Origin of the sequence: Nitrosomonas sp., assembly GCA_031316255.1 — a bacterium.
Lineage (GTDB): Bacteria > Pseudomonadota > Gammaproteobacteria > Burkholderiales > Nitrosomonadaceae > Nitrosomonas.
This window is the reverse complement of record JALDQW010000001.1, coordinates 2998698-3114040: the sequence shown is the minus strand read 5'-3', so window position 1 is coordinate 3114040 and position 115343 is coordinate 2998698. Positions and strand designations below refer to the sequence as shown.

The 115343-nt window shown below is 44.7% G+C and carries 96 protein-coding genes, 3 tRNA genes and 5 pseudogenes (1 of these 104 only partly in view); 33 read left to right on the top strand and 71 right to left on the bottom strand.

What is annotated here, in order from left to right; translation table 11 throughout:
* Positions 1–780 carry the 3' portion of an S-formylglutathione hydrolase gene (gene fghA / locus MRK00_13835; GenBank protein ID MDR4518447.1) on the top strand. The gene continues 69 nt to the left of window position 1, outside the view, so 780 of the gene's 849 nt are visible here — the last part of the coding sequence; its start codon lies beyond the left edge, outside the window; its stop codon occupies positions 778–780.
* A 145-nt stretch (positions 781–925) separates the two neighbouring features.
* Here fghA and MRK00_13830 read toward each other — a convergent pair whose 3' ends face one another.
* A complete protein-coding gene (locus MRK00_13830; GenBank protein MDR4518446.1) occupies positions 926–2125 on the bottom strand; it encodes an acetyl-CoA C-acyltransferase in 1200 nt (399 codons plus the stop codon).
* A 67-nt stretch (positions 2126–2192) separates the two neighbouring features.
* Entirely contained in the window at positions 2193–4718 is a 2526-nt protein-coding gene (locus MRK00_13825) for a 3-hydroxyacyl-CoA dehydrogenase/enoyl-CoA hydratase family protein (protein MDR4518445.1), read from the bottom strand.
* A 403-nt stretch (positions 4719–5121) separates the two neighbouring features.
* Here MRK00_13825 and MRK00_13820 point away from each other — a divergent pair, with 403 nt between their 5' ends.
* The gene (locus MRK00_13820) at positions 5122–6231 is read left to right on the top strand and encodes a sensor domain-containing diguanylate cyclase (GenBank protein MDR4518444.1); all 1110 of its coding nucleotides are present in this window, start codon (positions 5122–5124) and stop codon (positions 6229–6231) included.
* A gap of 224 nt (positions 6232–6455) precedes the next feature.
* On the opposite strand, the gene MRK00_13815 is transcribed toward MRK00_13820, so the two are convergent.
* The 20 genes from MRK00_13815 to MRK00_13720 all read right to left on the bottom strand — a co-directional run bounded on the left by MRK00_13815 (position 6456) and on the right by MRK00_13720 (position 23602).
* On the bottom strand, positions 6456–7259 hold the full coding sequence (locus MRK00_13815) for a hypothetical protein (GenBank protein MDR4518443.1): 804 nt from the start codon (positions 7257–7259) through the stop codon (positions 6456–6458).
* A gap of 14 nt (positions 7260–7273) precedes the next feature.
* Complete coding sequence (locus MRK00_13810; protein MDR4518442.1) at positions 7274–7804, bottom strand: CDP-alcohol phosphatidyltransferase family protein; 531 nt, start codon at positions 7802–7804, stop codon at positions 7274–7276.
* Between the two features lie 134 nt (positions 7805–7938).
* Positions 7939–8238, bottom strand: coding sequence for a PAAR domain-containing protein (locus MRK00_13805; protein ID MDR4518441.1), 300 nt, complete (start codon positions 8236–8238; stop codon positions 7939–7941).
* A 29-nt stretch (positions 8239–8267) separates the two neighbouring features.
* The gene (vgrG, locus tag MRK00_13800) at positions 8268–10058 is read right to left on the bottom strand and encodes a type VI secretion system tip protein VgrG (GenBank protein ID MDR4518440.1); all 1791 of its coding nucleotides are present in this window, start codon (positions 10056–10058) and stop codon (positions 8268–8270) included.
* 8 nt (positions 10059–10066) lie between these two features.
* Complete coding sequence (locus MRK00_13795; protein MDR4518439.1) at positions 10067–10756, bottom strand: hypothetical protein; 690 nt, start codon at positions 10754–10756, stop codon at positions 10067–10069.
* Entirely contained in the window at positions 10757–10921 is a 165-nt protein-coding gene (locus tag MRK00_13790; protein MDR4518438.1) for a DUF5908 family protein, read from the bottom strand.
* An 11-nt stretch (positions 10922–10932) separates the two neighbouring features.
* Positions 10933–11400, bottom strand: coding sequence for a phage tail protein (locus MRK00_13785; protein MDR4518437.1), 468 nt, complete (start codon positions 11398–11400; stop codon positions 10933–10935).
* A gap of 55 nt (positions 11401–11455) precedes the next feature.
* A complete protein-coding gene (locus MRK00_13780) occupies positions 11456–11914 on the bottom strand; it encodes a phage tail protein (protein ID MDR4518436.1) in 459 nt (152 codons plus the stop codon).
* 70 nt (positions 11915–11984) lie between these two features.
* The gene (locus tag MRK00_13775; GenBank protein ID MDR4518435.1) at positions 11985–13487 is read right to left on the bottom strand and encodes a phage tail sheath subtilisin-like domain-containing protein; all 1503 of its coding nucleotides are present in this window, start codon (positions 13485–13487) and stop codon (positions 11985–11987) included.
* Positions 13488–13620: 133 nt separating this feature from the next.
* Positions 13621–14481: a hypothetical protein gene (locus tag MRK00_13770; protein ID MDR4518434.1), complete on the bottom strand. Its 861-nt coding sequence runs from the start codon at positions 14479–14481 to the stop codon at positions 13621–13623.
* A 112-nt stretch (positions 14482–14593) separates the two neighbouring features.
* Positions 14594–15169 (bottom strand): DUF4255 domain-containing protein, encoded by a 576-nt coding sequence (locus MRK00_13765; protein MDR4518433.1) that lies wholly within the window; start codon positions 15167–15169, stop codon positions 14594–14596.
* A 59-nt stretch (positions 15170–15228) separates the two neighbouring features.
* On the bottom strand, positions 15229–16788 hold the full coding sequence (dacB, locus tag MRK00_13760) for a D-alanyl-D-alanine carboxypeptidase/D-alanyl-D-alanine-endopeptidase (protein MDR4518432.1): 1560 nt from the start codon (positions 16786–16788) through the stop codon (positions 15229–15231).
* Positions 16721–17044 (bottom strand): hypothetical protein, encoded by a 324-nt coding sequence (locus MRK00_13755; protein MDR4518431.1) that lies wholly within the window; start codon positions 17042–17044, stop codon positions 16721–16723. The genes dacB and MRK00_13755 overlap by 68 nt, the downstream gene beginning before the upstream one ends.
* A 106-nt stretch (positions 17045–17150) precedes the next feature.
* Complete coding sequence (gene sucD / locus MRK00_13750; protein MDR4518430.1) at positions 17151–18026, bottom strand: succinate--CoA ligase subunit alpha; 876 nt, start codon at positions 18024–18026, stop codon at positions 17151–17153.
* Between the two features lie 69 nt (positions 18027–18095).
* Positions 18096–19265, bottom strand: coding sequence for an ADP-forming succinate--CoA ligase subunit beta (sucC, locus tag MRK00_13745; GenBank protein ID MDR4518429.1), 1170 nt, complete (start codon positions 19263–19265; stop codon positions 18096–18098).
* 534 nt (positions 19266–19799) lie between these two features.
* Positions 19800–20603 (bottom strand): hypothetical protein, encoded by an 804-nt coding sequence (locus MRK00_13740; protein ID MDR4518428.1) that lies wholly within the window; start codon positions 20601–20603, stop codon positions 19800–19802.
* A 45-nt stretch (positions 20604–20648) separates the two neighbouring features.
* Entirely contained in the window at positions 20649–21053 is a 405-nt protein-coding gene (locus MRK00_13735; GenBank protein MDR4518427.1) for a VOC family protein, read from the bottom strand.
* A 79-nt stretch (positions 21054–21132) separates the two neighbouring features.
* On the bottom strand, positions 21133–21723 hold the full coding sequence (locus MRK00_13730; GenBank protein MDR4518426.1) for a hypothetical protein: 591 nt from the start codon (positions 21721–21723) through the stop codon (positions 21133–21135).
* A gap of 163 nt (positions 21724–21886) precedes the next feature.
* A complete protein-coding gene (locus MRK00_13725; protein MDR4518425.1) occupies positions 21887–22807 on the bottom strand; it encodes a hypothetical protein in 921 nt (306 codons plus the stop codon).
* Positions 22808–23149: 342 nt separating this feature from the next.
* Positions 23150–23602 carry a GNAT family N-acetyltransferase gene (locus MRK00_13720; GenBank protein ID MDR4518424.1) on the bottom strand — a complete coding sequence of 151 codons (453 nt, stop codon included), beginning with the start codon at positions 23600–23602 and terminating at the stop codon, positions 23150–23152.
* A 401-nt stretch (positions 23603–24003) separates the two neighbouring features.
* On the opposite strand from MRK00_13720, the gene MRK00_13715 reads away from it, so the two are divergent.
* Positions 24004–25641 carry a hypothetical protein gene (locus MRK00_13715; GenBank protein MDR4518423.1) on the top strand — a complete coding sequence of 546 codons (1638 nt, stop codon included), beginning with the start codon at positions 24004–24006 and terminating at the stop codon, positions 25639–25641.
* A gap of 44 nt (positions 25642–25685) precedes the next feature.
* Complete coding sequence (locus tag MRK00_13710) at positions 25686–27590, top strand: NERD domain-containing protein (GenBank protein ID MDR4518422.1); 1905 nt, start codon at positions 25686–25688, stop codon at positions 27588–27590.
* Positions 27591–27607: 17 nt separating this feature from the next.
* Here MRK00_13710 and MRK00_13705 read toward each other — a convergent pair whose 3' ends face one another.
* The 6 genes from MRK00_13705 to MRK00_13680 form a co-directional block, all read right to left on the bottom strand.
* Positions 27608–28054: a DUF1841 family protein gene (locus MRK00_13705; protein MDR4518421.1), complete on the bottom strand. Its 447-nt coding sequence runs from the start codon at positions 28052–28054 to the stop codon at positions 27608–27610.
* Positions 28055–28105: 51 nt separating this feature from the next.
* Positions 28106–28738 (bottom strand): endonuclease III, encoded by a 633-nt coding sequence (nth, locus tag MRK00_13700; protein ID MDR4518420.1) that lies wholly within the window; start codon positions 28736–28738, stop codon positions 28106–28108.
* An 11-nt stretch (positions 28739–28749) separates the two neighbouring features.
* Positions 28750–29439, bottom strand: a complete 690-nt coding sequence (rsxB, locus tag MRK00_13695) for an electron transport complex subunit RsxB (protein ID MDR4518419.1) — start codon at positions 29437–29439, stop codon at positions 28750–28752.
* A gap of 123 nt (positions 29440–29562) precedes the next feature.
* Positions 29563–32994: a response regulator gene (locus tag MRK00_13690; GenBank protein ID MDR4518418.1), complete on the bottom strand. Its 3432-nt coding sequence runs from the start codon at positions 32992–32994 to the stop codon at positions 29563–29565.
* Positions 32995–33074: 80 nt separating this feature from the next.
* Positions 33075–33818: a transporter substrate-binding domain-containing protein gene (locus tag MRK00_13685; protein MDR4518417.1), complete on the bottom strand. Its 744-nt coding sequence runs from the start codon at positions 33816–33818 to the stop codon at positions 33075–33077.
* 11 nt (positions 33819–33829) lie between these two features.
* Positions 33830–35308, bottom strand: a complete 1479-nt coding sequence (locus MRK00_13680) for a hypothetical protein (GenBank protein MDR4518416.1) — start codon at positions 35306–35308, stop codon at positions 33830–33832.
* A 382-nt stretch (positions 35309–35690) separates the two neighbouring features.
* Between MRK00_13680 and MRK00_13675 the strand changes: the two genes are divergently transcribed.
* The gene (locus tag MRK00_13675) at positions 35691–37244 is read left to right on the top strand and encodes a M10 family metallopeptidase (protein MDR4518415.1); all 1554 of its coding nucleotides are present in this window, start codon (positions 35691–35693) and stop codon (positions 37242–37244) included.
* 27 nt (positions 37245–37271) lie between these two features.
* Here the strand turns inward: MRK00_13675 and MRK00_13670 are convergent, their stop codons facing one another.
* The 4 genes from MRK00_13670 to hemE form a co-directional block, all read right to left on the bottom strand.
* Complete coding sequence (locus MRK00_13670) at positions 37272–37982, bottom strand: CPBP family intramembrane metalloprotease (GenBank protein MDR4518414.1); 711 nt, start codon at positions 37980–37982, stop codon at positions 37272–37274.
* Between the two features lie 520 nt (positions 37983–38502).
* Complete coding sequence (locus MRK00_13665) at positions 38503–39843, bottom strand: HAMP domain-containing histidine kinase (GenBank protein ID MDR4518413.1); 1341 nt, start codon at positions 39841–39843, stop codon at positions 38503–38505.
* Positions 39824–40513 (bottom strand): response regulator transcription factor, encoded by a 690-nt coding sequence (locus tag MRK00_13660; GenBank protein MDR4518412.1) that lies wholly within the window; start codon positions 40511–40513, stop codon positions 39824–39826. Before MRK00_13660 ends, MRK00_13665 begins: the two co-directional genes overlap by 20 nt.
* 211 nt (positions 40514–40724) lie before the next feature.
* Positions 40725–41786 carry a uroporphyrinogen decarboxylase gene (gene hemE / locus MRK00_13655; GenBank protein ID MDR4518411.1) on the bottom strand — a complete coding sequence of 354 codons (1062 nt, stop codon included), beginning with the start codon at positions 41784–41786 and terminating at the stop codon, positions 40725–40727.
* Positions 41787–42303: 517 nt separating this feature from the next.
* On the opposite strand from hemE, the gene MRK00_13650 reads away from it, so the two are divergent.
* Entirely contained in the window at positions 42304–43647 is a 1344-nt protein-coding gene (locus tag MRK00_13650) for a diguanylate cyclase (protein ID MDR4518410.1), read from the top strand.
* 87 nt (positions 43648–43734) lie between these two features.
* On the opposite strand, the gene MRK00_13645 is transcribed toward MRK00_13650, so the two are convergent.
* The 3 genes from MRK00_13645 to MRK00_13635 all read right to left on the bottom strand — a co-directional run bounded on the left by MRK00_13645 (position 43735) and on the right by MRK00_13635 (position 44733).
* Positions 43735–43896 carry a hypothetical protein gene (locus tag MRK00_13645; protein ID MDR4518409.1) on the bottom strand — a complete coding sequence of 54 codons (162 nt, stop codon included), beginning with the start codon at positions 43894–43896 and terminating at the stop codon, positions 43735–43737.
* A gap of 216 nt (positions 43897–44112) precedes the next feature.
* Positions 44113–44343, bottom strand: coding sequence for a hypothetical protein (locus MRK00_13640; protein MDR4518408.1), 231 nt, complete (start codon positions 44341–44343; stop codon positions 44113–44115).
* Positions 44344–44469: 126 nt separating this feature from the next.
* Positions 44470–44733 (bottom strand): transposase, encoded by a 264-nt coding sequence (locus tag MRK00_13635; GenBank protein ID MDR4518407.1) that lies wholly within the window; start codon positions 44731–44733, stop codon positions 44470–44472.
* Positions 44734–45011: 278 nt separating this feature from the next.
* On the opposite strand from MRK00_13635, the gene MRK00_13630 reads away from it, so the two are divergent.
* A complete protein-coding gene (locus MRK00_13630; protein MDR4518406.1) occupies positions 45012–45776 on the top strand; it encodes a hypothetical protein in 765 nt (254 codons plus the stop codon).
* Between the two features lie 117 nt (positions 45777–45893).
* On the opposite strand, the gene MRK00_13625 is transcribed toward MRK00_13630, so the two are convergent.
* Both MRK00_13625 and MRK00_13620 read right to left on the bottom strand, forming a co-directional pair.
* Positions 45894–45969, bottom strand: a tRNA-Phe gene (locus MRK00_13625).
* 25 nt (positions 45970–45994) lie between these two features.
* Positions 45995–46071 (bottom strand) — tRNA-Arg (locus MRK00_13620).
* A gap of 505 nt (positions 46072–46576) precedes the next feature.
* Between MRK00_13620 and MRK00_13615 the strand changes: the two genes are divergently transcribed.
* From MRK00_13615 to MRK00_13600, 4 genes are all read left to right on the top strand, one after another.
* Entirely contained in the window at positions 46577–47815 is a 1239-nt protein-coding gene (locus MRK00_13615) for an MFS transporter (GenBank protein MDR4518405.1), read from the top strand.
* 181 nt (positions 47816–47996) lie between these two features.
* Positions 47997–49508 (top strand): M48 family metalloprotease, encoded by a 1512-nt coding sequence (locus tag MRK00_13610; GenBank protein MDR4518404.1) that lies wholly within the window; start codon positions 47997–47999, stop codon positions 49506–49508.
* A gap of 221 nt (positions 49509–49729) precedes the next feature.
* Entirely contained in the window at positions 49730–51652 is a 1923-nt protein-coding gene (locus MRK00_13605) for a lytic transglycosylase domain-containing protein (GenBank protein MDR4518403.1), read from the top strand.
* A 143-nt stretch (positions 51653–51795) separates the two neighbouring features.
* Positions 51796–52164 (top strand): Mth938-like domain-containing protein, encoded by a 369-nt coding sequence (locus MRK00_13600; GenBank protein MDR4518402.1) that lies wholly within the window; start codon positions 51796–51798, stop codon positions 52162–52164.
* Between the two features lie 56 nt (positions 52165–52220).
* On the opposite strand, the gene MRK00_13595 is transcribed toward MRK00_13600, so the two are convergent.
* Genes MRK00_13595 through metG form a run of 3 tightly spaced genes read right to left on the bottom strand, consistent with a single transcriptional unit; the run spans position 52221 to position 55464 of the window.
* The gene (locus MRK00_13595; protein MDR4518401.1) at positions 52221–52976 is read right to left on the bottom strand and encodes a YggS family pyridoxal phosphate-dependent enzyme; all 756 of its coding nucleotides are present in this window, start codon (positions 52974–52976) and stop codon (positions 52221–52223) included.
* Positions 52977–52985: 9 nt separating this feature from the next.
* Positions 52986–53351 carry a DUF4440 domain-containing protein gene (locus tag MRK00_13590; protein ID MDR4518400.1) on the bottom strand — a complete coding sequence of 122 codons (366 nt, stop codon included), beginning with the start codon at positions 53349–53351 and terminating at the stop codon, positions 52986–52988.
* Between the two features lie 13 nt (positions 53352–53364).
* On the bottom strand, positions 53365–55464 hold the full coding sequence (gene metG / locus MRK00_13585) for a methionine--tRNA ligase (protein MDR4518399.1): 2100 nt from the start codon (positions 55462–55464) through the stop codon (positions 53365–53367).
* 139 nt (positions 55465–55603) lie between these two features.
* Here metG and apbC point away from each other — a divergent pair, with 139 nt between their 5' ends.
* The 7 genes from apbC to istB all read left to right on the top strand — a co-directional run bounded on the left by apbC (position 55604) and on the right by istB (position 62526).
* The gene (apbC, locus tag MRK00_13580) at positions 55604–56692 is read left to right on the top strand and encodes an iron-sulfur cluster carrier protein ApbC (protein MDR4518398.1); all 1089 of its coding nucleotides are present in this window, start codon (positions 55604–55606) and stop codon (positions 56690–56692) included.
* A complete protein-coding gene (dcd, locus tag MRK00_13575; protein MDR4518397.1) occupies positions 56692–57258 on the top strand; it encodes a dCTP deaminase in 567 nt (188 codons plus the stop codon). Before apbC ends, dcd begins: the two co-directional genes overlap by 1 nt.
* A 30-nt stretch (positions 57259–57288) precedes the next feature.
* Positions 57289–57855, top strand: coding sequence for a hypothetical protein (locus MRK00_13570; protein MDR4518396.1), 567 nt, complete (start codon positions 57289–57291; stop codon positions 57853–57855).
* A 131-nt stretch (positions 57856–57986) separates the two neighbouring features.
* Positions 57987–58078: transfer RNA gene (locus tag MRK00_13565), tRNA-Ser, on the top strand.
* Positions 58079–58243: 165 nt separating this feature from the next.
* A complete protein-coding gene (locus tag MRK00_13560) occupies positions 58244–59467 on the top strand; it encodes a tyrosine-type recombinase/integrase (GenBank protein MDR4518395.1) in 1224 nt (407 codons plus the stop codon).
* Between the two features lie 706 nt (positions 59468–60173).
* On the top strand, positions 60174–61706 hold the full coding sequence (istA, locus tag MRK00_13555) for an IS21 family transposase (GenBank protein ID MDR4518394.1): 1533 nt from the start codon (positions 60174–60176) through the stop codon (positions 61704–61706).
* On the top strand, positions 61699–62526 hold the full coding sequence (gene istB / locus MRK00_13550; GenBank protein ID MDR4518393.1) for an IS21-like element helper ATPase IstB: 828 nt from the start codon (positions 61699–61701) through the stop codon (positions 62524–62526). Before istA ends, istB begins: the two co-directional genes overlap by 8 nt.
* A gap of 964 nt (positions 62527–63490) precedes the next feature.
* Here the strand turns inward: istB and MRK00_13545 are convergent.
* A complete protein-coding gene (locus tag MRK00_13545; protein MDR4518392.1) occupies positions 63491–66994 on the bottom strand; it encodes a hypothetical protein in 3504 nt (1167 codons plus the stop codon).
* 592 nt (positions 66995–67586) lie between these two features.
* On the opposite strand from MRK00_13545, the gene MRK00_13540 reads away from it, so the two are divergent.
* Positions 67587–68816: an IS701 family transposase gene (locus MRK00_13540; protein ID MDR4518391.1), complete on the top strand. Its 1230-nt coding sequence runs from the start codon at positions 67587–67589 to the stop codon at positions 68814–68816.
* A gap of 45 nt (positions 68817–68861) precedes the next feature.
* Positions 68862–69098, top strand: a complete 237-nt coding sequence (locus MRK00_13535) for a hypothetical protein (GenBank protein MDR4518390.1) — start codon at positions 68862–68864, stop codon at positions 69096–69098.
* A 71-nt stretch (positions 69099–69169) separates the two neighbouring features.
* Here MRK00_13535 and MRK00_13530 read toward each other — a convergent pair whose 3' ends face one another.
* The 3 genes and pseudogenes from MRK00_13530 to MRK00_13520 form a co-directional block, all read right to left on the bottom strand.
* Positions 69170–70930 carry an ABC transporter ATP-binding protein/permease gene (locus tag MRK00_13530; GenBank protein ID MDR4518389.1) on the bottom strand — a complete coding sequence of 587 codons (1761 nt, stop codon included), beginning with the start codon at positions 70928–70930 and terminating at the stop codon, positions 69170–69172.
* Entirely contained in the window at positions 70927–72327 is a 1401-nt protein-coding gene (locus tag MRK00_13525) for an aminoglycoside phosphotransferase family protein (protein MDR4518388.1), read from the bottom strand. Before MRK00_13525 ends, MRK00_13530 begins: the two co-directional genes overlap by 4 nt.
* 198 nt (positions 72328–72525) lie before the next feature.
* Positions 72526–72902 (bottom strand): annotated as a pseudogene (locus MRK00_13520) (integrase core domain-containing protein).
* Between the two features lie 84 nt (positions 72903–72986).
* Between MRK00_13520 and MRK00_13515 the strand changes: the two are divergent.
* Positions 72987–73156: pseudogene (locus MRK00_13515) on the top strand (IS256 family transposase).
* Positions 73157–73299: 143 nt separating this feature from the next.
* A complete protein-coding gene (locus MRK00_13510; GenBank protein MDR4518387.1) occupies positions 73300–74784 on the top strand; it encodes a S9 family peptidase in 1485 nt (494 codons plus the stop codon).
* A 125-nt stretch (positions 74785–74909) separates the two neighbouring features.
* Here MRK00_13510 and MRK00_13505 read toward each other — a convergent pair whose 3' ends face one another.
* The 3 genes and pseudogenes from MRK00_13505 to MRK00_13495 form a co-directional block, all read right to left on the bottom strand.
* Positions 74910–75488, bottom strand: coding sequence for a YfiR family protein (locus MRK00_13505; GenBank protein ID MDR4518386.1), 579 nt, complete (start codon positions 75486–75488; stop codon positions 74910–74912).
* Positions 75489–75564: 76 nt separating this feature from the next.
* Positions 75565–77433, bottom strand: a complete 1869-nt coding sequence (locus tag MRK00_13500; GenBank protein ID MDR4518385.1) for a TonB-dependent receptor — start codon at positions 77431–77433, stop codon at positions 75565–75567.
* 394 nt (positions 77434–77827) lie between these two features.
* A pseudogene (locus tag MRK00_13495) lies at positions 77828–78998 on the bottom strand (IS3 family transposase).
* Between the two features lie 299 nt (positions 78999–79297).
* Here MRK00_13495 and MRK00_13490 point away from each other — a divergent pair.
* On the top strand, positions 79298–79450 hold the full coding sequence (locus tag MRK00_13490; protein MDR4518384.1) for a hypothetical protein: 153 nt from the start codon (positions 79298–79300) through the stop codon (positions 79448–79450).
* Positions 79451–79550: 100 nt separating this feature from the next.
* On the opposite strand, the gene MRK00_13485 is transcribed toward MRK00_13490, so the two are convergent.
* From MRK00_13485 to MRK00_13450, 8 genes and pseudogenes are all read right to left on the bottom strand, one after another.
* Positions 79551–79919 carry a DUF4156 domain-containing protein gene (locus MRK00_13485; GenBank protein MDR4518383.1) on the bottom strand — a complete coding sequence of 123 codons (369 nt, stop codon included), beginning with the start codon at positions 79917–79919 and terminating at the stop codon, positions 79551–79553.
* Positions 79920–79954: 35 nt separating this feature from the next.
* On the bottom strand, positions 79955–80287 hold the full coding sequence (locus tag MRK00_13480) for an acylphosphatase (protein ID MDR4518382.1): 333 nt from the start codon (positions 80285–80287) through the stop codon (positions 79955–79957).
* A gap of 42 nt (positions 80288–80329) precedes the next feature.
* Positions 80330–81064 (bottom strand): hypothetical protein, encoded by a 735-nt coding sequence (locus MRK00_13475; protein MDR4518381.1) that lies wholly within the window; start codon positions 81062–81064, stop codon positions 80330–80332.
* 171 nt (positions 81065–81235) lie between these two features.
* Positions 81236–82366: a deoxyguanosinetriphosphate triphosphohydrolase gene (locus MRK00_13470; GenBank protein MDR4518380.1), complete on the bottom strand. Its 1131-nt coding sequence runs from the start codon at positions 82364–82366 to the stop codon at positions 81236–81238.
* The gene (aroB, locus tag MRK00_13465) at positions 82359–83459 is read right to left on the bottom strand and encodes a 3-dehydroquinate synthase (protein MDR4518379.1); all 1101 of its coding nucleotides are present in this window, start codon (positions 83457–83459) and stop codon (positions 82359–82361) included. The genes MRK00_13470 and aroB overlap by 8 nt, the downstream gene beginning before the upstream one ends.
* 105 nt (positions 83460–83564) lie before the next feature.
* Positions 83565–83972 (bottom strand): annotated as a pseudogene (locus tag MRK00_13460) (shikimate kinase).
* Between the two features lie 134 nt (positions 83973–84106).
* Entirely contained in the window at positions 84107–87304 is a 3198-nt protein-coding gene (locus MRK00_13455; protein ID MDR4518378.1) for a multidrug efflux RND transporter permease subunit, read from the bottom strand.
* Between the two features lie 38 nt (positions 87305–87342).
* Positions 87343–88479, bottom strand: a complete 1137-nt coding sequence (locus tag MRK00_13450; GenBank protein ID MDR4518377.1) for an efflux RND transporter periplasmic adaptor subunit — start codon at positions 88477–88479, stop codon at positions 87343–87345.
* A 538-nt stretch (positions 88480–89017) separates the two neighbouring features.
* On the opposite strand from MRK00_13450, the gene MRK00_13445 reads away from it, so the two are divergent.
* From MRK00_13445 to MRK00_13415, 7 genes are all read left to right on the top strand, one after another.
* Positions 89018–90742: a multicopper oxidase domain-containing protein gene (locus tag MRK00_13445; protein MDR4518376.1), complete on the top strand. Its 1725-nt coding sequence runs from the start codon at positions 89018–89020 to the stop codon at positions 90740–90742.
* Complete coding sequence (locus MRK00_13440) at positions 90735–91736, top strand: copper oxidase (protein ID MDR4518375.1); 1002 nt, start codon at positions 90735–90737, stop codon at positions 91734–91736. The genes MRK00_13445 and MRK00_13440 overlap by 8 nt, the downstream gene beginning before the upstream one ends.
* Before the next feature lie 343 nt (positions 91737–92079).
* Positions 92080–92532 (top strand): cytochrome c, encoded by a 453-nt coding sequence (locus tag MRK00_13435; GenBank protein MDR4518374.1) that lies wholly within the window; start codon positions 92080–92082, stop codon positions 92530–92532.
* A gap of 44 nt (positions 92533–92576) precedes the next feature.
* Positions 92577–93911: a cbb3-type cytochrome c oxidase subunit I gene (locus MRK00_13430; GenBank protein ID MDR4518373.1), complete on the top strand. Its 1335-nt coding sequence runs from the start codon at positions 92577–92579 to the stop codon at positions 93909–93911.
* Between the two features lie 24 nt (positions 93912–93935).
* On the top strand, positions 93936–94751 hold the full coding sequence (locus MRK00_13425; GenBank protein ID MDR4518372.1) for a CbbQ/NirQ/NorQ/GpvN family protein: 816 nt from the start codon (positions 93936–93938) through the stop codon (positions 94749–94751).
* A 3-nt stretch (positions 94752–94754) separates the two neighbouring features.
* Positions 94755–96695: a VWA domain-containing protein gene (locus MRK00_13420; GenBank protein MDR4518371.1), complete on the top strand. Its 1941-nt coding sequence runs from the start codon at positions 94755–94757 to the stop codon at positions 96693–96695.
* Between the two features lie 285 nt (positions 96696–96980).
* Complete coding sequence (locus MRK00_13415) at positions 96981–97232, top strand: phosphopantetheine-binding protein (GenBank protein MDR4518370.1); 252 nt, start codon at positions 96981–96983, stop codon at positions 97230–97232.
* A 50-nt stretch (positions 97233–97282) separates the two neighbouring features.
* Here MRK00_13415 and MRK00_13410 read toward each other — a convergent pair whose 3' ends face one another.
* The 12 genes from MRK00_13410 to MRK00_13355 all read right to left on the bottom strand — a co-directional run bounded on the left by MRK00_13410 (position 97283) and on the right by MRK00_13355 (position 108800).
* Positions 97283–98512: a pyridoxal-dependent decarboxylase, exosortase A system-associated gene (locus tag MRK00_13410; protein ID MDR4518369.1), complete on the bottom strand. Its 1230-nt coding sequence runs from the start codon at positions 98510–98512 to the stop codon at positions 97283–97285.
* Between the two features lie 39 nt (positions 98513–98551).
* The gene (locus MRK00_13405; protein ID MDR4518368.1) at positions 98552–99418 is read right to left on the bottom strand and encodes a hydrolase 1, exosortase A system-associated; all 867 of its coding nucleotides are present in this window, start codon (positions 99416–99418) and stop codon (positions 98552–98554) included.
* Positions 99419–100264 (bottom strand): hydrolase 2, exosortase A system-associated, encoded by an 846-nt coding sequence (locus tag MRK00_13400; protein ID MDR4518367.1) that lies wholly within the window; start codon positions 100262–100264, stop codon positions 99419–99421. It lies immediately after the preceding gene.
* Positions 100265–100696: 432 nt separating this feature from the next.
* Positions 100697–101083 (bottom strand): response regulator transcription factor, encoded by a 387-nt coding sequence (locus MRK00_13395; protein MDR4518366.1) that lies wholly within the window; start codon positions 101081–101083, stop codon positions 100697–100699.
* Between the two features lie 336 nt (positions 101084–101419).
* Positions 101420–102250 (bottom strand): alpha/beta hydrolase, encoded by an 831-nt coding sequence (locus MRK00_13390; GenBank protein ID MDR4518365.1) that lies wholly within the window; start codon positions 102248–102250, stop codon positions 101420–101422.
* Between the two features lie 45 nt (positions 102251–102295).
* Positions 102296–102799 carry a DUF2141 domain-containing protein gene (locus MRK00_13385; GenBank protein MDR4518364.1) on the bottom strand — a complete coding sequence of 168 codons (504 nt, stop codon included), beginning with the start codon at positions 102797–102799 and terminating at the stop codon, positions 102296–102298.
* A 148-nt stretch (positions 102800–102947) separates the two neighbouring features.
* Positions 102948–105326: a GspE/PulE family protein gene (locus tag MRK00_13380; GenBank protein MDR4518363.1), complete on the bottom strand. Its 2379-nt coding sequence runs from the start codon at positions 105324–105326 to the stop codon at positions 102948–102950.
* Positions 105327–105347: 21 nt separating this feature from the next.
* Positions 105348–106112 (bottom strand): 3',5'-cyclic-nucleotide phosphodiesterase, encoded by a 765-nt coding sequence (locus tag MRK00_13375; GenBank protein ID MDR4518362.1) that lies wholly within the window; start codon positions 106110–106112, stop codon positions 105348–105350.
* 21 nt (positions 106113–106133) lie between these two features.
* Complete coding sequence (locus MRK00_13370) at positions 106134–106559, bottom strand: universal stress protein (protein ID MDR4518361.1); 426 nt, start codon at positions 106557–106559, stop codon at positions 106134–106136.
* Positions 106560–106595: 36 nt separating this feature from the next.
* On the bottom strand, positions 106596–107321 hold the full coding sequence (locus tag MRK00_13365; GenBank protein ID MDR4518360.1) for a TerC family protein: 726 nt from the start codon (positions 107319–107321) through the stop codon (positions 106596–106598).
* Positions 107322–107392: 71 nt separating this feature from the next.
* Positions 107393–108556, bottom strand: coding sequence for a patatin-like phospholipase family protein (locus MRK00_13360; protein ID MDR4518359.1), 1164 nt, complete (start codon positions 108554–108556; stop codon positions 107393–107395).
* A 4-nt stretch (positions 108557–108560) separates the two neighbouring features.
* Positions 108561–108800, bottom strand: coding sequence for a hypothetical protein (locus MRK00_13355; GenBank protein ID MDR4518358.1), 240 nt, complete (start codon positions 108798–108800; stop codon positions 108561–108563).
* A gap of 140 nt (positions 108801–108940) precedes the next feature.
* On the opposite strand from MRK00_13355, the gene pip reads away from it, so the two are divergent.
* The gene (pip, locus tag MRK00_13350) at positions 108941–109912 is read left to right on the top strand and encodes a prolyl aminopeptidase (protein MDR4518357.1); all 972 of its coding nucleotides are present in this window, start codon (positions 108941–108943) and stop codon (positions 109910–109912) included.
* Positions 109913–109982: 70 nt separating this feature from the next.
* Here pip and MRK00_13345 read toward each other — a convergent pair whose 3' ends face one another.
* The 3 genes from MRK00_13345 to MRK00_13335 all read right to left on the bottom strand — a co-directional run bounded on the left by MRK00_13345 (position 109983) and on the right by MRK00_13335 (position 112653).
* Positions 109983–110912: a cadmium-containing carbonic anhydrase gene (locus MRK00_13345; protein MDR4518356.1), complete on the bottom strand. Its 930-nt coding sequence runs from the start codon at positions 110910–110912 to the stop codon at positions 109983–109985.
* Positions 110913–111159: 247 nt separating this feature from the next.
* Entirely contained in the window at positions 111160–111477 is a 318-nt protein-coding gene (locus MRK00_13340) for a transcriptional regulator (protein MDR4518355.1), read from the bottom strand.
* A gap of 222 nt (positions 111478–111699) precedes the next feature.
* Complete coding sequence (locus MRK00_13335; protein ID MDR4518354.1) at positions 111700–112653, bottom strand: sodium-dependent bicarbonate transport family permease; 954 nt, start codon at positions 112651–112653, stop codon at positions 111700–111702.
* A 388-nt stretch (positions 112654–113041) separates the two neighbouring features.
* Here MRK00_13335 and MRK00_13330 point away from each other — a divergent pair.
* Positions 113042–114168: pseudogene (locus MRK00_13330) on the top strand (IS3 family transposase).
* A gap of 18 nt (positions 114169–114186) precedes the next feature.
* Here MRK00_13330 and MRK00_13325 read toward each other — a convergent pair.
* Positions 114187–114348, bottom strand: a complete 162-nt coding sequence (locus tag MRK00_13325) for a hypothetical protein (protein MDR4518353.1) — start codon at positions 114346–114348, stop codon at positions 114187–114189.
* Between the two features lie 691 nt (positions 114349–115039).
* Between MRK00_13325 and MRK00_13320 the strand changes: the two genes are divergently transcribed.
* Complete coding sequence (locus MRK00_13320; GenBank protein MDR4518352.1) at positions 115040–115243, top strand: hypothetical protein; 204 nt, start codon at positions 115040–115042, stop codon at positions 115241–115243.
* Positions 115244–115343: the final 100 nt, after the last annotated feature.

The following is a 115343-nucleotide window of genomic DNA, read 5'->3' as shown; positions in this document are numbered from 1 at the left end:
ACATCACAAATTATTGGTTTACCGATGCGTTTTTCAGTATATCAGCCGCCCCAAGCGCAGCAAAATCCGGTTCCCGCAATCTTCTTTCTCGCAGGCCTGACATGCACTGAAGAAACCTTCATGATCAAAGCAGGTGCTCAGCGTTATGCAGCAGAATACGGACTCATGTTGGTTACCATGGACACCAGTCCACGCGAAACATGTATTCCGGGGGAAACCGACGACTGGGATTTCGGTGCGGGCGCAGGTTTTTATCTGGATGCAACAGCGCAACCGTGGTCAAATCACTATTTGATGGAAAGTTATGTCGCGCATGAGTTATATGGAATCATTATCAATCAATTCCCTACGGATGAAAACAGAATTGGAATATCTGGGCATTCGATGGGCGGTCATGGTGCGCTGACACTGGCATTACGTCATCCTGAAAAATTCAGATCCGTTTCGGCTTTTGCACCCGTATCTGCGCCCATTCAGTGTCCCTGGGGACAGAAGGCATTCACGCACTATCTGGGTAGAAATCAGCACGATTGGCGCAAATATGACGCCACTGCGTTGATCGAAGATGGATACCGTACAAGCGACATACTGGTCGACCAGGGCCTTGACGACAAATTTATGTCCGAACAACTGCACCCTGAACAACTGGCGCAAGTTTGCCATAATACCGGGCAGAAACTAACCTTGCGTTACCATTCTGGCTATGATCACAGTTATTACTTCATCAGCACATTTATTGCTGATCATTTAAAACACCACTGGGACGTTTTAGGCAATTAACTAAAGGGCACCTCTAAAAATTCAGAGTTTTAAACAAGACGAGGCGAGAACAAAAAATATTGACGCAGCATATGATTGATATGTAAGGAGATATTTTTTGTGAACAACAAAGTATTGTGACAAAATATGGATTTTTAGAGATGCCCTAAAGCGCTTCAAATACACCGGCAGCACCCATGCCGCTGCCAATACACATGGTTACCATACCGTATTTTTTTTGGTGCCGACGCAACCCGTGCATCAGCGTTGCCACACGTATAGACCCGGTAGCGCCCAACGGATGACCTAATGCAATTGCTCCGCCAAGCGGATTGATTTTTTCCCGATCCAGGCCCAGCTCATTAATGACTGCCAGGCTTTGTGCAGCAAATGCTTCATTTAATTCGATCCAGTCAAGATCATCTTGCTTGATGCCAGTTTGCGCCAGTACTTTAGGAATTGCTTTAATCGGGCCCACACCCATAATTTCCGGCGGAACACCGGCGACAGAAAATCCGATAAAACGGCCTATCGGAGCAAGATTAAAACGCTTCAAGGCGGCCTCGCTCATTAAAACCACGGCGCCGGCGCCATCAGACATTTGCGAACTGTTACCCGCAGTTACCGAACCATGTGCAGCAAAGACCGGTTTGAGCTTTGCAAGCACTTCAATACTCGTGTCGGCACGCGGGCCTTCATCGGTATCTTTTACAGACACTTTTGCATGTACTTGATGTGTCGCTAAATCGGGATATTTTTCATCTACGGTATACGGTGAGATTTCTTGTTTAAATTCATCATTTTCTATCGCTTTTAAAGCACGTTGATGACTCGTAAAGGCAAATTCATCCTGTGCCTCACGGCCTATCTTCCACTGTTCTGCAACTTTTTCTGCAGTCATGCCCATACCATAAGCGATTGCAACATTCTCGTCATGTTTGAACATTATCGGATTCATGGCGACCTTATTACCCATCATAGGCACCATGCTCATGCTTTCAGTGCCTCCGGCGATCATTACATCCGCCTCACCTAAACGTATGCGATCAGCCGCAATTGCAACAGATTGTAATCCAGATGCACAAAAGCGATTAATCGTCATTCCCGGCACACTATCCGGCAGGCCGGCCAATAGCAGTGCAACGCGAGCAACATTAATCCCCTGCTCTGCTTCGGGCATGGCACACCCGACAACCACGTCATCAATCGCTGCCGGGTCCAATCCCTTGCATTGTGCCATAACCGTTTTCAGTACATGAACCAGCATATCGTCCGGACGAACATGTTTGAACATGCCGCGAGGCGCTTTACCGACAGGCGTGCGTGCAGTGGCGACGATATAGGCTTCTTGAGTTTGCTTGGTCATTAATATCTCCTTGGAATACGAAAAGCTAAGCCTCCGCACTCATATAGCGATCCGAATAAATAATCAATTAATTTCTGAGTGGTTTTCCAGTTCTTAACATATGTTCAATACGCGCCTGTGTTTTTTCCGTTGCAAGCAATTCCATAAACGCAGTCCGTTCGAGTTCAAGAAACCAATCTTCATCGACCAGGCTGCCCGGCGTCAAATCACCACCACACATGACATATGCAATTTTTTTAGCGATTAGATTATCGTGCTCTGAAATAAAATCGCCCTCACGCATATTGACTAGAAGGCTTTGAATCGTTGCAATTCCGGTATTCCCTGCCACAGGAATCGCACTTGACCGTAACGGCGGGCGATACCCGGCTTCAGCAAGAGCCAGTGCCTGTAATTTTGCTGCATGCAGTAGCTCAAAACGATTCATGATAATCGTATCGGCAGGGCGCAAGAACCCCATTTCTTTGGCCTGATCAGCGCTTTTGGCCAATTCCGCCATGGCTACAGTCTGGTAATATTTTTTTAACTGTGGAAACGGATCGCCTTCCAGTGCTGTTTGCGCAGCCCTCAATGCAAATTCCTTGCATCCTCCCCCTGCAGGCAACAAACCGACGCCTGCTTCAACCAAACCGATATAGGTTTCCATTGTCGCAACTGCACGGTCGCAATGCATGACAAACTCACAGCCACCGCCCAGCGCCAAACCGTCTACAGCCGCAATGGTCGGTATCATGGAATAACGCAAAGCCTGTGATGTCTGCTGGAACTGGTGGATCATCGCTTCAACTTCCGCCAGTTTCCTGGCCATCAGCGTATCGGCCATATCCAGTTCCCTGGCCGCTTTGAGTACCGTTTCTTGTGCCGATTTCTTGAAACGCTTAAAAAACTTATCAAATGCCGAAGGTGGTGGCGGTATGCTACTTTTCTCATGCGACGGCCTCGATGATTTCGGCCGTTCAGTCGCCTGTTTCAGATTGGCGCCCGCCGAGAATGGCGGCTCGGTCTGCCAAATAACCAACGCTTGCCAGTTTTTTTCAGCTTCTTTGAGCGCATCGTTTACGCCATTCAAGACATCCTTGCCAATCGTGTGCATTTTACTCTTGAAGCTGAGAATGGCAATCTTATCACCGGTATGCCACATTCTGACAGCATCAGATTCAAAGATGGTTTCGCCGTACGTTGACTCTTCGCCGACAAGCCGGTCAGGAAATAACTGCCGCTGATAAACCGGAAGTGTCGATCGTTTATGCAGCGTCCTGGATACCGGCGCATAGGAGCCTTGCGCCGTGTGCACCGCCTGATTATCCTGTTTGGCTATCTCCATTACCCAGGACGGTAACGGTGTATCGCTCATGCTCTTACCGGCAGCGATATCTTCGTTTATCCAGTTGGCAATCTGCTCCCAACCGGCGCTCTGCCAGATCTCAAAGGGCCCATGCTCCCAGCCAAAACCCCATCGAATAGCCAAATCCACATCACGCGTATTATCGGCAATGGATTCCAGCTGAACAGCGCAATAATGAAACAAATCACGATGAATAGACCACAAGAACTGTGCCTGTCGATTTGAATTGTTACGTAAACTCGATATTTTCTCTGCAGGAGCGCAATACTTTAACTGGTGCTTGAGATCTTCATCCACTTCACCTTTGGACACACGGTAATCATTCGTTGCAAGGTCCAGTACCTGAATTTCCTTGCCGACTTTCTGATAAACACCGCGTTTTGTTTTTTGACCCAAAGCGCCATCATCGATTAAGTTTTCCAACCAGTCAGGCGCTTCAAAGTAGGCATGCCATGCATCATGCTGTAACGTGTCCCGCATGGTATTGATAACATGCGCCAGAATATCCAGGCCTACAATGTCCGCGGTTCTGAATGTCGCACTTTTGGGTCGGCCGATAAGTGCACCTGTTAATGCATCCACTTCGTCAAAACCAAGACCAAAAACCTTGCCATGATGCATTGTTGCCAGTAATGAAAACACACCTATACGATTGGCAATAAAATTTGGCGTATCTTTCGCTCGAATTACACCTTTACCGAGATAAGTCGTTAAAAATGCTTCGAGATTATCCAGCATGACGCCATCGCTTTGTGCGCATGGAATGAGTTCGACCAAATGCATGTAGCGTGGCGGGTTGAAAAAATGAACACCGCAAAACCGGTGCCGCAGTGCTTCAGGGAATGCCTGTGCCAGTGTATTAATTGAAAGTCCGGAAGTGTTACTCGCAAAAATCGTCTGTTCACCTAGATAAGGGGTCACCTTTTCGTAAAGCGCCTTTTTCCAGTCCATGCGCTCAGCGATTGCTTCAATGATCACGTCACATTCCTTGAGTACTTCAAGGTGCTGATCGTAGTTGCCCGGTTGGATGAATGCAGCCTTTGTTTTTGCAGCCAATGGCGCTGGCTCGAGTTTTTTTAATTTTTCGACGGCATTAATCACATTAGCATTGGGATCCCCTGCTTCTGCAGGCAGCTCAAACAACACCGTTTCAATATTTGCATTCACCAAATGGGCTGCAATCTGAGTACCCATTACCCCTGCTCCGAGTACCGCCACCTTGCGCACAATAAATTGAGCGTTATTCAATTCCACCTCCTGCATGATTCGATTATCGAGTTAATCTCAAACGCCATTTCGCCGCGCCATCCAGCTTACTATTGCTAGCACGCCAATACTACGTATCTTACCCGTTCTCCAATCGTCAACCTGCAAAATCAACTCAGATCGGGTAGAAGTGTTGTTTTTTCACCAACAATATTTGCAAGCGTACAAGTATGAAACATAAAGTGCAAGCTTGTTCTTGAATTTAAGATATGCATATTAGACTATTGACAACATTAATCAACAAACTGAATATATAAAACCAAGTCATTGTATTTCTAGAAACAGTTTTTGTTTTGTATCGGCTGTTTTAAAATCATTTTATGGCCCGTTGATTGCGTGTTACCGTCCGCTGATTAATTTTTACTTCGAAGGAATTAAATAGTAGATGAATAATAAAAGTAATAAATCAAAAATCCGTAAAAAAAAATTAAATCGTTTTTATTGCAAAATCATGCGGCAGGCCTGGCAGAATGAGAAAGTTTTGAGTCGTATGCAACATATGGAACTTCGCTTAATGCAATGCGAATCGTTGGCAGAGCTGTTGCAAACGCTCATTCATGACTGTCAAATTCAATTTGAACTGAATAAAGTAACCCTTATTCTGGTGGATTCCGATAATGAAATTGAATGTTTACTGAGCAACTACGAGCCCGGTTATCATAAGCGTTTTCCGGATTTATTTTTTCACAACACAAATCAGAAGCTTTTGCAGCTATTTGAAGGTGAACTGGCGCTACAACTCAAACCTTTTGACCCCAATTTATACACCGATTTCATTAAATCCCCGCCGCAACACATTCAAAGCATTGCCTTGTTACCACTCAAATATAATGACCATATTTTGGGCGGCCTTATACTTGGAGACTCGCAACCGGAACGTTTTTCCGCACAGTCATCAACGGATTTCCTTCAACATTTATGCTCGGTCATTTCCATATGTATCAATATGTCCATATTGCGGGACAGGTTAAAATACAACAGCCTGAATGACGCCTTGACCGGCATTAATAACCGCCGTTTCTTTGATCAACGACTACTCGAGGAGATATCACGCTGTAAACGCTTACAAAAACCGATAAGCTGTTTGTTTATTGATGTGGATCATTTCAAGCAATTTAACGATAACTTTGGTCACGCCAGTGGCGACATGGTTCTGAAACAAGTTGCCTGCATTATTCGCCACGCATTACGCAAAAGTGATATCGTCGGACGCTATGGCGGTGAAGAATTCGCCATTTTGCTACCTGATACGGGTCATCGAAATGCGGTCAATATCGCAGAACGTATCCGTGAAAGTATTCAAAACCACAACTACAAATTTGATAAACACCAACTTCAGGTAACTGTTTCCATCGGCATTGCGGATTTCCAGAAATTTGCAGATGAAAACAAGACACTTGCCGAAATTGCCGAATTACTTATCGCAGCTGCCGACAGCGCACTCTATAAAGCAAAACAGTCTGGCAGAAATTGCATTGCCATCAATGAAGACTGATTTATATATCAGACTGTTGCTCAGCGGCCTTATAGCGTCACCTGGGTCGCTAAAATATTCCAATGACCAGAAGTTTAATTCAAGGGCACCTCTAAAAATTCAGAGTTTTAAACAAGACGAGGCGAGAACAAAAAATCTTGACGTAGCATATGGTTGATATGTAAGGAAATATTTTTTGTGAACAACGACGTATTGTGACGAAATATGGATTTTTAGAGGTGCCCTCAATACAGAGAAATCGTTGCCTGATTCCCGATATACCCACTGGGCTGCGGCACATATTTTACCTTTCCAAATATCCGGCGTACTGCAAACTGAGGGCGTTGTTGCCAGTACAAAAAGGATGACGGCGCGTCACCTGAATCGGACATAGATGCCGGTTTGAACCGATTGCTATTGAACACGCCTGAATGTGCAAAATTTTTAAACAAGTGTCGGTAGAAATTATGACGTTTCCAGAATGAAACATGAATACCGTCCATACCCATCCATTCGGGCTCCGGTTCATAAAGTATCAGCTGGTGACGCGCCGCAAATTCACTCAGGCCTTGATACACAATTTTCACACGCGCAATGATTTCATTGCGGGAAAGTTGACAAGAAGGAAATAACAGGCGGCATAATAGCCTAAAACGGCTTTCGGGTAGTGATTCAATCGAAATTAACGGCAGGTTCGTCATCACAATACGTGCATTTTTGTCTTGCAGTTGTTGAATGCACCAAGATACCCATTGCAGGATTTGATCGGGCGTAAATCCATAGAGAATATCATTGCCAATGTCCGTCAGAAATGCATACACCGGATCTGTTTTACCGGGTTGCAGCTGCCGCCACAAACCGCATTGTACAATTCCCGGCAATTCCCGCACCAGCACCTGACTCGTTTGTCCATACGAGCGGCCATGTCCGGCAGCAACCAACACTTCGCTGGGGCTGCCACAATGTTGCTGCATTAAAAGAATAATCATGCGCAGCGACAGTGTCAGATTGCTCGCACCCAGCAAAATGATTTTATTCGTTGGTTTCAATGTCTGATTTAGCACTATGCATTCTTTGTATCGCGGTAGAAGTTGTTTTTGAAAAACAGGTAAATATAATCAATCGCAGACAGAACACTGAGAATAATGGTCAACACAAGCAGCCATTGCGGAATCATATTCAAACCGAAAAAGCTTATAAACACCAGAAACTGAAATACCGTGGCGACCTTTCCAGGTATACGTGGAACAACGTTAAAAAATGCATGCCAGTTTTTTTCCAACGCTACAAATGTCGCACCGCAAAATACCGCGATATCGCGTGCACCAAATAATAAAAATTGCCACCAGGTGATATCCGATTCGACAAACATTATTACTGCAACTGAAAGCACGAAGCATTTGTCTGCAATCGGATCCAGTAATGCACCGAGTGGTGTGTGCAGGTTAAACCAGCGACAAACCGCGCCATCCAGGTATTCGGTTGCCAAAGCGATCATGACAATAGCTAACCGATATTGCTCCGGCGCAAATGGAAAAACAAAAGCCAGAAGCAGGCGCAACAGCGTCAATGAATTGGGCAAATGCTTTAACATGGTTTAGATCTACTCAATTCCTTGTATTTCATGCAATTGCGGCACTGCAAGCATTTACCCAAGTATGATTTCATATCGATTAAAACCATACTCATGATACGTCGCAGCGTGCACCAACTGACACTATCCCTTACTCATCCACCGATCATTACAGTCGGCAGACCGGCAACAATACTGCCGCCATGCGCTGTCGTATCCCCCATCCGGACGGCTGGCCTGCCGCTGATCATCACCGTTGACGACCCTTTTACCACGGTGTCCGGTGGTCCGACACAAACACACATGTCGCCGACGACAGAGGCTGGCAGATTTCCGATCAGCACGGTGGCGACACCGGGTCCGGTGATAGGTCCGCCCACATGCGGAATAGGTGGAACAGCCGGTGTTTGCATCGGACAGGTATGCATATCTGTAATTCTGGAAGCTGGCGGCATTTCGAATTCCTTTATCTGCTTGCCATTGATCAGTTAATCATGACCATGGCGCCCTTAACCGTCGTCTGCCCGCTTGCGGACAATTCAGCAGTGGCATTGCCTTTAGCGACAAGACCGACATTTGCCTCGTGGTTGATATTAAGTCCGCTGGCGTTAATATCCGCCTGCGAAGTGATTTCAATATTATTCACGGCATCAATTGTTACCTTGCCTTTTGCACTGATTGCGATATCCTTCGGACTGTCCAGAGTAATGCCGCTGGAATTCAATTCCACCTTGTTACTGTTTTCATCCTGAATCAGGATGGATTTCTGGTCGTCGCTGATTACAATCTGATTGTTATTCGGCGTGATCAACGTAATGACTTTATTATCTTCATCAAATTCGATTTTAAGCTTGCTTTTGGTAACAATGGCTTTGGTATTGTTTTCGGCAGTCAATTCATAGGCCGGTTTTATTTTGCTGCTATAGAGACTGCCCAGAATGACCGGATTGGAAGGATCGTTATTGAAATACCCCAATACCACTTCGTCGCCGATTTCAGGGATAAAAAATGCGCCACAATCGCTGGAACCATAAAAATTAGTCAGTCTTGCCCATACGCCTTCGGTATCCGATTGCATAACCGGCACAGATACCTGGACTTTGTATTGTCCGTCCGGATCGGAATCGAGTTTTTTAACAATACCGATCTGCAAGCCCTGAACGCCGGGGGCAAGGCCTGAAGCCAGCGGTGCAGCAATTTCATGCTGTTCCGCAAACCATTTTTCGGAAAATCCGAATTGAATCTCGGTCACCCAATTGCCACTGACAATCCTGTGCCTGACTTCGGTCACCAGCACAGTGCCGTTAAAGCGGTCGCCCACGCCTTTCAGTTCGATCAATGTGCCGATTTTTGCTTTGGCGCTTCCCTGAAACGATGCGTTTCCACGAATTCTCGCCAAACCGGATTTCACCTGCTGGCCGTTTACCCAGTCGGTTAACGCAGTACTGTCGAGCGGAATGGCCGCCTGTAGCCTGAAATAGTCCGGTGCAATGATTTTGGCAAGCTCGGCGCTGTCTATATTGCCCTGACTGGTCAAACTTGCCGGGCTTGCCTGTGCTTCAGAAACTGCCTGCGTTGATGGATCCCAGGCCGTGGCCTTAACCACGCTAAATTGCGCACTCGCATCCAAGTCTGCATCAAAAGTCATTAAATCGAGACCATAGGTAACCGTCAATTGCGCACTATCCGTCACTTGCGGTTCTTTGACGCCGATTTTTCCCGCATCGACTGTCACCAGATAGCCGTTGATTTCTGCCCGTGTCAGCAAAAAATCCCAGTCGGTGCTGTAATATTGAACGACTTCCTTAAATTGGGTTTGCGTCGCAGAGACATCGGCAGTTAAACTGCTATAATCGCCAATGAGTTGCGTCATGATGTCGCTGTCTTTTGCATCGATAAAGTTGGCATTCTTGCGCCCAACGGTCATCGCCACCGCTTTATCCTTACAGTAGACAACTAGACGCGAATAATTATCACCATCGATTTTAATGTTGTGCCGGATAACAATTCCTGAAAACACACTGGTTACGTTACTGTCATACCCGGCTTTAATTTCTATCTCAGCACCCGGTTTAAAATCGTCCGAATTACTGACCGGAAAATCATTATTCGGCATATCACCATCCAGAACAACAATCTTAGCCGACGGAATCCTGTTCACGCAAAAACAGATTTCTACCGAAACAATCTGGCTCGTGTCTGCAATTGCATTGCCATTACTCAATATCGTTAATGAAATAACGCCCGTACTATCCGTCAGTGGAGAATCTGCCATTACAAATCTTAGGTGAGCGGCGGGAATTGAAGCCGCATGCCGGGCTTCAAATCGCGAAAATGCGTTAAATTATTGACACGCGCGACTTCAGGATAATACGCACTGTTCTGATAGATCCGGTAACACAGCAGGGGCAATGTATCTCCTGCTTTTACAACAACATGGTGCGTCAAATCAGGGGACTGATTATTCGCTATATTCTCGATTTCCTCATTGCTTTGATATTCGATAAACGTCAATGACACCTTGGCGCGTAACGGCACGCCATTGGGTTTGAATAACGTATAATCGAACTTGAGCGTTTCGACCCGGCCATAAAACAGAAAGCTGCCCCATTTCAACTGAACGATCGGCGCTTCATGTTTGCTTCCAACATAGGTATAAACAACGTTTCTGAGTAATTCAATCTGATTCTTGACCGAGACCGGCTGGTTATTCGATGATTTGACGATACCGGTGCCGTCGAATACCAGTTCTTTCAAAACGATTTTTTCTGGATGGCTGACATCGTACTTGGTCTCGGTTCCGGGCTGTCCCAGGACCTTGTTTTTCGCATACCTCAGGCTAAATGTATGTTCGTAGCCCGATGGATTAATCATGGCTTCGAATTTACTTTTAGAATTATCGACACTGATTGTGCCGTCCGAGCCGACAGTGCACGGTGAAATCGTCAACAACGCCTTTTTCTGATTCGCCATCTAACGTTCTCCTTTTTCGCGCATCATGTCCAGGATCAGATTGCGGCACTCGGCCAGAAGCTCTTCCTTGAGCACGCTGCGTTCTTCCTCAGAATCCAGGTTTTCGGCTTCAGTCCGCTGCACGATATTGGACTTGATAAGCAACTGCTTGATCTCTATCGACATTTTATTTTGATTTATACAATACGTTTGGAAAAATTATAGCTCAACACAATTTTTTCTATGGCGACTTCATTTTTGGTTGACCCGAAACTTTCAACCTCCCATTTCACAGGATAAGCGGAATCAAAAAGCCATCCACGTATCGGTTTTTTATCCTCATTCATTAAAAAAACACGTACTGCTTTTGTTTCAATCGCTGTGACGAAATCCCCCTCCATCACATCGATGCACCACTTCACCAAGGTCGAATCCTTGGATGCGATGCCACGCTTTAATTCCAGGTTGGGGTGCTTGATTCCTTTGGGTAGCTGGTAAACAAACCGGTTTTCACCGCCTTCAACCAAAGATTCCACTTCAACTTCAGACGAAATTCCGGATACCTCCTGGAAGGAAGTATCCGTTGTTTCTTGCGTGCCACCGAACATGACTTTAAAGTAAAATGCCGACGGCGGATAAACTTGGTTGAACTGTGTGTCAGCCATTCATTCAATTGAGCTTCGCAACGCGGCATTTACTTTTTCAAAACTTCAAGCATCTTTACCCGTTGGCAATCGTCAAACCTTCATGAACGATCTCGATGGTTTCAATCGCCACTTCATTGCCTTCCGATTTTAAATCGGTGCTGGTAATTTTGGACGGCCAGGCGTTGGTTAATGTCCATACCATGGTTGCATTGCCGCCCTCATCGAGCAGACTGATGGTCACCGGCAGGCGTTTAATGGTATTCATTTTGATGTCTTTAAACCAGTCCCAGAATTTGTTGTCGCCTTTAAAAACACCCTTTTTCATGGTGATATTGCCAAATTTCTTCATACCCGGCATCTTGATCACCGAAAACTCGGGGCTGTCGCCATGGCGGTACTTGATTTCCTCCGACTGAATATCAAGACCGCTGACTTCCTGAAACGACATGACTTGCGAATCCCATTTAACCTGGAAATAAAATTTCGGCATGGGCCATACGGATGCTGACTGACTTGATCCATCATCTGCCATAATTCACCTCTTATCTATGTTTAAAAAATAAACCGTGCTTATTCAATTGAATCTAGGAATCCGTATCGAATTATGATTTCTGCATTTGCTGCTGGAATGTTATCTCGATAAACTCGGCCGGGCGGCTAAGTGCAACCAGTACCGTAACGCGCAATATACCGTCCAGTATATCCTGTGGCGTCATGGTTTCACCCAGCCCGACAAATACGCCGAAAGCGTCTTCGGGGGTCGCGCCAGCCAGGCCGCCGCGTTTCCAGATACTTGTCAGGAAATTATTAATCATACTTTTGACGGTCACCCAGGTATTGGATACATTTGGCTCAAACACATACGCTTTGGTTGCCAGCTTGATCGATTCTTCCAGCATGATCATGGTTCTGCGCACATTGATATAACGCCAGTCAAGACTGTTTCCGTCCAGGGTGCGCGCACCCCAAACCAGCGTACCCTCGCCGATAAACGACCGGATGGCATTAATCGATTTGCCTGCTGTGGTAACATTCAAATCTTCCTGCTCGTCATGGGTGATTTCAACAGACGGCGACACAACGGCATTAAGGCTGACGTTGGCCGGCGCCTTCCACACTCCGCGGGTATTATCGACCATGGAATAAACACCTGCCATTGCGGCGCTCGGTGGCAACAGATTCAATCGACTTCTGACCGCCTGCAAAATTGTGCCGTATAACGGGCTGGCTACATTCAGTATTTTGTGTAATTCTGCATCAGGAGCAGCCGTTAATTTTGCTGTCTGCGCTTTTATATCGGCTTTTTTTGCATCGGGCAACTGACTGTTGTCTATTTCTTCATCAAGCAATCGCGTCAGTTCGTCAATATTGGCAATATTTTCATAGTTCAGTTCGTTTGTCTGGACTATCGAAGTATTGAGCCACGGATAATAGGCTGCCGCAAAATCCAGAAAATTAATGCCCAGGCTATTTCGGAAATTCTCGATGCAGTTGCCGCTCGGATCTTGCTGATCCTTATAACCGCCGTAGATATCAAGAATTGCAAAACGATTTTTCATGACATATCCGCAATGTTTCAGCATCGATTGCTGCAAGGCGATACAATCTGAATCCTTTTTTATCGACATGGCATCGGGAATAACCACCATGGTGGGTTCCTGCTCTTTGAGCAACACCTTGATTCCGGAATCGAGTTTTGACTTGTCGATCGTGCCTTCGTCGTACTTGCCGACCGAAATTACATAACAGGCCCCGCCGCCATTCTGAAAGAAAAGCAACATGCTGTGATAGAGGAAGTACCGCTGGTCTTTATGCTCCAGAAAATATTCAGTCCCATTGACGGAGAAGTCAGCTTCCGAGGCCGCATCTCCCTTGGGCTTTTCATTTTTGATTTCGAATTGCGATTTAGGCGCACCCCCGAAATAACTGATAAATTCAGACATTGATGAAATGCGCCATGCTTTATTCAACAATGGCTTTCCTTTATTGTCTGCGCGTTCTGTATACCCGATAAAAGCAGGTACTGCGGTTGCAACTTCGACCACAGAATTAGGAAACGCATTTTTTTCAACAATGTAAACACCCGGTGTTTTGTACTGCCCCATAATTTGCTCCTTTCGGTTGGATTAATGCGCAATGGCCACTTTTTTACGTTTTACTGCACTTCATGCTTTCAATCATCAGCAATGTGTTGCCGGAAAATCAGTTTCTAATGTTTTTGATTTTAATATCGTCCGCTCAATGGACGTAAACCTCGGAAACAGACTCTATTTTGCCATTAATCACTTCGCCATTGATTTGATGAATGGATGCATTGGGAAGCCGGTTGATGAGGACCTTATCCCTGAGTTCTAATGATTCTTTTAGTTGCAAGCGCTGCTGAGGTTGCTCCAGCATCTGGATAGCCTGTGTCGATTGCAGCATCTTTGCGGTACGATTTCCGGGCAACACGGCATTGCCGATTTCTTCAAACTGAATCTTGTTGTCCAGATCGGCAATATAGAGATTGCGGCGAGCCAGATCACCGACAAAATAATATTTCCACACTGTTTTATTACTTGCAAAACTGATAAAAAACTGACGCAATTGCCTATTGCCTTGATCCAGGGAAAGTAATTGTGAATCTTTTTGAATTGCAATATGGACAATAAAGCTTGGCTTCACGTGATAATCTCTGGATTCGAAACAGTCAGTCACAACAGGCGCATTTAATTCGACATAATCCGCTTCAGAAACATATGCGCCGTCATGCAATAGATATCTGCCGTCCTTATCCGAATTTAACGACTGATTATCAAAATACAATATTGCGTCATCGGGTTGTATCGCGGGCAGTGTATATTTTGAAAAATTTGAATCCCTTGAAAAAACCTTGTACGAAAATGCGAAATCATCTTGCGCATATAGTTGAAGAGTGTCCAGTTTGTCATCTTCAAAAAAAACCGACAAACGATTTTCAGAAATCCTGGACAGCAAGCCCGATTGCCTGAATAAATGGGCGGTTGCATGTGTCGGTACAAATTCGAGCGATTTACAGGCATGGTCTGTGAAATACATATGCTCAACAGTAACACTAAACAGCAATTGATAGGAACCCATTGGATAAGCTCGCTGGTTTGCTCATTGGTTTGTTAAATGCTCCACTCAAGTTTGGGACATCTGCTCAAATCACTTCACTACCGCACACTGTAAATGCAAACCTTGTGCACTGTCAATCACTACCCACAAATGGCTTGGGCATCGCAACGACCGGTTGTCGCCCGGTAATCTCACCGGCGTCAAATGTAACCATACGGACGCGGTAAAGTATCGAAGGCATGTATTTGCCGCCCAACGCGCCCCACAGGTTACTCAAATCCTGTATGGACAGATTCTCGATGTCGAGAACAAGTTTTTCCAACCGCCTGTCCATATCCGGCGTATTCTGATGATTGAACAGTGGATTTCGCTGAAAAAAACTGATCGTACTGGATAAAAATTTCAGTGCTTCTGCATAATTGGTGCCACTGAAATTGGCGGTCAACATGATATAAAGATTAAAATGAATTCCGGCATTGCGCTGCACGGCCCGTTCGCCGAATTCATGCACGCCAGGCGATCTGCGCGACACTGAATCTTTCTCAATATTGGTCAGGAAAATAACCAGCTTGTTATTGATATTGGGGGATACGCTGCCGTCCATATCGAGCAAATTGGACACAACCACCATGTCTTCGCTCAGATCGTATGCCCGCCGCAAATACTGATTCAGTTGTGTTGCCAGCAATTGTACGGTCAGATTAATCATAATACTGTCTCAGGGTTTAATCAGATTGCTAAAAACGTATAGACAAGAGGGTGCGCCCCCTACTCTCTGTCGTAAGTCCATTGCAATAATGCATCCATGGCTGCGCGCGACGAAATCGCCTTGGCATGATTGACAAAAATCACCACGATAACACGTTGTCCTGATTTGTCGAGCATATAGCCGGCCAGCGCTCTGACGTTGTTTAACGTACCGGTCTTCATATGCGCAAGCCCTTTTACCGAAGAGTCGGCCATGCGGTTTCTCATGGTGCCGTCGACGGCAGCGATTGGCATTGACGAAATAAACTCGGGCATTACCGGACTGTCAAAAGCTGCCAGTAACAGTCGTCCCATATTGCGAGCACTGATACGCTCTTTTCGCGACAAACCCGAACCGTTTTCAACAACAAGCTCGGGGAAAAACATCTGTTTGGACGCCAGCCATTGCTTCAAGGCATGTTCCGACTTATTGAGTGTTGCCGGCGACCGAGAACGGTTGGTTGATCCGGCTGTACCGAGCGTTAAATACAGCTGCCGTGCAGCAATATTGTTACTGAATTTATTAATGCCGCGTATGATCTCGGCCAGCGGTGGCGAATGATAGGTTTTGATAGAGATCAAACCTGAAGGCGCTTCGGAAATAACGACATCGCCCCGGAACACCCCCCCTTGTTGCGACCACAGCTGCTTAAACAGATCGCGTGTATAGGTGGCGCTGTCATGCAATCCCAGCAGATAAGTCCGTTTGCCACATTGCGACGAAAAACTGCCATTCAGCACGACCAGAATGCTGCTGCCATCGTCGCGATTTGCCTGAATATCAATATCCATCGCGTTGTGCCAGTCTGCCCCACAGGATTTGTTGGACAAATTCAGGTTATTCAATACCGTCAGCGAGTCGGACACCGGGTCCGTCACCACTCTGACCGCGTTCTTTACCGGATCAGGCATGAAATGCAATGCGGTAGAACGGTAATTGATCAACAGCGCTTCAGGAATGATGTTGTAGGTGCGGTAGGGTTGACCGTCGAATGCGCCGGGATCGTCATCCGGAATATCATAATGGGTACGATCCAGAATCAGATTACCGCTGATCTCATGCAATCCGGTCTGACGCAGGCGGTGAATCAGCAGCCAGAAATTCTCCAGATCCAGCTTGGGATCGCCATAGCCCTTAATCACCAGATCACCGTGCAAAACACCGTCAGTGATTTTGCCATGCGCGTACAAAACGGTTTGCCAGGAATAAGCGGGTCCCAATATTTCTAGTCCGGCGTATGTCGTCACCAGCTTCATCACCGACGCGGGATTCATGGCTGCATCGGCATTGAATGCAATTTCCGGTTGCGGCGCACCAATTGTATGAACATAAATACCGACGGCTGATTCAGGAATACCTGCCTGAGTCAATTTCTGCTTGACAGGCGGCGGCAGTTGATCAGCTGCTAATACAAGCGGGGCAAATGAAATACACGACTGCATTACAGCGATCAAAAACAATATCGCAAGTGTTTTTTGATTCATTGCAAAGGCAAAATCATGATAAGAATGCTTACCGGTTTCTGCCGCAGATAAAGAAACCGTCATCCCAGCCCGTCCGGTACTGGCCATCGCTTTCATAACGTTCCAGGTTTTTATATCCCCACTCGGATTTTTTTGCCGTTTCACAACCATCGACATAACCTTCCTGCGTGGCAGGCGGATAACCCATCAAATTATAGGTGGGCTTGGTGCTTGATGGTAACGGTCCCTCTGGCCGCTGAATCGGTTTTTGCCCGGGCTTAATTGGCTGCGGCCCTCCCGGCTCGAGCACCGCGCACCCGGCAAATGCAGATATGACAACGATTGAAACCCATACGCGAACGCGATTACCCATAAACATCACCATTCCTAAATTGCAAAACAAATGATCGATAAATTGTTAATGCCCGTAATGCCTGAATCACCTCGATTTTCCCGGTGTCCTGCATGTTAACGCCAGACTAAAGCACCGATTTCAACAATTTGCCCATTTCCGCCGGGTTACGCGTCACTTTGATGCCGCATTCTTCCATCACTGCAAGCTTTTCCTGCGCAGTGCCTTTGCCGCCGGAAATAATTGCACCGGCATGCCCCATGCGTTTTCCAGGCGGTGCGGTAACGCCGGCGATAAATCCGACCACGGGTTTATTCATATGATCTTTCACCCAGCGCGCGCATTCCTCTTCGTCGGATCCGCCGATTTCGCCGACCATGAGCACCGCGTCGGTTTCGTCGTCATCATTGAATAACTGCAACACATCGAGATGTTTCAGCCCATTGACCGGATCGCCGCCGATACCGATACAGGTCGACTGTCCCAGTCCCTGCGCCATTAACTGCGCAACGGCTTCATACGTTAACGTGCCTGAGCGCGACACCACGCCGATACGGCCTTTCTTATGAATATAACCGGGCATGATCCCGATTTTGATTTCATCGGGCGTGATAATACCGGGACAGTTCGGGCCGATCAAGCGGGTTTTTTTGCCCTGCATTTTATAGCGTGTGCGTATCATGTCGCGCACCGGAATGCCTTCGGTTATGCAGATCACCAGATCCAGCTCTGCCTCAACAGCTTCATCGATTGCCGCTGCGGCAAACGGCGGTGGCACATAAATCACCGAAACCGTCGCGCCGGTTGCTTCCTTGGCGTCCTTTACAGTACCAAATATCGGAATACCCTCGAAGTCTTCTCCGGGTTTGCGCGGATTGACACCGGCGACGAAACACTGATTGCCATTGGCGTACTCGCGGCACATACGGGTATGAAACTGACCGGTTTTTCCGGTTATCCCTTGCGTCATCACACGGCTGTTCTGGTTAATCAGGATGGACATCTGAAAATCGCTCCTTCATTGCAAAAAAGAGTTTTAAATTTAAAGACTGTTTGTTTGAAAAAGTCCGACTCAGACGTTTCCGGTTGTAGCGTTGACAACTTTCTGCGCGGCATCGGCCATGTTTTCAGCGGAAATAATCGTCAACCCCGAATCAGCCAATATCTGTTTGCCGAGTTTGACATTGGTGCCTTCGAGGCGTACCACCAGCGGTACCGTTAATTGAACTTCGCGCGCTGCCTGCACAACACCTTCCGCGATCACATCGCATTTCATAATGCCGCCGAAAATATTCACCAGAATCGCTTCGAGTTTGGGATTTTTCAACATCAGTTTGAATGCTTCGGTGACTTTTTCGGCCGTCGCGCCGCCGCCGACATCGAGAAAATTTGCCGGATTGCCGCCGTACAACTTGATGATGTCCATTGTCGCCATTGCCAGCCCGGCGCCATTGACCAGGCAGCCGATGTTGCCGTCGAGCGGGATATACGACAAATCATGTTCCGACGCTTCGACCTCAACCGGATCTTCTTCATCGAGATCGCGCAATTCGACAATTTCGGGATGGCGGAACAACGCATTATCATCGAAATTCATTTTCGCATCGAGTGCGAGCACATGGTTATCCGCGGTCAGCGTCAGTGGGTTGATTTCCGCGAGCGACGCATCGTTTTCGTCAAACGCCTGGTACAGGCCTTTGAGCAACTGCCTGGCCTCATCATGTCCGGCATCGGGGATACCGACTTTGGCTGCGATAGTCAGCGCTTCGTTATCGGTCAAGCCAGCAATCGGATCGATAAAAATCTTGTGTATTTTCTCCGGCGTTTCGGCAGCCACCTGTTCAATATCCATGCCGCCTTCGGAGCTGGCCATCAGGCACACGCGCTGACTGCCGCGGTCTACCACCATGCCAACATAATACTCTTTGGCGATATCGACCCCTTCCTCGATAAACAACCGGCGCACCGTCTGGCCTTCAGGCCCGGTTTGATGCGTCACCAGCCGCATTCCGAGCATTTCTCCAGCGAACTCGCGTACTTCTTCAAGCGATTTGGCAATCTTAACGCCGCCACCCTTGCCGCGCCCGCCGGCATAAATCTGCGCCTTGACTACCCACACATCGCCACCGAGTTCCCGTGCTGCATTGACCGCTTCGTCTGCACTGAAACAGGCAATGCCTCTGGGAGTCGTTACGCCATAGTTTCGCAAAATTTCCTTGGCCTGATATTCATGAATTTTCATTGCATCGTTTCCAGCTAGATAGATTAGGTACCAATGACAAGGTAACAGTATATATCATTATGAGAGTCTGTTATTTTTTCTCACCACTTTTACTAAATAGAAGTGTCTGAGTTTTATAAACTTTACACTATTGAGAAATATATCGACCTAAATAAATAACGGGCCTAGATATTGAAGCAAATTCTTCCTATAAAGACTGGTATGGAGAGAATAAAGAATATTTTGATATTTCTGAAACAACAATTGCGAAAGACGCAATAAACATGGCGGAGCAATGGTTAGTGATGCTTACCATGTTGAAATGCACGTAACTCAAAAATTTACAGAATCAGGGCAAATAACTAATCAATACAACATATTGAAAGTTTTAGATTTTAAGCCAGCATCGCGTCAAGGATCATTATTTTAAACTAAACAATAAAGTCTGGTTTAATTTCAAACTGAGACACTACCCCATTTTCTGAAAATTTGATTCGGCATTAAAAAAATGTGAGAAGAAACGATAAGAATTATAATTTTTTAGTGTACTGTTGTTCAATCCCGCGATCGATCGATCCTGAAATTGGCCAAGAAAGGCAAATGGTCTGACACATCGACCCGGAACGCTTCGCGGCCAATATCCATTGCCCAGTGCATAGGAAATATGCGCAGGCTTCCACGGATATATTCAGTGCTGTAATTTCGGCTGATCGCAAATCCATCCAGCAAATTCGCTCTACCTTTGGGCAGGATATGCGAATATCTGTCCTGCAAATCCCACGAAGATATAAAATCCATTAAATCGTCACCACCCAAATGGTGGAAGTTTGAAACATCCTGACCTGGAATCATGTTGAAGTCGCCCACGAGCAAGATGTCTTCCCTGCTGGCTGCACGCTGCTGAGTGATATAGGCGCCGATGACCTTGCATTGGTCATCCCTGAATTTCTGCTCGGTCATGCCACGGCCTGATTTCAAGTGCACGGCAATTAATTGGAAATCAAAGTTGCCAATTTTTACATCGGCAATAAAAGCCTTGCGTTTCTCGGAATTACCCATGTCAGATCCCTCCAGCAAACGTGGATTGTCGACAGTTATCCCGTCTTTATACAGCAGTCCAATCTTGAGCTTGCTGGTCTGTGGAATAATTGAGACATGATAATTGATGCCTTTTTTTTGTAGCCGCTGCTGCAAGCCTTGAATGGCGTTCTCGGGGTTTAATTCGATTAATGCGACAACTTCAGCATCCAGCAACCCGAGTCCTTCAGCCTGCCGGTCAAGCCGGTCATCGGTCAAACCATGAAAACCTGCCAGATTCCAGCAGGCAATTTTTGCCGTTGATTGGGTAAATGCAGTCATCGATTTTATCATCCTATATTGTTAATTGTTGTCCTTTGCAGCACTCTAAATTTGCGAACGCAACTCAACGGTATTTCCCTCAGGATCATGAATGTATATCGAGCTGCCGATACCCTGGGCGCCATACCTTTCTACAAATTTTCCGGCGTTGATACCACATGCCAGCAAATGTTTTAGGATTTCATCTTCGGTCACAGGCTTGAGTTGAAGGCAAAAATGATCAACATTGTTCCCCGTCCGATTAGGCGCCTCACCGCCTAATCGTCCCAGACGGCTATCAACGGTAACCAGATCAATCAATGCATTTCCTGCACGTAGCTGAGTTAATCCGGTTTCAACAGACGTTGCCCTTTCGATTTTACAACCCAATACTTTGCAGTAAAAATCCAGCATTTCCTGCAATTTTCCTGTTCTCAAAACGATATGATCAATCCCGGCTACTTCAAGCATGATATTTTCACCTATCCACGATAATTCGAACCGATTTTAATTAAATTCGTGTACACCTATTTGATTATACGTGCATCCTTCAACCTTCCGGAAGTGTGATGCCTAAGTTGCTTAACAAGTGGTAATAAGCAAGGACCGTCAGAATACCAAGTCCGGCGACAAGCAGAATTCTGTATGATAGCCCATGCTGGTGATGGCGTGTTCTTTGGGCATGTGTTGTCACATCCATCATTTCATCTCCGAACCAGATGGAAAGCGCCGTACCAGCGGCCGAAATGATCAGAATACTCCAGTATGGCCATGGCACTGTCAGTATTTTGTACAGAAGTTCTGTGAGTACTGTATCTGCATAATTTTCTGGTACAAAACTCAGTGCTGCGACATTGATTACGATTGCAAACACCCATACAATCAATTGCGTGACAAGCATCCGGGTCCCGAATAACAGCCGAACCGGAAACGCGACAATAAACCCCCCATCAGCAACAGGCGTGCAAAGCACGAAGAAACTCCAACTGAGCAACACCAGCCAAGCCCCAGTGGCAGCATCGAACTTCCAACTCATGTAGATATAATAAACAACGAGAATAACAGTAAGGCCGAGGAATCGCAGCAGACTCTCCAAATGGGTTTGATGTTTTGGAGAAAACCTTTCGACGTTTTTTTTCATGGGCTTCTTAATCTCCCGTTCTCATGTAAATGAAGAACATGGTCAGTGTTCTCAAAAAATTTTTATGTTGATTGGCTGCTTTTCAGAAATAAACAAAGTACGCTTTCAATTTGATATTGCCGCGTTCAGTAAACTTGTCAGTAAATTAAACTGACTGGCCGCTTCATAATAATATATGGTCTTTAGTCGGTTTGATGGGTCCGGGGCGATCCGGGCAATTAATCAGTTCAAGCCGGTTTATCTCAATGTTACGAGAAATCGCTAGCAAAGGTAAATTATTAGGTTGTTTATCAAATGGATTTTCAATTTCATTACCAATGGCATCAAGGCCGAAAAAAGCATGCGATATCAGGAATACAACAACCGGTGTCGCAACACCGGCTGTTTCAATCAAGCCAAATGGGAGAAAAAAACAATAAAAAGCAACGATGCGGCGTATCAATACATTATAAGTAAACGGTATCGGCATGTTTTTTATCCGTTCGCAAGCTCCCAGGATATTGGAAAGCTCGACCAGTTGCGCATCAACAAATGGAAGGTTCAGTTCATGAAGCCAGCGTCGGTTACGTGCATAAGCAAGATCATGTCCCAATTGCTGTAAAATTGTCAAAGGGCGGTGGCTGGATTTAAGAACAGCGCTTAAATCCTCTGGCGACAGAAATTTTTGGATTTCACCGGCCGGATCTTCGTCACGCAGGTGACAACGCATCGCATGAACAAATGCAATGACGCGCCGGACAAAAACTTCCCTGAAACGATCCAGTTCTTTATCATCATGCTTCGAATCAATCAGGGAATAGGCTTGGCGCGCCAGACTGCGTGAGGTGTTAACGAGCGACCCCCAGAGTTTACGTCCTTCCCAGAATCGATCGTATGCGGCATTGTTCCGGAATCCCGGAAATATACTCAATGCGACACCGATCAACGTAAATGGCGTGGTCGTCAATGTATTATACCCCTGAAGATTATAGTGCACTTCGATATACGTTACGATTACTGCGACCAGTGTCACCACTAAGATGCGCGGCCAGATCTCCTCGAAACTGCTGCCTCTGAAATGAAGCAGAAATCGTAACCAGCTCATTCTTCCTTTAACAATGAAATTGGCGCCATCTTGCAAGTTTAGTAAAAAAGAAGTTACACACACAAATACCGGGTTAGCAATCAAGCGTTCCATCCATCAGATCATCGGTTAAAGCCCCGCCATGGTGTTATGCAATAAGGTGCTGTGTACACAGAAAAAAACTATTCTCTAATTAAGTGCCTAACGTTGTTGCAGGAAGCGCCCAGTGGGGTGAGCTTTTCGGTATCCAAGAACTGTGTTATGCCATTTGGCAAAAAAATGACTTTTCCTGAAAAGTACGCCTTTTCTGGCGTCATCTCAAGGACAACAGAAATAATTCACCCATTGATAATACCCTTATCCCTAACTCATCTCCATCACGTTGTGATGCTCTGCACGGCGAATCTGTTGAAAACCAAGTTTCTGATACAGCCGATAAGCGCCCTGATTGGCGTGCAACACACGTAAACGCAATGGAAGACACATCTTACGCGCCTGGAGAATGAGCTGCATGATAACTTCGGTGCCTATTCCCTGGCATTGATATTGCGGTTCGATCTGGATCTCGTCCAGCCACAGATAATCGTCCTGCCGTTCTACTATGAACATGCCAACAGGATCATCCTGTATCAGGATTACATCGATTTTTTTTGTTTCCCAGGCTTCCAGAAACAGACCCAGTTCTTCGTCATCATCCCAGTAGCCGAATTCATTGATAATCAGTTCACGATAAACGGTATGATGCAAATCCAGCAGCCAGTCATAATCTGACTGTTCAACGGGTCGAATCCGGATGGTCATCGGTGAATGGGTCATTTCTCCAGTTTTAATCTAAAAATAAATTGTTGCACGCTGATCAAATTTACACTTGTTTCTCTAAAGCTGGTAAATTCTAGAATAACCAAAGGGGCTGTTAACAATGATTAAATTATTTCTGTTGTTACTGAAATGCCGCCAGGCAAGGCATGAGAAGCGAAGTTTGTTCATTCCAAATGAGCGACGAATAACGCGGCATGGTACCATTTCAGGGACAACCCGCAGGGCTGGACTCATTTTTGACCCTCAGCTGCGTTATCATTCGCTCATGTAGAGTTACTACATCACGCTCACTCTGTCTTGCTGAAGTCCAAAGGGTCACCAGCAGAAGCATTTACTCACTGTTAACATTCCCTCCTATTTTATACGTATTTCTCACGCGCTTAAAAGGAGCATATACGATGAATTCCACGCAGATCGATCAAAAAGCACAAGCTGGGCTCATTGATAAAATGCGTCAAGCAGTAGGTTTTGGCAGGGTTGAGAAAAGTTTCCTTGAAATTGACTCACCACCCGAAGACCGGGGAAATCGCCTTTGTATCAGTGTCAGTGATATTCATTTAACCGACGGCAGCGTGGGTTTTCAGAATTTAAGCAATTCCACCTGGAATGCATTTTATGACACTATTAAGCAACGTTGTATACGTTATGCAATCGATGAATTTGTCTTTGTGCTTGACGGCGACATTGTAGACATGGTCCGCAGCAGCAAATGGGTCGCGCATGAACCGCCTATCTATCCATGGGAACGGAACAGAAAGAAAGAATTTTCCGCAGTCGTCAATGCCATTATTAAAGACATCGTCGAAAACCAGCATGCGTTCTTTTTCAAATGGCTGCGTGAATTGGAAAGCAAACTCAAGCAGGAAAGCCAATTGAGTACCATTAAAACCAAAGTTGTGATCATGATCGGCAATCACGATAAGGAATTGTTTTGTGACACTGAAGCGTTAAACTATTTTTATGAAAAAGCACTCGGGCGCAATGTCAGTCAGATTCCGGATGACGAGCGTAAAATGCTGGGGCGTATGTACGGCGATGAAACATTATTTCAGGATCCAAATCAGCCCCCTTTTCTACCCTTTTATTATGGTGATACCGGCTTCAGGTTTTTTACCACGCATGGACAGTGGCGCGACGAAGCAAACTGCCGGAGTATCAAGGCTCAGGATGGCAAGCCAGGCTGGAAAACCGCCAATGGTTGGCAAATCGAAACCTGGCAACAATTACAATTTTCACCCTTTTTCGAGCCTTGTTTCGGTGATTCGGTTGCCGCCGGCGTATTATCCACTTTTATTTACAAAACCAAGAAAAAACTCAATGACGCCAACTATGACGACCCGCGACTGAACAGTATCCTTGACGAGCTGGATCTTTACCGTCCGACCTATGGCGCGGTGAACAGAATACTCAATGAAGCCGCAAATATGCGCGCACAAAAAAAGGAACAAAAAATTATCGATACCATCGAAACAACTTTATACGAATGCATTATTGACTGGCTCAGCTGGGATTTTACCTATCAGTCCTCTCCTGCTTTACGCAGAAAAGGACTCAAACTTGCCAAACGGTTTCTGGAAATCATGGAGTCAGTCGGTCATGGGCTGGAAATCAAATCGATCGCTGGTTTGATGCGCATATTGGCACTTTTTGACAATTTGCAAAAACCCAGCGTCAAACTGTCAAAAATGAAAAAATTTCCGAGCTTCATGCCAATGTACCGGCATTACAATTTTCAAATCCACGGTGAAGGCCATACCCATCAGCCACTACAGGAAGAACCCGATATTGGTGCCGATCATCCCGCGACCTATATCAATTTCGGTACCTGGCGTGATCAGATTATCCCCAGAAAAAAGAATGGCTACCGCCGACGCAGCGTGTTGCGCGCTTTATTCATTCTGGACATCATCAATTATAATGAAAAAACCAAACACATGTTACCGCGCACTTTTGATTATTTTGTCGAAGATATCGTCCATTGGAGTGATGCCAAAGACGCTATGAATCAAAGCGGACATTCCGAACCGCGCACCTGACATGTTGGCAATTAAAAAGTTTCAACGCAACAGGACTGTAATCGATGGCTGAAATGATACCTGACCAACTCCCGCGGCGCGCATCCCGGGGCGAAGAGAGACTATTCAACATTCTCAAACGGTTGCCGGATGATTATATCGTGTATTACGAGCCGATTATCGAGAATCGTTATCCTGATTTCATTGTCATCTGTCCGGACATGGGATTGATGGTTATTGAAGTCAAGGGTTGGTATCCTAAAGATATTATTGCAGCCGACAGTCACCTTGTGTTGGTTAAAGGACAGCACGGGGACACGCGACATGTCCATCCAGTAAGACAGGCCAGAGAATATATGCTGGCCCTTATGGATCAATGCAGACGACATACAGCCAGCAAACGTCTGCTGACGAGAAACAGCCTGCACCAAAACAAATTTATTTTCCCGTTCGGGCATTTTGCTGTTCTGTCCAACATCACTTCGGACAATTTAGCCAGTCACCCTTCTGGAATCCTGACCTCAATTTTTCCACCAAACAAAAATATAACGCGGGAATTCCTCATAGCATGGTCTGAAAACCCGGCTTTATCCGAAAATGATGTGTGCAAACTGCTACATGAAAAGTTTTATCCATTCTGGAAGATTCCACGACTGACAGAAGAACAAGTCGACGCACTGCGATCTGCAATTCATCCGGAAATTATCATTTCTTCGTCTATCGCTTCAACAACCAACCAACCGGATACCGCCGCGAAAACGTCTGACCTGAAAGTGCTCGATCTTAAACAGGAACAAAATGCACGCAAAATAGGCGACGGCCATCGCGTTATCTTTGGCGTTGCCGGATCGGGAAAAACCGTTCTGCTGATTTCAAAAGCACGCCTGATAAGCACCCAGCGTCCCGATAATCAGGTATTGTTGCTGTGCTATAACGTTTCTTTATCGATTTATTTGAAGTCTTGTCTTGTCGATTGTCCGAATATTAAAGTGACCCATTTTGATGGCTGGTCAAAACATAACACTATCACCCGCAAGCCGAACGAATCCAGCGAATCGCTTGGCAACAGGCTGTTGCAAACTCTCGAACAGGGTAATGGTGAAGCACACAAGTATCAAGTCGTTATGATTGACGAATCGCAGGATTTTGACGCAACCTGGTTCAGATGCGCTTTGGCGGCGATGGAAGACCCCAATGACGGCGACCTGATTATTGTCGCCGATGGCAGCCAGGGGCTTTATGCAACACGAGCCATTTCCTGGTCGGATATTGGGATTCAGGCACGTGGCCGTACAATCTACAAAAAATTTGATCTTGACAGAAACTACCGTAATTCAAGAGAAATTATTGATCTGGCGGCATTATTTGCCAGCAAAATTCTTCCGGAAGAAAAGGAAAGACAACAAGAAGATGATGGCATGCAGTGTATTCATGTCGATCCTGAAAAATGCCAGCGCACTACCGGAATCAAGCCGGTTCTGATGAAATCAGATAACCGTTACACTGAAAACACACATGTCATTATGACCATAAAGCAACTGCTCGACGGCGAGTGGTTTGGTCATACAATCGAACCATTGGATCCGGTTTATGATCCGCAGGCAATCGGCATTCTCTACCCCTATATCAGCAAGTCTAACCAGGATATATTTTCTGCTCTGTTAAAAAACTTGGAAGAATTATGTCCCGTTGTCTGGGTTAATCAAAACCGCGAATCCAGAAAAAGAATTTCCGAACCTGGAATAAAGGTTCAAACAATACATTCAGCAAAAGGTCTTCAATACAAGGCTGTTATAGTGCTATGGGCGGATCAGCTCCCGGCGTCTTTCGGAAACCACGATGAAGCTTCTGACAGACGTTTGCTTTATGTTGCCTTGACACGCGCAATTGATTATTTAGCCATCAGTGCTTCGTCAGCATCCCGATTTGTGGATGAGATTGGTCAATCGATCGCCGTGAACCGGGTATAACTGGCTGATTGCGCTGTTTAGAAAGGCTTTTTAGCTGCCAGCAATTGTTTATCCAGACAATCAAAATAAACGACGGCATCCGGCGCCGCTTGATTACGCTGCGCCTGCCATAACATTTCAGCCAGGCATTCCATGACCTGATGCGCCGCATCGTGTTCATTTCCGGTTTGCGCCTGTAACTGCAGGAAACGCTCGCAGATGCCAACCGGCTGATTGATTGACAGTTGTTCTTTGATCGCAATATGCATACTCATATGCAGAAATGGATTGGTATCACCCATTTCAGGCAAATAGTCCTTATCGCGGTAACGTTCTTCATCTTCCAGTATGTTATGGTATTCCGGGTGAAGCAATATAACGTCCAGCGCCATTTGCTCAATCCCCGCCAGTATTTCCTGTTGACGGTATTTACGCCATGCATCAAAAAATAACTGACGCGCCTGATTTCGGGATGGTTTAAACATGTGATTGTTAAAAATAGTCGTTATGTTGTAGATTGCTATCGGAACAGGTAGTTACGCCGTTTTTTCCTTGAATTCACATAATGGATAAATGACACAGCGTCCACATTCCGGTTTTCTCGCCTTACAAACATACCGGCCATGCAAAATCAGCCAGTGATGCGCATCGTGTCTGAATTCCTTTGGCACCACCTTGAGTAGTTTTAATTCCACTTCCATGACATTCTTGCCGCGGGCAAGCCCGGTACGATTGGCAACACGGAAAATATGTGTGTCAACAGCGATTGTAGGCTCGCCAAAAGCCGTGTTTAAAATGACATTGGCGGTTTTGCGGCCAACACCCGGTAACTTTTCCAACTGTTCGCGTGTACGCGGCACTTCACCTTGATACTGATCAATAAGTAACGTGCAAGTAGCCAAAATATTTTTAGCTTTTGTTTTATAGAGGCCAATGCTTTTAATGTAATCAAGCAATGCGGCTTCACCCAGTTCAAGTATTTGCGACGGTGTGTTTGCCTGAACGAAGAGTTTTCGCGTAGCCAGATTTACACTTTTGTCGGTTGCTTGCGCGGACAGCATGACCGCAATTAAAAGCTCAAACGGCGTCCGGTATTCCAGCTCGGTTGTCGGGTTGGGATTCACCGATTTCAAAGATGCAAACAGCTCACGCCGCTGGATTGAATTCATGGGCTTTTAAGTTAATCGTTGTCATTTATCTGCTGTGCACGCATGGCAGCCGCACGCTTGAGTGCAGCCTGCACGACAGCCTGTTTGCGTTCCATCTTTGACGGGGTTTGGCCACCTGATTTAAAGGAATAGTCTGCCTTGGTTTTTTTTCGTGATACCAATTTCTTTTGCTCAAGCCTTTGCAGCCTGAATTGATACCGCATGCGCGCCCTGTCAGCCCGTTTTCTGTTTTCAACAGATGTGGCATCAACATTTTCAGCCAGTCCGGTAACCGGAATCATGCTGATACAATCCATCGGACATGGCGCAACACATAATTCACATCCGGTACATTCATCGGTGATCACTGTGTGCATTTGCTTTGCCGCGCCGACTATCGCATCCACCGGACACGCACGAATACAAAAAGTACACCCAATACAGCGATTCTCATCAATCACAGCTACTGCCCGGGGTTTAGGGAGACCATGACGGGTATTTAACGGTTTGGGTTCGATACCGAGCAGCTTGGCAATTTTGTGGATTACATCGGCATCACCCGGCGGACATTGGTTGATATCCGCTTGCCCTTCTGCAATAGCTGCTGCATAAGGCTCGCAACCTGAAAAACCACATTGCCTGCAATGAGTTTGCGGCAATATGGCATCGATTTCCTTTATGCGTTCTCTTAAGCCGTGTTCAGTGAGCTTGTCTGTGCTCATGACTATATTTTATATTTCTTTTCTGGCTTTTTAGTGTACCTGTCAGGGGTGGTTATAGTCACATAAAAAGTGGTTCTAGATTGGAATTGTATATTACAAGGATAAATTACAAGCACTCAAGAATTAATGTTGGTTAACAGCAAGTTTCTTATTACAAATTAATTTTTCTAAAATTGCGAACAACTGTTCACGATTAAAAGGTTTACCTAGATGATCGTCCATACCCGCTTTTCTCGCTTTTTCGTAATCACCTTTTACGGTATTAGCAGTCAACGCAATAATCGGTATTGTTTCATAACGTTGAATTCCGCGGATAATTCGTGTCGCTTCATAACCATCCATTTCCGGCATTGAAATATCCATTAGAATACAATCGAAATCAGATTCAGAAAGTATTTCAATAGCTTGCACCCCGTTTCGGGCTCTTGATACAACCAATCCTGCATTTGTCAAAATCGCATCACCGATTTCCAGATTCACTTCATTATCATCGACCAAGAGCACTCTGCTACCCGCCAAACTATTGTCAACTTCTAATTTTACACTGTCAGACGTGTTTAATTCTATCGCTTTGACATCATTTTTCAATACCGCTTTTAATGTGTTAAATAAATTGAATTGAGTCACAGGTTTTTCAAGAATCTCGTCAATATCATAATTATTAATGATGTCATCAGTCAGTACAGAACCATTTGAGACCATAACAATGACTTTAGGTGAAGTTTGAGCGGACGATTTACTTCGCAGCTGCTCTAAAAAATCGGTAACCGGCAAATCCTTAATATCCCACTCAACGCATAACAGATCAAAATTTTCCTGATTATTTTCAATCTGTTCCAATGCTGCGTCACTGGTTGCGCATAACGTTGGGTTGATGCCTAACTGTTGTAAACAGTTTTGCATCATTGCAAGAAATGTTGGATTGTCATCCAATACCAATATGCTTTTACCCTGAAGGTGATCTGGCAATAATTGAGGTTGATTCAAGACGTTTTTGGGTATACCGAAAACTGCCTTAAAACAAAATTCACTGCCAATTTTTTCTTTGCTTTTTACCCATATTTCACCCTGCATTCCTTCTATGAGTTTTCTGCAAATTGACAACCCCAAACCAGTACCACCAAATTTCCGGGTCGTAGAAGCATCCGCTTGGTTAAACTCAGTAAATAGTTTATTAATGTGTTCTTCGGATAGTCCGATTCCGGTATCCTTAACAGAAAACTGAAGGACAACCTGATCAGCCTGATTATCTATTTGTTGTATAGAAAGTAGTACTTCCCCAGTACTTGTAAATTTTATGGCGTTACTCATCAAGTTCGTAATAACCTGCTTTAAGCGTAACGGATCGCCTACTAACCATGTGGGTGTTCCAGGCTGAACATTAATAATCAATTCAACTGGTTTTCCTTTGAGTTGCCTGGTGGTGCACGAAACCAATTCATCAAGGGACTCATTCAGGTCAAAAACTATCGATTCAAAATCCAGTTTTCCAGCTTCTATCTTTGAAAAATCAAGTATATCGTTAATAATGGCGAGTAAGGATTTCGATGAAGTTTCAATTTTTTGCAGATAATCGCGCGCTGTAGGACTATGATCTTGCTTTAACAATAAATCGTTTAAACCGATTATGGCATGCATAGGTGTTCGGATTTCGTGACTCATATTGGCCAAAAATTGGCTTTTAGCCAGGCTTGCCTGCTCTGCTTCTTCCTTTGCTTGAATGAGTTTGTTTTGATATTCTATTCGCTCAGAAATATTTTCAGCGACCGCGATAAAAACAGGTGGTTTTTCACTGTGCATAAATTGCAGCCTGACTTCCACAGGATAACGAGAATGATCTTTCCGCTTAAATTCAGTTTCAAAAATATCCACATCAATTTGCATATCTTGACGTAGGTTTTGCGTATGTTCAATGAAATTCTTTTGATGGCTATCGGGCAACAAATCCAGAAAGTTTATTGTATGCAAATCGTCAATCTCGTACCCAAGATTTTTACGCCCTCCTAAATTGACAATATTCAATTGATATGTAGAGGGTTCGAAAATATAAATTTCGCTGGATGATTTATCGAGAATTCGCCCAAAATAACCTTCAATTTCGGAAAAAGAAGCGTAAATTCTCTGACGCATATGATTGATTGATTCGACTAGCGTATCCAGTTCGTCAGAATCGTTCCGGTTTCTTCTATTAGGCCGCTCAAGTATTAATGGATTGCTTAGCTTTTCTTTATCTAAGGTAGAAGCGTACATACTAATATTTATAAGATGCTGGCCAACTATTTTGTAAAATAGAGTGAGCATAATCAAGCTAATAACAATCGCTTTCAGCGTTTCTGTCAATATGATGGTTTTAAAGTGCTCGATTATCTGTTGGTCAATCAAGTTATGATCATAGGCGACTATTAGCGTGCCTAAACTAACTGTATTGCCTCTGTAACTAAAAGTTAATGGTACTTTTCTGGACAAAATATCGAGCGGTATTTTTTGCCCTTTTTGAAAAAGTGCCTTTCCATCTTTTTCTATCTCAATATAACTGACCGAAGATAGCGCATAAATCCCTTCACCAAGTAATCCAATCTGATCATAGTCAGCAATCCACAAGCTGTTTTCAATACTATTCTTATAACTCAAAACGATTTGATTTAGCGACCCCTGTTTTTGTTCAACAATCTGTTTATACTCCAGTTTCATTAAAAAGAAGGTGCTAATAAATGTAAACAAAATACTGAACAAAAAAATGTAAACCATCATTTTAAAGCTCACACTAAAAGAATACCTTCTATTGGTATTTTTCTGTGTGCAAAAGTCCCTTTGCAGCCATGCCATAAAATGAGCAACCAGCAGGATGATGAACAGTAAAATCAGTATTGATAGCACGAGTAATCCAATCTCTGACCCGGCAGACTCAAAACTGGTCAATGGATTATCGGATACAAATATGGTTGCAGTCATCCCCGTATAATGCATACTGAATATCGCAATTCCCATGAAAAATGCGATAGAAACTTTTGATTTTTGATTCGTTTTAAATCTGTTGTTGGCAATTTTTAACCATAAGGCTGTTACTGATATGGTTATCGCTATCAAGACTGAAGCAATAAACAGATTGGGTTTGTAATAGTACGCACCTCCATCTATGTGCATGGCAGCCATACCTGTAAAATGCATTGCTGCTATTCCAATGCCCATCGCCAAACCACCAATAACTATTTTGTGTGGCGATACAGGTTGAGTATTCGCATAAGAAAAACTAAACCAGGCACTAGAAACTGCCAATACAAAAGAAAGAACTGTTAAATCGGTATCATAAGAAACAGGCAAAGGAAGTTCGAGCGCCAGCATAGCGGTAAAATGCATGGACCAAATCCCGCTGCCCATTGTAAAAGCACATATGCCGGTTGCAAAACGTTTGGCGGAAAGAGAAAACCCATCTCTCCAAATTGTGAAGTTAAATGCAACATACGAACCCAAGACGGCAACACAATAAGATAAGACTACAAGCCAAATATTATGCGTTACAGGAATGATGTTACTCTGACTCGGTAAATCAAACATAAATGTTAACCAGTAAAACCTTTTCTAGTCGGAGTTATAACTTTTATTTTCTAATGTTGTGCATAGAATTCGCATTTGAATCAATATTCATGCTCTTGAGTTATATTTTTTTCTTGTTTTAATTCATGTATTGCATGCGCAATTGTGTTGATTAAATGTTTTTGCGTTTTATGAAGATACAGGTACATTGGCTGAATTTCCAATGGGGGCGCTAGAAACTTTATTCCCTGTAATTTTTTATCATGTATTATTTTTTTTCCAACCTCATAATCCACAATGATAATATCCGCTCTATTTTGTTCCAGAAGATCAAATAACTGAACGGGTCGATGGACTTTTGTCAAAAAAGCAACGTCACCCACCTTTTCTTCCACTATTTTCGCACCTAAAATTATTCCCACACTATAAGGCGCCAAACTTTCCCATCCCTTAATTTGAATATCCATTTTTGTAACGGCATAAAACTGAAACTCACTGATACTTTCCGGAACGCGCACCAGATTTTTATATTTTTTCTCCATACCTTCTACCCGCACAAAAGTCCCGTCATCTATCCCTGAGTTTGCATTGAGAAGCGCCCGTTCCGGTGAATGTTCGATAATTTCCAAAGGAATATCGAGTTTTTTGAAAGCAGCTTGAATGATAGAAGTATTTTTGGCAGGCTGTCCTGTTACTGTATTTAGAACTATTGGTGTGCGTGAGCTGACAGGTTGTTCAGAATGTTTTTGTTGCAAATCCTCTCCCAACACTAGGAATGAAGAAAAAAACATACTCAGGATAATCAATAATATACAAACGGTTTGTTGGATTAATATTCTAAACATCGATTGGCTCCTTAAATCTTCCAGGGCTCGAAGATCCATGTTAATTGTAGCGAGATTCGGTCACCCAGTGTACTTACCGTCTCATGCACATTTTGCGTTACCAATGCATTTGCCTGAGGATTATAGATTGAACTTGGATTTGGTGCGGATCCCTTTCGATGTATGTAATTAAAAGTAAGCCGAAGCTTGGGTGTAAAATGGTAATGGGCGCCAACGGTAAATGATTGGAAAATACGTTCGTCTTGAGGCGTCCAGGGGCCTGATTGTTTATAGAGCAAATTATTTCTTCCATATCTGAAATCAAACTGCCATTTTTCACCAAGGAAAAACCCATAATCTATCGTTAGACCGCGTGCCATATTGCCTTTTTCCGCAGCAAAGCGAAGCGCATTGCCCGGTATTCCACCCAAGGGGTTCACAAATAACATACCGTCTGCAAACATGAGCTCAACCGACAGCTTCTGTCTGAACCCCATCAGCTCTCCGAGCGCTTTCATACCAAAACCGTAACGTGTACGGTTATATTCTTTTTTTTGAGGATCAGATGAAAAAAAACGATCACCAGTTTGGTACCAAGCAAAAAATTTGGCCCCATTCTTGCGAGGGCCGTGCCCACCAGGTAGATCACGATTCGCAGAAGCATAAAAATTCAAATCAAAGTTCTTGTCGATTTGCATATCATTAAAACCAATAGCGCCACCGTTTCCAGCCATGAACGCATAAGAAAGCTCCCACTTATCTTTCTGGAAAAAATCAAATAACTGGATCCCCCAGTCCCGCCCGGCTCCAAACCCAAACGCTTTAGAAACCGGAGTTCCAATGGTTGTGAAATCGTTGGGAGCGTTTCCAGCCAATGCCGGAGAAAGATTTCCCGATGGGAATCGTTCCAGCATTTCTCGGGCTATAAAATCGGTAAACTCGATGTAATCAAATACATGGATGGCTTGAAACAACTCTTCTGGCCCCGGTTTTTTGAAGAGCCCCATGCGTAATCTTGCTCCAGGGATATGATTAAAGGTTAAACTCAAATCGGTCACAGCAAGAACTTGATCTCTTTCCCCGAATGGTTTGTGCGTAATTTGGTTGGATCCGAACTCAGTCAACAAGAAATAATTAATTTTCGAAAAAAAACTGTTAGATTCAGTTTTTTGTATCCGCCCTCTAAAACCAAGACGTGCACGACGAACATGCAGCATACTTTGTTCATCAAAAAACGGAGATATCGTGTTTTGAGCAATCAATTTTCCATTGTCACCCTCTCTTGCCCCCTGTAGGTTAGAAAGCTTCTCGCCAAAATCTTCTGTATAGGACGGCTGAACAAACCCCCATAAAAGTGCACGTCTGTTTGGTGGTTCAGTTCCCTGTAGTTTTAGCCAGTTTGCTGCATTCGCACTCATGGATACATGACAAAGAATCCACAAAAAAAATAATTCTCTTAAAAAAAGACGTTTTTTGAACAAATTTTTGAAATATGGCTTGGGGTTACTCATTCATTTAGATAGATATAATTACTTGTTTATTCGAGATATCTTATCAAACCTTTTTTTTGATAAATCGACAAACAACCCAGTGATAAGCTGCCATTTTTGTTCATTTCAGAATGGGATTAAGGGGATACATCTCAATGCCGCTTATACTTAAACCTTGTCTGTTTTATTGCTTGCTGGTTAACAAATCAAAGAAAACCAATGCACATGGGTGAAAACCCGGGCTGGGGCTATGAGTCCAAACATTATAATATTTCAGAGTTTGACATTTACGATTAAAGGACATGAATGTATGGAGAAAGGTAGATGAATTGTTCAGAACAAACCTATTCTAAAAAAATATGCGGAATACCCAGCGTAATGATTTTCGATGAGGTGCATGATTATGCCTTCGCCTTTTTCATTCAGTGATATTTCTTTTGTAGATTTTACCGATTCAAACTCGGTTGATCCGCTCATCCTGGGTTCCCGCTGGCTGGATCCTGTCATCACATATAGCTTCCCTGACAAGAATGCGAGTTGGTTTGCCGATCCATTTTTAGGTTATGGCCCCGGAGAAGAACCGTGGAGTCCTTCTTATACACCACTTTCATCGTCAAACCAGTCAGATTTCAATAACGCACTTCAACAATGGGAAAATGTCGCGGATATTGAATTCGATGTCATCGAAGAAACCTCGAACAAAGTGGGTGATATTCGGGTTGCCTATACTGAAATCAGAGAATTGGATGACGCAGAAGCATGGGCCTACTTACCGACGCATGGGGTGTGGGGAGGTGACATCTGGATTAATAAATCAAGCAGTAGCGCAAGCTACGAATGGACAGCGGGCAGTTTCTCATTCCTGACCATTTTGCATGAAATTGGACACGCACTCGGCCTGGCACATCCTTTCGAAGACCCTGCATTCCCAATTGCAGACGACTCCATATCAGCGACAATCATGAGTTATTCTGCGCTCCCTGGAGATCAGAATTCAATTTTCGATTTTTACCCGACCACACCGATGCCGCTCGATATAAAAGCCATTCAACATATCTATGGCGCAAACAAAACCTTTAATTCAGGCGACGATATTTATCAATATGCGGATGGCGAAACCTATCATGAAACGATATGGGATAGTGATGGCATTGATACAATCAGTTATACAGGTGATCAAGTTGCGCTGATCCAACTGGAAGAAGGCCAGGGATCATTTATTGGCGAACCTGTTTATGGCACAAACAGTTCTGAAAGCATTAAAGTTCCCAACATCTGGATCGCCTATGACACCGTGATCGAAAACGCGAGCGGGGGACGCAACGACGATACACTTTCAGGCAACCAATATGACAATTATTTATCCGGTAATGAGGGAAATGATCGCTTTATCGGCTTTGCAGGCAATGATACTTTTCAGGGCGGCAGCGGAATTGATGAAGTATTATTTTATGGTAACAGAAAAGAATACACATTACAGAAAACCGAAGATGGAATTTTGGTTACTCATCAATCTGGAGATAAAGACCAGGACAAACTTATCGAGATTGAACGGTTATTATTTGACGATACCGGTATAGCACTTGACATTGACGGTGATGCTGGACAAGTCGCCAAGCTTATCGGTGCCGTCTTTGGCGCTTCTGCTGTTCAGAATAGGGACTTGATCAAAACCGGTCTGTTTTTCACTGGCAACGGTATCAGCAATAAACAACTCACATCAGTCGCACTTGAAGCTTCAGGCGCACATACCCACAATGAAATCGTTACACTGCTATGGTACAATTTACTCGGCAGCAATCCAACACCTGAACAACAACAACCATATATTGATCTGCTCAGTAGCAATAGCATGTCGCCTGAAGCTTTGGTGTCACTGGCTGCAAACTCATCCATGAACGCAAACAATATCGATCTTGCTGGCTTGGGCTTAAACGGTATCGAATTTAGCTTGTAATGGCATGAGTCTATTGATTTCGAAGCGTTACACTATGTCGATTTGACTGCTAAATACGCCTTTACGAATTAATGCCGAAACATCCATCATCAACGCAACACTGCAATGTACAAAAACACCCATCCAGATATTACGACTTTTTAAACTCATATAACCTAAAACCACGCCAGCAAAAATAGCGGCAATTGTTTCCGGCATCGGCTTGCCGAAATGAATCATACAGTATGGCACTGTCATGAAAAAAATGGCATAAAAACCAAACCGATGCTTGGTGCCATGCAGTATAAATCCACGGAAAAAGAATTCTAGTGCAACAAATTGCAGAAAATAAAAGATTTCCCAAATAAAAAATTTTGGAAAAAGATTCTCACCCGGAGCAACTTTATAAAATGGATATGTTTTCAAGAAACTTTCCGATGCCGAAAAATAAATCACCAGTGGCACCATGACAGCCAACATCAATAGATATAAATGATAGTATTTAAAAGCCCCCTTAAAACTTAGACCATAATCCGAAAAACTTTCCCTGAATATCCATTTGATGCAGATCGCAGGCAAAACACAATAGAAAAAAATTATCACCGACGCCCAATAAAGCGGCTTATAAAACTCGGCATCGGGGTGAACTGTCATCAATTCCCGTAGCTGCCTCGCCAGATCGATAAAGCCCAGATCCCGGAGCAGCGAAACAAGAAATCTGACATCCCCAAAATAGTACGAGCTGGTTAGAACCAGCATCGTTACGATACAAACAAGGATTACCTTATAATCGACTTTCGTTAAATTATTTTGTAAAAACTTGTACGAGTAAGCTTCAGTTCTAGCAAAGCTACTAAACAAAATCAATAAATTCTTTTTAATAAACATCTTATTGATCTACACACAACAAACCATAGAAAAACAGACGAATAACAGATATCAATCCCAACTGTTAATATTCACTAGAATATTTTTTAAACCAATAACAGGGTCTCCTACCTGTTTTATACCCCACAGCCACTATTGTTTAAAACGTTAAGTTCGGTAGCAGCTGAATTACCATTACCTAATATTATTAGTCGCTGATGTTTTGCCTGACGATAAACAACGATATTTTATTCGATTTTTCCGAATTATCAATATGCGTTATAGGGTTTTGTTGGACGCATATTGAATTTTCATCTTTTAATATTTTCCTAAAATTACGAGCTAATCAATATATCATCAAAAAGAAATTGTATTGATTAGGTATTTGAAATAGCGCCAAAACCCATCGAAATCAGTGCGGAGTATTGCCAATGACAGATTGCTTACTCAAAGCCAATTTGATATTCGCTGATAGTTGCAGTGGAAATATAATTCGAAAAGTCGTACCTTCTCCGAGCTTGCTTTCAACATTGATTTGCCACCCATAGTGATTACAGATTCGTTTGACAATTGGCAGTCCAATTCCAAGTCCGTCTACATGTTTGGCTCCACGAAAGAAGCGTTCAAATAACAATGGTTTGAATTCAGGCTCAATGCCTATTCCGGTATCGGTTATCGACAAACTTCCATTACTGTATTCCACGCGAATATAACCTTCATCTGTATACTGAATCGCATTACGCAACAAATTTGTAAGCGCCGTATGCAATGCTTGACGATTTAACTGAATAATTACGTTCGGATCGATATTGACAATCAATTTCAGCTTTTTTCGATGTAATTCGGGATATAGTGGTTCTATTGCATCATTTACACATTCTGCTATCGCAACAGACTCCATTACTCCCAGTGCCTGCTCACGCGCAAGAAACAACAAGGCTTGTAACTGTTCGCCCATTCGGGTCGTAGCGCCTTCTATCCGTTTAATACGCAAACGTACTTTATCTGACAGTCCCGGTTCAGACTCCAATAATTCACAACTGGTTAATATCGTTGTAATTGGTGTTCTGAGTTCATGACTGATATTCGCAGTGAATTCCTGTTCTCTTTGCAGCATACGACGAATCCTGTTTTGATAATCATCCAATGCGTGTGCAAGTTGCGCCACTTCCTCATCCATGTCTGGTCGCATTAGGGGTTGACCTTGAACATCACCTGGAGCGAGCAATCTGACTCTTTCCGCAAGGTCAGTTACTTGCTTGACAAGTATTCCAGCTAATACATAACCAACAACAAATGCGATTGCAACAACAGCAACCCAGGATAACAAAATCAGCAATCGTAATTCGCTTAACCGCTGATTGTGTAAAGTAATACGGTAGGCAACCAGAAATTTCACATTATCTACGGTTTGGGCTAGAACATGAATGTCCTCGAAATCATAGTAAATCCTGTGATAACCAGTATTTAATCCACGAAAATAGGACGGAATCTGCAATTCATCATCGATATCACGAATAACATAGCTTTTTAGATTTGAGCCGATATGGGAATAAATGTCTGAGTGCTTTCGATAACGATGAACAAGATGATCCATTTCCATCTTGATCACTTGTTTGATATGTGCTTCCTCAATATTGTCGGAGGCAACGTATAAAATTATCCCTAGCGCACCTACTGTAACAATGCAGAAATTTGCCAGTGCATTAGCAACGCGCAGGCGCAAGCCATGTTTAATCCTGAGTTTGAGCACGAGAAATTAGGCAATACCCAATACCATGGATTGTTTCAATGGGATCATAACCGCAAGTCCGCAGCAACGCTCGCCGTAAAACATGCATATGGCTACGCAACGTATCACTGGTTTCCTGCATTTCTTCCCAGGCTTCGGATTCGAGCTCTTTGCGACTAAATACGCGCCCCGGTTCACTCATCATGAGCGCCAGCAAACGAATACATTTGGGCGGCAATTTAATTTCCTTATCTTCAAAACGAATTGAAAACGTTTTTGGATCATAAGACAGGTTATCTACTTCCAACATTCGGCTCGCGACTCGCCCGGAATAACGTTTGTGTAATGCGGTAAGTCGGGCCTCAACCTCCTTGAGTGCAAATGGCTTAATCAGATAATCATCTGCACCGTGTTCAAAACCAATCAACTTGTCGTCGAGTGTGTCTCGTGCTGTCAGCATCAGTATAGGCGTATCTAGTTGAGATTCCTGTCTTAATTTTTGACATAAGGCAATTCCACTCATCCCAGGTAAACCGAGATCAAGCAAAATTGCATCGAATTTTTGTGTTACTGCCAAATGAAGTCCTAGCGCACCATCTGCAGCTGCATCTACGCTATGCCCCCGTGATTCAAGAAACTCGTAAAGATTGGCAGCTATGGCCAAATCATCCTCAACAATCAATATATGCACTGTATTACCTTTTTACAACGAATTACGAGTACTCTATCCATCTGTTATTGTTGGGTGCCGCATTGTCATCACATTATGCTCCACAACGCAGTACACAGGAAAGAATTTCCTTACTTTCTTGCCATGTACTTTGGCGAGCTCACTGTACCCGGTAATATCAAATTAATAGCGTACTAGACATCCAACCATAACAATCCAAGATTTATAATCGTTAATGAAATTTGCGGCTCAATGTATGCACGGCTTCAACCAGTACAGCCGCATTTTCAGGTGGTGTAAACTGGGATATTCCATGTCCCAGATTAAATACATGACCACTGCCGTCTCCATAACTTGCAAGAATTTTTTCAACCTCTTTAGTAATCACTTCGGGCGAAGAAAACAATACCGAAGGATCGAGATTGCCCTGCAGCGCCACCTTATCACCAACCCGGCGGCGGGCATCACCAATATCTATCGTCCAGTCCAGACCCACTGCGTCGCAACCAATATCAGCAATCGTTTCAAGCCACAATCCACCGCCCTTGGTGAAAACAATACTGGGTATACGCGCACCACTCTGTTCCTTTTTAAGGCCATTCACGACTTGATGCATATAACGAAGTGAAAATTCCCGATAAGCTGCGTGAGACAATGCACCGCCCCAGGTATCAAAAATCATAACTGCTTGTGCTCCCGATTCAATTTGAGCATTCAGATAAGTTGTGACCGCCTGGGCATTCTTGTCCAGAATCTGATGCAATAATTCGGGTTCTTTATACAACATCGTCTTTATTTCACGGAAGTCAGTTCCACCGCGCCCTTCAACCATGTAGCATGCCAGGGTAAAAGGACTACCGGAGAAACCGATCAAAGGCACGCGATTGTCAAGCGCTTTTCGAATTTCCGAAACAGCATCCATGACATAACGTAACTCAGTACCCGGATCGGGTATTCTCAGGGCATTGATATCCGCTTCATTTCGCAGAGGTCTTTCAAACATCGGCCCCTCGCCTTGTGCAAAATAGAGTCCTAACCCCATTGCATCCGGTATAGTTAAAATATCTGAAAATAAGATCGCTGCATCCAGAGGAAACCGTTCCAATGGCTGCAAAGTTACTTCCGTGGCGAGTGCAGGTGTTTTACACAATGTCAAAAAATCACCCGCACGAGCACGGGTTTGATTATATTCGGATAAATACCGCCCTGCTTGGCGCATAAGCCATACGGGTGTATATTCAACCGGTTGCTTCAATAAAGCACGTAAAAATGTATCGTTTTTGGGAATCGTCATTAATAAGCCTACACACTGTTTGTTTCTTGTTATTTTGAAAGGCTATTCTCTTAGCAGACTGTCAGACACTATCCGTGACCATCCGAGTTTTTGTTGCCATTTAAATGGTATAAAACAGGTCTGGAATGCGCATTTGTTCATATATGCCATATCCTTGTTTTTGCTGCATCAAAGACGGCCTCAGATTTTTTCAACGGCCTTTGTGTACTAACCTAACTTTTTATCAAAGTCGCTATATTACCAGTGAATAGCAGCGACGTACATTGACAATTTAACCAGTCATTCGCAGCAACTAGCGATAAAGCACTCTACTGGCCGACCTGGATTTGCATTGATAGGGAACAGTTGTTTTTTACAACCGAACAGATTTTCTGTTTTTCTGTCTAAATATGGTTTATTACGGCTGGTAAATGTGTTCCAATCCTAACTGCAAATAATTTGGAATGTTCCTGTCAAATCGTCCTTTCAATAGTTGGCGCCCTGATACTGATATTAAAAGATATAAATAAGCGTAAGCATGAATAACTTCATTGATCGACAACTACACCAACAAAATCCTGGACATTTGGCCATTTTATTTCATGTGCAAACTACATGTGTGGTACTGGCCGGAATTATCGCTTTAATTACACTATGTGGCTGGCTTAGCCCTTCGGTCGCTTCGATATTGCCCGAAGGTTGGTTGCTTATGAAACAAAATACAGCGCTGTGTATTGTGATTGGCGCATTAACCATTTTATTAATTCAAAAAGAATATAGTACGATAACAATCCAAATATGCGGAATTACTATAATTTTTTTAGCAACAGTTTCGTTGTACGGCCACATAAGCAAACAGACGCTTTTACTTGAAACATTCTTGATGCAAAATAATTATGCAGAATTATCAGGCAGGATGTCAGTCCATGCCGCAATTTTTTTTAATTTGTTGGGTTTTTCTTTTATTACTTTAAAAAAAGAACAAAATCATCGCAATGATATTCGTGACATCCTAACCCTGCTGCTCATTGGTATGGTTTTGGTAATTTTTTCAGGTTATTTTTTTTCGGCAACAAGTTTATACGGCCATTCGAGAGAAATTCTGGTTTCTTCACAGACATTTATTTGCATGTGTTTGTTGACGTTTGCAAATTTTGTCCGGGGCATTTATGGCGGGATTTTTTCATTATTTCTCGGTAATGGCATTGGAGGCTACACCGCAAGGGTTGCATTGCCATGGGCGTTAATTGGTCCATTTGCAATCATTAGCGCCATCAACTATTTTTCGGCTCCACATAACATTTCGCAAGAAATTCAAATCGCACTATCAGCGACCCTGCTATCACTCATGTTCTTTTTCATTATTCTTTGGTTATCGAACAAAATCAGTTACCTGGAAAATAACTTACACAAGCAGGCGCTAACCGATGAAATGACCGGACTATATAATCAGCGCGCTTTTAGCATATTGGGCAAGCAATCCTTTTTAGAAAGTCTTCGAAATAACACTCAATTAGTTTTGCTGTATTTTGATCTGGATGGACTAAAACGGATAAATGACACGCTCGGACATCAAATCGGATCGGAATTGATTGTTGAATTCGCAAATTTATTGAAAGCAAACTTCCGCCGCAGTGAAATGATAGCACGTGTAGGGGGCGATGAATTTGTGGTTTTAAGCAAGAAAAATGAAGTAGAAAAGGCACTCCTGCGACTGGCTGATGCAGTCAATGCTGCCAACAGTAAACACAACAGGCCTTACAAAATAAATTACAGTCAAGGAAAAATCATTGGAAAAGCGAAAGACTTTGAATCTCTTGATGATCTTCTGACACAAGCTGATGCGTCAATGTACGAGAATAAAAAAGCAAAAAAAGTATGAACTCTTATGATTTTTGATCACTTCCAGCACAAAGCCTCAATCGTTTCGATTCTTCTCAGACACCAGACTTCATAACAAAACTTAAAGCTACAACATTTCAACCAATTCGTATTGAGTGTCGGTCTCATCCAAGCAATCCGAATCACCTTTGGCCAGTTCCATCTCGCCGATGATCGCTACAATCCGGCTATCAGGGATCATGCCATCAGCGACATCATCAATATCGTCTGGAAAGCGCTCTGTATTCATTGCAGGATACCTCCGCAATTACTGATTAATGAGACGACATTAAAACGTAAATTTTGCAATTCACAAAGTAAAGACAAACCGAAATTTACCCCATAATTCATGAATTTATTGTATCTCTTTGGTTAAATCCCCTTTTTCCGCCTCAATTAATGGCGTACCGAATGGCGCCGTTCAGTGCAAGATCCCGTGCACGGCAGACCCAGTGCGCGGCACAAACTACAGCAACTTCGTCAGTGTCGCAACAACACCAATTGTCACCACAATCATCGCTCCTAGTTTAATAATAAGACGATATTCGAGTTCTCGCAGGTCAGTTTTCGTAGCAACCTCGGCTTCAATATGCGCATCCCGGAAAGCTTCAGCAATCGCTTCAGCTTGTTCTTCCGAAATTCCTGCTTCTCGAAGGCGACGAATAAACTTATGTGTATCAAAAGATATAGTAGGCATTCGTTTAATTTATTTCTAAAACCTTACTGTCACTTTGCGTTCAAGCAAATAAATTTATTTGAAAATTCAAACCAATTATAAATGTGAATTGCATAATAACCGACATAATCTATTGAATCAATTATATCAATTATATGGATGTCCTTTATTTGTTTTATTTGTCTTGAATATGACAAGCGAGAATGTAGCTATGCAAGACCAGACCCAGTGCACTTGCTCAGACCCCGTGTACTTGCTTGCTACAGCCTGGCTCAGTCCAATCAACCGATCTGCCTGACGCAACAATAGTACGCCGCCATCCGATGTGATATCTCCGCCTTCAAAATTGACTTCAACCACGCACTTTTTTACTTCTGGAAAATTAAACGATCTCTGGGTACAATCTGTCACTGGCAATTCCTCTCTTTTATGCAGCTTAGATAACTGAATTATAAAAGATTTAAGGGGAATTGCCTCCTCCTTTCATGCAATATTCAAGCTAAGCGGATTGCCGCATGAATAGTGGTGGCCAAGGGCAGAATCGAACCAATTATTCAGTATTTTGTATTTGTCGATAAGGAGCGCCCTAAAAAACATGACATAAAACTTTTTAATGATAATTAAAATTCATTTTTTATTCCATGGTAAGTTTTATCGTCAACTGAGCGACAAATAATTTAAATGCTAAAATGTTAAATATCAAAAATTCTGAGAATGATTTCATAATCTATACAGTGGTTATTCTTCTGTTAGTCTCTGGTATTGGTCTTGCTGGATTAGGTGCCTACATCAGTGAAACTCATCCTAAGCTTTCTCCTTTATTGCTAGCTGTCGGGGGTACATTTTTTGGAGGTGTATTTACGTTAATTTTGAGTTTTTACCGACGAATGAATGTTTTGGATTTGTTGCGTCGAAGTTTGGATGCGACATTTCGTTCAACAGAATTGGAAATTGATAAATATAGAAAAAAATTCTATCAATATCATCTTACAGAAACCAAAAATGATGGATGGCAATGGATGTATGTTGGACTTAATTTTACTCATTCTGATGAGGTTGGAACACTCAAGTGTAGAGCAAAACAAGTAACAGATGAAGACAAACCGTACCCAGGTAATGTAGAGGCGGGGGTCAGAAGAAACCGCTTTATTGTTCTAAGAGATCCTGATAGCGGTGAACCTACAGTTGTAGCTATATTTCCGTACATGGGAAAGGGTATTTCGCCTTATCATAGCGGAATTTGTGTCATGGAGACATGGTTAGAAAATCCGGTAGTTACTAGGGTTATCTTAGGAGAAGAACCTATTAATAACTGGGACAAACTGGGAAAAGTATCTCCAGAAATTGCTAAGGAGTGTGAAAAAATTTGGAAAACTAATTTTAAGTCTAGTATAGAACCTTTAAAAGAAGGAATGTCCACAAGAGCAAGTGAGCAAAACAGCGCCCAACATTAAATCGAATTCAACAGCCCTATACAAACGCAACAGATTTCCCGGAGCAATTCCGACCAGACATAGACCAGAAGAAATTTTTAAGAAGTAAGTGTATTAGGCTGATAGCCGCATGAATAGTGGTGGCCAAGGGCGGAATCGAACCACCGACACAAGGATTTTCAGTCCTCTGCTCTACCAACTGAGCTACTTGGCCTGTTTGAGGTTGCGAGATAACTTATTGGCGCGCCCGGCAGGATTCGAACCCACGACCCCTTGGTTCGTAGCCAAGTACTCTATCCAACTGAGCTACGGGCGCTGAATAAGCTTAATACAATCTGTTTTTCCAGGCTGTTATCTCACAGACGCAGGATTATAACAGATTGAAGCAGGTAGCGGGCTGCGAACTTTATTTTTTCATCCGACGCCATGAAACACTTTGGAACGCGGATTGCATTCCGTTTGTTTTGCTACTGATTGTCTCGCTTGTTTGCGTCGGGATAATGGTTTATTTAATCTGACTTGTCAAGCGTCAATGCATGTACTTTTAACAACACATAGCGTTATCCGTATTTTAATCGAAGCATGTTGCATTCCTGTCGTTGCTTATTGCAAAGTCGCGACGGCGAATTTCCACACGGGCGCGCTATCCTGCTAATATTGCAGGAACCAGTATTTCCGGCAAGGCAAGCAGCAATCGGTGATGTAAATGCCGGTAAATGCACATAATTAGAGATATCCAAAAACCGGTTCCCTTGAAAAATAATCTGCAGTCACCCAACTTTACTGAAGGCGTCACCCGTCGCGAAATCTGGTCGTGGGCGATGTTTGATTTCGCCAACTCAGGGTATACGACCGTTGTCATCACCGCAATTTTCAACGCTTATTTTGTCGCCGTTGTCGCCAACAAAGAAGATTGGGGAACGCTGGCATGGACGGCATCGCTCGCCGTTTCCTACTTGCTCATTATCCTGACAGCGCCTGCACTCGGCGCTTATGCCGATGCCTATGCCGTAAAAAAACCGTTGCTACTCATAACAACGGCAGGTTGCGTTGTGTTGACTGCATTGCTTTACTTTGCCGGGCCTGGAGATTTTTGGCTGGCTGTTGTGCTGATTATTCTGACCAATTTCTTTTTCGGCAGCGGCGAAAATCTGATTGCGGCATTTTTGCCGGAATTGGCCAAAAGCAAAGCTCTTGGCAAAGTATCCGGTTGGGGATGGGGACTGGGTTATTTAGGCGGATTGTTTACGCTGGGCTGCTGTCTCGCTTATATTACCTGGGCGCAAGCGCAAGGTCACGACATCAGCCAGTATGTGCCGGTTACGATGGTAATTACAGCCGCGATCTTTGCTATCGCCAGCCTGCCGACGTTTCTGTATCTTAAGGAGCGCGCAAAACCCCAGCCGCACCGATTTGGCCGCCGAATTGTTTATGAATCATTTTTACGATTAAAAGATACGTTCATACATGTGCGTCATTATCAGGATTTAATGCGTTTTCTCATTTGTCTGGTTTTCTATCAGGCCGGCATTCAGGCCGTTATCGCACTGGCCGCGATATACGCCCAGCAGGCTATGGGATTCGATACCCGGGAAACACTGAAGCTGATACTCCTTGTCAATATCACCGCGGCATTGGGCGCATTTGCGTTCGGACACGTCCAGGATAAACTGGGACATCTCCCCACCATTGCATTAACCCTTGTTGGCTGGATCATCATGATACTGTTCACCTGGTTTGCTGAAGACCACGCAATGTTTTGGGTTGCCGCCAATATTGCCGGTTTATGTCTTGGCGCTTCTCAGTCTGCGGGTCGTGCGCTTATCGGATTATTCAGCCCGGGCTCGCGCCGTGGCGAATTTTTTGGACTCTGGGGACTGGCGGTCAAGCTGTCTTCCATTCTAGGTCCCCTCACCTACGGATGGGTCAGCTGGATCTCCAACGGAGACCACCGTCTTGCCATGCTGATCACCGGCAGTTATTTTATAATCGGCCTGCTCATCTTGATGCGCATCAATGTGGCCAGAGGCCAGCAGGCTGCACTACATGATCCATCCTGATCAGTCGTAAGATGCATGTGTACCTGAAATTGTAGTCCGAACACTTCCGCAATCAACCATCATATTTTTCTATTGCTATAGCCAGCATGAGTGCTAAACTCAAATTCCATAATAACCATGGAACAACTTTTAAAAACCACCTATCAAAGGAACTTGGGCCGGATACGATTATCATATCGACATGAAATTTATCTTCATTATTATTACCCTGTCGCTCCTGTTTCCGGTCAATACGGTCGCCCACGAACTGCCGGACCTCGGAGACGTTTCGCAGGCAACCATTACACCCCGAGAAGAACGCCTGCTCGGATTGCAAATTATGCGACAAATTCGCGCCGATCCGAGTTATCTTGACGATCCCGAAATCACCAGTTATCTGAACGGCCTTGGGCACAAATTAATTTCAAGCTCAAGCGAGGCTCGCCCGGGACAATCATTTGAATTTTTCGCGCTACAGGATTCCACCATTAATGCGTTTGCCTTACCCGGCGGGTTTATGGGATTTAACAGCGGTCTGATTATCGCCGCTCAAAGCGAATCCGAACTCGCCGGTGTAATGGCGCACGAAATTGCGCATGTCACACAAAAGCACCTGGCGCGCATGATTGCGGGCCAAAAATACAGCATGATCACATCCATTGCCGCCCTTGCAATTGCAATTCTGGCTTCCCGCTCAAACCCGCAAGCAGGCCAGGCCATTATTGCCGCCACACAGGCGGGCGCAATACAATCACAGCTCAACTTCACTCGCAAGCATGAAAAAGAGGCTGACCGTGTCGGCCTGAATATATTGCTGGACGCTGGTTTTGATCCACAAGGCATGTCAGCTTTTTTTGAACGCCTGCAAAAAGCCAGCCGTTTCTATGAGAATGGCGCGCCTTCGTATCTGCGCACGCACCCGTTGACCTTTGAACGGATTGCAGATATACAAAACCGCACACATGAAATGCCCTACCGGCAAGTACCCGACAGCACCGATTTCCTGCTCGTACGTGCAAAACTACGTGCGCTGCAGGGCAAGCCCAGAGAAGCAGTCAGTCAATTCAGGGCGCGCCTGGAAGACAAACGCTATATCAATGAAGCGGTAGAGCGTTACGGCTATACTCTCGCCCTGCTGCGCGACAAGAAATACAAGGAAGCCGATGATGAACTGGCGTACTTATATACGCTGATCCAGTCCGACGCCAAGCAGGACCTGCTGCTAAAAGATCATCGACTGGGAAAAACCATCCAGGTCAAGCAGAAAGGCTTGCAGGCCGGCGCCATGATCGAAACATTGGCGGCGGCGGTCAAACTCGCCAATGAACAAACAGATGACGCCTTGAAAATTTATCGCACTGCACTCAGAATTTACCCGCAGCATAAAGCACTCATACATGGCTACGCCAACGCCCTGCTGCAAAATCACCAAATCGACACTGCACTTGAGTTGATTAATCGTGAACTGCAATTTCAACCCAACGATATCCAGTTATACCAGTTGCAGGCACGCGCCTATGCACTTCAGGACAAACTGATGCTGAAGCACCGCGCACAAGCCGAGGTTTACATTCTGCAGGGTTATTATGATTCTGCAATTGAGCAACTGAAAATTGCGCTCAAACATGATAATGGTGATTTTTACCAGCTATCGACAGTCGAGGCGCGACTGCGTCAATTGCAGAAAATAATGGCGGAAGAAAAAGAGAATTAAACCCGGCTTGTTAAGCTGGCAACGCCGTTCAATCGATATCCGTGAAAAGATCCGTAGACGAACGAAGTAATTTTACGGCATCGCGATTGCATTACTGGTCTGCAAGCTGTTGATCCGTTTCCTGATAAATAGTGTAATCGATTTCACCTCAAATTTTTTTCTGATTTTGTGCACAATTTTTTGTTTAAAATACCGGTATGTTGGAAACAAATCGATTACCCATGTCAATGGAATCTCTGCCGAAATCAAATGCTCCAATAAATGATCCATGGCTGGATAAAATCATTACATACTCTTCTGGAATTCTGAACAAGATGCGGATATTTTTACTGGCGACACTGCTGCTGTTTACCTTCGGTGCTTTCGCAAGCGAGATTAGCGTACCGATGAAGCTTGATTACCGGTTTCTTCATCGTATACTTTTGGAGCAGGTTTACACCGCTGGCGGTAATAAAGCACTGCTGATTGACGATAAGGCCAGTTGCAGCAAACTTGTTCTCTCAGATCCGCAAATCAGTCATGATGAAGGACGGATCAGAACCGTCTCTACGGTTAATGCGATGTTCGGGCGTAAAATTGCGGGACGCTGCATAAAAACTCCAGAGTGGCGTGGGCTTATTGAAATTTTCCAGCAACCTGCCATCGTTACCGGACAACCCGTCATAGAGTTTCAGGTGGTTGACTCGAATTTGTTAAACAAGGGAGGTGAAAAACCGCTGTTAACCGGCGCACTGTGGGATCTTGTTATGCAACATGTTCACTCCAGTCTCGGGGCACTGAGGGTTGATCTTGCCGTTCCATTGAAGGATATCCAGACGTTCGTGCCACTATTGCTCACAACATCCGGCTCCGACATTGCTAACCGCACACTTGAGTCAGTCATGTTTTCTGGCGTGGAAGCCACCAATACCGGAATCGTGCTGACTTTGCAATTTCAAGTGCCCGACAAGGACACCGACCAATCGGTTAACTTTTCTACAGAACCACCGCTGACAACTGCCGAAGCGTTGCGATGGGAATCAGCATGGCAGCGTTGGGATGCGTTCCTGACCTTTGTCGTCAAGCAGGTGGCGGAAGATAACGAACAAGGTAATTTGCGCAAAGAACTGCTTCAGGTTCTGCTGGATGGCCGTTATGATCTCTCCGAAGCCTTAACCAGTTGGAATGGAGGGGCAGTTGATCCGGTACGGGGATTGTTTCTCAAAAGTTGGAGGAGGCTCTCGCCGATTCTGCGGCAGATGGAAACCACTTTGCCGGGTACGGCAGCAATCCGTTACCTGAGTTTTGTAACTGCCGCAGATGCCCTGACGGCGATGGATCAGATGAGTGAACAGATAGGCTATGAGATATCCGCCGATGGCTTACGCCGTATGGCGCGTATGCTTTCACCCGGATTTGAGGAAGATCCGTTGATTTACCGCCTTGATGTGGACATGGAATTGCGAAAACTGTTTGACTTTGGGCCGCCCTTGCCTGCGCCCAGCCAGGCACCAGATATTAATAGCGGCACATGGTTTTTTTTTGCTCGGGCATGGGCTGCAGACAAACCTGAAATCGCTTTAATCAAAAAACTTAACGGCTGGGCGCCAGATACCAGTGATATCGAATCCTATCTGCCAGTAGTGGGCGATCTGCTCGATTATGTTGCAGATAAAACGATCAGCAGCAAACATCTGCCCGAGGGTTATCATAATTTCTTCCGGGATTTAGCGCTTGCCACAGCCTGGCAGGAAAGCTGCTGGCGACAGTTCGTGAAAAAAAACGGCCAGCTGGAACCGCTCATGTCACCGGGTGGATCTATCGGCATTATGCAGATTAATCCAAGTGTATGGCGCGGTTTTTATGACCTTTCGAGTCTGCGAAACGATGTCAGTTACAATGCCATGGCGGGAAACGAGATCCTGCATCACTATTTTACCGACCATGTTCTCCCCAAAAGCGAAAACCAGGAAAAAAGAAACTTCGATTCTCTGGCCCGCCTGACCTATGCGACGTATAGCGCAGGCCCCGGTTTTTTATATCGATACCGCAACGGTTCTATCTCCAAAGACATTCATGAAATCGCGACGACATTCTGGGAAAAATACCATGCCATGAAAACAAGCGGCCCCTCAGCAGTGGCCAGCTGTTACGGATTGCCTTGAATGGACATCTATAGCGTGTCAGGCGCCCTTTCTTGAACGAAATAAACATTATTTTTTATAATTAAACCACCAATGCATATGCATTCGGACTTTCCACTTTAAAATGACGTGCTCAATTCACATAAGCTAAGGAGAATAATGCCTTGAAATTACATCTTGCCAACTTTAATCAACAGAATATTTTCTCGGGTTATGGAGACGGTTATGTCATGGTCAACAAAGTACGCCATGAACAGAATCTGATTGTTTTTCCCGATGAAATAATCGAACAATGGCCCGTAGAATCGGTTGCAGAACTTAACCTTGCGCATTTCGATCACGTCCTGCCGCGCAAACCGGAAATTATTCTGCTCGGTACCGGCGTTCAACTCAGTTTTCCGGATTACGCCTTGATGGCTAAGATCATACAGTTTGGCATCGGTTTTGAAGTCATGGATACGCAGGCTGCCTGCCGCACCTATAATATTCTGGTCGAGGAAGACCGCCGGGTGGCTGCGGCAATAATTTTGTAACGGTTTAAAAATTACCCACGTTTAATCAAATTCGTCATGACCGCAGCACATGAAATTCAACCGAAACCGGGCCAATAATGACTGTCCGGTAAAGGTCGTTTACCAAATATTGCCTGTCCTACGCGTACGACCGTCGCGCCCTCCTCTATCGCGAGTTCAAAATCACCGGACATGCCCATGGACAGCTCGTCAAACGATAAACCGGCCGGCGCACTCTGACGCAACCGTGCCTGCAAATCGCGCATTCTGACAAAACAGGCGCGCACACGATCCAGGTCGGTTGAGAAAATTGCCAGTGTCATCAGGCCCCTGATCCGCAGTGACGAATAATTTGGCAGTTGCTTGACAAAATCCTCCACATCCTCCGGTGGCAGGCCGAATTTACTGACTTCCCCGGAGCTATTGACCTGTACGTAAACATCCATTCCACGACCTGCAGCCTGCAAGCGTTTATCGAGTTCGGCAGCGACTTTAAGGCTGTCGAGCGCCTGAAATTCGTGCGCAAAACGCGTAATGTATTTGACCTTGTTGGTTTGCAGGTGGCCGATGATGCACCATTTGATATCGAGATCGCTCAGCAATTCCGATTTCTCACGGGCTTCCTGAATCTTGTTTTCACCCATTTCATGACACCCGGCGGCATACGCAATACGCAGCCGCTCCGCCGGAACAGTCTTGGTGACCGGCAACAGGCGCACGGAAGACGGATTACGCCCTGCCTTAACGCAGGCATCGACAATCTTTTGTTGAATCATTGCCAGATTGTCCTTGATTTCGTTCTGTTGCTGCTCTGCCGATGGCGCTGCTTCCAATTTATTCTCCTAAGTACATGTTGTTGCCTGATGAAAAACCATTCTCCAGTGATCCCCGAATCGTTGCCATATTGAGCTTCGAATCGAACCTTTGCCGTTTTCTTCCAACTGATTCGCCTTTACAGCACGGTATATGGCGATGACCGTATCACTCGATAATCGTTTAATGCGAAAATCCTGTAATGCCCATTGCTGATGAGGGTCTTTTTTCAACAACCAGCCCACCACATTCTGCCTGGCGCTGATCTGTCCATTGCCGCCGATTTCTTCAAAGGTTTCATCGAGCAGTTCATCAATTGCTGCAGGATCGACACGCCAGTCCATATGCAGTAATTTTAACTCTAATTGCCTGATCTGTTCGGCCAGTTCATCCATTCTGATAATATCTTTATTTAACTTTCATCCCTGGTTGCGCGCCATCATCCGGGTTGAGAATATACAATTCCTTGCCGCCATTTCCTGCTGCAAGCACCATGCCTTCGGACAGGCCAAATTTCATTTTACGCGGTGCAAGATTGGCAACCATGACCGTCATCCGCCCTTTCAGTTGTTCCGGCTCATAAGCCGATTTGATTCCAGCAAAAACCATGCGCTGTTCACTGCCGATATCGAGTGTCAGTTTTAATAATTTGTCCGCGCCTTCAACATGCTCGGCGTTGATAATCATCGCCACGCGCAAATCGATTTTGCCGAAATCGTCAATGGAAACTGTTTCTGCAATGGGCGCAATAACTACCGGCTGATCTGTTGTATTTGATTTAGCTGAACCGGCCTGTTCGGCTGTAAGGCTTTGTTTATTCGCTTCTACCAGGGCATCAATTTGCTTGCCATCGATCCGCGTCAACAAATGCTGATAAGTATTTATCGCATGCCCCGCAGGCAGTAGCAGTTGCGATACCGGTTCATCCGCCTGGAGAATCGGCCAGGTCAACCCGCCGCAATTTAAAAAACCCTCAACCTGGCGAATCGTTTCCGGCAGAATCGATTTCAGATAGCGCGCCAATAAATAGAATAACTGTATACCCAAGCTGCAGATCAGCTGCAAATCAGCATTTTTGTCCGTATTCTTGGCAATTTCCCAGGGCGCCATTTCATGGATAATCTCATTGGCCTCATCGGCAAATTTCATAATCTGACGCACGGCCAATGAAAAATCCCGTTCCTCGAATGCTTTTTCAATCGCATCGGGGCGCCAGCTTGCGAATCGTTCATCGACCAATTGCTGCATGGCCTGATAGCCTTCTCCATCTACCAGCGTGCCGTCGAACCGTTTGGTTATGAATCCGGCGCAACGGCTGGCAATATTGATGAATTTTCCAACCAGATCGGAATTGACGCGCGCGACAAAATCTTCCAGGTTGAGGTCGATATCTTCCATGCTGCCGTTCAGTTTCGCGGCATAGTAATAACGCAGCCATTCCGGATTCAGGCCCTGTTTTAAATAGCTGTTGGCAGTAATAAAGGTACCGCGCGACTTGCTCATTTTCTCGCCATTCACGGTCAGGAAACCATGCGCAAAAATCTGTGTCGGCGTGCGGTAGCCCGAATGTTCGAGCATGGCAGGCCAGAACAACGCATGGAAATACAAAATATCCTTGCCGATGAAGTGAAAGAGTTCGGTTTCCGTTTTCTTGTGCCAGTATGCGTCGAAATCGATGTTTTCCCGTGTGCATAAATGCTTGAAACTGCCCATGTAACCAATCGGCGCATCAAGCCAGACATAAAAATACTTGCCCGGCGCATCGGGAATTTCAAACCCGAAGTACGGCGCGTCGCGCGAAATATCCCAGTCAGACAGTTTGTTTTCTCCGGCGTCGCCAAGCCATTCGTGCATTTTATTGGCCGCTTCCGTTTGCAGATGACCCGCGCGCGTCCAACGGCGCAGAAAATCCACACAGCGCTCGTCTGACAAACTGAAAAAATAATGTTCTGACGATTTTTTAATCGGTATGGCGCCTGAAACAGCGGAATAAGGATTTTTCAACTCAGTCGGCGCGTATGCAGCGCCACAGACTTCACAGGAATCGCCATACTGGTCTTTGGCTGAGCACTTGGGACATTCTCCTTTGACATAGCGGTCCGGTAAAAACATGTTTTTCTGGGGATCGTATAACTGCTCTATACCACGCGCCTTGATCAGCCCCGCGGTTTTCAACTTGCCATAAATATCTTCCGAATAATGCCGCGTTTCATCCGAATGCGTACTGTAATAATTATCGAAATGGATATTAAAGCCGGTGAAATCATCGTAATGTTCATCATGCACACGGGCAATCAGCGCTTCTGGTGTAATCCCTTCCTTTTCAGCGCGCAGCATGATCGGCGTGCCGTGCGTATCGTCAGCACAGACATAATAAATCTCGTGCCCGCGCATTTTCTGAAAACGTACCCAGATATCTGTCTGGATATACTCGACCAGGTGACCCAAATGTATGCTGCCATTCGCATAGGGGAGCGCAGAGGTAACCAGAATTTTTCTTTTATTCATTCGTTCCTGTTTTTACTTGATTTGCATAATCGTCTATTTTAACAAATTGTGTGCATCCCCTGATATTTGTTACCATGACATTTTCATTTGATTTCTGCACCGCAGTCTAAGTACGGTAGCAGTACTGAGGAGTTTTGTAGTGAGCATTTCCGAGCAGCAAATCCAGTCTACACTGAGCAATTTGACTGACCCCACTACCGGCAAAGATTATGTCTCCACCGGTTCTGTGCGCAATATTCAATTCGATGGCGATACCGCTTTCATTGAAATCGAACTGGGCTACCCGGCCAACAGTGTCAAATCTGATGTTCAGCAACAAATTGAAACCACCTTACAGACAATTCCGGACATCGGAAAAATAAACGTAACCGTTACCAGCAAAATTGCCCCGCACGGTGTGCAAGGCGGCGTCAAGCTGATCCCCGGTATTAAAAATATTATCGCCGTCGCTTCGGGCAAAGGTGGCGTAGGTAAATCGGCAACTGCCGTTAATCTGGCGTTGGCATTATCCGCCGAAGGCGCTCAAGTCGGTATTCTCGACGCGGATATTTACGGCCCGTCACAGCCGCAAATGCTCGGTATTACGCAACAACCCGAATCACTTGACGGTAAATCCATGGAGCCCGTCATGGCGCATGGCATTCAGGCGATGTCCATTGGGTTGCTCATTGATGTCGAAACACCGATGGTATGGCGTGGTCCGATGGTCACCCAGGCACTGCAACAATTATTACACGACACCAACTGGAAAGATGTTGATTACTTGATTGTCGATTTGCCGCCGGGAACCGGTGACATTCAATTGACACTGGCGCAGAAAATACCGGTCACAGGCGCCGTGATCGTTACCACGCCCCAGGACATTGCCTTGCTTGATGCACGCAAGGGACTCAAAATGTTCGAAAAGGTCGGCATTCCAATTTTTGGCGTCATCGAAAATATGAGCACGCACACCTGTTCAAACTGCGGACATACCGAACCGATATTTGGCACCGGTGGCGGGGAAAAAATGTGTCAGGACTATAACGTCGATTTTCTGGGCGCATTGCCGCTGGATATAACAATTCGTGAACAAACGGATATCGGCGTACCCAGTGTCGTCTCCGACCCTGACGGAAAAATTGCCGAAACCTATCGCATGATCGCGCGTAAAATTGCCGCGAAAGTCGCAGAAGCGGCGGAAGATCATTCTGAAGTATTCGCCAAAATTGTAATGGAAGACGACTGATGACCATTAAATCAGACAAATGGATACGGCGCATGGCGGTTGAACAAGGCATGATAGAGCCTTTTGAACCTGGCCAGATCCGCCAAAAGGATAATCACCGCATCGTCTCCTATGGCACATCGAGTTATGGCTATGATATCCGCTGCTCAGATGAATTCAAACTGTTCACCAATATCAACACCACCATTGTCGACCCAAAGAATTTTGATTCGAATTCATTTATCGATGTCAAAAACGACATCTGCATCATTCCGCCCAATTCATTTGCGTTGGCGCGCACCGTGGAATATTTCCGTATCCCCCGCAATGTCCTCACCATTTGCCTCGGCAAATCAACGTATGCTCGCTGCGGCATTATCGTCAATGTCACCCCGTTTGAACCCGAATGGGAAGGTTATGTTACACTCGAGTTCTCTAACACCACCCCGCTTCCGGCTAAAATTTACGCCAATGAAGGTGTCGCTCAGGTGATTTTTTTTGAATCTGACGAACAGTGCGAAGTGTCGTATAAAGACAGGGGCGGAAAATACCAACACCAGAGTGGCGTTACCTTGCCTAAAATATAAATGAAAATAAATCTATTCAATATGCGCATAATGAAAACCAGGCTTCACACACTGTTGGCCGCTGTATTCCTGTCACTCTTTTTCACTGCAATAACAGCATTTGCAGGACAGCACCAAAGCGCCGAAAGCCATCCCCTGAGACAGATTGAAATTTCAGGAATAACCATTGCAACGCCATATGACAAAATTCCTGGTATCCTTGAAGCGCAAGGGTATACACGAGTCAGCAACACAATGTATACCAAGCAGGCACAGCTACAGAACCAGCGCAAAACAATTTTCAGAATAGAAGTTGAAGACACCGCCGCTTTTCGTGAAATCACCTATCATAGAAGCCTGAGCGGCGGACGCGTCAAATCATCCGTCGAGAAAGAACCGGTCCCTGAATTTGAACTTGATACGGCAAGTCGACTGTACCAACTGATCTGTGAAAACACTACCGACGAGGAAAAAATCGAACGGCGCTGCGAACCGTTTAAGCAATCCAGCATCAATGCCGGACATGGCCAGTTCATCCTAATAAACGACGATTTTGCTGTTCAACTCAGCGCAACAGCCGCAAATACGGCAATCGGAATAAAACAGACTTACAAATAACACCGGCAAACTGTTCAACGCGAAAAACATTTTTAACAGCAAAGTTGCCCGAAACCCGGTTCTGGTTTATGCTTTGCCCCCGTTTAAACGCATTTATCTGTTCGTAATGAAATCGGGCGGATACTTAAACCGGAGAAGTGACCGAGTGGCTGAAGGTGCACGCCTGGAAAGCGTGTGTACGGTTTATACCGTACCGCGGGTTCGAATCCCGCCTTCTCCGCCATCTTCATATCCGCACACATCCGCAGAAATCCACAAAACCCAATAAATAAATAGAGTTGCAATTATTTATTATCCGTATCAATCCGAAATAATCCACTTGCATCCACAATAAAATAGGGGTAACTTTGGGGGTAACTATTTTTACCCCTGCAAAAGTTACCCCACTATGGTTGAGAAATATAAAGACGCACGCTATAGAAACGCCAAGTCCGAAGGCAAGAAGATTACCAAGTTGTATGACGGCAATGGGCTTTTCCTTTGGGTGTATGAAGATGGCCGGAAGTATTGGCGGTTACGCTACAGAATACACGGAAAAGAGAAGTCTCTTTCACTGGGTGTTTATCCTGATGTCAGCCTCAGCGAAGCCAGAGAAAAGGCACAGGCCGGACGTAAGAAGATAGCGGATCATATCGACCCATCGCTGGACCGGAAAGTCCGCAAACAAAGAGAAAAACAAAAAGCGGAAAATAGTTTTGAAGCGGTTGCCAATGAATGGCGTTCGAAACAACTTCATACCTGGGTAGACAGCCATGCAAAAGATGTGAAGCGCAGGCTTGAAGGTAATGTTTTTCCTTATATCGGTATGCACCCGATTGACAAGATCGAAGCCCCTGAACTATTAAACATGGTCCGCATTATAGAAAACCGCGGTTCCTATGATCTGGCGCATAGAGTATTGCAGGTATGCGGGCAAGTATTCCGTTATGGTGTAGTAACTGGCCGCTGTAGCCGTGATCCAGCCGCCGATCTGAAAGGCGCATTGACGCCACACAAGAAAAAGAATCAGGCAGCGGTGAAGCATGAAGAATTGCCGGAACTGTTACGGGCAATATCAACCTATGAAACGATAGGCGACAGACAAACACAACTTGCATTGCAATTACTGGCCTTAACCTTTGTTCGCACCAATGAACTGATAGGCGCAACATGGCTTGAATTTGACTTGGATAATGCTTTATGGACAGTACCGGCTGAACGCATGAAAATGAGAAATGAACATATCGTTCCATTAACAAGCCAGGCATTAAGAATAATCGCCGAACTGAAAACCATTGCAGGGAATAGCCGTTACCTGCTACCTGGGCGCAATCCAAATAAACCAATCAGTAACAACACCCTACTTTTTGCACTCTACCGCCTGGGCTATAAGGGCAAGATGACCGGTCACGGATTCCGGGCTGTAGCTTCCACCATATTGAATGAATCGGGATTCAATCCTGATGCTATTGAGCGGCAATTAGCACACTGTGAAACTAATGAAGTCAGGGGCGCATACAACCGGGCAAAGTATTTGCCGGAACGTGTCAAAATGATGACATGGTGGAGTGATTACCTTGAAGGTTTAGAGAATGGTGCAAGTGTTATCCCATTATTCAAAAAATCCGGGTAAGTAGTTTTCCTATCCTCAAAATGAGGATTACTAATTTTTAGTAAGCGTTTTCACTTCAATTTTCTAACATAAATTCCTATCCCCTATTTTTTTGGTCGGGAAAGTCGGGAAAGTCGGGCGGATTCTCTAAAACCCCTATCATTGCTTGATTCCAGCTTGTCCGACTTTTTGGAATCGACATAAAAAAAGTCGGGATTTGCCCGACTTTTGATCTAATTCGAGCAATTTTGGGCATGTTGTCGCCCGAAAATGTAGCGCGGAAATCTTCCTGTTGCATGTTTGATCTGCGGTTGAAATAATACCCGTGAGCAAACTAATAGTTTTTTGGTAAGAAAATTTTATTTTAATCAGCATGGGTGATTTTTCTAGAAGGCTGAATGATCGTGTTCGTATCAAAGGATTGGAATGCGGTTATTGTTTAATTTGTGGACTTCACTGCAAGCTTCACAGGGATCACGTGCCGCCTCAAAAGTGTAATAACTTAAGTGATTATGAATTAAGAGTTTTACCTATCCTCACCGGGGGAAAAGGGAAATACACATCCTCTCAAGGTGGAACTCATTTTAAAACAATATGCAAAACTGTAAATAGCGGAGTAAAAATGTACCACTGAAGCGCACAAGATTTTGCGAATATCGCGGAATAAAAGTGTGCCAGTCTGATGCCTGTAAGCTGATGCGTTTAGCACCAAGTGAAAGGCGAAAGGATGTATTCAGTGGAACTATATGTAAAAATACGACGGGCGGTGATGGTTGAAGGCAAAAGCGAGCGAGAAGTCGCGCGTTATTTTGGTATTCACCGCGAGACTGTTAAGAAGATGTGTCAATATGCGGTACCGCCAGGTTACCGGCGCAAGAGTTCTCCTGCTTCACCAAAGCTAGCCGCTTTCACTGGCATTATAGATGCCATTCTTGAAGCTGATAAAACAGTTCATCCCAAACAACGTCATACGGCAACCCGGATATTGGAGCGATTGCGCGATGAACATGGATTCACTGGCGGCTATACCATTGTGCGTAATTATGTTTATAAAGCCAAGATTCAGCAGAAGGAGATGTTTATGCCGCTGGTCCATTTACCTGGCCACGCTCAGGTAGACTTTGGCGAAGCTGACGGTTATATTGGTGGCAAGCTGGTACGGTTTCATTATTTCTGTCTTGATCTGCCACATTCGGACGGCTGCTTTGTCAAAGCCTATCCGACGGAAGATACCGAATCCTTTCTGGATGGGCATGTTGCTGCATTTGCGTTTTTAGGTGGTGTGCCGCAATCTATTTTATATGACAATACCAGGCTCGCCGTCGCTAAAATACTGGGTGATGGCAAGCGTAAGCGGACTAAAGCATTCAGTGAACTGCAAAGTCATTATCTGTTTGAAGACAAATTTGGACGTCCAGGGCGGGGTAATGATAAAGGCAATGTTGAAGGCATGGTTGGTTTCAATCGTCGCCATTTCATGGTGCCGTTGCCGATAGCTGATAATTTTGATGCCTTGAACACCAGGTTGCTGGACGGTTGTATCAAACGCCAACAAGCTAAGCTACGTGGGCAAACTGAAACCATTGCTGAGCGTATGAAGCGTGATGCTGCTGCACTCATGGCATTGCCTGCAGCTGAGTTTGATGCATGCCACAAGATTTCGACTCGTGTATCTTCTCTGTCTCTGGTGCGCTATCGAACCAACGACTACTCGGTACCCACTCAGTACGGTCATCGGGAAGTGCTGGTCAAAGGTTACGTTGATCATGTTGATATTTGTCTGGGTGCGGACACCATTGCACGACATCAACGCAGCTATGGCCGGGAAGAATTCATCTATAACCCGCTGCATTATTTGGCATTGCTGGAACAAAAGCCGCGCGCATTGGATCAGGCGGCGCCCCTCCAGGATTGGGTGCTGCCCGAAGTATTTGATCGTTTGCGCCGATTGCTTGAAGCGCGGTTGGAACGGCGTGGTCGCAAGGAATATATCCAGGTTTTGCGGCTACTGGAGAATTTTAGCCAAGCGCAAGTTGAACATGCGATAAAAAAAGCGATTGATTTGGGTTCAATTGGATTTGACGCGATCAAGCATCTGATTCTGTGTGCAATTGAACAACGGCCAGCGAAACTCGATCTGACGTGTTACCCCTATCTACCCAATGCCAATGTACTACCCACCGAACCTAGGACGTACTTAAGCCTGTTGCAAATATCCGAAGCAACTCAAAAACCTGTAATGGAGAGTCATTATGAATGAAACATCGATTTCCACGACAGTTACACCACAGGTTTTGCTGGAGAATCATTTCAAGGCATTGAAGCTTTCGACCTTTGCTCGTGAATATGAGAAGGTTGCAATCGAATGCGCAAATGAAGGTGTTGATTACGCGCGTTACTTATTACGGTTATGTGAGCTTGAGCGTATCGACCGTGAGCGACGCAATACTGAGCGGCGTATACGTATGGCAAAATTCCCGGTGATTAAAAGCCTGGATACCTTCGATTTCACTGCAATTCCAGAATTGAATAAATCGTTGGTATTAGAGCTGATGCGCTGCGAATGGATTGACAAGCGTGAAAATGTCATTGCATTGGGGCCTTCGGGCGTTGGCAAAACGCATACAGCGTTAGCTTTAGGGCTGGCCGCTTGTCAGAAAGGTTTGAGCGTTGTCTTTAAGACGGCCGCAGCTTTGGTACATGAATTGATGGAAGCGCGTGATGAGAAACGGTTGCGTCTATTGCAAAAACAGCTGGCTAACACCAAATTGTTGATCATCGACGAACTGGGTTATGTGCCATTTACTGCAGTAGGCGCAGAGCTCTTGTTTGAAGTGTTTAGTCGCCGTTACGAACATGGCGCCACCCTGGTCACATCGAATTTACCGTTTGACGAATGGACAAGTGTTCTGGGGTCAGAACGATTGACCGGCGCACTGCTGGATCGTTTGACCCACCATGTCCATATCCTGGAAATGAATGGTGAATCGTATCGCCTGGCTGCAAGTAAGAAGCGACAAAAACAATCAATGAATTCCACACTTATAGGAAAGGAGAACACCAAAAAAAATAATGAGTAGTTGGGGAATACACTGCGCTTTATTTCAACCCCGGAATATAAAAAATAAAAGCGCTAAACCCGAGGATTAATTCCTCTTTTTTATTAACTTTACTGGTACACTTTTAACGCGCTATCTGGTACATTTTTGCTCCGCTATTGACAAAATATTGTGCAATATTGGTGATTAAATATTAGGCAATGAAACCAAAAGCGGGGTAACTTTAGGGGTAACTTTAATGAGACTAAAAAATAATATATTGTATATAAACAATAAATTTCTTGAATGTGAATGACGCCTTCCCGCCATTATATTGTTATACATCAATAAGTTAAGCAACAAATACTTACCGTATTTTGGCATTTTGGCCATGTTTTGACATAGTATGGTCAGCATTTTGGTCAGTATTTAGCGGTGTTTTTTGCACAATTTTTGTGCACATTTATAAACCAATTTGATTATTTTTTTCAAAAGAAAAAAATAATCTTATCGCTGTAAAAATTGCACTGCTTTAATGCATGTGCGTTCAAAATCTGGGATGGTTATCAATTTATAGTTGATATCACCTATGCCCACGCACAAATGGCAACTCACATCCAGGTTCCGCTACCATGCATTTGGCCGGAATTCAAAACTGCCGATTCAACGGATAAAGGAAGCTCTATCTGAAATCAAATTGTTTGCTCGAAAAAATCCCCATTCTTCCAGCAGGAGGCGCAGTAATGCTACTGGCAAAACTGTCACCGGCATTGGTACATTAAAATCTGGCTTGCCAATGACGTAGAAAAAAGCCGTCACTCTTGACTACCCGAATCCAAGAACATCATATAAAACCAAATGATTTCACTCAGAGAGATTAACCTTCGACTAAATAACTCAACATAACACCCTACATTTAGCCAATAACTTCTACGAAATGTCAACTGCCGCCCGACAAAAAATCATTCATTACATAAATCATCCGAACACGCTCAAACCCGCAACACTACGCCACTTTTTTGTTCTCCGACTGCTGCGCGCTGCTCATGCAACGGTATGGACGTAATGGATCGGCACCGATGGTACCGACCAGGCTATTGAGATAATCTTCGCTGTTGACATAGGACAATTTTGCAATGGCATCGTCAAGACGGCTACTGATACCCAGTCTCTCGGCTTCGTCTTCATGCCCGGGCAAATGAGAAAAAGCCAAAAGGTTTTTCACATGTTTATCCCATAATACAATTTCCCGCTGTTGCTTTATTTCCAGCCGTTCACGGTACCAGTCGGACGACAGCAGCGATTCTCTGGTGAAGAGCTCACGGACACCGGAATCATGGACGGTTTTGCCGTTGAATTTTCCAGTTGCCATAATATGTATCAACGCATAAAGCGGTGGACAGGCGTCATCTACACTGCCATCGTCAATATATTGTTTTGCGACTTTTTGTTGGGCTTCTACAATATTATTAATGCCATCAACGAAGGAAGCCATGTCCTGGATTTCCGGCTTAAGTAATTCCTGGGTAAATACAGCCTGCGGGTTATCGAATATTTTACCCATGAATCTGTGAACGAAACGTTCGGTAATACGGTATCCCAAACGGCTGGCAAACACTGTTTGTCCATCATGGTCGAAATCTTCCAGCAGTTCCAGATACCCATTCTCTATGAGAAATTGAGGATCCCGCTCTCCTGCTGTAATACGCGCCCAAATTTCCGGGACCAACAAACTGATATCGTGCTCAACCAGCATATTCGCGCCAACATAGCCCGCTGAGCTAGAAAATCCGGCATAACCCGTCAAAATGAACGATACCAGAGCATTATTTAAATCAGCGGTTGGCCTTAAAGCGTTGAACGGCCCCTTGGTGAGCGCGCCTTCGCTACCTACACCTGTCGTTGACGGTGATTTTCCAGTCAAACTGCAGATATACTCCATAAAGAGTTCGGGTAACTCTTGATAGTGGATAGGATTATACACCGCCAGTGGCCGTATACCTGGTTCAGGCGGATTATTTCTGCGGCCAGACAGAACCGCATCAACCGGGTGACAAACGGTAACATTCATCGGTAGCTTGAGGTGCATCCGAGTGCTCATGTTAGCCACATACTTGCGCACCGGATTAATCAGGTCGGGGCGTGTTTGCAGATAACGCGGGTTTATTGAATGTTTCCCATCGATCAGACGGGAGTGCGCAGACGACACAACATAACCCTCTCCTTTATCATAAGCATCCTGCAACAAATCACGCATAGGTTGGGTAAAACTGCCGTGGGTCATAACGTCTTCGACAACTGCAGCTAAGCTCTCTCCTTTTAACGGCTCATAGTTGGCAATAAAGTTGCCCATTGCTGCCATGTCCTGCTCAGTTTGCTTGTCATAACCGGGGATACGGGCGTCGTCGGGTCTCTGGAAGAGTCGATACTCACAGTTCTTAACCAGTTTGACGCTGAGTCCTGTATGCTGCGCCGGGCGGCATTCTTCAAGGCAGTGGTCGGATACGACAACAGAAACGCTGATATCGTCTTCCATCTGAATTTTCTCGGCAGCGATAAAATCCTGCCTGACTTTAAATGTACGCCATTTTTTCTCTTGATCAAAACCCACGCGTAAATAAGAAGCGACCATTTTGCGATTGTTCAATTTAAGTTCATGACTAGGTGCGCCATCGACGATATCAACGGATAAATGTTTACAAAGGTCATTACCCCATTCTTTACGATAATATCGCTTGATCAGAAACAGTAATGAGAATATGCGCGGCGGTATCGATTCCAACCAGGTATTGAATTCATCGGTATAACTGGAAGACACGGTTAATACCTTGATGACGGAGCCCAGGCTGCGCTCCGGGCTGAGTAATTTACGTGTGGGATCTCTGTCTTCTGCTTCGAAGCCGGGCTTGAAGCGCTTAGAGTAATCCCGTTCACAGATCTCCAGTACACGTTGAAGATCTTGCTGTAGGTCATCGACAAACAGTGGGCCGTATATGACGGCATCATTAATGGATTTGGAGATTTCGGACTTGCCGCCGCCGGACACGGTACAGGGTTTGTGACAAAAAGTACCCAAAGGATCAGTGCCAATTAACCGCCAGTATGAAGAACCCGGATTTTTCTCCATTTCTATTTTGTAGCCATTGGGTTGCATGTATATTTTGCCCGGTTGTAAACGTATCTGTAGTTGCCGGTTGCCGTGATTCCAGGTAATTGTCTGCGCATTGAGATCCATGCGTAAATCCTGAGGTACGTAAATCACGCTAGGGAAGTTTTTATCAATGGCGTACCCTTCCGGTTTTATATCCATGACCTCGGCATATTTTTCACTGGCTTCACTAAAGCTATAACCCGGTTCGCGGGTGTGGCTGTCAATACCGAATTCTTCACCATGATTGCGGCGAGTGAATGCAAGCGCACCGCCTGCGTGTTCTTCTTCAGCAAGACCATAAAGGTTGGCGGCATAGCTGATTTGCGTTTTGACTTCTTTTTTGCAATAACCGTAATAATTATCTGCAACGATAGTGACAATGACGCCCTGCTCATCCCTGGCGGTTAATTTGAACGCCTGACCATCGTTGTATAATTCGCCTTCTTCTTGCCAGCACATCCCTTCTCGTTTTTGCCGTTCATTCGCTTCGTCGATATGTGGCAAACCAAGTTGTTTTTTTGTCAGTGTGACCAGATGAGGCGCAAGAATAACGCAACCCGTATGTCCACTCCAGTGAACAACGTCCAGGGCGGCATCAAACTCGGCAAGATTGGGATTACCGCCATTACCAAAAATACTTTCGACAAAATCCAGATTACTGACCAGATTACCTGGCGCAAAAAAACGGATTTCCATGGATTTTTCGGCATCAACACCGGGTATTTCAGGACACACTATTGGTCTGAGTAACAGCGAAACAAACATTCTCGCCGGTGTTTCCTGATTGGCTGAGAAAGGCAATTTCAGCAGATCTTTGGGCGGATTTAAAGCATGTTTAAGCATAATGGAAAACGATTTTTTGGGAACCGCTTTTTTGTCACCCGGTATCGGTAATCCACCCTCAGCGACATGAAAAGAACCTTTGGTCGTTCGCCTGTCGCTGGCCGGGTTATGCAATACACCCTGCTTAACGCGATAGCTGGATACGATTTCTGAATGAAATTCATCTTCGCCCATAGGTATTGAAAGTTCGCGGGCTATACCATGTCGATCCAGTACAAAGGTAACATTAGGTAATTTGGGAATGGAATCGACACCACTGTCACTGAGATATCGATCCAGAAATTGTTGGATTCGTTTATCAACCGGGCAGTGATAATCTGCCAGCAAACGATTTTTTTCACGGTAACTTTTTAACAGGTCGCGCGCCGTTTCGAGAAATTCACGGGTGCCTTGACCAGCACAAGTCGGCTGCCCTGAAGAAGCCAGTTTTAAATTGATATAGAGCTGTAACTTTCTACGCTCTTCTTCAACATCGATATCGTTATCAGTTAAACCCAGAGTGTTAAGCAGATTCATACATTGAGTACCTTTAATTCGACAGTAAAAATTTGTCGGACTTGTGTTGCTACGGTAAACATGCGCCCGAATACGGCTACATCGTTATACCCTATTAAATTTTTACAAGAAGCGTTTACACTCATCCAATCTCTACCAAATTAACCATATTTTCCATAAAGCAATACAAGATTGCCAGAAGCAGGGCTTCTGTTCAAGTGATATGGACTTGAATGATAATTTGGCGGTGAAAAACACAATATGTGGAGTTATTGCTAGTAAGCAACCCATAAAATTCGAACTTTACCCCGATTTCAATGCGCATGAATTGATATGTCGCAATCATCAGTCAGACACCATTATCTAAAATACTTCTGTTTAATTCTACTTTGTCAGATTCAAATGACCCCAAAAGTGTATCAAACTGATGTATAATAACACTTTGTTTAATAATTATTAATCACGATCATGTCGTGAAAATACTAAACGGTCACTCCAATTTGCCCTTCAGGGGCTTCCAGAAGCGCTTAGCGCACATTTATCGTTATTTTCATCATTTTTTGTATCGGCGACGCGCGATGCGTCAGCGACATTCTATGGCTACCTGCGTGGACTGTTTCAATCTGAACGAGCAAATATGTTACGCATGGGCGAAGTCAATGAAGTTGACCACCAGGCGATGCAACACATGCTGACATCAGACGCGATTGACTGGAATGGATTTGGCGAGCAGATTGCGATTGAGACGGATGCGTTGTTGGGTGGTTCTGCTGCTGTTTTGATTATCGATGAAAGCGCTTTTGCGAAGAAAGGCGAATCATCAGCAGGTGTTTCCCGACAATGGAATGGCCGTCTTGGTAAGGTAGACAATTGTCAGGTTGGTGTATTTGCCAGTTTGTGCCAAAACAGCATGGCCAGTTTGATTGATGCGCGCCTGTATTTGCCACAACATTGGATGAGCGATTCGGATCGTTGCAAGAAAGCAGCAATACCTGAGGCATGCCAGTATTATCAAAGCAAATGCGAGATTGCATTATCAATGATCGAAACAGCCAAACAACGCGGTGTGCGTTTTGGTTATGTCGGCATTGATGGCGGCTATGGCAAGGATCCTGCTTTCTTGCGTGGTGTTGATAAACTTGGCTGCACATTTGTCGCTGATGTTCACTGTCGGCAGATGGTTTATCTTGAAGACCCAAAACCGGGCATTCCTGCCTGGAATAGCCGTGGCAGGCAACCGAAACGCCTGAAAGCACAATCTGAGGCGATACGTGTTGATCAATGGGTATCAGAGCAGCCGGATGCAGTATGGCGGCGCATTAAACTGCGCGAAGGCGAGAAAGGTATGCTGGAAGCGGAATATCTTCATGCATTTGTATGGGTATGGGATGGCAGCGAGAAACAAGCGCATCGCTGGCACTTGCTGGCAAAGCGGGAGGTTGGCGCTAGCGAAATATCGCATTATAGCTTATCCAACGCGTCACTTGAAACACCGTTACAGCAACTGGCGCAAGTACAGGCGCAGCGTTTCTTCATTGAGCACAGCTTTCATGAAGCAAAAAGCGAATGTGGCATGGCTGATTATCAAGTGCGCCGGTGGGATGCATGGCATCATCACATGGCGCTAGTCATGCTGGCAACGCTATTCTTGGTCAAGCAAAAGATGCTTGGGCGCAAGCAATGGCCGATGTTATCCTTCAATGACCTGGTGACCGCATTAGCGCACATGCTGCCAAAAAGACAACTTACCACCGAGGATCTGGCAGATGTTATTCATAAGCGGCACCGGCGACGGCTCAGCGCTAAAAAGTCTTTTGCTAGGCGAAAAGTGGCTTTTGGGTAATCTGACAAAGTAGAATTAAGCTATGATATGTAAAAAGGTGTAGAAATGACTCAAAACATAGTTCTGGAATCTGAAATAAAGTGTCCTGAATGCGGTTTTAAGAAAACAGAAACAATGTCTACCGATTTTTGTCAATGGTTTTACGAATGTGAACAGTGTCGTACACTCTTGAAACCAACGACCGGTGATTGCTGCGTGTTTTGTTCCTATGGCTCAATTCCGTGTCCACCTATTCAGTGTTCAAAAAACATCAAAAACCGGAATTGTTGTAATGAAAAATAATTGCCACATCAATATACTACGTATATCGACTTTGAAGGGACTATCAGGTCAAATTCGGTTCAAGTAAATCTTCAAGCAGCGGTTACCAGCACTTTGCCAGCAGAAACACGAATCTTAATGCGCGCCCACTTCATGACTTCCGGCTGATGAGTGACTATGATGCAAGTCCTCTCCCGGCTGATTTCGCCAAGCGCATTGAGAATAATCCGCGCAGATTCTGCGTCGACGTTTGCAGTTGGCTCGTCAAGTATAATAATGGGCCGATCAAGCAGAAATACCCGCGCCAGAGCCAGACGCGCACGCTGTCCTCCGGAAAGATTGGCCGCGGCCTCACCGAGTGCGCTTGACAATTCGTCGGGCATTTCTGCTACAGTCTGCTTTAAGCCAACCTGCTCCAAAGCCTTCCAGATTGAATCATCTGAACACGGTGTACCCATGCTGAGAATTTCGCGCACACTGCCAGCCAGCAAGTGGATATCCTGCACCATGACCGCAAACTGTTCGCGTAATGAACGCAACCGGATACGGTCCACAGGTTTGCCATCAAGCAATATACAACCGCCATCAGGGTCATAAAGACGCAGCAACAACGACAATAATGTACTCTTTCCCGCCCCACTCCCACCAACCAGTGCACAGATACTACCAGCCGGAATGGTAAAGTTGACATGTTCCAGCACAGGTGGACGGGATTTATCCGCAGCAGCCTGCGGGTAAGTGAAACTAACATCGCGAAACTCGATCTGACCAGTGACCCGCTCGACATCCTCAGCCTGTTCATGATCCTGAACAGTCGGACGGAGAGCCAACAAGGCTAACAGCTGTTCGCCGCGAGTCAGGCCCTTGACCACTGTAGTCGCCAGAGAATTAATTTTCTCAACGGGTCGCATCAGTTGCGTCATATAAGCGATGCACACTGTCAAACTGCCGATGGTCAACACGTCTTCCAGCACCAGCAGCGCACCGCCTGCGGTAATCAGGGTCAGAGCGCCTGCTTTTACCGTCTGCAAAGTCCGCTCCATGCCTGAAGTTACCAAGACCTGCTGGACGCCAGCGGTTACACTGACCCGGTTAATGTCATTGAAGCGCTGACGCACATATTCTTCGTGGGATTGAACCTGGGCAGCAGCCAGACCGCGCATTGCCTCCTGGGCAAAACCGGCAACCTGGCCTTCAGCCTTACGCTTGGCGTGAGATGCCATGCGCATCGGCCGGGCAAAACGCATGGTCATGAAGATAATCACTAGCGTGATAACAGCAGCAACCAATCCCAGACGTGGCTCCATCAAACTCATGATAATCAGGGTAAATAAACCGCTGAACAGGAACTGCACGGCCTGGGGCATGGCACGCGTTAAAAGCTTGGAGATATAGCGAACGTCGTCGACGATACGAACACCCAGCTCCCCGCTGCGTTGATTAATATCAGTGCGCAACGTACCTGACAAAGCCTGAACATGGGCCAGTGCGCGTTGACGCAGATCAAGCATGAGCTGTTCATCGATACGGGCATTGATACGTGACTCCCATGCGATCAATTGCGCCCGCGCCCAGGCCAGAAGAATGGCCGCCAGTGCAAGTACAATCACCAGCGCAGACATGTTTGACTGTAACGGGCCGAGCATGTTGGCCCAATCCGGTGGAGTCCGCGTCACCAAAAGATCATCGATAATGATTTTGAGTGGCCATGGCGCCAGCAGTAACGCGCCAATTGAAAGCAGCGTACAGGTATAGGCGAGCAGCAAGCGGCCGCGTTGACGCCAGACATTAGGCCCAAACTCTGCCAGCAGCCGTCGAAGTAATGCCGGTGTTGAAATGTAAGGATCGCTCATGAGCGGGCTCCGGTCGTTTGTTTCGATTCCGCCAACAGATCATACTGCTCTACCGTATGCGCCAAATCCAGCAACACAGCCACTGTTTCTTGCAGCGCGGGCAACTGCTGGATATGAGCACGATAGGTTTTGGCGATCAGCTTGTTGCGAATGTGCCAGTTGAGGTTGGCAACATCGATCCGCCAATCAATATGACGGGCGTAAGCCAACAGAAAAATACGCGCCAGTTTTACATTGTCAGCACGTTCGCCGTCAATCTGTAACAGATCGACGACAAAATCAGCCAGATCCTGTGTCGGGTCGCCGCAGTGAAATTCATCAAAATCGAACAATGCAATACGGTTATCAGCCACACCAAGTTGGCGCAAGTGAAGATCATTGTGAATCAGGCAGTTTTCGGGCGCGATAGCCCGTCTGGCATCGTTTGCGACTTGTTCAGCAAGTGTCGACAGGCGATGCCTGTATTCGGGGAAAGCGCGCTCAAGCTTATCGAGTTTTTTGGCAATCTCCGTTATATGATGCTCATGGGCAAGCAGCTCACATTCGGCGCCAGAATCACGATGGAAACCGGCTAAGGCAATGGCAATGCGCTCCAGTAAAGGTAAAGGATTGCTGTTTTGCAGCGCCTCCGTCATTGGCGTCACGGACAGTCCTTGCTGCCAAATCAAATTGAACTGCGGCAACCAGCCGAGCGGGCGGCCTACCAGGAATCGGTCCGGTTCGTCGCAACCGGCCTGCCAATGATGCATAATGCGTTGAGATATAATCCGGGCCTGGTCATCGGCGAATGTCTTGCCATAGATCTCCGGCCAACACACGTCACCTTTACCATCGTTCAACCGGTACCGAATCATACAGCGTTGTTCTGGACGGTAATGAACCACTTCGGCCTGCGCCTCAAGTTTACCAGAAGGTGCAGCATCGGCAGATTCGAGCTGTTGCCAAGGTAACAGATCAAGTACAGTTTCACTGTTCATCAACCGGCTTAACCAGGGCATGGCCGGATCGGAAGGAAAACACCACAACAACATATCGTGGTCGGCCAGGTAATGAACCTGATGACGTTGCGATTCGAGCAATGATGCATGAACCGCGTTACCGCGGCCGTCCAGATAACCCTTGGCCAAAACGATGACGGGTGCTTTGCTGCTATCGAAGCTGAGCAGGTAGCTCACGCTGAGAAACGCCTTGCGCGTTGAAGCAGGTTTACGATAGGTCTTATATCGGGTGTACTGGATCTGACAGTCGGTAATCGCCACTCCGTCAAACAGCCGGTTACTGAGTAAACTGGACATGCATTTCTTGTCCAGCATCAGGGCCAGTTCGTCTGGCACCGTTGCATCGGAAAAAATCTTGGCACCCGTTTCTGAAAAAGTACGGGTAGTTAGGGACTTCAAATCTATTCCTCTAGTAGCCTGTATTCAGGCCGGTATCGTTCAGTAAATATGAATCATGCACATATTCTGCGGCATGCTTAACTGGGCATCCAGCCTTGTCGGTTTGGTTTATTGTCAAAGCTAAAAAACATTTTTTCATAAAAATGAAATCACGAAAAGTGAATCGGACCGGTTTTTTCGGAGGCTTTTTGGTTTGGGTCAGACCACAACAGCCGATTCTTCCCATTGGCAATAATAAGCCTTTTCAAATTCAGCCGGTGGAATATTTCCGATTGGCTCCAACAACCGGCGATTGTTGAACCAATCAACCCATTCCAGAGTGGCGATTTCGACTTCATTAATGCTGCGCCAGGGGCCGCGATGTCGAATGACTCCTGTTTTGTATAATCCGTTAATCGTCTCGGCCAGCGCATTGTCATAAGAATCACCGACACTGCCAACAGAGGCCTCAATATTGGCTTCGGCCAAGCGTTCCGTGTAGCGAATTGACAAATATTGACTCCCTCGGTCACTATGGTGAATTAGCCCTTCGAAATCTCGCCGCGCCACAATGCTTGCTCCAATGCGTCGAGCACCAATTATGAGTCTATCAGGCTACCAAAGGTGGGTTGAGGGTTGGGAGAATAACTCCTAAGCTACCTGTCCAAAAATTGGGGCCCACTTCTACCAAAGGTGGATCTCCGAATGCAAACAGTTTGTTGTAACTCTGTTTGTCGTCATCAAAAACGCCAGCAAAAAGTGGACAATGCCAATACTAAACCGGAATTTGACATTATCTCAACTTGCGATATATTTTGAGGGTCGTTTGGATGCGGCGCTGGATTTGTAAATTCATCACCGAGCTCATATCGCCGCTGAAAACGACCGTCGATTCGGTGATCGTTTGATGTGGCTCAACAAGGTAAGCGCATTCGGTGCTTTCGGTTGACACAGAATCATGAACACCCTCTTTTTAAGTTAAGGATATCAACATTGCATACCCCAAACGGTTTACTCCACTTTCTATGCGCGCTTGTTTTTTCAGCCGCCTGCGTTCCTTCTTCAACGTTTGCCACCGCCTTGCTCACGGAAAAAATGGAGCTGTACCTTCCATGGCTCGAATATAACGGACAAACCTGTTCCGCTCTGCTGAATCCGGAGAGTAACAATGGGCTGGTTTTTCAACTGGCGGGCTTTGATACTTGTGGAGATAACGTGCCTCCCGGTGCACTTGCCACTTTTGACGGAAATGATATCGCTGTCCCACTGGTCAGTTATCGAAATGAACTGTACAGCGCCACCTTAAATCACGAAGGCAACGGCAGCTTCCGGGTAACGCATGTGGCCAAACTGAGGATGCCCGAAGGCCGGGGCGCTGTTCTGTCGGTGGCGCTGGTTGAAACCAGGACTGTCGACCAGATTGTTGCCGAATACCCGCTTGCAGCTTTGGCAGGTCTCGAATTTCGTTACGACGTGGCGTTATACCGGGTCAGTTATCAGACGCTGGATGCCTTCGGCAATCTCACTGCCGCATCCGGCATCATCGGCGCACCATTGGGAATCCCTGCAGGCGCACCGCTGTTAAGTTTTCAGCACGGCACCATCAGTGACCGCGCCAGTGCGCCCAGTGTGAATCCGAAAAAAACCGGCGCCGACCTGGCATTGACTCTGATGGGTTCCAGAGGATATTTGACGGTCGTGCCGGACTATCTGGGATTCGGCGAGAGTACCGGGCTGCATCCGTTCATGCATGCCAAATCACTGGCCTGGTCGGTCATCGATCTCATCCGGGCTGCACGGTCGCTGGCTGCCGGCAACCGCTATCCACTTAACGGCCAATTGTTTTTGGCGGGCTATTCCGAAGGTGGTTATGCCACCATGGCGGCGCAACGCGAAATGGAAACACATCATGCCGATGAATTCACTATTACCGCCTCAGCGCCCATGGCGGGTGCATACGATTTGTCGGGAACAATGTTGCAACAGGTTTTATCGAACGATCCGCTGCCAAGGCCAATGAACTTTGCCTATTTACTGCTCGCCTATAACCATATCTACAGAATCAATTATGCGGTTCATAACCTGCTGGCCGGTGGTTTCGATACGGCCCTGCTTGAAGTGTTCGACGGCAGTCAGGACAGTGACGCCATTAACGCTTCACTTCCCAGCCTGCCCAGCGAACTGTTCTCAACCAATCTTCTGGCTGCACTCGAAAGCGATTCATTCCATCCATTTAGAACCGCGCTGGAAAATAACGATGTCTATCGCTGGAAACCCATCTCGCCAACCCGGCTCTATCATTGCCTCGACGACGACCGTGTGCCCTATGAAAACTCAAACGTTGCAATTGATTTCTTTACCGCAGCCGGTGCGAATGTTGAGCTGGAAACGCTTTTTTCCGGCAATCATATCGACTGCGCGGTGCCCGCCCTGCTCAATGGCAGCACCTGGTTTGATACGTTGGTTAAGTTTCCGTAACATGTAGAATCTATTCAAGAACTCGATCAAGAGATGCGCTATATGGCAAAATAGAACGAAAAACTGAAGCAAACGGTATTCGGCTGTACGTGACCAGATCAGTTAATGGGCGATTCCTATTTTCATCATTCATATACCTCACTAGCTAAACGCAACAACGCCGCGCCAAGTCTCAATCCGGCTTTACGAACCATTTTCAAATTTACGTCAAAAACAATTTTATCACCGGAAACTCTCATATTGAGCATAATGCCTTCCTGAATGGCGCCCGGATTATCGGCTAACGTTAGAATAGATTTATTTTCTAGTTGATTGATAATATTTCTCAAAGTAGCGATATAGTAACGGGAGATAAATACAACGTGACAATGTGCCAGATCATTAAAATCATTGATATCCTTAATTACGAGATTATGCTTGTTAATCTGTTTATGCCTTATATGATGCAAATAATCTCCATAAGAATGCTCGCCGTAGAAGCAAAGAACGAGATTGTCTTCTATATCATCAGGCCATGTCGTAAATGCTGCAAAATTATAGATAAAAGCAGTTTTTAATCTATACTCAGTTACTTCGTTCGCTAACACGAATTTAGTATGCATTAACAAAACAAGAATCAGCAACAAAACAGTTAGCGTTTTTGGAGCATCTTTCTCCAGATGGACACGCAATGGAGTTACTCTCCTAAATATATCTTCTGGCATAATTACTGATTAATTTGAACTTGTTTTGCTTTCTTTACACTAAACAACCAAGAATGCATTTGATCGGCATAAAAATTCAAAAATGGAAATCCAGTTTAAAGCGTACAGTCCGGCCAGGCTGAATAAAACTGTTTTGCCAGTTGCTTTCTGCAGCTGGATGCCTGTAATTTTCATTAAATAAATTATAGAGACTTAATGATGCCTGCAGCTCCTTAATCCATTTAACATCTGTCCATAAATTAAGATTGGAAAGCAAATAATCTTTAGTCTTTGTGCCGTCAAAAGTTTTTCGTTCACTGTTGTATTGCAATTCATAACCCGCCCGCAACCCGCTCATCAACGGAATCGGGAACGAAAAATTCACCTTGCCCAGAAAATAGGGTGAATTGACACGTTGCACACCTCCTTGCTCAGCATCTTGAAATCCTAAACTGCTACGAAGCCGGACTCCTTTATCCCATGTTTTATCAAACGATAACTCTGCTCCTCTGGCTATGACTTTGTTTTGATTCTGCTGATACTGAAGCAATTCAGTGATTGGATCGACGCCTAATGTAATGATGTTGTGCATACGCCATTCATAGATCGAAGCACGCAAATTCAAGTTATGTTGCGGGCGATAATCTGCCACAAATTCTGCCGTATCAATCCATTCACTATGCAATCCAGGATTGGCTACCTGAGAAGCACCATCATCAAACTCGCGCTCGAATGCATTCGGCGAACGGTGGGCACGGCCGTATAGCGCTTTCAATGTTGTTTTAGGTGTGGCTTGCCAAATCAATGCGCCACGTGGACTCAACCGGCTTCCAATCCATTTGTTGTAGTCATAACGCAATCCAATTGTTGCTGAAAGTGTATCCGTCATGCGCCATTCGTCCTGAAGAAATACACCGATGCGTACAACAGAGCTTCGGATATTGACATTTTGTTCAGGACTTATAAAATTTTGAAAAGTGGCTGTTTGTCTGATGCGCGTGTTGTTGTGATATTCAACACCCATGAGTAATTTATGGTGGGGCAGCGCAGTGGAAAGCAATCGTAATTCCCCGCCATGCCAATCGCTTGGGCCTTTAACCGTCAGTTTCTCATCACTAAAAAAAACCGGCTGGCGGAAACGGTATTGTCCTAGAAATACCCTACCAAATATATTAAGCGTATTGTTGGCAAGATTGTCGTCATACTGGATTTGTGCGCGCAAATGACGGTCGTTTACATTGACATCTGAGAATGGGTCACTAAAAAATGATGCAGTGGGGTCATCTTTGCGTCGATTACCGTACATAAAATCAAAAGCAAGTGGCCCTCGAGTAACACGCGCAAATGCCTGTTTGATATCTTCTCCATCCTGACGGCGCGCCACACCTGAAATACCGGCATCGCCAAACTCGAAGAAACGGTCTGCACCGCGCGCCTGTAAGCCTGAGAAAGAAGCAATCGCATTAGTGCCATTATCAAATTTTTTCCCGAAAGTAACGCGTTCCTGGAACATTCTTTCCTTGGTTTGATAGGAAGTTGACAACTCCACACCCTGCACATCGGAACCATTACGTGTAATGATGTTGACCACGCCCAGCATGGCATTTTGTCCATATATGGCACTGCTTGGCCCTGGAACAAATTCAATCCGGTCAATCATGTCGATATCCAGCGGCAGGTCACGTCCGACTGGCCCTTGATCGTAAGTGCCATCATTAATTCGGTTGCCGTTAATCATAATCAGGACGCGCGTATTGAAATCCCCTGGTATACCCAGTCCACGCGTTCCCAGGTATTCATATCGATAATCATAGGTCGCATGAATTCCAGGCAGGCTGGCCAATGCTTCATTAACAGTACGCCAGCCATATGTTCGTATATCGTTGCGAGTAATCACACTGGCAGAAGCGGCGACCTGTTCCTGTTTCTGTTCATATTTTGCAGCAGTCACAATTCTGATCTCCATCAATTGTTCCAAGCTCAAATCTTCCAACTGAGATGCCGTAGAAACGGGAGAATATATAATCAGGCTGACAAAGAAAAACAGTAAAACGAGAAAATTATATGAAAAGGGACTACTGAAATTTTTTCCATGCCTGGGAAAACTGTTAATAAAGAACATTATTTTAGAAAAGAGATATTATAAATTCAGACAAAGCCGACCTAAGAGAATTCATAGAAATGACACAAAACCCGGGATTATCAACTAATAATATGAATTCATAAAATATCATGTATTTGTATAAGAAAGATGGGCTCGCCTGAAAAAATGATCGCCTTGCCGCACACTCACCGGCATTCCCGCACACATGTAACAACATTGATTATCTGATCTGGTCAAGTAAAACCGAACACCTCAGTTAAGCAACTTTCACCTTTTTTGCAGCTTCTGTTTCATATCGGTTTGGACTTTTGTAATCCAGGTATGAATGCAGTCTCTGATTGTTATAAAACACAGCGATATACTGCAAAATGTCTTGCTGTGCGCCATAGCGGGTTTGGTAGTGTCGCCATTGGCAACGTTCCCGCTTGAGGCTGCCAAAGAAGCTTTCAGCCACCGCGTTGTCCCAACAATTTCCCAAGTGGCTCATGCTGCCAACAAAACCGTGTGTTTTTAGCAAGTTGCGGTATGCTTTGCTGGCATACTGTGTTCCACGATCCGAATGCACTATTAGCCCTTGTGGTGGTCGGCGCAGAGTAATGGCCATTCTCAACGCATCACATACCAGGCTCGCTTTCATCCGTGAACTCATGCTCCAGCCAACCACTTTTCTGGAAAACAGATCAATGACGATCGCCAGATACAACCAGCCTTCCTGTGTCCAGATGTAGGTTATGTCGCCAACGTAAGCTTGAGCGGCCTGGCAACAGTAAACTGACGATCCAGGTGATTCTCAAACACCGGTAACTGATGATTACTGCCGGTCGTCACTTTGTATTTTTTTCGGTGTCGTACCTCCACACCAGCCTCGCGCATGAGTTTCCTCGTCTTCCAGCGGCCAACAGGGTAACCCAATGCATTCAGTGCCCGTTTCATTCTGCGTCTGCCATAAGTGTAATCGCATGATTTGGCGATATTTCTTACTGCATCAATCAGTTGCTTGTGACCCAAATCATCGGGTCGATTCCTGCGACGCTGCTCACAGCCATAGTATGCACTGCGGCTGACACCCATTAGTCGACACATCGCGCCGACCGGATAGGTCTTCTTCTTTCGGGTGATGAACGAATATTTCACTTCGTTTCTTTCGCAAAGAAGACCGCCGCCTCCTTTAATATCTGGTGCTCCAGTTTGAGTTGCTTGACCTAGGATTTAAGGTTTCTAATTTCTTCCTGATCTGGTGTCAGCTTTCCATTGCCTCGGAATGCCTGTCCATTGTCATCAGCCTGACTTTCCTTGATCCACCTGCCGAGCATACCTGCATTAATTTCAAGGTTCCTGGCCACCTCTGCTATCGTCAATCCCTGATCTACAACCATACTAATGGCATCCAGTTTGAATTCTTTTGTGTATTGTCTTCTCGTTTCCATTTCTTCCTCCAATTAAGTCTATTCTCTCTTAACTGGAGTGTCCGGATCTATTAAACCACATCAATCGTATTCTTTAGCTTCATCTTACAAAAAGAACGCGTCTTGCAATTACACACAGGATAAAAACCCGCATAAATTCCATCCCAATTTGCATCTGTCATATCCGCCATCCTCAGGTGAATTAATCACCAGTGTTGCGTTGATCGACAACACGCATGACAACGATGTCTCATTGACGTTGCACTGCCCCCATCGTTCCGGAAGAATTTTTCGCATCTTCCTTTCTGATTGCATTAAAAATGGCAGGACCATCTGCTATGGGCGGTACTCGAAAACAAAGATGTTTACCGCTGGACGCCGGTGTCACTGACCCGGCTTTACCACTGCATCGACGACCGCGTGCCCTACTCAACGGCAGCGCCTGGTTTGATACGCTGGCCGAGTTGCCGTAAGCTTTTAAGAACCTGTCAAGAACGCGCTTAAGATTTCATTACCGCTTTAAAATCTCTAGTACTACATCACTTGATCTAAACCATGAATAAATTCTAAATATTATTCACAGTGATACGCATTACCCAAAAAAACGATTTTTTTATCGACACCCTGTATTTCAAACCGTGTTGTGTTGGAGCGTATGACATGCACGGCGTTGCCCCCCAGTTTGGCCGTTTCGGTTCTGAGATTATCTCTGGCGATAATGAGGCGTTCGGGGTATGTCAGGTCATTGTCGCTGTCCTGCGAAGCACCCGTAACATTACCAAGCAACTTGCAACCGGCAAGATCCTGTTCCTTGCCGATCATCAATAAAATGGAGTCAGAGGATTGTGATACGGGCGTTTCCGCCATTGCTGAATGACTGGCCGATAGCATGGCCAAAACGGCTATTTTGATCAGCAATCGGCTTTTAGTGATTTGATACATGATTCGCTCCAATATATTTATTATTATTTAATTCATTAAAGGTAAAATTCGACTTTCGGCGACCATTGAAACCGATTGACATTATCCGTTGTCACCTGGTGCTCCGAGATTTCAATGAAACAATCGAGAACGTGAAGTTCTTCCACATAAGCATTCCAGGAATTGATCGGTTTTCCTTCCCGCAGTGTGTTGATCAGTTCATCAACAGCGGTTTCATCGCCTGCAAGCGAGCAATGCACCCGATTGCGATCGTTGGCATCATTCGTTGCGCCCGCCTTGAGTTTTCGCTTTTGTGCGCCACGAATAAACGTCTGTCTGAACATGACATTCTGAACATTTCCGGTGACATAAAAGCTCAGTTTTTTCAACTTCCGATACCTTTGTTCATCCAAACCCTAAACGCATAGAAATCATTCCGATAGAAACGTAATCTTTTTGATAAACGCTTCAGAGTCCCCTTGTGTGTTGCTGGTGTTCTTCTGGAAAGCAAGCGCGGTAATCGGCGGCGTTTTATCCTGTTTGAACGTAGATTTAAACCGGTCATCCACTTCAAAATCCGTGGTAATGGTTTTACCGGATTGATCGCCCGACGCCACGCAGAAATACCGGCCGCCTTCGCGCCAGAGTTTACCGAGATACATTTTATCCTGCGTTTCCTTTTGTCCGATAAAGGGACTCAGAAAGTAAGGCGCCGACTTTATGCCCATAGGCAATCCACTGGACAGTTTTTCGGTTCCAAATGACAACATGACAGCAATGGGTACGCTGTTTATGCCGTTGTCCCAATCCGCACCTTCCGGATATTTATTCACGCCCCAGACAATTTCCACCCTTTTGGCGCCATGAATGAAATCCTGTTGCGCAAACCTGAGTCCAAATAATCCGGCCGTCTTGTCATCTGTACTGAGAACCAGCGCATCGTTTTCAAACCGTGGATTCAGTTTTCTGGCATTCAGCTCAAACTCGAAGCCCTGTTTTTCCAGCCAGGAAAGCGCATCGCCATCGGCCTGTCCGGTGAAGTCGATAACGCGAATAATGTTTCCGCCCGCGAGCACTGCAATCGCCGGCATATACAACAAGAAGAGTGCAAAAACGGTAAAGAAGAAACGATTGAAACGATTCATTATTTTAAGCACACATGTCATGATTTTTTCCTCTTGAAATTTTCGACAACAATCCATTGAAAATCCCAACGCGCCATGCAACAAGCAAGCGCTTGCATTTCGGCTTATTTTACTTCATTACACAATGATGATAAAAGGTATCAATCGAAACCGAGTATTGCTACGCGGTTGCAGGATGCCGGCAACGCCGTGTTAATCCTGCGTAATCGCAAACAATCGCTGATATTCCCTGATCGCGTAACGATCGGTCATGCCGGCAATATAATCCGCGATCGCCTGATGACCGTCGTGCTTGAATTTATGCTGGTACTTAACGGGAAGCAGACGGACATTGCCGCTGAAAGCGTCGAAAAGACTTTTGATGATATGCGACGCCTTATTGCTCATACGCATCACACGGTAGTGCAAATATAAATTGTCATACAAAAATTTTTTCAGTTCCTGCTGCTCTTTTTTGATCGGATCGCTGAAACCAATGAGTGGCGGAGACTCCCGCACAGCCTGTAGACTGTCCAGCTGCGCCCGTTGGATATTTTGAGTGCTGCGCTGCGTCAAGTCGGTCGCCAGCGAATTGATCATGCAGCGCACCGTCTCATGAATCAACCGGCGCTCACTCAGGTCCGGGTATTTCTCTTTTACGCAAGCCAAATGACGGGAAAAGATGCTGACACTTTGCAATTGCTCGAGCAAAATCAATCCCGAGCGCAGGCCATCATCGATATCATGGTTATTGTAGGCGATTTCATCGGCAAAATTGGCCAGTTGTGCTTCCAGCGACGGCCGCTTTTTCAAAACAAACCGTTCGCCGATCTCGCCCAGTTTTTGGGCATTCTTTTTTGACGCATGCTTGAGTATGCCTTCGCGAGTCTCGAAACACAGATTTAGCCCGTCAAACGCCGCATAGCGTTCTTCGAGTATATCTACCACGCGCAGCGATTGCAGGTTATGTTCGAACCCGCCATATTCCTTCATACAGGCATTTAACGCATCTTGACCGGCATGACCGAACGGGGTATGCCCCAGGTCATGCGCGAGAGTAATCGCCTCGACCAGATCTTCATTCAGTCGCAGATTACGGGCAATTGAACGTCCGATTTGCGCCACTTCCAAACTATGCGTTAAACGCGTCCGGAACAAATCCCCTTCGTGATTGACGAACACCTGTGTTTTATATTCCAGCCGCCGGAAAGCTTTTGAATGGATAATCCTGTCGCGGTCGCGCTGAAACTCGCTGCGCCCTGTCGGCGGCGTCTCAGCTACCACCCGCCCACGGGTATTGCGTTCGCATACGGCGTACGGCGCCAGTGTCATTAAGCTATTCATGCATCATGCAGGCATCCAGTGTTTCACTGATCAATGCAGGCGGAATATCGGCGCGCATTACCGCTTCACCAATGCGGTTCAACAGAATAAACCGTGTCTTCCCTGCAGAAACTTTTTTATCGAGCGCCATGAGTTCCAGGTATTTTTCCGCTTCGAATCTTGGTGCGGTCACTGGCAGACCGGTCTGCTGGAAAATTCTCTGGATACGTGCAACATCTGTTTCACTGATCAGCTTCATGCGCCGGGATAGATCGGCCGCCATCACGATTCCTGCAGCAACTGCCTCGCCGTGGAGCCAGACACCGTAACCCATTCCGTTTTCGATTGCATGACCGAAAGTATGCCCCAGATTCAGCAAGGCACGCACCCCGCTTTCTTTCTCATCTGCGGCGACAATTTCAGCCTTGTTTTCGCAGCTGCGTTGTATGGCTTCATTCAGAACCGCAGGGTCGCGCGATAGCAGGCGCTGCATATTCTTTTCCAGCCATTCGAAAAATACCGGGTCACGAATCAGGCCGTACTTAATGATTTCAGCAATGCCAGCGCGCAATTCGCGGTCGGGTAATGTGTCAAGCGTGGCGCTGTCAGCGAGTACCATGCGCGGCTGATAAAATGCACCGATCATATTTTTACCCAGGGTATGGTTAATTCCGGTTTTTCCGCCAACCGATGAGTCGACCTGTGCCAGCAGCGTTGTCGGTATCTGAATAAACGGCACGCCACGCAAATAGGTGGCGGCGGCAAAGCCGGTCAGATCGCCGATTACACCGCCGCCTAAAGCCAGCATGGTTGTGGTGCGCTCGCAATGGTTATCAAGCAGTGCATCAAAGATCAGATTCAGGGTTTTCCAGTTTTTGTTGGCTTCTCCATCGGGCAAAATAATGGGAATGGACTGGACACCATTTTTTTCCAGTGCAGCGCGCAACTTGTCCAGATAGAGTGGCGCAATCGTCGTGTTGCTGACTATTGCAACCCGTTTCTGCTTGAGGCAGGATATAATGAGTTCTGTCTGGTTTAAAATACCGTTACCGATATGAATGGGATAATTTTTTGTCTCTGATGATGATGAAAAATCGACCTTTATGGTGCGCATGAGATCCTGTGTATGAATGGATTGAGAAGATTTGAAAGAAACCAGTTTTTTGGCCAGTTCCTTTACCAGAATACGAATATTTTGCCTTGAAGTATCAACAATGATATGCGCAGATTCCTGATAAAGCGCGTCCCGCTGTTCAAAAAGTTCGGCTAATTTGCGACGCAAATCGCTGGTCTGCAACAATGGACGGTTTTTATCGTGGCGTGTCCGCCGGTACAAATCATTGACTGATGTGCGCAGATAAACAACGGTGCCACTTTGTCTCAATAACCTGCGATTCTCCTGGTTGAGTATCGCACCGCCACCGGTGGCCAGAACAACATTGTTTTTTCTGACCAGTTCCTGAAGCACCTGCGATTCCCGTTTACGAAAACCAGCTTCACCTTCAATTTCAAAAATAACGGGAATCTTGACGCCAGTGCGTTCCTGAATTTCATGGTCTGAGTCAAGAAATTGTTTGTTGGTAAAACCGGCCAGTGCTTTTCCAATTGTAGTTTTACCCGCACCCATCATTCCAACCAGAATGATATTGCATTCCCCCAAAGACAAGATAATCTTTTTATCAATGGCGGTTATGTTTTTATAAGCATTCATGGTCAAAATTCAACGGCTCGCTTTTCAGGAATATACCTTTATTATACAAATTACTGTATTGGTTTAAAGGATTCAGTTTTTTTGGCTGCTCCTGATGGCCTCGCAGGCTTGTAGGATAAAAATGAAACACCGGAAGGCGTCCATTTTTTCCACCGCATTCCTGACTGTGGCGTTGAATGTTTCGATACAAACCATGAAAAAAATAATGGCACAAAAATAGTGGCAACAAATGCAGCCAGTATCATACCGCCAAAAACACCTGTTCCCATGGACTGACGCGCAGCAGAACCCGCACCTGTAGCAATCACCAAAGGCACAACACCCAGAATGAATGCCATTGAAGTCATGACAATAGGCCGAAAACGCAGCCGTGCGGATTCAATTGCCGCACTTGTTGCATCCATACCTGCTTTCATTCTTTGATTGGCAAATTCAACCAATAATATCGCATTCTTCGCCGCCAGTCCGATTAATGTCACCATGCCGATCTGGAAATAAATATCATTGGGCATTTCACGTATCAATACCGCGATCAAAGCGCCTGCTGCCGCAAAAGGCACTGCCATGATAACCGCCAGCGGCAAAGCCCAGGTTTCAAACTGTGCGGCCAGAATCAAAAACACCATAATAATAGCCAGGCTGAACGCGAATATTGCCGCCGAACCGGTTCTTTTCTCTTGAAATGCTTTTCCAGTCCAGGCGACTTGATAACCATCCGGTAATACCTGCTCTGCAATCTGCTCCACGAGTTGTATTGCTTCGCCCGAGCTTAGTCCGGGAACACCGCTTCCAATAAGTTTTGCCGACAATAGTCCATTGAATCGCTCCAATTGTTCCGCGCCGATTACATGCTTTATTTGCACAAGTGCGGACAGGGGCACCATCAATCCGTTATTCGAACGCACATAAACTTTGCCGATATCATCCGGTTTCATACGGTATGCGGCATCGGCCTGCAACTGTACACGATAGGTACGTCCCGCTCGATTAAAATCGTTTACATAAAGCGATCCCATCGTGCTTTGCAGAGTTTCATAAATATCGGCAATCGCGACATCTTGAGAAATGGCCTTGGCTTCATCAACGGATACAAAAAACTGCGGCACCCTGGAACGATAAAACGAGTTAATCGAGGCAATCATCGGCTCATTCTGCAAGGCCGCCATGAAGTCATCGACAACCCTGGCCAGATGTTGCGGATCGGAACTTGTCCGGCTTTGCACATACAATTCAAAACCACCGGTACTGCCCAGACCGCGAATCGCAGGCGGATTAAACGCAATCGCCAGACCGTCAGTCTGCTTGGAACCCGCTTCAAAGAACTGCATAACCAGATCATCTGCAGTCGTTTCACGTTCCGACCACTCTTTCATCCGGGTAAACATTGTCGACACATTGGTTTTGTTCCCACCACCGATAAAGTCCAGTCCATTTACAGCGAACTGAAAGGCAACATCCGGATTCTTTGCAATCTCGGCACGGACTGCATCTGCGGTAGCAATCGTTCGGGATAGCGATGCACTGTCCGGCAAAATAACCGCTGCAATCACATAACCCTGATCTTCAGAAGGCACAAGACTGCCCGGTATAATCTTCAGCAAATAGCCAATGCCCGCGATAAACGCCACAAACACCAATACGCTGACTCCGACATTTTTGATTGCCGCGTCGACCATGCCAACATAAAAATTGCGAATTTTGTTGAAATAACGGTTAAACCAATCAAAGAATGCGACATGTCGTTGCGAAGACCGCAGCAGTATAGCGCATAACGCCGGCGACAATGTCAGCGCCACAATTCCCGATATAACCCCAGCTACGGCAACCGTTACCGCAAATTGACGGTATAACTCACCCGCCATTCCGCCGAGAAATGCAACCGGCACAAATACAGCCACCAACACCAGCGTCATGGCAACCACAGCGCTGGACACCTGTTGCATGGCTTTAATGGCCGCATTCATCGGAGACAGCTTTTCCTGCGTCATCAACCGTTCTACATTTTCCAGAACAACGATTGCATCATCGACAACAATACCGATTGACAACACCATGGCAAACAATGTCATGGTGTTAATCGAATAGCCGAGCAGCCATAGTCCGGCGAATGTACCGATTAATGAAATCGGTACAGCAATAATTGGAATCAGTGTGGCGCGCCAGGTCTGTAAAAAAAGGTAAACGACCAGTATCACCAGAATCATGGCTTCGCCCAGTGTCTTTACGACTTCCCAGATCGAGGCTTTGACAAACTGGCTGGTGTCATAGGGCAGTACATATTGCATGCCTTCCGGAAACAAGGGCTGAAGCGTTTCCATTTTATACTTGATTTCAGCGGCGGTATCGAGTGCATTGGCGCCGGTCTGCAAAAAGATGCCGATACCCACACCAGGCACACCATTGAGCATGTTCAGAATATTATATTCCTGCGCACCCAATTCAATACGTGCCACATCCTTCAAGTAAAGCACTCCGCGCGGGCCGTCGGCGCGCAAAATTATGTTGCCGAATTCCCCTGGCTCGGTCAAACGGCCTTTCGCAGTGACGGTATAAACCAGTTGCTGATCAGAAAGTGCGGGCTCCTGGCCGATCTTTCCAGCCGCATGTTGTGCATTCTGTGCACGTATTGCCGCAGCAATATCACTTGTGGTGATACCCAGCTGCGCCATTTTGTCGGGCTGCAGCCAGATCCGCATCGAATAGTCCTGTGCGCCGAAGATACGCGCCTCGCCGACCCCGCTCGTGCGTTTAAGTTCGTCAAGGAAATTATTGGTAATATAATTGCTCAGGAACAAAGGGGTATGATCTTTATTCGATGATGTCACTGCAAAAACAAGCAACAAATCATTGGCGCGTTTTTGAATGGTAATGCCGGAACGTCTAACTTCATCAGGCAAACGCGGCAATGCAATATTGACCCGGTTACTGATGTTGAATGTCGCAAGATCGATATCGGTTCCGATTTCAAAAGTTACGGTAATTGTTAGCCGGCCACTCGAGTCCGCACTCGAATTAAAATACAACAAATCATCCACGCCGCTGAGTTGTTCCTCAATCGGTGCCGCGACTGTTTTTATCAACGTCTCGGCGCTGGCACCCGGAAAAGTGGCTGTTACCTGAACCACCGGCGGTGTAATTTGCGGATATTGCGCAATCGGCAATTGCACCGCGGCCGCTATTCCCGCCAATACAATGATAATCGACAGTACAGAAGCAAATATGGGTCGGGTGATAAAAAAACGACTCATCTTGTGTTAACGTTTCCGTTTATTTTCAAGACATTGCATCATGGTCTGAATGACAGGATTTCTGTTGCATCAATCCGTTCAGGATTGACGGTCATGCCCGGGCTTAACCGGATCAGGTTATTTACTGCGACAATGTCCCCGGCTTGAAGTCCATCCAGAATAATCCAATCCTTGCCGATCCATTCGCCAACGGTTACCGGCCGCATCACGATTTCGTTGTTTTCATTGACCACATAAACATGTCTACCCAGGTCCGATGTCATTACTGCCACTTGCGGTAACAGAAAAACATTATCTGTATCGCCTGAAATAACGCGAATCCGCACAAATTGTCCCGGCAACAGTTTCTGTTCCGGATTGTCAAATGTCGCTCTTAATTGTTGAGTGCCGATTAACGGATCAATCTCGCTTGCGGCAAAATTTATTTTGCCGCTGATCGGATACTCGACACCATCCGGTAAAATCAGGATCACTTTGTCGATATTGTCCTCGGTCAACCGTCCATTAAATCGAACGAGTTCATTGTCTGAAAAGCTGAAGCGCACCCAAATGGGCGCCACTTGCGTCATGGTCGTTAATACACTGCTGTTGGCAGCAACCAGCAAGCCTTCGGATATTAACGAACGCCCGGCAATCCCGTTAATGGGCGCTCTGACTGTTGTATATGACAAGTCCAGCTCGGCTTGCTGCACACGCGCTTTTAGTGCATGCAGTGCGGCTTCGGTTAACATGAAATCAGCAACAGCGTTATCATACGATCGTTTACTGACAAAATTTTCGGCAACCAGTTTTTCCTGACGCTCTTTTTCGGTTTTTGCTGTCAGGACGCGTATACTTTGCTCAAGAAATTCCGCCTGAACTTCAGCCAATGCTGTCCGAAATGGCTCGGGGTCAATCAAATACAAGGAATCGCCCGCTTTGACGGCCATTCCTTCCTGGTAATACCGTTTCAGTACGATCCCGCCCACTCTTGGACGAATTTCAATTTCCTTGGCGCCTTCTGTTTGAGCGACTGTTTCAGCACTGATGCGAATATTGACCGGTTTCACTTGCAATACACCGACCGGCACTGCTTCAGCTGGTTTCTCATTCCTGTTATCCGAGGTTTCGCTGCCACAGGCAAATAAAAAAAAATGGATCACAAACGCCAATAATGGAACAAAACTTTTTTTCATCGTGGATGACTTGATATTGAGTATTTGTTTGTACAACAAAGAAGCGTTAGTCATAACTTAAATGTATCTTTTTTTGTAAAAAGATGCTTCCATCGCGCTGCCTAACGTATAGAAAAGGTTACATAAGGCTAATCGGGTTCTGTATAATGAGGCTATATATGGGGGTATTCAAATCATTTAATTCATGAGTACACAAGATATCAAATTTCGGTATCAAAATGATACAAATAAAACAATTTTTTAAAAACTTTATCACTTAATGGCATCTCTATAAATTCAGCGTTTTAAAAAAACAAGTCGGAAACAAAAAAGTTGACACGGCATATGAACGATCTGTGACGAAGCTATTTTTGTGAACAACGAAGCATTGTAACAAAATATGGTTTTTTAGAGGCGCTCTTAAGTAACAGGAAATATCAGGAAACTATTTATAGACCGGTGATTCGATGAAAAGGGCTTATCTTTATCTTGAACGCAGTCGATCCATTTTAAGAAAAATCAAATTTAAATTAGAATAAACTCAAAAAGGTGCGTAAAAATGCCTATCCGTTATTTTATGGCCGTTTTGGCTGTCTGTAGTATAACTTTTCCCGCGATTGCAAAGGCAAAATTAAAGTTGCCCGAAACGGTAAAAGTCAGTCCGGCAGCATTAAATGCTGAACCCATATGCGATCCCAAGATTTCTCCATCCTGGCGGAAAGCTCAGGTTATTGAAGGTGTTCAAATCGAAGCTTCAGAAAGTTGCAGTCCAGATAATCCATATTTGATTGCTGCAGCTGTCAAGGGCACCAACAATATTTCCATGGCTACATTGATGGAAACCGGTCTGTCGCCCGACGCCATTATTAAAACCGATGACATCGATGGCGATGGCGATCCCGATCGCATTACCATTAAACTTGAAGTCATCGAACTCAATGGCCGGACGCCCGATTTTGAGGGCGTTATCCCGACATACGATATAGCGCCTGGTATTCAGCCCGGCGCTTGGGTATTCGCCCCAAAAACTAGCGGCATGTCGACAGAAAATTTTGAAAGTATTCGAGCCAATTCATTGCTGCGCCTACCGTCTCCCGTAATTCGCGTTGAAGTCGGCGATATTGTGCAGATTGTTCTGGAAAACACGCATTATTTCCCACACACCATTCACCTGCACGGCGTTGACCACCCATTCTCACATCATGAGTATAATGGCGGCAAATACGGAAATGACGGTGTTCCGCAAACCAGCGAGATTAACCTGATGCCTGGAGAAAGACGTGTTTACGAATTTCAGCCCCGTCAGGCCGGCACCATGTTCTATCATTGCCATGTCCAAACGCACACTCATCTCGCCATGGGATTAGCCGGCATGATTATCGTAGAAGAAAACCGCCCCAATAACTGGTTACAAACTTTAAACGTCGGCGCTGGCCATGTCAGACATCCATCTGTGGCGGTAAAAGAACATTTTGATCAGGAATACGATCTTCACTATCATGCCATGGACAAGGAATTAACCAGCATTATCCAAAAATATAACGACCCGCGGTTAATTGCGCGTGACATGAACCGGCGATATGACCTGACCGATTCCACTGAAGATTATTACTTGCTCAATGGATTGTCTTTTCCCTATACCTTAAGGGAATCCATAATCGCTGTTGAACAGGACCAGAAAATAAAGCTTAGAATGCTCAACAGTGGCGGTGAATTTATTGCAATACACACCCACGGCCATAAAGCGACCATTACGCATTATGATGGCATAGAACAAAATCCTGTTGCTCAGATTACCCGGGACGTTTTTGATATGGCACCCGCTCAACGATTGGACTTGTTACTGAACACCACGGATGACGGTTTACACAATTATGGTCCCGGCGCCTGGCTTTTTCATGATCACCGTGAAAAAGGCATTACGACCGACGGCATGAGCGAAGGCGGCAGCATGAGTATGATTGCGTATAAACCTTATCTTGATGAAATCGGTTTACCCAAAGTCGCGCACGGTATCGACTTGTCTGTTTACTTTAACAAAGAATATTATGAAAGAAGAATACCTATCTGGCAGGATTTAGATGAAGAAGGCAGTTTGGGCGCACCAGGTGTCCGTACCGGTATGGATTCTGAGACACAAACCACTCTGCTCAATCTGATGTCCGGTTTCCTTTTTGGCATTCTGATTTACTTAATTATCGCCAGAAGACAACAGGCTAAAGCAGCCATGACAAGCGTCATATCCAAGCTTAAAGGCTCAAAAGGGAGTAAAGCGAATGACTAAGCATTTATTCATTGTATTTTACAGTGTGATAGCCCTCAGTTCCTACGCTTATGCGCAAGAGAACACCGATCACAGTAAACATCAGAATATGGAACATGATGATCACAGCGGCCATGACATGGGGCAACACGATCACAGCGATCATGACATGGCGCATCACGACCACAGTGGTCATGACCATAGCAGCGATGATCATAAAGGGATGGATCATGGACATGATCATGAGATGGGCATGCATAGCGAACACGACACGATGCATCATGACGACGATCATTCAGATCATGGAGACCACGATCACCATCATCATCATGACGGCCATATCATGGATCATGAAGGCACACATATCATGGGACAAAATTTTGACAAACTGCCTAGCAGCTGCTCGAGTATTTCGGAAGAAATCGAAATTACCGTGCGTGCCGGTGCAAAATATGCCAAAAAATTTCCAGGTACGACATTTGCTTTTGACCAACAGGAATGGCGCGTTAAACCCTGTTCCAAAATTACGTGGCATTTTATTAACGAAGACAATGTCCGCCACCAATTTATGATGCACGGCTTACCGCGTTACTTGTATCATCTTGGAATGTTCCATCTTGAAAATACGGGTCCAAGAACTGTCACAGGCACCATGATCGTACCGGCAGCCGATGAAACGTATCTCGTGCATTGCGACATCGCTCAACATATGGAAAAAGGCATGAAAGCCCAGCTCGTTGTCGGCAAGGGCGGTGAAGATATACCCAGCATTCCCGGGTTGACTCCTTACACTCTCAATGATAAATACGAGGTCGAAGATCTACCCACAGTCGTTGAAAAAGATGACAAAGGTAGAGAAAAGGAGCCGCTCACAAAACAAATTACGGATTTTTTCAATGATAATGTCCCGATTTCAGGCATGACATTGATTGGATTACTTTTCGGCATAATTTGTGCGCCATTGTTTGCCCGGATGATTGCGCTCAGGAAGAAAGACGAATCGGAAACAGCTTAATTCAAAAGATAATACTGCATTAAGTTGTACGTTATACATTGTTTTCAATTTAAACCACCCCATCTGCGGCAGTCTTTCTATTTTCTATAGTAAGACTGCCGCATATTAATATTTGATTGCAATAAAAAACCTCACCGGCCGTTAACAGGGAAAAACTATTAATTTGCCAATCTCATCGAAATTTTCCCTCATCTTTAATAGCACTTTCAAACACCGCTTCTCAAACAAAAAAACTTGCGTTACAATAACTAATATCTTCAAAATATCATATATCCATATGATTATTAATGTTATTTAGCTATGTTTCACTGAACATATATTGATTATTCAAGAGGGAGGTGGTATGGCGGAGTATTTGACCAAGTCAGCAGCACGTAACATATTTTATGGTGGTTCAATTTTTTTTCTTCTTCTTTTCACCATTCTCACCCTTCATAGCCATTACTATATCCAGAATGTTTCAACGGATGAATCGACCCTAACAGATGCGGTCGTCCGCGGAAAGCATGTATGGGAACGAAACTCCTGCATCAATTGCCATACCCTGCTCGGTGAAGGCGCTTATTTTGCGCCAGAATTAGGTAATGTCTGGTTCCGCTTCGGAGGGCGTGAAAATACAGAAGTCGCGCGCATGGGTTTAAAAGCCTGGATGCGCGCACAACCGACTGGTGCGCCAGGCCGAAGGCAAATGCCTCAGTTCAATCTAACCGAACAAGAACTCGATGACTTGATTGACTTTCTTGAATGGACAAGCCGCATCGACACGTTAGGATGGCCTCCTAACGATGCCGGTTAATGGATTCAACGATTTCATACAGTTTTCACAAGGAGGTTTCATCAATGAAATATCAAACCCAGCAGCTTGCCTATCCCTATTTTGTAGCCGCACTTGCTTTGTTTCTGGTTCAAGTCTTAGCCGGCGTGCTTGCTGGTACCGTCTATGTTTTTCCAAATTTTCTATCAGAAATCGTACCGTTTCATATCATTCGAATGATTCATACCAATGCGCTGTTGGTTTGGCTTTTGCTAGGCTATTTTGGTGCCAGCTATTTTCTGATCCCAGAAGAAAGTGAATGTGAAATACACAGTCCCAGACTCGCCTGGTTACAACTCGGCCTGTTTGTATTTGCAGCCCTGGCTGCGGTTGTTTCTTATCTATTTGGCATACATGAAGGTCGTGAATTTCTGGAACAACCGTTATGGGTCAAGATCGTCATGGCCATCGCTTTCATCGTATTTATTTACAATATCACCATGACCGTCCTCAAAGGCCGCAAAACAGTGGTCTCCATTGTTTTATTGCTTGGACTTTGGGGGGCATTGATCTTTTTTCTATTTGCTTTTTACAACCCTAACAACCTGGCGCTCGACAAACTGTACTGGTGGTGGGTTGTACATGTCTGGGTTGAAGGTGTATGGGAATTGATTATGGCTGCCATGCTGGCATTTCTGCTGATTAAATTAACCGGGGTTGATCGTGAAGTTATCGAAAAATGGCTTTATGTCATTGTCGGATTCTCATTGTTCAGCGGATTGCTGGGGACAGGTCATCATTACTACTGGATTGGCACACCGGAATACTGGCACTGGATCGGTGCGATTTTCTCAATTCTTGAAGTGGTTCCCTTTTTCGCAATGGTTTTATGGGCGTTTTATCTTGTATACCAAAGCGGACGGGAACATCCAAACAAAGCGGCCATGCTCTGGAGCCTTGGATGTCCGGTCATGGCTTTTTTTGGCGCCGGCGTACTGGGTCTCATGCACAGTTTTCCGTCGATTAATTTTTATACACACGGCACCCAATTAACAGCAGCGCATGGGCATCTTGCCTTTTATGGCGCCTACGTAATGTTGAATCTGGCATTCTTTACCTATGCCCTGCCCGCTTTACGAAAACTACAGCCGTTCAATCAGATTTTGAATATGTGGAGTTTCTGGTTGATGACCGGATCAATGATTTTTATGACGTCTACGCTAGCATTTGCCGGTGTTTTACAAACACATCTTCAGCGTGTCCTTGCAATGGGCTTTATGGAAATCCAGTCGCAAATCGAATTGTTCTACTGGTTCCGGTTAGGTTCAGGTCTCTTTTTTATGCTGGGTGCGCTATTGTTTCTCTATTCGGCACTCGGACCTGTGAGAGAACAAGTGACTACCGCTCCTCAAGCCAGATAATCAGTATCACTACGAATGAATCAAATGAAGTCACGACAAGAATTACATGCGCTGTCAGCAAAGGATGAAGTTCCCTTTTATAAACCAACTGGAAATGAATATGCATTATTTGAAACAGCGTATCATCAGCGATTGCCCCTACTGATCAAAGGACCTACAGGTTGCGGCAAGACCCGGTTTATTGCCCATATGGCTGACCGTCTAGGACGGCCTTTGTATACCGTTTCCTGTCACGATGACTTGACCGCCGCAGATTTGACGGGGCGCTATTTGCTTAAAGGTGGTGAGACTGTATGGGTTGATGGTCCGTTGACACGTGCGGTACGTAATGGCGGTATCTGTTATATGGATGAAGTGGTGGAAGCGCGCAAGGATGTAACGGTAGTGCTGCACCCATTGACTGATGACCGTCGGATTTTACCACTAGAACGTACGGGAGAAATACTGAAAGCACCGGATGAATTCATGTTGGTAGTTTCCTATAACCCTGGCTATCAGAATATCCTCAAATCATTAAAACCCAGTACGCGTCAACGATTTGTTTCTATCAGTTTTGATTTTCCGCCACCTGAAATAGAAATTGAAGTTATTGTTGGCGAGAGTGGCTTGTCTATGGAACGCTGTATTCCTCTGGTAAATCTTGCAAAACAGCTACGAAAATTGAAAGATGTGGATCTCGAAGAAGTTGTGTCAACCCGATCACTGGTCTATTGCGCTATCCTGATGAAAAGTGGGTTTGATCCTTTTCAGGCAGCAGAAGCTGCGCTGGTTGAACCCCTGTGCGATGATCAGGATGTCAAGGACGGCTTGCTTGAATTGATCCGCGCAACTTACGGTTAAAAAGTGAGCATTTTGGAATTTATTGAACTGGAAGAACAAATCGGTCATTTTTGGCACCGACTCGTTGGCGATGCCAGCAGTTATCCGAGTTATCAAGACGCCGCCGTATCACTGGATTCGATTCGTACTTCTCTCGGCGTTTATTTTCGTGGACTTGGCGGCACCTCCGGAATTGCGTTAACGGCAAGTGCACGACAGTCATCGAAGCACCGCCTTAAGCTATTGCTGCGGCTTGGAAGGGGACAAGAAGCAATGCCATTGATAGTGGGCAACAATGAGCGGATATTGCTGCCTGCGTCAATCGCCTATTTCCCATCAGCCATACTAAATCGACGTTTATACTTCTGGTTAGCGGCATTTTTCGCCGTTTCAGAAAAAACGTTTGGCAGCCAGCAACTAGATGATCCATTGCAAGCCGATCTGGTCTTTCTTCATCGCACTTATCGGACATGCTTAACCGTATGCAATCTCTTTCCCGGTCTTGCCAATGATTACCGCAGCCTGTGCAAGGCTCTTTGTGAACAACGGCCCAAACGCAAACTGCCCGAACAGGAAAATACCGTTGAGGAGGTTATCCTGGCTTTATTAGGCAACCCTTGTCCAAATCCTCAAAGCAAAACACTTTTGCAGGACATCACGCAATCCTCACCTGATTTTCAACACTGGCATGCGACACCACAGTATCAAACGTTTCTACCGGTACCATTGTGGGGAACAACGCATTCATCCACTGTATCGTCAAGTGTAGACCAAGATTTTTCGGAACAGGACAGTGGCCGCAGTGAAGAAACAAGTGAAAACCATAGAAAAAAAAGCCGAAGAGAAAAGTTTGAACAAAGCGAGCGAGACGATCCGTTGTTACTAAACCGCTTCGAAAAACTTTTCAGTTGGTCAGAAATGATCAATATTAATCGCGCAGTGCAGGATGACGATGAAAATTCTGCCAAAGACGCCGCGAAAGATAGCGAAGAAATTGCCCTCAGTCCGCACCAACATCCGGCCGCGACCAAACTTAAACTAGATCTAGATCTAGCACCCGGCGATGTCAACCCGGATGCGTTGATTTCAGAGCTGGCATATCCGGAATGGGACTACCGGCGCAAAGATTATCATGCCAATCAATGCCGGGTCATACTCCAGCAAGCCGAAGAAAACGACGAATTATGGACTCCTGATATTCAAACCAGACGCCACTTTCGCAAGATTCGGCGTCAATTTGAAGCTGTCAGACCCAAACGTAAGACTTTACGCAGTCAACTGGATGGCGTTGAACTGGATATGGATGCACTGGTGCGGACACAATGCGATTTTCTTGCAAACGGCGACTGCTCGGACCAGGTCTATATCAAAACGCACCGACAGGAACGTGATCTTGCAGTTGCTATTTTAGTGGATGTTTCCCTATCGACCGATAGCTGGACAAATAATCTTCGCATCCTCGATGTCGAAAAAGAAGCCCTGATTACACTGGCAACCGGCCTTGCCTCATGTCGGGATTCATTTGCCATTTATACCTTTACTTCTCGTAAAAGAAACTTCGTACGTATTGCCGCCGTAAAGAACTTTGATGAAGCATTCAATGACAAAACACTACGACGGATTTCTTCCTTGCGCCCCGGTTATTACACCAGAATCGGCCCAGCTTTGCGCCATACCCGTCACCTCTTGAGCGCAAGAGCTGAACGCAACCGTCTGATTCTGTTACTCAGTGATGGCAAGCCCAACGATCTGGACTATTATGAGGGTCGTTACGGTATAGAAGATACACGCCATGCTATTCAAGAAGCCCGTAGAACGGGTCTCGCAGTATTTGGAATCACCGTTGATCGTAAAGCGCAAGACTATTTCCCCTATTTGTTTGGCAGAGGTGGTTACGCTATTGTGAACCGGCCTGATCGTCTGTCTCACGTTTTACCTATAATCTATCAACAATTATTAGGATAAAATCAATCATTGCGATCATACACAAGCAAAGAAGCTAACAATAATGTCAATTGTCCTGAATCTATGACTATCTAAATTGTTTCAAATAAATTTTCTAGTCAACTAAACCTATCCTCATAATGATCTTTATTGTGCTTTTCCGCTTAATAAACCTTATTACAAAATACCAGGGCATTTATTGCCCTACTTCACAGCGCGATGCTATATGAGGTCTAGTATAATCAGGAAATCTGCGGCAATCGATCTCTTATCCGATGAAGAAACATTTATAAGGAGCTTTAAAAAATGTCATTAATGGACGACATTAAAAGAATACTTCGCGACACCCTGGTGCTCGACAATAAACAAGTCGATCAAATGGAAGCGACATCGCCATTACTTGGCGCTATTGCAGAACTTGATTCTGTTGGTGTCGTGTCAGTATTGACGGCGCTAGAGGATGAATTTGAAATCGTTGTAGAAGACGATGAAATCTCTGCCGAGGTATTCCAGACATTAGGAAGCCTTACCGAATTCTTGCAGCAAAAAATTGAATAAAAGTATTTTTATAGCAAGCCAACTTCGCTTAACCCTGCCGGATGTTGTTTTTATACCAATATCTGTGCAGGTGGAGGGTGTCCAAGAAATGCAATAGGACTTGTACTGAAACCATAAGCGCCTGACTGGTAAACAGCAATTAAATCACCCGGCTGTGCGGCCGCCAATTCCATTTGTTCAGCCAGAATATCCAGCGGCGTGCAAAGTGGGCCAACGACATTGACAACTTCCCGCTTGGAACCAACGACGCGATTAGCAACAACAACAGGAAAGTTTTTACGCAGAACCTGACCAAAATTACCACTTGCTGCAAGATGCTGGTGTAGTCCACCATTCGTCACGATATAGACCTCGCCCCGTGATATTTTACGATCAACAACTTCGCTGACATAAAGACCTGCTTCTCCTACCAGATAACGGCCAAGCTCGATTGCAACGCGTGCCGTCGGTAGTCTTGAAGCGACATCCTTGATTCTGGATTCCAAATTGTCCGCAATTGGACCGAGTTCCAGATGTTTATCACCTGGAAATAAAGGAATTCCAAATCCGCCACCTATATTAAGCACTGTAATCGGCTGCGGCACAAATTCAGCCAAACGAAAGCTAAGGTCTATTGTCTTATTTTGTGCTTCTATAATACTTTCAGGATTCAGGTTTTGCGAGCCACTGTAAATATGAAAACCACGAAAGTCCAGCTTTAGCTCTCCTAGCCTTTGCAACATAGCGGGCACGCGTTCTGAATCAACACCAAAGGGTTTGGGACCCCCACCCATTTTTACACCCGAGGATTTCAATTCGAATTCGGGATTTACCCGAATTAACACATGTGGCTGGATTCCCAATTGCTCACCAATCTTGGCCGCTCTTTCCATCTCATTCTCGGATTCAAGATTCAGTATCGCACCTGAAGAAATCGTCTGCTTCAACTCCCAATCCATTTTCCCCGGACCGGCAAAGCTGACATGGATTGGATCAATCCCGGTATCCAATGCAATCCTGAGTTCACCCGCAGAAGCCACATCAAGACCATCAACAAGAGAAGACATATGTTGAACGACAGCAGGCATTGGGTTAGCTTTTATCGCAAATTTTATGATTAACCCATCAGGCAGTGTATTTCGCAGTTGTTCCACCCTCTGGGTCATCAGTTTCCGGTCATATACATAAAACGGCGCGCCTCCAATTTCATTGGCAATGTTGGTGATAGGCCTGCCGCCTACTTGGAGACAATCATTGACCACTGGGAATTGATGCATTGGTGCATGCTTCGGATTTTTCATGCTATCAATAACTCCAAAGTTTGGTATGACTACACTTTATTACCATGATTTTAGCCATTCAAGGTTTAAACGCAACAGTTCGTCACGCGACACCTTTCTTGAGAATGAGTGGTCCGCATCTTGTATTTCATGACGCACCAGTCGTTCATCGTTCAAAAGATTCTGCCAAACAGGCGATGCTGCCACCATATCAAGAAACTCTTTCGCAATCCAGTCGTTACCACTCAATATCAACAATACTTGACCATCGAAACTACCCAAACCATACGCAAGCCTTGACGGCAAGGGCTGTTGATTCATGCTGTCAGATGAATTATTACGGACTGGATTAGAAAGATTTTTCGCCCTGAAAACTTTAATTATGTTATTCCATAATGAAACAAGCGAATTTCGAAACTCAAATTGCCCGGATAAAAGCTTTTTCCAAAATTTCTTATCGACTAGCCGGCTTTGGTAATAGTGTTTAACAATTGTTTTGGCCCGCCCTTCTTCTGTTCTTACCCACGGATTTGCAATACAAACCCCTTTGACACGTGTGTCAGTATGTGCATAGAATAATACGGCGGCCGCCGAATCACACTCCCCCCATAATACGACTTCCTCAATACTTGTACAGCTTGCCAGCAGTGCATCCACTGCAGCCTTGATGTCTTCATTCACATACTCGAAGCCACGATGTATTCCTTCGCTATCACCCATGCCCCTGTAGTCGAATCTCAGTGTTGCGTAACCTGATTTTTCCATGGTTCGCGCCATTGTCACAAATTGACGTTGCGCGCCTACCCGATATTGCGGCCCGTCAGCCACGATAAAAACTACACCCCGTCTCGGTGAAAACGTATCAGGAACATTGAGAATACCCAATAATTCGCAATCTTCGCACTTGAAGCTAATTGGGGTTTCCATCTATTTTTTCGTTAAATCGGTTTGTACCCAAGCGCTTGTCTGATCGATAAGTTCACCGGCAATAACACGCTCCCAGACTTGCCAGAAGGCAGGCCCCACGACTGTTTCGTAGTGAACTTGCGCCCCGGCATTCTTCCATTCTTGTTCAACCTTGGTCCTTGATCTTGCAGGATTCTGATCTTCCGAAGAGAGTACATCGAACCAATGCACTTCGACTTCTGGCAACATATAATAGTTTGACACCTTGGATGCTTCGAGGGTAGCGAGAAATGAAGCTGCTGTTTCGTAGCCTGATAACTCAATAGTTTCACCCGTATTGATTTGATTTCTTAAATTATCCATGCTCACTTTATTTTCACCCGCTAATGAAGCCGCAAATTCAATTCTGAGAATTTGCGTTAGTGCAGTTTGTCCGTTTAGAACGGGCTGCCAGAATAAAAGCCTGTGTGGCGGAGGCATGTTACTTGCAAGCTCAAGCGCAAGGAGCGCTCCATGCCGTACAGCCCAGAGCAAAATATTGTCGTAACCTTTTGCACTTATCCACTGTAAACCTGCTAGCAGATCTGCCTGATACACATCCCATGTACCCTCCTGATATTGACCTTCACTGTCCCCTGTTCCATAGAGATCAAGTAACAAGCATCCATACCCTAATCTAGAAAACTCACGAGCTTGAAGTGAAACCATCTGGCGGCATCGATTCATCTCTTCAGCAAATGGCTGAACATATAAGAAACAGCCTTTGACTTCAACACCGTATAGAGGAGGATGATACACTGCAAACAGTCTCCCGTTCGGGCCTTCAAGAAAAAAGGGCTCTGCCTTGACGTGGGATGCTGCAATCATTGATAGCTATTTTCTAAATACAATTAGAAGACGATAATTATTAGATCAAATCATTGATCACAGTATAACTGTAACAGGATTTGGCGGATTAGCGCAAAAAGGAAATAAACTTACTGTTTTACCCCGCGAAATATACATAATGCGATATATTTAGTCAAATCTTCTGAGTGTTCTGTAAAGAAGGCCAGCAAACACGTTCGAATCGATTTATTCCGCACCATATAAAAAATTGTGATGCATTCCCAGCATAATAATCCGCGAAGAGCCAATGCCTTGAACTATTCTTGAACAAAAACACAAGATTAGATTGTGTTCAAACATGAATACTCGCAATCAATTCCAGAAACTATAAGCCTATACGTTTAAGTAATATCTGCTATCAGCTTACTCAACCCAACAAACAGAATCAAACGTTAAATGCCTTATAAAAACTTAAATCCGGGAAACTGGGCCACGATTAACCCTTCCTGACAACACTTTAACTCTTGCTGCAAGTTCTTTTAAAGCAAAAGGCTTAATCAAGTAATCGTCCGCACCGGAATTAAATGCTTCCAATTTGCTATCGAGCGAATCTCTGGCAGTTAGCATGATTATCGGAACTGAACATTGTTCCTCTTGTCGAAGCCGCTGGCAAATTTTGCAGCCATCAATATCAGGCAAACCCAAGTCCAAAATGATGACATCGTAATGCTTAGTCAATGCCAAATGCAAACCAATTTTCCCTACACCGGCGACATCAACGGCATAACCCAAAGATTCCAGATAATCATAGATGCTGGCAGCAATATCTTGGTTATCTTCTATGATAAGCACATTCATCTGTATGCGCTCATAACAATTTTTGGTACCGGTAGGTTATACCAAAACATAAAAATATTTATAGTACCAAGCATTCTCAAAAAGTTACTTTTCTTATAGTATCCAATCACCAAACAACGCTTGCAGACTCTATTGCGTAAGTAACCAGGCTATTCAATCTGAAATTACTTGGATAGATTTTCAGCAAATCCGTCAAACCGAATCACTTTCTTCACATAATTAAATCCATATGTAGCAACGCATTATAGCCAATCAAATGTCAAAATTATGTAAAGTCCGATTTAAAATTCTCGGTATTATCAAAACTTCAGTTCACATCATGAGTACGCGAACAAATCAATGCTTCGACTTAAGGTTGGTTTGAATAAAAAAAGTAAGTTTCTCGATCCATTCATCGCGCATAAAAATGACCCCGTCATTATGGCCATTGGATAACATCAAGAAGTCTTTGGGGTTTGCTGCGGTATGAAACAGACGCTGACCATGAGAAAAAGGCACAATCTCATCATCCGGGCTATGCGCGATTAGTACCGGACAATTTACTGACTGTAAGTATTCCAGAGTGCTGTAATTAACCCGGGCAATCCATCGCACCGGTAAAAAAGGATATATCGTTACAGCCAGATCCGGCACCGAAGTAAAAGTGGAGGCCAACACCAACAGTGCAGAGTTTTTCTGCGCAGCCAGCCATGTGGCTATGGCACCACCCAATGATTCACCAAATAACACAATTTCTTGTGGCGCTATTCCTTTAACCTCGGTTAGATATTTCCAAGCCGCTATTGCGTCGCTATAGGTCCCGATTTCAGTCGGCGTACCGCTACTCTGGCCGTAGCCGCGATAATCAAAAATAAAAGTATTCAGCTTGAGCGCACTGAACATCTGCAAATAATCGAGGCGGTGTGAAATATTTCCGGCATTGCCATGAAAAAACAGTACAGTTCCTATTGCATCCGGAGCCGGTATAAACCAGCCGTGCAATGTTTCTTCATCGTTTGTTCTAATATTGATTGATTCATACCTAAGCCCAACTTGCTCGGGTGTTGCAACAATTTCACGGCCGGTTTGTGGAAAATAAATCAAATGCGACTGGGCAAAATAAACCAGCAGCACAATCGCCAAATATACAGTTGAAAACGCGATTATCAGGCTAAACAGTAATTTCATCTGCCATTTCCTATAATTTCTGCGACTAACTGTATATAAACACAACTAAGGCTGATGTAAATTAATGATGATATCGGCCCCTAGTCCTTCTGTCGTAAAAGCCGAATCACTAAATTTGGGCAGCCCCATAACAGGCTGAGGATTGTTGGACAAGCCGAAAGGCTCGCCCGGCAATAGATTCCAGCGTCGTTTTAATTTACGATCGGCGTCTCTATCATGATAAGCCGATACGGCATACGTACCATGCTGATCGAGATTAAAACAGACAATATGCCGCTCATCGGTTGCCGGAATACGAATATGCCGTTTCCTGCCATGTTTCATTAAGAAATGATTTGGATCGTTATACAAACCCAATGTGAGCATGCCGCCATAGCTGACGCCCGTTACCGTTACCCTAATTTGTGAAATATTTGGATTGCATTCGTCCGCCGTTTCATAGGGACGAATATCCAATTGCTGTGCAGCATCTAGCGCAGATGGACTTGTTAATCCGAGAAACAAAGTAGTGACTAAAGTAACAGCTAGCGTTCTATTATTTAAAACCATTATCACGATTGAGTGAATGAACAGAGTAACTTCCCTATTTTTCCCACACTCCGGCAAAAGGAAAATTTCGCCATATCTTATCAGATTAACGCCAGCTCGATAAAGCAGCAATACGCTTGTACAAATTTACTGTGTTAAATGATCACGATTACTTGATACACACAACTCTGACCTGATGAATATCGGTAATACCTTGCAGTACTTTCTCAATGCCATCCTGTTTTAGCGTACGCATACCTTCATCCAGTGCTGTTACTAGCATTTCCGCCACTCTTGAACGTTCCTGAATAAGCTTTTTCAAGGCATCCGATGCCGTGAGTAATTCATGTAAGCCAACACGCCCGCTGTACCCCGTTCCGGCACAATCATCACAGCCAACAGATTTATACAAAGTAATCTGACCTTTTTCGTCACCATACTGCTTCCTCCAACTGGCGAGTATTTCCTCATAAGCAGTGTCTGGATTTTCTTTGAAACGATTGATATTTTTTAACTCCTCACAGTATTCCGTCAGAAGCGATTTGAGTTCCCGATCGGTAGCCACATGGGGTTCTTTACACTTTTTACATAAACGCTTGGCCAATCGTTGCGCCAATACACCCAGTAGTGCATCCGCGAAATTAAATGGATCCATCCCCATATCCAATAAACGAATCACTGATTCCGGTGCGCTGTTCGTGTGCAACGTCGCAAAAACCAAGTGACCGGTTAATGATGCCTCAATGCCGATACTCGTTGTTTCTTTGTCACGCATTTCACCAACCATGATGATATCAGGATCTGCACGCAGAAATGATTTCATCACAACCGGAAATGTCAGGCCTGCTTTGACATTCATCTGAACCTGGCGCAATCCCTTCTGGGTTATCTCGACAGGATCTTCTGCTGTCCAGATTTTAGTTTCAGCACGATTAAGATATTTCAAAATGGAATGTAATGTCGTTGTTTTACCAGAACCGGTTGGGCCACACACAAAAAACAAACCATAAGGTTTACTAATAATCTGCTTCAACTCGTCCAGATTATGCGATGTAAACCCCATATTATCGAGCGGAATCGGTTCTCCAGCCGCCAAAATACGCATAACAACATCTTCGATTCCACCGGCTGACGGAATCGTGGCAACCCTGAGTTCGATATCCAGCGGCGCGTATTTTTTGAATTTGATTTTGCCGTCCTGTGGACGGCGTTTTTCTGAAATGTCCAGATCGCACATAATCTTGATACGGGTTATCAGAGGATTCCGGTAACTTGCCGGAATCTCGATATAAGGCATCAGCGAACCATCCTTTCGAAAACGAACTTTGGTCTTTTCCTTCCCCGGATAAGGTTCGATGTGAATATCGGATACGCCCATTTTGTAGGCATCAATAATAATCTTGTTGACCAGTTTGACCAGTTCGTTATCCGATGCAGCAGAAGCATCATCCAACTCATGTGTATCTTCAGTATCATCTTCCAGGCCAACGAGCATCTCATTAATATCGCCCGAATCGATTTCATCATGACTGCTGCCATAGAACAAATCAACCGTCCGTTTGAATTCACGCTTGGTCGTAACCGAATAAACGACTTTATATTTCGGAAAAATATTATTAACAATACGTAGCGACCTGATACGTTCGGGATCAAGTGTCAATACCACCAGCCCGTCTTTACCATCATCAATGGGAAGCCAGGCATTTGCTTCGACATAATCTCTTTTCAGATTACGTAATATATCTATTGGTTTTATCCGATCAGCTTTAAACGGCTCATACTTGACATCGAAGAACGACGCCAGCGCCTTACCAATCATAGGCACAGGAATCTGCAATTCATCGATTAAAACATCTTCCAGATCACAACCTTTTTTTCGTGCAGAGCGTGTTGCCAGCTCAAATTCGGCAGCAGAAATAATCGCATCGAAAATCAGAAAATCATATTTTGATTTAAGTAACTTGAACGTTTTTTGTCTCTGTTTTAGCGCAATCGCCAAAGTCCGGGTAACTTCTTCAGCGCCATCAACAACCATTGGAGAGAAAGGTTTGTTTTCTTTGTTGTTGATCACTTGCATAACACCCACTAATGCACTGTCATCTGCACTCAGAATGGGCGCCACCAGCATCTGTTTTGTTCGATAACCCGTACGTTTATCGACTTCCTGCAAAAAGGTCAAATTTTCGCTAAGTGCCTTTAATTCACGTTTATTATAAACATCTTCTATGTTTACCTTTTTTTTTCTCAATCCGACAAAACCTGCAATGCTATGTTCGCTGATAGCCAGTTTCAAATCCTGAAATGAATCAAGGCCGGTTTTCACTCTGGAGGTCAAGTACGACTTATCCTCACTCAAGGTATAAATTGTCAACCGGTCTGCATTGAATAGCCCACAAATATCTTTACTGACCTCCAGCATTATTTCATCAATGTCGCTGGCTGCATGGATTTTATTCGTGACAGCCTGCAGATTTTTTGAAAAATCAAGTCTGCTGGTAATATCGGAAGATTCTCCACCTTGGGATTCAACTGCGGTCATTGTTTCCATTAAACACCTCTCAAAGATACCCTAGAATTCGAATACCTGATTTCTTAATAGTCTACGTGGATTAAATTTTCCAGCACAGGATTTAATCTCACGCATCGTCAATTCATCTTCGCCCTGTTTCAAATGTGTAATATATATTTCTGCCTTGCGCTTAAGTTTTTCCAACTCGGCGCATAACAAGCTTGGACAAAGATGTTTTGACCGTATGGCAATATCCCTTTTCTTCTCGCAAAAGGCTACTTCAATAATCAAATACTCCAAATTTTCAATAGTATTTACGACAGACCAGAGCGCATCATTAGTTGTTGTATCTCCAGTAAAAACCAAACTGGCTCGGCCAGAATCGATTTGATAGCCTACTGCCGGCACAACATGATTGGCAGGCAACGGTGTAATCTTTCTCCCCCCCAAATCTGAAACCTCACCCTGCGATATCACTTTATATTGCATATAAGGATTATTAGTATCGGGTATTTTTGTAAAATCTGGCCAAATATGCCAGTTAAACATATGCTTGCATAAAATGTCGATAGTCTCTTGAGTCGCATGGATCGTTATGGGTTTCTGACGTATAAAACCTACTGTATCGACCAAGAAAGGGATATAAACAATATGATCAAGATGAGCATGTGTCACAAAAATGTGATCAATATTAACCAACTCTTCCAGCGATAATTTACCGACTCCGGTTCCCGCATCGATCAAAATATCGGAATCAATCAACATGGCTGTTGTATCTGAATCACTACCGATGCCACCACTACATCCTAATATTCTGAGCTTCACGTCTCGCTCCAAATTTTTACACTATTTAACGAGTAATACAGGTATCGACGATAATTGCATCACTTTATTAACCACTGAGCCAAGTAGCAAACTCTGTATTACACCATGCCCTCGCGCGCTGATAACAATCAAATTACAGTGCAGTTCTATCGCAAATCGCTCAATCATTTCCGCCGGGTCACCAACCGTAATATGATTTTCATACGGAATTTCAGCTTGGTCTAATATTTCGCATGCTGTCTGCAAGGACTTCATACCTTCTTCGTAGTGATACTGATGAATATCACTATGATTAATAAATAACGAAACATTACCATCAAGCGGAAATTGGACATTCAGTACATGAATTTCAGGTCTTTCGCGATACCAGGCCATCATTTCGATCGATTTTCTTGCCGCTTTAACAGAATAATCTGATCCATCAATGGGTAACAAAATTTTCAACATGTTTAATTTTTAGATTATTGTACACACCGGTACATTCTAACGCGATTTCTTTGTTTCATCGACAAGATCCACCACCGGTGCCATTCTGGCTTGCGTATGGGCAGCAAGTTTTTTACCGGTTACAACCACAACAATTACAGTTAAAATCGGTATCATCCATTGCAAATAAACGGCATTGTGGCTCACCCAATCTTTTGTAACCTGATCGGTTACCATCATGTCTCCAGCTATCCAGCCAAGTAACGCAGCACCGATTACGATTGTTATTGGATAACGGTCCATTAGCTTCATGACCAGCTTGCTACCCCATACGATAATGGGCACACTAATCACCAAACCGAAAATCACGAGACTCATACTGTCTTTTGCCGCTCCGGCTATCGCTATTACATTATCGAGGCTCATCACGGCATCTGCGACAATAATTGTTTTAATGGCCCCTGCCAGTGTTGTACTGGCCGCAACATCATGGGCGTTGCCTGCTGGCTCAGGTAGCAGCAACTTGATACCTATCCAAATTAATAAGCAGGCGCCCACAATTTTCAAATAAGGCACTGTCAGCAGATTCAATGCGAAAAAAATGAGAACAACGCGTAATGCAATGGCGCCAAACACACCCCAGAAAATACCCTGATTACGTTGTTTCTCTGGTAAATGACGACAAGCCAATGCAATTACAACTGCATTATCCCCACCCAATACAATATCTATTGCAATAATTTGTACTACAGCAATCCAGAATTGTGGACTCTCAAAGCCCATTTAAGTTTCACCTCTAGTCGCGATTTTATTAAAACAGAATAAATAACTGCGCATCATCTGGTCCAAAGCTACTAAGCACTGATAAATTGCAAAATTCTTTCTTTTTGTTGCAGGGCATCATTACGGCCCAGTTCGATTAAAGCTTTACAAAATTGTGCTTCAAACAACACATAGCTTAACAATGTCGAACCGTTAGGACTCATCGCACCTACTGCTCGATACAAGGAACGCATTGTAACCGGCAATGAATGCGCATAGCTTTGTGCAATTTCATTAATTTCTATACTGGGGTAAATTATCATCGAATCGATAGGCCTCAATCGAATATTATTTTCGTGCCGGGTCTCAGACGGGATTAATTTTAATGTCTCATTGATGCGCCGCAAACGCTCAAGATCTACATCGAGGCTGTCGACAAAAATACTGTTCATGGCATGTCCTGCGATTTGTGCAAATGAAGGATAATTCGTTGTGCTGACACGTTTTGGCGCATTGTCTTTCTCCTTATGCACGCCCAAAATCAGAACCTTATCTGCACCCAGATGAAGCGCCGGGCTAATTGGCGTCAACTGGCGCATTGAACCATCGCCAAAAAATTCACGGTGTAACTTAATCGGTGGAAAAAAAAACGGTATCGCGGAAGATGCCATCAGGTGCTGCACACTGATTTGAGTTGATACACCCACACGCTGCGCACGTTTCCAAGGAACAATATCGCGGGCAGCTTGATAAAATGTTACCGATTGCCCGGAAGTATATCCCCAGGCGGTAATACCCAGCGCATGCAACGATCCTGAACGAATACAATGATGAAGCATTCTTAATGGGACTCTATGCAATAACAACGACTGCAAGGGTGAGTTATCCAGCAGGGAGATTGCCGTATGACGGCCATAATTACTAGAAAACAGCGATCTTAAAAAGCGAAAACTATTTTTAAGCACACCCAGAAAATCAGATCGATACACCTGATCGACATGAAAATTGATCCACACATCCTCCAACAGGCGCACACCTTCCTGAAAATCATTCGCGGCGACGGCCAAACTGGCAGCATTAATGGCGCCTGCAGAGGTGCCACAAATTACTGGAAACGGATTTTCAGCGCCCTCCGGTAACATCTCGGCAATCGCGCACAACACACCAACCTGATATGCCGCTCGTGCGCCGCCGCCGGTCAAAACCAATCCAACTTTTGGTTTATCGTGATTAAACCTTGATTTTGTTCTTAACAACGAGCTAGACCTTTACTTTTTCCAATGCATCCTGCAAGGTATCTTCATTTAACTGATTCAACGACTTGGACAACATATTCGCTGTCTCAAATGCTTCCTTAGGTAATTTTCTGCTATCGAGGCAGGCAATAAATCTAGCTGCTGCACCAACCGCCTTCAATAAACTTTGCCGTTCGTTCATCAACATTTCAACTTCAGTACGCAACATGGAAATTTCCTGCTCCTTTAAAATAGTATGATGCATGATATTACCTTTAAATTGTAGATGTAGTTAAAATATATCTGTGAATATAGCAGAACCATAAATCATAGAAGTTTCGAACTCAGTGCTATTTATCACTCATTTTTCTAGAATTTCTAACATAATTACAGACGGAACACACGATGCATACTGACACCATACACAAATTATTTCCCGAAATTGAACCGTATCAGCAAGACGTGTTATCCGTCGATTCCTTACATTCCATCTACTGGGAACAGTCAGGCAATCCTGGTGGCGTTCCGGTTGTTTTTCTCCATGGCGGGCCGGGCGCTGGATCAACGCCCGCCCATCGCCGTTTTTTTGATCCGTTGTTTTACAGAATTATTATTCTTGATCAACGCGGCGCCGGTCGTTCAACACCGTTAGGTGAAATTCACAACAATACAACGCCGCTACTGATCAGCGATCTTGAGCAATTGAGAGAGCAACTTAAAATTGAAAAATGGCTGGTATTTGGCGGCTCCTGGGGCAGCACACTGGCGCTTGCATATGGCGAAGCGCATCCAGACCGCTGCCTGGGATTAATTTTACGCGGAATTTTTTTATGCCGAAAGCAGGAAATCGATTGGTTTTTGTATGGATTGCGTACATTATTTCCGGAAGCCTGGCGAAAATTCGTTGAACCGCTAGACGCAGCTGAGCGTAAAGACATCCTTGCCGCATACTATCAGCGCGTTATACATCCGGATCCCGCGATACATATGCCAGCTGCTCGCAGCTGGAGTATTTACGAAGGTTCCTGCTCAACCCTACTGCCCAGCCATGAAACTGTGGATTATTTTGCGGGAGATACCGTAGCACTGGGGCTTGCTCGTATGGAAGCACATTACTTCAGCCACGATATTTTCCTGCCGGAAAATGCACTGCTGGATAATGTGCATAAACTTCACCCTATTCCCGCTACTATCGTGCAAGGTCGCTACGACGCCGTTTGTCCAATTATTAGCGCGGATGATTTACATCACGCCTGGCCGCAGGCTGAATATATTATTATAGACGATGCAGGTCATTCGGTTTGGGAACCAGGCATCTTGAAAGCTTTAATTAAAACCACAGAAAAATTTAAAAAGCTTCTTCCACCTATTCTTTAGGTCAAATATAGTTGTTAATTTTCCCATTATCAATCGTTTCTTCTTAGGTTAATAATGGGAAATATTATATTTATACTATGGGTATGATAGGCAAGGAAGCATGTCCCAGTACAGAAGCTGTAGCCACATTCTGTACTGCCATTGCTTTAGCAATACGAATAGCGTCCTGATTATCACTGTTATCAGTGATTTCTCTCGCGGCCGAATCAAATGTCCACGTATCTACAATAAACATATCATACTGTGGTCCAAAGGTTTCACGGATTGCTGCACGGTTTACTGTAGTTCCAGGCCTTGTGTTTATTGCTATACCAAGTTCGTTGTGCGCATCGACCAATTCCTCATACTGTGCACCATTTGCTTGTGCGGCTTGCAATACCGTTGATCTATCATCAGAAAAAAAACCAGGACTCTGCAAACGTTGATTCGCGCGCTGTACTAACGCAGTTTTTTCATCTTGATTAATGCTGATACCTAATTGTTCTATCACGTCTGTAATATCATCGATCCGTTCCACGATATGCTGATAGATATTCTTAACTTTCGCACATGCGCCACAACCACAACTGCTATGGTTATCTCCGTGAACTGAAGTCTCAAAGCCTTTCTGTTTTAGTTTATTGATAATTTTAGAAGCAAGCTGTAATTCATTCTCCTCATTTTGTATCGAAGAATTTCCTAGATCACTACCGTACACCATACTGAGCGTTCCACCTGCTGCAGAAGGAGCCTCCAAGCGTTTACCATCAATCATCGTTCGCCCATCGACACAAATAACTGGAATACTACTGTGAACATTATAGTTAAACTCCCCACTCGCAATCCGTTTATACATTTCATCTAAAATGTTTTTATCAATATCAGATCGATTCGCTGGGCCAATATTTCCAATTCCTAAATTAAATTTACCAAGTGTATTAAAATTTAATTCCTGATCACTATTTTCCTGATTCATGGTTTTTTCACCAAATCCCAATATATCTTTGATTTTCTTAAACATGAACATGGTTCCCTGTTAATAACTCTAAGATTTTATGTTGTCAAACTAAATATTTCTAAGTAATTGCATAGTACATTTGCTCGATTCATTTGATGCCATCAATATAAAATAAGCCGCCTATAAAGAGAAGCGGCTTATTAAACTTTCTAATTTTTAGTAAGTGCAATAAATGTATTCAATGCAACAAGACTCTTAATATCACAATCATTCGAACAATTAATCTTGATTGTTACCGTTACACATTTATTTAATATGATATGGGGGGCCCTTCTACCCATTCACAATCCGAGAGCAAACACATCCCGCCAAACTCTTTTAATCTGGGGCGTAAAGCAGCCACAATCTTGTCTGCCTGATCTTGTTTACAAGCGAGAATCACGACGGCATTTTCTTCCTGCCATAGAACATCGTCGGGACTTCGGGTACCCCGTGAACCAAGTCCACCTGCTTTTTTGAGCACTGTATAGCCTCGTACAGATGTCTCCATTAATAGATGGATCAAATTCTCCAGTTCTTCTTCTGCAACAACGATTTCAATTCGCTTCATTGATATTGTGGAATTCATGTTTCTCCTCGTGTATAAAATTTTTTATGATTGGACTTGTCGAATAATAAAAATTAGTTCCAGAAATCAAATTTCTATTAATTACCACTTTTGCATTATCCGACAGTCCTTAATTATGAAATCCCCTTTTTTTCGACAAATAATATCACTTACAAAAAGTTAAAGAAATTTAAATATCGAAAATTAATTCAAGGTTGTAATTCAATTGGCTCGTCATAACTATTAAATACCATGCATAAACTTTGCCATTTCCCAGTAAATTGGCACCCCAACAAAGATATTAAAGGGAAAAGTTACCCCTAACGAAAGTCCAATCGATACTGCAGGATCTGCTTTTGGTACCGCAATACGCATCGCAGCGGGCGCAGCAATATAAGAAGAGCTAGCATAAAGTACTGCTAATATCATCGTACCACCAGGTGTCAAATCAAAGATCATACCCATAAATGCACCAAATGCACCGCAAGTAAGCGGAAATAGGATACCAAAGGCGACCATGAATAACCCTTTTTGTCTAATGATTGATAGACGGCTTGCAGCCAATAGTCCCATTTCCAACAGGAACAAAGCAAGTGCGCCTATAAAGAGATCGAAGAACAATTTATCCAGTGGCTCAACTTCTTTCACTATACCCATGTAGTATCCAATCGCAATACCACCGACCAGCAGATAAATACTCGAACCGGTAAATACTTCATGCAATAATTTACCCCATTGCGTTTTTCCACCGGCGGCACTGGCGCCCATTAATGCCAGAATCGTTCCGGTTGCTAGTGCTGGCACCTCCAGTAATGCCAGAAACAAAGGCATATACCCTTCGTAATATTCATTGATACCATCCATGAATGCTATACCCACAGCAAAAGTAACGGCACTGACCGAACCATAGTGCGCAGCAATAGCCCCGGAATCGGCTTGATTAAATTTACCGACAAATTTTAAAATAGGATATGCAACAAGTGGGATTAACGCCGCTGTTATAACAAGTGCTATACAGGCAGGTAAAACTTCCATAACCTCATATTTGGATAATGATAATCCGCCTTTGAGGCCAATTGCGATCAATAAATAAATACTTAAGCTTTTATACAATGCCTCAGGAATCTTCAGATCAGACCTGATTAATCCAGCTACGACCCCCATAATAAAAAATAGTACGACTGGTTGTATCGTCATTTAATGCTCCCCTTGATTTGATTTTTAGTTATAAATAAATTGCTTTTAAATGTGTTAAAGCCTAGCAATTCACCTGTTTCTGTTTCTGTTTCTGTTTCTGTTTCTGTTTGTCTTTATCTTATTTTTGAACTTGGATCATATAATAATGCTTGTCAAAATTTTGTGAAGATTGAAGAAAACTTTTAATGCGACAATTCAGAACATTGTATAAGCATGAAGTACACATTTTGATTTCCTGATAAGCGATTGATACGTGCACCATAAGCAATTATAGATCTCCCTTCATCCGTACAATGAAGTGGCTTCAGTTATTTGGACACCCGAATGGCAAAGTTAAGGAGTTATTTTCTGTATGATTATTTTTTATTTGAAAAGAGGAATACAGAAAATGAGTAAGAAACGCAGAAATCATTCACCGGAATTCAAATCAAAAGTCGTATTAGCGGCGATTAAGGGCGATCAGTCGCTGACTGAGCTCTCTCAGCAATATGGCGTCAACAGCAATCTGATCGTGAAGTAGAAGAAGCAGCTGATTGAGCAGAGCAGCGAAGTTTTTGCATCGGGTAACGGATTGGCGCCGGACAGGGAATCAGAAATTCAATCACTGCAAGCGAAGATTGGTCAATTGACCATGGAGAATGATTTTTTGTCCAAAGCGCTCGGTCGCTAGATCGGGCGCAGAGAAAAGACATGATTCAGAAAACACATCAGTTACCCAGAACGCGCCGCTGTGAATTATTGGGTATACCGCGATCAAGCAGTTACTATCAACCGCAACCGGTATCTGATGAAGACCAGGCGCTGATGCGATTGATTGATAAAATTCATCTGGAGAAACCATATCTTGGCTCTCGGCGTATTGTCGATGCACTGACGGAGCACGGGCACAAAACAGACCGCAAACGTGTACAACGTTTAATGCGGCTCATGGGCATACAGGCGATCCATCCTGGGCCAAAAACCTCGAAGCCACACCCGCAGCACAAAGTTTATCCATACCTGCTGCGAAACCTGGACATAAACCGCGCCAATCAAGTTTGGGCGAGTGACCTGACCTATCTGCCGATGGCATCCGGTTTTCTTTATTTGACGGTTATCATGGATTGGTATAGCCGCAAAGTGCTGAGTTGGCGGGTGTCAAACAGTCTGGATGTCAGCTTCTGTGTTGATGCACTTGAAGAAGCAATTTACCGTTATGGAACACCGGATATATCCAATACGGATCAGGGTTCACAGTATACCAGTGAGGCCTTCATCTTAGTATTAAAGAACAACGGCATTGATATCAGCATGGATGGCAAAGGGGCCTGGAGAGACAATGTGTTTGTCGAACGCTTGTGGCGCAGCGTCAAATACGAGGAAGTTTATCTCAATGTTTATGAATCAGTGTCCGAAGCCAGGCAATCACTGACAAAATATTTCCGGTTTTACAACGAAAAACGGAAACATCAGACATTGATGGCTACACCCGATCAGGTTTATTATGAGTCTACCAGGCTGCCAAAGGTGGGTTGATCGTTAAGAAAATAACTCCTAAGGTACTTGTCCAAAAATTGGAGTCCACTTCTCAATAGTCGGAAAATCGACACAACCGCGCAACTTGATGGCCTGTTCAATCCTTCGACCACTCCGGCTGCTGATTCCCGACTTCGCTGCTGATATTTCCTGTGTATGTCCTGTTTGACGACTCTTCATATAAATAGCTTCCTGTTTTGGTGTGATACATTTTCCAAGCAAGTTCTTTCTCCTAGTCAATAGGGTAAGAACTTATTCTGGCGTCCACACACAACCGGTCAAGCTAATTGTCGCCTGTCCGGACAGGTTAATTGTCGTCTCATACGACATGGCAATGGTCGACTAACAGGATTTAGAATTGTAGTAATCTTGGTTAAGCTGAACAACCTTTAGCATTGAGCCGGAGCATAATATTGTGCAATTGCTATTCGATAGACGGCGAGTCCGTTAATTGTGACCAGGACTGATCAATTTATTACATTAATTTCTTTAGCATGTTTGTTCAACGAGTCACAAAGCAATCTGCCGGATTTAAATCCAGTCTACCACAACATATTAAAAGTATTACATATTTTAATATTTATATATCCACAAAGATCTAATTTTACCTTTACTATACAAAACTCTTAATTGCCAAATTTAAAAATAAACCCAAAAACTATAATTATTCGCTGTATTACTTTTAAAAAAAGTAATTAAACTTCGTCCGAAAAATTTTGTGAAATTTCTGTAATTTTTTTGTGAATTTTTTGTGAATTTTTTGTAAAAATTTTGTTATAATTTTGTGAACTTTTTGTGAAGTCTTTAGTCTTATAGTTGTAACGAAATTTAATCTTTATTTAATTAACTTTTTTAAAAGGAAAAAATAATCATGGAAAATAATTTTTCAACTATTATTGCATTATCTATCGGCGCAGTGATTCTTGGTATTTTGTCGTTCATGGCATTTCCAGAAGCGAATTCAACTTTTGGACTTGTTCTGTTTGTCGGTTATTTGGCTTCTACAGTAATATATGGGCCAACCAGAAATTACATGATGCGTTATCTAACTAAAAAGCCCATTTCACAAGTTTAGTATAGATAACAAGTATTAATTAGATTCGGTTCCATGGCGCCAGTTCAACTCCCCTTGATAAATTCACATGGAACCGAATCATTTATCACCTTCAAGCAAC

Bases quoted from the DNA above. Each gene is read 5' to 3' on its own strand.
- MRK00_13730 (MDR4518426.1), bottom strand. From the start codon at position 21,723: ATGAAAAAAAACGTCGAAAGGTTTTCTCCAAAACATCAAACCCATTTG.
- rsxB (MDR4518419.1), bottom strand. From the start codon at position 29,439: ATGAGCACAGACAAGCTCACTGAACACGGCTTAAGAGAACGCATAAAG.
- MRK00_13530 (MDR4518389.1), bottom strand. From the start codon at position 70,930: ATGAGCGATCCTTACATTTCAACACCGGCATTACTTCGACGGCTGCTG.
- MRK00_13395 (MDR4518366.1), bottom strand. From the start codon at position 101,083: ATGAATGTGCTTATCATAGAAGATAACCAAGATATTGCTGCCAGCATC.
- MRK00_13445 (MDR4518376.1), top strand. From the start codon at position 89,018: ATGCCTATCCGTTATTTTATGGCCGTTTTGGCTGTCTGTAGTATAACT.
- MRK00_13365 (MDR4518360.1), bottom strand. From the start codon at position 107,321: ATGGGCTTTGAGAGTCCACAATTCTGGATTGCTGTAGTACAAATTATT.
- MRK00_13475 (MDR4518381.1), bottom strand. From the start codon at position 81,064: ATGACATGTGTGCTTAAAATAATGAATCGTTTCAATCGTTTCTTCTTT.
- MRK00_13675 (MDR4518415.1), top strand. From the start codon at position 35,691: ATGCCTTCGCCTTTTTCATTCAGTGATATTTCTTTTGTAGATTTTACC.
- MRK00_13455 (MDR4518378.1), bottom strand. From the start codon at position 87,304: ATGAGTCGTTTTTTTATCACCCGACCCATATTTGCTTCTGTACTGTCG.
- MRK00_13545 (MDR4518392.1), bottom strand. From the start codon at position 66,994: ATGAATCTGCTTAACACTCTGGGTTTAACTGATAACGATATCGATGTT.
- MRK00_13705 (MDR4518421.1), bottom strand. From the start codon at position 28,054: ATGTTTAAACCATCCCGAAATCAGGCGCGTCAGTTATTTTTTGATGCA.
- MRK00_13690 (MDR4518418.1), bottom strand. From the start codon at position 32,994: ATGTTTGATTTACCGAGTCAGAGTAACATCATTCCTGTAACGCATAAT.
- MRK00_13490 (MDR4518384.1), top strand. From the start codon at position 79,298: ATGGCAGGACCATCTGCTATGGGCGGTACTCGAAAACAAAGATGTTTA.
- MRK00_13505 (MDR4518386.1), bottom strand. From the start codon at position 75,488: ATGCCAGAAGATATATTTAGGAGAGTAACTCCATTGCGTGTCCATCTG.
- MRK00_13715 (MDR4518423.1), top strand. From the start codon at position 24,004: ATGAATTCCACGCAGATCGATCAAAAAGCACAAGCTGGGCTCATTGAT.
- MRK00_13370 (MDR4518361.1), bottom strand. From the start codon at position 106,559: ATGTTGAAAATTTTGTTACCCATTGATGGATCAGATTATTCTGTTAAA.
- istB (MDR4518393.1), top strand. From the start codon at position 61,699: ATGAATGAAACATCGATTTCCACGACAGTTACACCACAGGTTTTGCTG.
- MRK00_13645 (MDR4518409.1), bottom strand. From the start codon at position 43,896: ATGAATACAGAGCGCTTTCCAGACGATATTGATGATGTCGCTGATGGC.
- sucC (MDR4518429.1), bottom strand. From the start codon at position 19,265: ATGAAAATTCATGAATATCAGGCCAAGGAAATTTTGCGAAACTATGGC.
- MRK00_13570 (MDR4518396.1), top strand. From the start codon at position 57,289: ATGAAAACCAGGCTTCACACACTGTTGGCCGCTGTATTCCTGTCACTC.
- MRK00_13430 (MDR4518373.1), top strand. From the start codon at position 92,577: ATGAAATATCAAACCCAGCAGCTTGCCTATCCCTATTTTGTAGCCGCA.
- istA (MDR4518394.1), top strand. From the start codon at position 60,174: ATGTATTCAGTGGAACTATATGTAAAAATACGACGGGCGGTGATGGTT.
- MRK00_13385 (MDR4518364.1), bottom strand. From the start codon at position 102,799: ATGGTTTTAAATAATAGAACGCTAGCTGTTACTTTAGTCACTACTTTG.
- MRK00_13320 (MDR4518352.1), top strand. From the start codon at position 115,040: ATGGAAAATAATTTTTCAACTATTATTGCATTATCTATCGGCGCAGTG.
- MRK00_13795 (MDR4518439.1), bottom strand. From the start codon at position 10,756: ATGGCGAATCAGAAAAAGGCGTTGTTGACGATTTCACCGTGCACTGTC.
- vgrG (MDR4518440.1), bottom strand. From the start codon at position 10,058: ATGGCAGATTCTCCACTGACGGATAGTACGGGCGTTATTTCATTAACG.
- MRK00_13650 (MDR4518410.1), top strand. From the start codon at position 42,304: ATGAATAACTTCATTGATCGACAACTACACCAACAAAATCCTGGACAT.
- MRK00_13770 (MDR4518434.1), bottom strand. From the start codon at position 14,481: ATGGGTTCCTATCAATTGCTGTTTAGTGTTACTGTTGAGCATATGTAT.
- MRK00_13755 (MDR4518431.1), bottom strand. From the start codon at position 17,044: ATGGGTAATCGCGTTCGCGTATGGGTTTCAATCGTTGTCATATCTGCA.
- MRK00_13390 (MDR4518365.1), bottom strand. From the start codon at position 102,250: ATGAAATTACTGTTTAGCCTGATAATCGCGTTTTCAACTGTATATTTG.
- MRK00_13805 (MDR4518441.1), bottom strand. From the start codon at position 8,238: ATGCCGCCAGCTTCCAGAATTACAGATATGCATACCTGTCCGATGCAA.
- MRK00_13820 (MDR4518444.1), top strand. From the start codon at position 5,122: ATGAATAATAAAAGTAATAAATCAAAAATCCGTAAAAAAAAATTAAAT.
- MRK00_13355 (MDR4518358.1), bottom strand. From the start codon at position 108,800: ATGCATCATACTATTTTAAAGGAGCAGGAAATTTCCATGTTGCGTACT.
- aroB (MDR4518379.1), bottom strand. From the start codon at position 83,459: ATGCGCACCATAAAGGTCGATTTTTCATCATCATCAGAGACAAAAAAT.
- MRK00_13640 (MDR4518408.1), bottom strand. From the start codon at position 44,343: ATGCCTACTATATCTTTTGATACACATAAGTTTATTCGTCGCCTTCGA.
- MRK00_13740 (MDR4518428.1), bottom strand. From the start codon at position 20,603: ATGACTGCATTTACCCAATCAACGGCAAAAATTGCCTGCTGGAATCTG.
- sucD (MDR4518430.1), bottom strand. From the start codon at position 18,026: ATGTCCATCCTGATTAACCAGAACAGCCGTGTGATGACGCAAGGGATA.
- MRK00_13425 (MDR4518372.1), top strand. From the start codon at position 93,936: ATGAAGTCACGACAAGAATTACATGCGCTGTCAGCAAAGGATGAAGTT.
- hemE (MDR4518411.1), bottom strand. From the start codon at position 41,786: ATGACGATTCCCAAAAACGATACATTTTTACGTGCTTTATTGAAGCAA.
- MRK00_13610 (MDR4518404.1), top strand. From the start codon at position 47,997: ATGAAATTTATCTTCATTATTATTACCCTGTCGCTCCTGTTTCCGGTC.
- MRK00_13790 (MDR4518438.1), bottom strand. From the start codon at position 10,921: ATGTCGATAGAGATCAAGCAGTTGCTTATCAAGTCCAATATCGTGCAG.
- MRK00_13615 (MDR4518405.1), top strand. From the start codon at position 46,577: ATGTTTGATTTCGCCAACTCAGGGTATACGACCGTTGTCATCACCGCA.
- MRK00_13630 (MDR4518406.1), top strand. From the start codon at position 45,012: ATGTTAAATATCAAAAATTCTGAGAATGATTTCATAATCTATACAGTG.
- MRK00_13410 (MDR4518369.1), bottom strand. From the start codon at position 98,512: ATGAAAAATCCGAAGCATGCACCAATGCATCAATTCCCAGTGGTCAAT.
- MRK00_13470 (MDR4518380.1), bottom strand. From the start codon at position 82,366: ATGAATAGCTTAATGACACTGGCGCCGTACGCCGTATGCGAACGCAAT.
- metG (MDR4518399.1), bottom strand. From the start codon at position 55,464: ATGAATAAAAGAAAAATTCTGGTTACCTCTGCGCTCCCCTATGCGAAT.
- MRK00_13735 (MDR4518427.1), bottom strand. From the start codon at position 21,053: ATGCTTGAAGTAGCCGGGATTGATCATATCGTTTTGAGAACAGGAAAA.
- MRK00_13380 (MDR4518363.1), bottom strand. From the start codon at position 105,326: ATGGAAACAATGACCGCAGTTGAATCCCAAGGTGGAGAATCTTCCGAT.
- MRK00_13485 (MDR4518383.1), bottom strand. From the start codon at position 79,919: ATGTATCAAATCACTAAAAGCCGATTGCTGATCAAAATAGCCGTTTTG.
- MRK00_13415 (MDR4518370.1), top strand. From the start codon at position 96,981: ATGTCATTAATGGACGACATTAAAAGAATACTTCGCGACACCCTGGTG.
- MRK00_13780 (MDR4518436.1), bottom strand. From the start codon at position 11,914: ATGGCAGATGATGGATCAAGTCAGTCAGCATCCGTATGGCCCATGCCG.
- MRK00_13810 (MDR4518442.1), bottom strand. From the start codon at position 7,804: ATGTTAAAGCATTTGCCCAATTCATTGACGCTGTTGCGCCTGCTTCTG.
- MRK00_13765 (MDR4518433.1), bottom strand. From the start codon at position 15,169: ATGATTAATCTGACCGTACAATTGCTGGCAACACAACTGAATCAGTAT.
- MRK00_13335 (MDR4518354.1), bottom strand. From the start codon at position 112,653: ATGACGATACAACCAGTCGTACTATTTTTTATTATGGGGGTCGTAGCT.
- MRK00_13400 (MDR4518367.1), bottom strand. From the start codon at position 100,264: ATGATTGCAGCATCCCACGTCAAGGCAGAGCCCTTTTTTCTTGAAGGC.
- MRK00_13500 (MDR4518385.1), bottom strand. From the start codon at position 77,433: ATGGAGATCAGAATTGTGACTGCTGCAAAATATGAACAGAAACAGGAA.
- MRK00_13725 (MDR4518425.1), bottom strand. From the start codon at position 22,807: ATGAGCTGGTTACGATTTCTGCTTCATTTCAGAGGCAGCAGTTTCGAG.
- MRK00_13590 (MDR4518400.1), bottom strand. From the start codon at position 53,351: ATGGATGAACTGGCCGAACAGATCAGGCAATTAGAGTTAAAATTACTG.
- MRK00_13340 (MDR4518355.1), bottom strand. From the start codon at position 111,477: ATGAATTCCACAATATCAATGAAGCGAATTGAAATCGTTGTTGCAGAA.
- MRK00_13605 (MDR4518403.1), top strand. From the start codon at position 49,730: ATGTCAATGGAATCTCTGCCGAAATCAAATGCTCCAATAAATGATCCA.
- MRK00_13535 (MDR4518390.1), top strand. From the start codon at position 68,862: ATGACTCAAAACATAGTTCTGGAATCTGAAATAAAGTGTCCTGAATGC.
- nth (MDR4518420.1), bottom strand. From the start codon at position 28,738: ATGAATTCAATCCAGCGGCGTGAGCTGTTTGCATCTTTGAAATCGGTG.
- MRK00_13785 (MDR4518437.1), bottom strand. From the start codon at position 11,400: ATGGCTGACACACAGTTCAACCAAGTTTATCCGCCGTCGGCATTTTAC.
- MRK00_13670 (MDR4518414.1), bottom strand. From the start codon at position 37,982: ATGCTGGTTCTAACCAGCTCGTACTATTTTGGGGATGTCAGATTTCTT.
- MRK00_13710 (MDR4518422.1), top strand. From the start codon at position 25,686: ATGGCTGAAATGATACCTGACCAACTCCCGCGGCGCGCATCCCGGGGC.
- MRK00_13680 (MDR4518416.1), bottom strand. From the start codon at position 35,308: ATGAGTAACCCCAAGCCATATTTCAAAAATTTGTTCAAAAAACGTCTT.
- MRK00_13435 (MDR4518374.1), top strand. From the start codon at position 92,080: ATGGCGGAGTATTTGACCAAGTCAGCAGCACGTAACATATTTTATGGT.
- dacB (MDR4518432.1), bottom strand. From the start codon at position 16,788: ATGAAAGCGATGGCCAGTACCGGACGGGCTGGGATGACGGTTTCTTTA.
- MRK00_13405 (MDR4518368.1), bottom strand. From the start codon at position 99,418: ATGGAAACCCCAATTAGCTTCAAGTGCGAAGATTGCGAATTATTGGGT.
- MRK00_13830 (MDR4518446.1), bottom strand. From the start codon at position 2,125: ATGACCAAGCAAACTCAAGAAGCCTATATCGTCGCCACTGCACGCACG.
- MRK00_13325 (MDR4518353.1), bottom strand. From the start codon at position 114,348: ATGAAGAGTCGTCAAACAGGACATACACAGGAAATATCAGCAGCGAAG.
- MRK00_13345 (MDR4518356.1), bottom strand. From the start codon at position 110,912: ATGTTTAAGAAAATCAAAGATATATTGGGATTTGGTGAAAAAACCATG.
- MRK00_13720 (MDR4518424.1), bottom strand. From the start codon at position 23,602: ATGACCCATTCACCGATGACCATCCGGATTCGACCCGTTGAACAGTCA.
- dcd (MDR4518397.1), top strand. From the start codon at position 56,692: ATGACCATTAAATCAGACAAATGGATACGGCGCATGGCGGTTGAACAA.
- MRK00_13560 (MDR4518395.1), top strand. From the start codon at position 58,244: ATGGTTGAGAAATATAAAGACGCACGCTATAGAAACGCCAAGTCCGAA.
- MRK00_13450 (MDR4518377.1), bottom strand. From the start codon at position 88,479: ATGAAAAAAAGTTTTGTTCCATTATTGGCGTTTGTGATCCATTTTTTT.
- MRK00_13440 (MDR4518375.1), top strand. From the start codon at position 90,735: ATGACTAAGCATTTATTCATTGTATTTTACAGTGTGATAGCCCTCAGT.
- MRK00_13685 (MDR4518417.1), bottom strand. From the start codon at position 33,818: ATGTTTAGAATATTAATCCAACAAACCGTTTGTATATTATTGATTATC.
- pip (MDR4518357.1), top strand. From the start codon at position 108,941: ATGCATACTGACACCATACACAAATTATTTCCCGAAATTGAACCGTAT.
- MRK00_13775 (MDR4518435.1), bottom strand. From the start codon at position 13,487: ATGGGGCAGTACAAAACACCGGGTGTTTACATTGTTGAAAAAAATGCG.